The 114,692-nt window shown below is 52.5% G+C and carries 92 protein-coding genes, 2 pseudogenes and 2 CRISPR repeat arrays; of the genes and pseudogenes, 16 read left to right on the top strand and 78 right to left on the bottom strand.

The features are described 5' to 3' along the window. Window positions 1-23 precede the first annotated feature (23 nt). The 13 genes and pseudogenes from PCH05_RS20530 to modA all read right to left on the bottom strand — a co-directional run bounded on the left by PCH05_RS20530 (window position 24) and on the right by modA (window position 18,697). The gene (locus PCH05_RS20530) at window positions 24-4,313 is read right to left on the bottom strand and encodes a SpaA isopeptide-forming pilin-related protein (protein WP_164766734.1); all 4,290 of its coding nucleotides are present in this window, start codon (window positions 4,311-4,313) and stop codon (window positions 24-26) included. Between the two features lie 349 nt (window positions 4,314-4,662). Beyond that, a complete protein-coding gene (locus PCH05_RS20535) occupies window positions 4,663-5,298 on the bottom strand; it encodes a class D sortase (RefSeq protein ID WP_246049806.1) in 636 nt (211 codons plus the stop codon). 21 nt (window positions 5,299-5,319) lie between these two features. Next, a complete protein-coding gene (locus PCH05_RS20540; protein ID WP_127605358.1) occupies window positions 5,320-6,459 on the bottom strand; it encodes a response regulator in 1,140 nt (379 codons plus the stop codon). Between the two features lie 79 nt (window positions 6,460-6,538). Continuing rightward, window positions 6,539-6,817 (bottom strand): hypothetical protein, encoded by a 279-nt coding sequence (locus PCH05_RS20545; protein ID WP_127605360.1) that lies wholly within the window; start codon window positions 6,815-6,817, stop codon window positions 6,539-6,541. Between the two features lie 246 nt (window positions 6,818-7,063). Beyond that, window positions 7,064-9,790 carry a glycoside hydrolase family 2 protein gene (locus tag PCH05_RS20550; RefSeq protein WP_127605362.1) on the bottom strand — a complete coding sequence of 909 codons (2,727 nt, stop codon included), beginning with the start codon at window positions 9,788-9,790 and terminating at the stop codon, window positions 7,064-7,066. 12 nt (window positions 9,791-9,802) lie between these two features. Further along, window positions 9,803-10,621, bottom strand: a complete 819-nt coding sequence (locus PCH05_RS20555) for a carbohydrate ABC transporter permease (protein ID WP_164766735.1) — start codon at window positions 10,619-10,621, stop codon at window positions 9,803-9,805. Window positions 10,622-10,660: 39 nt separating this feature from the next. Then, a complete protein-coding gene (locus PCH05_RS20560) occupies window positions 10,661-11,542 on the bottom strand; it encodes a carbohydrate ABC transporter permease (RefSeq protein ID WP_246049808.1) in 882 nt (293 codons plus the stop codon). Between the two features lie 167 nt (window positions 11,543-11,709). After that, window positions 11,710-13,007: pseudogene (locus PCH05_RS20570) on the bottom strand (ABC transporter substrate-binding protein). 248 nt (window positions 13,008-13,255) lie between these two features. Then, window positions 13,256-14,191 carry an ArsR/SmtB family transcription factor gene (locus PCH05_RS20575; RefSeq protein WP_164766737.1) on the bottom strand — a complete coding sequence of 312 codons (936 nt, stop codon included), beginning with the start codon at window positions 14,189-14,191 and terminating at the stop codon, window positions 13,256-13,258. 118 nt (window positions 14,192-14,309) lie between these two features. Beyond that, a complete protein-coding gene (locus PCH05_RS20580; protein WP_174806287.1) occupies window positions 14,310-16,124 on the bottom strand; it encodes a glycoside hydrolase family 2 protein in 1,815 nt (604 codons plus the stop codon). Between the two features lie 172 nt (window positions 16,125-16,296). Beyond that, window positions 16,297-17,097 (bottom strand): polysaccharide deacetylase family protein, encoded by an 801-nt coding sequence (locus PCH05_RS20585; RefSeq protein WP_127605370.1) that lies wholly within the window; start codon window positions 17,095-17,097, stop codon window positions 16,297-16,299. Between the two features lie 31 nt (window positions 17,098-17,128). Next, the gene (gene modB / locus PCH05_RS20590) at window positions 17,129-17,821 is read right to left on the bottom strand and encodes a molybdate ABC transporter permease subunit (protein WP_127605372.1); all 693 of its coding nucleotides are present in this window, start codon (window positions 17,819-17,821) and stop codon (window positions 17,129-17,131) included. A 15-nt stretch (window positions 17,822-17,836) separates the two neighbouring features. Continuing rightward, window positions 17,837-18,697 carry a molybdate ABC transporter substrate-binding protein gene (gene modA, locus PCH05_RS20595; RefSeq protein ID WP_127605374.1) on the bottom strand — a complete coding sequence of 287 codons (861 nt, stop codon included), beginning with the start codon at window positions 18,695-18,697 and terminating at the stop codon, window positions 17,837-17,839. 175 nt (window positions 18,698-18,872) lie between these two features. On the opposite strand from modA, the gene PCH05_RS20600 reads away from it, so the two are divergent. Both PCH05_RS20600 and PCH05_RS20605 read left to right on the top strand, forming a co-directional pair. Next, the gene (locus tag PCH05_RS20600; protein ID WP_127605376.1) at window positions 18,873-19,838 is read left to right on the top strand and encodes a substrate-binding domain-containing protein; all 966 of its coding nucleotides are present in this window, start codon (window positions 18,873-18,875) and stop codon (window positions 19,836-19,838) included. Window positions 19,839-19,955: 117 nt separating this feature from the next. Next, window positions 19,956-20,345 carry a VOC family protein gene (locus PCH05_RS20605; RefSeq protein WP_164766738.1) on the top strand — a complete coding sequence of 130 codons (390 nt, stop codon included), beginning with the start codon at window positions 19,956-19,958 and terminating at the stop codon, window positions 20,343-20,345. Window positions 20,346-20,453: 108 nt separating this feature from the next. Here PCH05_RS20605 and PCH05_RS20610 read toward each other — a convergent pair whose 3' ends face one another. Next, the gene (locus PCH05_RS20610) at window positions 20,454-21,323 is read right to left on the bottom strand and encodes an EamA family transporter (protein WP_127605381.1); all 870 of its coding nucleotides are present in this window, start codon (window positions 21,321-21,323) and stop codon (window positions 20,454-20,456) included. 1,134 nt (window positions 21,324-22,457) lie between these two features. Here PCH05_RS20610 and PCH05_RS20620 point away from each other — a divergent pair. Then, window positions 22,458-23,492: a chitosanase gene (locus tag PCH05_RS20620; RefSeq protein WP_246049809.1), complete on the top strand. Its 1,035-nt coding sequence runs from the start codon at window positions 22,458-22,460 to the stop codon at window positions 23,490-23,492. A gap of 233 nt (window positions 23,493-23,725) precedes the next feature. On the opposite strand, the gene PCH05_RS20625 is transcribed toward PCH05_RS20620, so the two are convergent. From PCH05_RS20625 to PCH05_RS20650, 6 genes are all read right to left on the bottom strand, one after another. Further along, entirely contained in the window at window positions 23,726-27,514 is a 3,789-nt protein-coding gene (locus PCH05_RS20625) for a GH32 C-terminal domain-containing protein (protein ID WP_127605385.1), read from the bottom strand. A gap of 135 nt (window positions 27,515-27,649) precedes the next feature. Then, window positions 27,650-28,534: an ROK family protein gene (locus tag PCH05_RS20630; RefSeq protein WP_127605387.1), complete on the bottom strand. Its 885-nt coding sequence runs from the start codon at window positions 28,532-28,534 to the stop codon at window positions 27,650-27,652. Window positions 28,535-28,609: 75 nt separating this feature from the next. After that, window positions 28,610-30,112, bottom strand: a complete 1,503-nt coding sequence (locus PCH05_RS20635; RefSeq protein WP_127605389.1) for a glycoside hydrolase family 32 protein — start codon at window positions 30,110-30,112, stop codon at window positions 28,610-28,612. 91 nt (window positions 30,113-30,203) lie between these two features. Further along, window positions 30,204-31,799, bottom strand: a complete 1,596-nt coding sequence (locus tag PCH05_RS20640; RefSeq protein WP_127605392.1) for an ABC transporter substrate-binding protein — start codon at window positions 31,797-31,799, stop codon at window positions 30,204-30,206. 94 nt (window positions 31,800-31,893) lie between these two features. Then, window positions 31,894-32,775, bottom strand: a complete 882-nt coding sequence (locus PCH05_RS20645; RefSeq protein ID WP_127605395.1) for a carbohydrate ABC transporter permease — start codon at window positions 32,773-32,775, stop codon at window positions 31,894-31,896. A gap of 19 nt (window positions 32,776-32,794) precedes the next feature. Further along, entirely contained in the window at window positions 32,795-33,691 is an 897-nt protein-coding gene (locus tag PCH05_RS20650; protein ID WP_127605525.1) for an ABC transporter permease, read from the bottom strand. Between the two features lie 533 nt (window positions 33,692-34,224). Between PCH05_RS20650 and PCH05_RS20655 the strand changes: the two genes are divergently transcribed. Further along, window positions 34,225-35,262 (top strand): LacI family DNA-binding transcriptional regulator, encoded by a 1,038-nt coding sequence (locus PCH05_RS20655; protein ID WP_127605397.1) that lies wholly within the window; start codon window positions 34,225-34,227, stop codon window positions 35,260-35,262. Window positions 35,263-35,468: 206 nt separating this feature from the next. On the opposite strand, the gene PCH05_RS20660 is transcribed toward PCH05_RS20655, so the two are convergent. The 3 genes from PCH05_RS20660 to PCH05_RS20670 all read right to left on the bottom strand — a co-directional run bounded on the left by PCH05_RS20660 (window position 35,469) and on the right by PCH05_RS20670 (window position 39,087). Then, complete coding sequence (locus PCH05_RS20660) at window positions 35,469-35,972, bottom strand: CYTH domain-containing protein (protein WP_127605399.1); 504 nt, start codon at window positions 35,970-35,972, stop codon at window positions 35,469-35,471. A 577-nt stretch (window positions 35,973-36,549) separates the two neighbouring features. Further along, window positions 36,550-38,421 carry a cyclic nucleotide-binding domain-containing protein gene (locus PCH05_RS20665; RefSeq protein ID WP_127605401.1) on the bottom strand — a complete coding sequence of 624 codons (1,872 nt, stop codon included), beginning with the start codon at window positions 38,419-38,421 and terminating at the stop codon, window positions 36,550-36,552. 72 nt (window positions 38,422-38,493) lie between these two features. Continuing rightward, on the bottom strand, window positions 38,494-39,087 hold the full coding sequence (locus PCH05_RS20670; RefSeq protein ID WP_127605403.1) for a hypothetical protein: 594 nt from the start codon (window positions 39,085-39,087) through the stop codon (window positions 38,494-38,496). Between the two features lie 301 nt (window positions 39,088-39,388). Here PCH05_RS20670 and PCH05_RS20675 point away from each other — a divergent pair, with 301 nt between their 5' ends. Beyond that, on the top strand, window positions 39,389-40,138 hold the full coding sequence (locus PCH05_RS20675; protein ID WP_127605405.1) for a class I SAM-dependent methyltransferase: 750 nt from the start codon (window positions 39,389-39,391) through the stop codon (window positions 40,136-40,138). A 104-nt stretch (window positions 40,139-40,242) separates the two neighbouring features. Here the strand turns inward: PCH05_RS20675 and PCH05_RS20680 are convergent, their stop codons facing one another. Further along, on the bottom strand, window positions 40,243-41,664 hold the full coding sequence (locus PCH05_RS20680) for a DEAD/DEAH box helicase (RefSeq protein ID WP_127605407.1): 1,422 nt from the start codon (window positions 41,662-41,664) through the stop codon (window positions 40,243-40,245). Between the two features lie 251 nt (window positions 41,665-41,915). Between PCH05_RS20680 and PCH05_RS20685 the strand changes: the two genes are divergently transcribed. Next, entirely contained in the window at window positions 41,916-43,058 is a 1,143-nt protein-coding gene (locus PCH05_RS20685; protein ID WP_127605409.1) for an L-dopachrome tautomerase-related protein, read from the top strand. 48 nt (window positions 43,059-43,106) lie between these two features. Here PCH05_RS20685 and PCH05_RS20690 read toward each other — a convergent pair whose 3' ends face one another. From PCH05_RS20690 to PCH05_RS20745, 12 genes are all read right to left on the bottom strand, one after another. Continuing rightward, window positions 43,107-43,478, bottom strand: a complete 372-nt coding sequence (locus tag PCH05_RS20690; protein ID WP_164766739.1) for an IDEAL domain-containing protein — start codon at window positions 43,476-43,478, stop codon at window positions 43,107-43,109. A 210-nt stretch (window positions 43,479-43,688) separates the two neighbouring features. Then, on the bottom strand, window positions 43,689-45,173 hold the full coding sequence (locus PCH05_RS20695) for a methyl-accepting chemotaxis protein (RefSeq protein ID WP_127605412.1): 1,485 nt from the start codon (window positions 45,171-45,173) through the stop codon (window positions 43,689-43,691). Window positions 45,174-45,230: 57 nt separating this feature from the next. Next, window positions 45,231-45,791 (bottom strand): hypothetical protein, encoded by a 561-nt coding sequence (locus PCH05_RS20700; RefSeq protein WP_127605414.1) that lies wholly within the window; start codon window positions 45,789-45,791, stop codon window positions 45,231-45,233. 254 nt (window positions 45,792-46,045) lie between these two features. Beyond that, window positions 46,046-49,129: a CRISPR direct-repeat array (repeat unit 32 nt; unit sequence CTTTCAATCCACGCACCCACGTAGGGTGCGAC). Window positions 49,130-49,297: 168 nt separating this feature from the next. Next, window positions 49,298-49,588, bottom strand: a complete 291-nt coding sequence (gene cas2 / locus PCH05_RS20705; protein ID WP_127605416.1) for a CRISPR-associated endonuclease Cas2 — start codon at window positions 49,586-49,588, stop codon at window positions 49,298-49,300. Window positions 49,589-49,597: 9 nt separating this feature from the next. After that, a complete protein-coding gene (cas1c, locus tag PCH05_RS20710; protein ID WP_127605419.1) occupies window positions 49,598-50,629 on the bottom strand; it encodes a type I-C CRISPR-associated endonuclease Cas1c in 1,032 nt (343 codons plus the stop codon). Next, on the bottom strand, window positions 50,626-51,285 hold the full coding sequence (gene cas4 / locus PCH05_RS20715; protein ID WP_127605421.1) for a CRISPR-associated protein Cas4: 660 nt from the start codon (window positions 51,283-51,285) through the stop codon (window positions 50,626-50,628). The genes cas1c and cas4 overlap by 4 nt, the downstream gene beginning before the upstream one ends. Beyond that, entirely contained in the window at window positions 51,275-52,138 is an 864-nt protein-coding gene (cas7c, locus tag PCH05_RS20720) for a type I-C CRISPR-associated protein Cas7/Csd2 (RefSeq protein ID WP_127605423.1), read from the bottom strand. Before cas7c ends, cas4 begins: the two co-directional genes overlap by 11 nt. A 14-nt stretch (window positions 52,139-52,152) precedes the next feature. After that, on the bottom strand, window positions 52,153-54,060 hold the full coding sequence (gene cas8c / locus PCH05_RS20725; RefSeq protein WP_127605425.1) for a type I-C CRISPR-associated protein Cas8c/Csd1: 1,908 nt from the start codon (window positions 54,058-54,060) through the stop codon (window positions 52,153-52,155). Further along, on the bottom strand, window positions 54,057-54,776 hold the full coding sequence (gene cas5c, locus PCH05_RS20730; RefSeq protein WP_127605427.1) for a type I-C CRISPR-associated protein Cas5c: 720 nt from the start codon (window positions 54,774-54,776) through the stop codon (window positions 54,057-54,059). The genes cas8c and cas5c overlap by 4 nt, the downstream gene beginning before the upstream one ends. A gap of 26 nt (window positions 54,777-54,802) precedes the next feature. Further along, window positions 54,803-57,232 carry a CRISPR-associated helicase Cas3' gene (gene cas3 / locus PCH05_RS20735; protein WP_127605429.1) on the bottom strand — a complete coding sequence of 810 codons (2,430 nt, stop codon included), beginning with the start codon at window positions 57,230-57,232 and terminating at the stop codon, window positions 54,803-54,805. 201 nt (window positions 57,233-57,433) lie between these two features. Further along, window positions 57,434-58,001: a CRISPR direct-repeat array (repeat unit 32 nt; unit sequence CTTTCAATCCACGCACCCACGCAGGGTGCGAC). 219 nt (window positions 58,002-58,220) lie between these two features. Further along, window positions 58,221-59,264, bottom strand: coding sequence for a peptide-methionine (S)-S-oxide reductase MsrA (gene msrA, locus PCH05_RS20740; RefSeq protein WP_127605431.1), 1,044 nt, complete (start codon window positions 59,262-59,264; stop codon window positions 58,221-58,223). 107 nt (window positions 59,265-59,371) lie between these two features. Next, window positions 59,372-60,358 (bottom strand): GNAT family N-acetyltransferase, encoded by a 987-nt coding sequence (locus tag PCH05_RS20745; RefSeq protein ID WP_164766740.1) that lies wholly within the window; start codon window positions 60,356-60,358, stop codon window positions 59,372-59,374. Window positions 60,359-60,466: 108 nt separating this feature from the next. On the opposite strand from PCH05_RS20745, the gene PCH05_RS27395 reads away from it, so the two are divergent. Beyond that, window positions 60,467-60,658 (top strand): hypothetical protein, encoded by a 192-nt coding sequence (locus PCH05_RS27395; protein WP_164766741.1) that lies wholly within the window; start codon window positions 60,467-60,469, stop codon window positions 60,656-60,658. 3 nt (window positions 60,659-60,661) lie between these two features. Here PCH05_RS27395 and PCH05_RS20750 read toward each other — a convergent pair whose 3' ends face one another. The 11 genes from PCH05_RS20750 to PCH05_RS20800 all read right to left on the bottom strand — a co-directional run bounded on the left by PCH05_RS20750 (window position 60,662) and on the right by PCH05_RS20800 (window position 74,082). After that, complete coding sequence (locus PCH05_RS20750) at window positions 60,662-61,495, bottom strand: MurR/RpiR family transcriptional regulator (protein ID WP_127605435.1); 834 nt, start codon at window positions 61,493-61,495, stop codon at window positions 60,662-60,664. A gap of 61 nt (window positions 61,496-61,556) precedes the next feature. Beyond that, window positions 61,557-62,321, bottom strand: a complete 765-nt coding sequence (locus PCH05_RS20755; RefSeq protein ID WP_127605437.1) for a PHP-associated domain-containing protein — start codon at window positions 62,319-62,321, stop codon at window positions 61,557-61,559. Further along, complete coding sequence (locus PCH05_RS20760) at window positions 62,318-63,460, bottom strand: ABC transporter ATP-binding protein (protein ID WP_127605439.1); 1,143 nt, start codon at window positions 63,458-63,460, stop codon at window positions 62,318-62,320. The genes PCH05_RS20755 and PCH05_RS20760 overlap by 4 nt, the downstream gene beginning before the upstream one ends. 1 nt (window position 63,461) lies before the next feature. Then, window positions 63,462-65,288 carry an ABC transporter permease gene (locus PCH05_RS20765; protein WP_127605441.1) on the bottom strand — a complete coding sequence of 609 codons (1,827 nt, stop codon included), beginning with the start codon at window positions 65,286-65,288 and terminating at the stop codon, window positions 63,462-63,464. A gap of 70 nt (window positions 65,289-65,358) precedes the next feature. Beyond that, entirely contained in the window at window positions 65,359-66,594 is a 1,236-nt protein-coding gene (locus PCH05_RS20770) for an ABC transporter substrate-binding protein (RefSeq protein WP_246049811.1), read from the bottom strand. 275 nt (window positions 66,595-66,869) lie between these two features. Next, window positions 66,870-69,218 carry an ABC transporter permease gene (locus tag PCH05_RS20775; RefSeq protein WP_127605443.1) on the bottom strand — a complete coding sequence of 783 codons (2,349 nt, stop codon included), beginning with the start codon at window positions 69,216-69,218 and terminating at the stop codon, window positions 66,870-66,872. 1 nt (window position 69,219) lies between these two features. Further along, window positions 69,220-69,981: an ABC transporter ATP-binding protein gene (locus PCH05_RS20780; RefSeq protein WP_127605445.1), complete on the bottom strand. Its 762-nt coding sequence runs from the start codon at window positions 69,979-69,981 to the stop codon at window positions 69,220-69,222. Between the two features lie 143 nt (window positions 69,982-70,124). Further along, window positions 70,125-71,384, bottom strand: coding sequence for a HAMP domain-containing sensor histidine kinase (locus PCH05_RS20785; RefSeq protein ID WP_127605446.1), 1,260 nt, complete (start codon window positions 71,382-71,384; stop codon window positions 70,125-70,127). After that, on the bottom strand, window positions 71,381-72,064 hold the full coding sequence (locus PCH05_RS20790; RefSeq protein ID WP_127605448.1) for a response regulator transcription factor: 684 nt from the start codon (window positions 72,062-72,064) through the stop codon (window positions 71,381-71,383). The genes PCH05_RS20785 and PCH05_RS20790 overlap by 4 nt, the downstream gene beginning before the upstream one ends. A gap of 285 nt (window positions 72,065-72,349) precedes the next feature. After that, window positions 72,350-73,282 carry an alpha/beta hydrolase family protein gene (locus PCH05_RS20795; protein WP_443093736.1) on the bottom strand — a complete coding sequence of 311 codons (933 nt, stop codon included), beginning with the start codon at window positions 73,280-73,282 and terminating at the stop codon, window positions 72,350-72,352. 47 nt (window positions 73,283-73,329) lie between these two features. Then, window positions 73,330-74,082, bottom strand: a complete 753-nt coding sequence (locus PCH05_RS20800) for an SDR family oxidoreductase (protein WP_127605452.1) — start codon at window positions 74,080-74,082, stop codon at window positions 73,330-73,332. A 162-nt stretch (window positions 74,083-74,244) separates the two neighbouring features. Here PCH05_RS20800 and PCH05_RS20805 point away from each other — a divergent pair, with 162 nt between their 5' ends. Further along, a complete protein-coding gene (locus PCH05_RS20805; RefSeq protein WP_127605454.1) occupies window positions 74,245-74,688 on the top strand; it encodes a MarR family winged helix-turn-helix transcriptional regulator in 444 nt (147 codons plus the stop codon). A 257-nt stretch (window positions 74,689-74,945) separates the two neighbouring features. Beyond that, window positions 74,946-75,683, top strand: coding sequence for a GTP pyrophosphokinase (locus PCH05_RS20810; RefSeq protein WP_246049818.1), 738 nt, complete (start codon window positions 74,946-74,948; stop codon window positions 75,681-75,683). 115 nt (window positions 75,684-75,798) lie between these two features. Here the strand turns inward: PCH05_RS20810 and PCH05_RS20815 are convergent, their stop codons facing one another. The 5 genes from PCH05_RS20815 to PCH05_RS20835 form a co-directional block, all read right to left on the bottom strand. Then, on the bottom strand, window positions 75,799-76,296 hold the full coding sequence (locus tag PCH05_RS20815) for a GNAT family N-acetyltransferase (RefSeq protein WP_127605456.1): 498 nt from the start codon (window positions 76,294-76,296) through the stop codon (window positions 75,799-75,801). 190 nt (window positions 76,297-76,486) lie between these two features. Further along, window positions 76,487-76,999, bottom strand: a complete 513-nt coding sequence (locus tag PCH05_RS20820) for a ferritin (RefSeq protein WP_127605458.1) — start codon at window positions 76,997-76,999, stop codon at window positions 76,487-76,489. A gap of 131 nt (window positions 77,000-77,130) precedes the next feature. Then, entirely contained in the window at window positions 77,131-77,784 is a 654-nt protein-coding gene (locus tag PCH05_RS20825) for a M48 family metallopeptidase (RefSeq protein ID WP_127605460.1), read from the bottom strand. A 195-nt stretch (window positions 77,785-77,979) separates the two neighbouring features. Then, on the bottom strand, window positions 77,980-78,261 hold the full coding sequence (locus tag PCH05_RS20830; RefSeq protein WP_127605462.1) for a hypothetical protein: 282 nt from the start codon (window positions 78,259-78,261) through the stop codon (window positions 77,980-77,982). A 161-nt stretch (window positions 78,262-78,422) separates the two neighbouring features. After that, window positions 78,423-80,294: a terpene cyclase/mutase family protein gene (locus PCH05_RS20835; protein WP_127605464.1), complete on the bottom strand. Its 1,872-nt coding sequence runs from the start codon at window positions 80,292-80,294 to the stop codon at window positions 78,423-78,425. A 321-nt stretch (window positions 80,295-80,615) separates the two neighbouring features. On the opposite strand from PCH05_RS20835, the gene PCH05_RS20840 reads away from it, so the two are divergent. Together PCH05_RS20840 and PCH05_RS20845 are read left to right on the top strand one after the other, a co-directional pair. Further along, window positions 80,616-81,320, top strand: coding sequence for a dihydroorotate dehydrogenase electron transfer subunit (locus tag PCH05_RS20840; RefSeq protein WP_127605466.1), 705 nt, complete (start codon window positions 80,616-80,618; stop codon window positions 81,318-81,320). Beyond that, a complete protein-coding gene (locus tag PCH05_RS20845) occupies window positions 81,301-82,236 on the top strand; it encodes a dihydroorotate dehydrogenase (RefSeq protein ID WP_127605468.1) in 936 nt (311 codons plus the stop codon). Before PCH05_RS20840 ends, PCH05_RS20845 begins: the two co-directional genes overlap by 20 nt. 238 nt (window positions 82,237-82,474) lie before the next feature. On the opposite strand, the gene PCH05_RS20850 is transcribed toward PCH05_RS20845, so the two are convergent. Next, the gene (locus PCH05_RS20850; protein WP_127605470.1) at window positions 82,475-83,830 is read right to left on the bottom strand and encodes an MATE family efflux transporter; all 1,356 of its coding nucleotides are present in this window, start codon (window positions 83,828-83,830) and stop codon (window positions 82,475-82,477) included. 121 nt (window positions 83,831-83,951) lie between these two features. Beyond that, window positions 83,952-84,470, bottom strand: a complete 519-nt coding sequence (locus PCH05_RS20855) for a DUF4241 domain-containing protein (protein WP_127605472.1) — start codon at window positions 84,468-84,470, stop codon at window positions 83,952-83,954. Window positions 84,471-84,705: 235 nt separating this feature from the next. On the opposite strand from PCH05_RS20855, the gene PCH05_RS20860 reads away from it, so the two are divergent. Then, window positions 84,706-85,593, top strand: a complete 888-nt coding sequence (locus PCH05_RS20860; RefSeq protein WP_127605474.1) for a stalk domain-containing protein — start codon at window positions 84,706-84,708, stop codon at window positions 85,591-85,593. A gap of 109 nt (window positions 85,594-85,702) precedes the next feature. Here the strand turns inward: PCH05_RS20860 and PCH05_RS20865 are convergent, their stop codons facing one another. Beyond that, window positions 85,703-86,107 (bottom strand): hypothetical protein, encoded by a 405-nt coding sequence (locus PCH05_RS20865; protein WP_127605476.1) that lies wholly within the window; start codon window positions 86,105-86,107, stop codon window positions 85,703-85,705. Between the two features lie 239 nt (window positions 86,108-86,346). Here PCH05_RS20865 and PCH05_RS20870 point away from each other — a divergent pair, with 239 nt between their 5' ends. Further along, window positions 86,347-86,700: a helix-turn-helix domain-containing protein gene (locus PCH05_RS20870; RefSeq protein ID WP_127605478.1), complete on the top strand. Its 354-nt coding sequence runs from the start codon at window positions 86,347-86,349 to the stop codon at window positions 86,698-86,700. 52 nt (window positions 86,701-86,752) lie between these two features. Here the strand turns inward: PCH05_RS20870 and PCH05_RS20875 are convergent, their stop codons facing one another. The 6 genes from PCH05_RS20875 to PCH05_RS20900 all read right to left on the bottom strand — a co-directional run bounded on the left by PCH05_RS20875 (window position 86,753) and on the right by PCH05_RS20900 (window position 94,938). Continuing rightward, complete coding sequence (locus PCH05_RS20875) at window positions 86,753-88,357, bottom strand: extracellular solute-binding protein (RefSeq protein ID WP_127605480.1); 1,605 nt, start codon at window positions 88,355-88,357, stop codon at window positions 86,753-86,755. Window positions 88,358-88,424: 67 nt separating this feature from the next. Beyond that, window positions 88,425-89,300, bottom strand: a complete 876-nt coding sequence (locus PCH05_RS20880) for a carbohydrate ABC transporter permease (protein ID WP_246049827.1) — start codon at window positions 89,298-89,300, stop codon at window positions 88,425-88,427. Window positions 89,301-89,318: 18 nt separating this feature from the next. After that, window positions 89,319-90,203 carry an ABC transporter permease gene (locus PCH05_RS20885; RefSeq protein ID WP_246049834.1) on the bottom strand — a complete coding sequence of 295 codons (885 nt, stop codon included), beginning with the start codon at window positions 90,201-90,203 and terminating at the stop codon, window positions 89,319-89,321. A gap of 134 nt (window positions 90,204-90,337) precedes the next feature. Then, window positions 90,338-92,104, bottom strand: coding sequence for a glycoside hydrolase family 35 protein (locus PCH05_RS20890; RefSeq protein WP_127605482.1), 1,767 nt, complete (start codon window positions 92,102-92,104; stop codon window positions 90,338-90,340). A gap of 19 nt (window positions 92,105-92,123) precedes the next feature. After that, window positions 92,124-93,398 carry a Gfo/Idh/MocA family protein gene (locus PCH05_RS20895; protein WP_127605484.1) on the bottom strand — a complete coding sequence of 425 codons (1,275 nt, stop codon included), beginning with the start codon at window positions 93,396-93,398 and terminating at the stop codon, window positions 92,124-92,126. Between the two features lie 484 nt (window positions 93,399-93,882). After that, a complete protein-coding gene (locus PCH05_RS20900) occupies window positions 93,883-94,938 on the bottom strand; it encodes a LacI family DNA-binding transcriptional regulator (protein WP_127605486.1) in 1,056 nt (351 codons plus the stop codon). 227 nt (window positions 94,939-95,165) lie between these two features. Here PCH05_RS20900 and PCH05_RS20905 point away from each other — a divergent pair, with 227 nt between their 5' ends. Continuing rightward, window positions 95,166-96,203: an S-layer homology domain-containing protein gene (locus PCH05_RS20905; RefSeq protein WP_164766742.1), complete on the top strand. Its 1,038-nt coding sequence runs from the start codon at window positions 95,166-95,168 to the stop codon at window positions 96,201-96,203. 169 nt (window positions 96,204-96,372) lie between these two features. Here PCH05_RS20905 and PCH05_RS20910 read toward each other — a convergent pair whose 3' ends face one another. The 5 genes from PCH05_RS20910 to PCH05_RS20930 form a co-directional block, all read right to left on the bottom strand. Further along, entirely contained in the window at window positions 96,373-98,097 is a 1,725-nt protein-coding gene (locus PCH05_RS20910) for a stalk domain-containing protein (protein ID WP_164766743.1), read from the bottom strand. A gap of 183 nt (window positions 98,098-98,280) precedes the next feature. Further along, entirely contained in the window at window positions 98,281-99,114 is an 834-nt protein-coding gene (locus tag PCH05_RS20915; RefSeq protein ID WP_164766744.1) for a carbohydrate ABC transporter permease, read from the bottom strand. Between the two features lie 3 nt (window positions 99,115-99,117). Then, the gene (locus PCH05_RS20920) at window positions 99,118-100,068 is read right to left on the bottom strand and encodes a carbohydrate ABC transporter permease (RefSeq protein ID WP_127605492.1); all 951 of its coding nucleotides are present in this window, start codon (window positions 100,066-100,068) and stop codon (window positions 99,118-99,120) included. 79 nt (window positions 100,069-100,147) lie between these two features. Beyond that, the gene (locus tag PCH05_RS20925) at window positions 100,148-101,467 is read right to left on the bottom strand and encodes an ABC transporter substrate-binding protein (protein ID WP_127605494.1); all 1,320 of its coding nucleotides are present in this window, start codon (window positions 101,465-101,467) and stop codon (window positions 100,148-100,150) included. 128 nt (window positions 101,468-101,595) lie between these two features. Then, entirely contained in the window at window positions 101,596-102,528 is a 933-nt protein-coding gene (locus PCH05_RS20930) for a helix-turn-helix transcriptional regulator (RefSeq protein ID WP_127605496.1), read from the bottom strand. A 154-nt stretch (window positions 102,529-102,682) separates the two neighbouring features. Between PCH05_RS20930 and PCH05_RS20935 the strand changes: the two genes are divergently transcribed. Further along, window positions 102,683-103,882, top strand: a complete 1,200-nt coding sequence (locus PCH05_RS20935) for an acyltransferase family protein (protein WP_127605498.1) — start codon at window positions 102,683-102,685, stop codon at window positions 103,880-103,882. Between the two features lie 203 nt (window positions 103,883-104,085). Here PCH05_RS20935 and PCH05_RS20940 read toward each other — a convergent pair whose 3' ends face one another. The 6 genes from PCH05_RS20940 to PCH05_RS20965 all read right to left on the bottom strand — a co-directional run bounded on the left by PCH05_RS20940 (window position 104,086) and on the right by PCH05_RS20965 (window position 110,215). Beyond that, on the bottom strand, window positions 104,086-104,928 hold the full coding sequence (locus PCH05_RS20940; protein ID WP_127605500.1) for a Gfo/Idh/MocA family oxidoreductase: 843 nt from the start codon (window positions 104,926-104,928) through the stop codon (window positions 104,086-104,088). Beyond that, window positions 104,925-106,004: a Gfo/Idh/MocA family protein gene (locus PCH05_RS20945; RefSeq protein WP_127605502.1), complete on the bottom strand. Its 1,080-nt coding sequence runs from the start codon at window positions 106,002-106,004 to the stop codon at window positions 104,925-104,927. Before PCH05_RS20945 ends, PCH05_RS20940 begins: the two co-directional genes overlap by 4 nt. A gap of 518 nt (window positions 106,005-106,522) precedes the next feature. Beyond that, window positions 106,523-106,747 (bottom strand): YjfB family protein, encoded by a 225-nt coding sequence (locus PCH05_RS20950; protein WP_246049829.1) that lies wholly within the window; start codon window positions 106,745-106,747, stop codon window positions 106,523-106,525. A gap of 57 nt (window positions 106,748-106,804) precedes the next feature. Further along, window positions 106,805-107,707 (bottom strand): HD domain-containing protein, encoded by a 903-nt coding sequence (locus PCH05_RS20955; RefSeq protein ID WP_127605504.1) that lies wholly within the window; start codon window positions 107,705-107,707, stop codon window positions 106,805-106,807. Between the two features lie 159 nt (window positions 107,708-107,866). Next, on the bottom strand, window positions 107,867-109,096 hold the full coding sequence (locus PCH05_RS20960; RefSeq protein WP_127605539.1) for a multidrug effflux MFS transporter: 1,230 nt from the start codon (window positions 109,094-109,096) through the stop codon (window positions 107,867-107,869). 291 nt (window positions 109,097-109,387) lie between these two features. After that, window positions 109,388-110,215 carry a copper amine oxidase N-terminal domain-containing protein gene (locus PCH05_RS20965; RefSeq protein ID WP_307719564.1) on the bottom strand — a complete coding sequence of 276 codons (828 nt, stop codon included), beginning with the start codon at window positions 110,213-110,215 and terminating at the stop codon, window positions 109,388-109,390. A gap of 220 nt (window positions 110,216-110,435) precedes the next feature. Here PCH05_RS20965 and PCH05_RS20970 point away from each other — a divergent pair, with 220 nt between their 5' ends. Beyond that, on the top strand, window positions 110,436-110,642 hold the full coding sequence (locus PCH05_RS20970; RefSeq protein ID WP_105441725.1) for a zinc ribbon domain-containing protein: 207 nt from the start codon (window positions 110,436-110,438) through the stop codon (window positions 110,640-110,642). 199 nt (window positions 110,643-110,841) lie between these two features. Here the strand turns inward: PCH05_RS20970 and PCH05_RS27400 are convergent, their stop codons facing one another. The 6 genes and pseudogenes from PCH05_RS27400 to PCH05_RS20995 all read right to left on the bottom strand — a co-directional run bounded on the left by PCH05_RS27400 (window position 110,842) and on the right by PCH05_RS20995 (window position 114,488). Beyond that, window positions 110,842-111,012 carry a hypothetical protein gene (locus tag PCH05_RS27400; RefSeq protein ID WP_164766745.1) on the bottom strand — a complete coding sequence of 57 codons (171 nt, stop codon included), beginning with the start codon at window positions 111,010-111,012 and terminating at the stop codon, window positions 110,842-110,844. Between the two features lie 23 nt (window positions 111,013-111,035). Beyond that, window positions 111,036-111,230: an H-type small acid-soluble spore protein gene (locus PCH05_RS20975; RefSeq protein WP_127605508.1), complete on the bottom strand. Its 195-nt coding sequence runs from the start codon at window positions 111,228-111,230 to the stop codon at window positions 111,036-111,038. A 101-nt stretch (window positions 111,231-111,331) separates the two neighbouring features. After that, window positions 111,332-111,466, bottom strand: a pseudogene (locus tag PCH05_RS20980) (AraC family transcriptional regulator); the annotation flags it as partial. Between the two features lie 15 nt (window positions 111,467-111,481). Continuing rightward, entirely contained in the window at window positions 111,482-112,564 is a 1,083-nt protein-coding gene (locus tag PCH05_RS20985) for a Gfo/Idh/MocA family protein (protein WP_127605510.1), read from the bottom strand. 18 nt (window positions 112,565-112,582) lie between these two features. Next, a complete protein-coding gene (locus PCH05_RS20990) occupies window positions 112,583-113,551 on the bottom strand; it encodes a Gfo/Idh/MocA family protein (protein WP_246049831.1) in 969 nt (322 codons plus the stop codon). A gap of 121 nt (window positions 113,552-113,672) precedes the next feature. Further along, on the bottom strand, window positions 113,673-114,488 hold the full coding sequence (locus tag PCH05_RS20995; RefSeq protein ID WP_246049833.1) for a type 2 periplasmic-binding domain-containing protein: 816 nt from the start codon (window positions 114,486-114,488) through the stop codon (window positions 113,673-113,675). Window positions 114,489-114,692: the final 204 nt, after the last annotated feature.

The following is a 114,692-nucleotide window of genomic DNA, read 5'->3' on the forward strand; positions in this document are numbered from 1 at the left end:
TAACTCAGCAGGCTGTTTTTCTCTTATCCGTGGTTACGGCTTGCGCGCGTCTTTCTGTACAGCAGCAAGGCCCCGCCGAGCACGATCAGGCCGAAGCCTGCAAGCTGGAGCGGAAGATGGCTTTCTTCCCCGGTTTTCGGGAGCATGCCATCGGTGTTCGGGTCAGGCTTCATCCCATTGCCGGAGCTGTCCGGTGAAGCGTTGCCCTTTCCAGGCTGGCCTTGCTCATTCCCGCCATCCGGATGATTGCCGGAGCCGTTTGAACCCGGAGTAGCTCCGCCGTTAGGCTGTCCCGGCTGCGTGCTGCCTCCAGGCTCACCCGGCGTTCCCGGTGTGCCTGGAGTGCCTGGAGTGCCTGGAGTGCCCCCGTTTCCAGGTACGACAGGCGTTCCCGGATTCGGATCAGGAGTTACCGGAGGCTGCGGATCCGTTGTTCCCGTCGGAGGCGTAACGGGTCCTGGTCCCGTGGATGGTCCGCTTGGATCTACCGGAACCGACACTCTGTTGTTTGTTTTCTCCACCAAGACCGGTTCCGTTTGTTGATTCGTAATTTCAAAGGCTATCGGCTTGCTGTCTAACTGATAACCACGCGGCGCCTCAATTTCAATCAGTTGATATTTATTCGGCGCCAAGTCCTCTAACCACAATTCACCATTTACATCCGTCGTCAACTTCGCTTGATCGATACCGGTAACCACTTTATACACATAATTCCCGGCTTGATCGAAGATGTTCGTTTCTTCCCTTAATTCGAACACAGCCCCTTGAAGCTTTTGGCTTTTGTTCGAATTATATTTTGTCAATTTGACGGAACGATCGTTTGCTTTGTTCTCAATCGTCAACGATGTATTCGACTGCTTAATCTGCACGGCTGTGTCAGCTTGTTCAATCACGTAACCGGCCGCTTGGGTTTCTACTAACGTATATTCGCCGTAAGGCAGGTTATCAAACTCGATTTCACCTTGGCTATCCGTCGTTTTCGTGCCGATCAGCGACTTCGAGCTATCATAAAGCTCAAATTCTACGCCTTCCAGAAGAACCGAATGATCCTTCGCGTCGACTTTGGTGATGACCAGCTTACCGTCTGTCCCCCGGGCATTGGTTTGGCTCAAATGCAATATTTGAGTTTGGTTGGCAGCGATGGTGACCGGGATCGGTTTAGCATCAACGAGATAATAATCGGGTGCCGTGATTTCAACCAATTCATAATTGCCAGGATCCAGATCGCCTTTGGCAATCTTCCCGTCCGCATCCGTAGTCAAAGTATCGACTACCTCCTGCGTTCCGGCCTTTCTCAATTCAAACACGGCGCCTTGCAGCTTTTTAGTTGAATCTGCAGCATCGGTTTTGATTAATTCGAACCCGTGACGCAGGATTTTGTTCACAATCGTAAAGGATTCATTCGGATCTTTGAATAAGATCTGTTTTCCTGTCACGCCCGTATAATCAGGATCCATCAGATACCCCGAAGGTACGGATACTTCTTTTAGTTTGTAAGGCAATCCTGTCGTTTTGTTATTGTATCTATAATCTCGGGTCGTAACGGCTTCTCCGTGCGCATCGGTTACGATGGTTTCGAGCAGCGTCGTTCCGGAACCGTTATACAGCTCGAATTTCACTCCTGCTAGGGGTTGGTTCAAATCATCCACTTTGACGATTTTAATTTTCCCGCTGCCTGTAGAAGCTCCTCCGCCCGCTCCGGCTAAAGAGACGACGATTCCTTCCTGATTCCCTTGCCCGATTACGGAAGAGGATTGGCCGGCGAATGCAGCTTTATTGGTTATTCTCGCACCGCTGTCCGCGTTGATAAACGACTGGTATTCCAAAATATAAGCCGTATTCAATGCCTTCTTGAAGGTCAGCTTAAACGTGTTTCCTGTGACCTCTAAGTCATAGTCTGCCGGATCGACTGAACCTGCTTTTTTGGATACATCCCTGCTATTGTTCGAAGGAATATCCGTCTTATACAGCTTTAAGGAATCTTTGAGCAGAATCTGATTATCTGATAATGTATCCGTCAATACGGAACCCGCGGCTACGTAAGATTGGCTCGGATTAATGCTCACATGCCAAGAGGCAATATCGGATTGACCTACTTGATTACCCGTTTTCTCGACGTAGACTCCACCATGTGCAGGTGTTACTTCTACTGATTTTTCAAAACGATTCGTTGTTCCATCCTGCAGCGTTGCATGATTGGAATACGTGCCTTCAACCGGATATGCACCGTCAAGACTGGTTTTGTACGTAATTCGATAGGCGGTTTTATCGATTTGGCCCAGATTCAGCACAAAACCTTTACCATCCGAATTTAGCGTGAACTGCTCCGCTGTAAGAGCTACTTCGTTCGGGTCAATGTCTATCGTGTTATTGGCATCCTTCAGAATCAGCTTATTGACGATCAGAGAGTTGTCTACGAAGGTTTCGTTACCTGTATAGTTATCTTTGATCACGGCATTCTGAATGTCGAACAGATTATAGTTCACATCAATTTTCCATGTAATGGTTTTGTCTTTGGCGTTATATTCGCCTATTTTATTCCCATTTTCAATAGTGTAGTTTTGAGGTGTCACTACTGCAGACTTAGTGATCGAAGCTTGCGGAACGCCCGCTTCGTTCCAATCCAGGGTCCCTACGTTTCTGTATTCGTTATTCGTAGGCATGCCTGCCGTTGGATCGAACGAAGTGGTGTACGTAATAACGTATGGAATACGAATACCGTTAGCCGGGACTTTTAGTTGAAGCACAAACCCGCTTTCAAAGCCAGCATCTCCGCTATTGGCGACCAGCTCAAACTCGCTATGTTCCAGATCTGCTCCGTTAATCTTGATCGTAGCGGGATCTAATTTCATATGTTTGCCCGCATAGTTATCCTTGATGACGACGTCTGTCATATCTTTTGAATCCTGATTCAGCACAAGTTTCCATTCAATGGTCTTATTCTGAAAATCCGACTTGCTTACGCTCTTGTCAAAAATAACTTCACGGATCCCCTTTGAACCCGTTCTCGTCGTGCCATCGTACATTTTCACCGTATTAGCTACGGTTTCATTCTTGTAAATGCGCGCTTGGGCATCAGTTTGGTATTCGATGACGTAAGCTTTGTTGATCGGATCGTTAAACTGCAATTTGAAGCCGCCGTCAAAATCCGTGCCCACACTCGTTAAGGTGTACTTGGACGGGTCAACGAGGGTCCGATTCACGCCTTGGCCCGCACCGTTAATGTCCACGGAATACACATTCACACTACCGCCAACAAGCTTCTGCTTTGTCTTATTCGCTGCATCGAACGTATCCTCGATCCATGCATTCGCTTGGGAAATCGATTGTTCATTATAATTGTATTGAATTTTCCAGGTAATGGTTTGCGTCTGTGCATTATAATCACTTTCAACCGGATTCGGCTTCGTCAGCGGCTCATTGAAGTTCACCTTCACCTTGCCCGTAACCGTTTCAGTGGCTGCTCCATCGCCCGTAAGCTCCGCCGTGTTAGCAATTTCCCTGTTCTTAAACGGTTCGGCGGTTGGTGCTGCAACGCTTGTCGTATAAGTCACCCGATATGCTTGATGGATATCCCCAAGATGAATCGGAAAGCTGGTTTCCGTTGTCGGGGAACCCTTCGGCTGCACGCTGCCGTCTAACTTCACTTCCAGCGGCTGAACTGTAATATCCCCTTTAAGCGATAGTCCGTCATAAGAGAACGTATCATTCAGAACGGCGTTCATGATTTCCTTTTCACTTTGGTTAAATTCGACGGTCCATTCAATCTCATCGGAGTTGATTCCATTTTTATTAGCCTTGCCCGTTTTCTTGAGCTTGTCTACCGCGGTATTGGCAAAATGAACGTCGATGGCGCTTTGGCCGACCGAGCTAAAATCAATCGGCTGTTCCAAGCTGCCGTTCAGCTTCGATTCGTCAAACGATAACCACACAAAGAAATTACCGCTTAACTGGGTTCCTTTAATGGCTTCATTGAATGTAAATGTGACTTCCCCGTTGGTAGACACGACATAGTCGCCTACTTTACCTGTCAATGGCCCTTTTATTTCATTAGGAACCTTAAACTCGGCAGGAAGACTAAAGGTAAACGTTGAGCCGTTATCGTACGGATGTTGATCATCCGGCAATGACCAGTCGTAAATAATGGCTACGGTATCTTTGACTTTGGGTCTGACGTTCTGGATTTCATTCCCCTGCGGAATAATTGATCCATCATCTTCATCAAAAATTGGCTTTGCATCGTAAATCTTAACGCCTGTAATAAGCTGATCCGTAATGACCGGACCCACAGGCTCGCCGCTGGCCGTAGCCATTGAGCCAGGCAATACAAGATTTAATACTAAGGTTACGACCAGAAATAAATATAACAGTTTACTGTGCTTCTTCATGATTACTCCTTTACCTCAGAATAAATTTGTTGAACATGTATGATGTGTTGGGTTCATCAGGCCAGCAGCACGTACGGCGGTTTTGCGTATTTCCTAAACATCCGAATGCTCTCCTCTCCATTTCTCCCGTTTATTCATACGCTTTCCGGCCCGAATTTCGTCTGCTTTTGCCTGAACTTGCCGGATCGGCGCATATCATCTGAACTATACAGCACCGCGCTGAATATTTTCTGAATATAAAGAAACCACCCATTTCCTTTCGGAACATGCGTGGTTAAGAATGTATGATTTTGCCTTTAATAATCAGACGATGTGTCGGGTTCACCATTGGATGGCACGTCACGAGCGTAATTTCCTCATCCTTGCCGTCGCTTTCCAGCACCCATACATCTTCGGGCTTGACGATCAGCTTCTCGGTGACGGTGTATTCAAAACGCTGGCTCCCGGTATCCACATCGATTTTGTCACCCGTCTTCAGTTCATCCAGACGGTTGAAGTTTCTGCCGTAGGTCCGGTTCCGGTGACCCGCGATGGCGTAATTGCCGATGGCCCCGGGCATCCCCGTATGTTCGATGCTGGCCAGCGTCGTTTTCATATTTTGTTTGGTGGCTCCATGAACAATCGGCAGCTTCAGATTAATTTTATCGATCTCCAGCATACCTTCCACTTGCCCGTCCTTGCGTGATGCCTCCTCAGCCGGCGCTCCGGTCTGCGCGGAAGCAACCTTGTCCGTAAGTGAAGCTTCCGAGGTGTCCGGCTCATCCGCGCTGTCTATATTGTGGAAGCTGCTTGTCCACGTCTCGGCTAATTTCTCCTGTCTTGCATTTTCCGCCATCTCCGTCAGCTTGGGGTAGCACAGCAGAACGATCCCCGCGATGATCAGTAAAGCGGAGAGGATTTTCAATTTCAACGCGTCTTCACCTTTCTTTACCTAGGTAGCGAATGAGTGCGTCCGCTCCCATTCCCAATACCACTCTGCAAGCTCCTTGCTCGGCAACGTCACGTACTCCGCATGCAGCATATCCTCCACAAGCCGAAACAGTCTTCTGACCTCGACCGGATGACGGAGGACCGCATACACGCGCATTAAGCCTGCGTAACCATCCTCGATGTAAGGCAGCTTCTCTATTATTCTCTGGTATATTCCGATCGCTTCGGCATACTGTCCGATCCCGCATTGACATTCGGCAATTTGTTTGGCGTGATCCAGCCAAATCAGACGGGTACGCTCCTGTTCCGGCTCCGCCCAAGCATACCGGTGCTCCTCCAGATAATCCCCCGTATACAGCTCCATAATGGCCAGGTGCTCTGCCAGCGTCTCCGGCGTCACAGCCGGGGCTTCACGCAGCCGCGTTTCCCAGACATCAACGTCGAGAATGACGTTTCCCCATTCCAGGCGATAGCCCTCGTCCTGATATTTAATTTTCATATCGAGCTCGTGGGTTTTGATCATTTTCCGGATCTGATAGACGGCCGTATGCAGCTGCGTCGTCGCTTTTTTAATGTCGTAGTCGGGCCAGAGCAAATCCATCAGCGTTTGTTTGCTCACCGTCTTATCACGGTAATAGAGGAGGTAGGCGAATAACTCGGGTGCCTTCAGCGTTTTCCACGGAAAAGACTGTGCTTGCTGACGACGATCCCGATAATGCAGGCTTCGGAGACAGCAGAGCGACGTTGTTCCCGTATCATGGAGGCCGCCCGAAGCATACTTGGATACCCTGCTCATTGTCATGGCCAATCTCGCGGAATGCACAGGCTTAAGCAAATAGTCCATCGCATTGATTTCAAAAGCCTTGACCGCAAAATCGTGATACGCCGTAACGAAAACGATTTGCATGGAAGGATGCAGCTCCAAAAGCCGTTCAGCGAGCACGAAGCCGCTCATTTCAGGCATTTCGATGTCCAGAAAAGCCAGATCCAAGTCCGTCTGCCGGGCCGCTTCCAAAGCGGATTTCGGGTCTTGGAACGTACCGATCAATTCCACATCCACGCCAAGCTCCTCCCGTGACTGCAAAAGCTTTTCCATTTTCAGCAATGCCAAATGTTCATCATCGACTATGATCGTCTTCAAGCCCTATCTCTCCCTCTGGGTTTTGCCGCTTTATCGTTAGCTTTATTTTAGCAACAAATGCCCCCGAGGAGTATATCTTTTAAGCGTTTTCGCCCATTCTTGCATCCTCTGTATGAAAATCCTCTGCCAAGGAACAGTGCTTCCAATCATCCATGATCATATACCCCCGCCGAACCAATGCGAAGATCGTATTCGTCGTGCAGCACCATGCAAGCTCTGAAGCATCACTCAAGGATTCCTCTTCCTCGGGAATGGCCTCGGGATACGTCCAGAATCCGCCCTGATTCCAGCGTATGAGCTTTCCGCCGTGCTTGTGCGCCTGATCCAGCGCATCCTGCTGCTTCTCCGATAAGTCCATGTTTCATCACCACACACTTCCATGTTCATCGATCCGCTTCCGGGCGAACGCCCCGGTACGGTTTTTAAGGGACCCCAATCCCAGCATGTTTCTTCTATAGATATACAATGAACTAAAGCCAGTCCAATGTATATCATTAAAGCACAAGGCTCTGAATATTTTCTGAACATCGATCAGTCTTTAGAACAGATAGCAGGGAATAAAAAAGAGGGCTCTCGCCCTCTTTTTCCTGTCTCTTGCCTTCTGCTAGAGTTTCCGGCATTTCAGGATCAGCGCCTGGAGTACCTGGGTGGCAATCGGATGAATGCCGTAATGCTGCTTCAGCTTCCAGGTCGTCAGAATCAGGCGGCCCTGCGCGCTTTTCTGCTCAAGCAGCGAGCCTCCGGCCTGTCCGATCCAGCCTTGGAAATACCCCGATACAATCTTGCTCGTCTCCGTAATTCCTTCGTTGCCGAACATGTAGACGACGCGGCCGATCGTACCGCCAAGCTTGTTGTAATTGCTGAATGGCACGATGTAGTCCGGATACAGCCCTTCCATCTCCCAGCCCATTTCATGATGGAGCGGAACGCCTGTGAAGTATTCCGGATCGACGTAGTTAAAGGAAGACGTGCGATCCCAGCTTTCGCCCCGCACCAGCTCACGGAAGGTAAACTGTCCTTTTTCCGCCAGCTGATCTCCATCCTCCGCCAGGAAGACGACATGCCCGCCGTGGCGATAGTATTCGAGTACCCGCTCGTCAAGGACCGAGGTGACAACCGCTTCAGCCAGGTGAAGCTCCTCGGTCAGCCGCATGCCGCTGTCTGCCAGCCGGGATCCGAATTCCGACTCCATGCCGTAGGCGCAGACTAGGACATCCTCCGCCGCCCCGCGCGGCGATATCGTCAGCTCCTCCGCGTTTGCTGCCGCGACCTGCTGATCCAGTATGATCAACAGCTTCATCTCGTAGAATCCTGCACCTGCCACCTGCGGAGCCTCGAATGAAATCGCTCCCTCAAGCGCTGCAAACGTCCGGTTCCCCTCATCCAGCGGTATGCTTCCGGAGAGGCCCGTCCCCGGGATCTCCCATCGCACCTCACCACTTAAGCTGCGCTGATCATGATTGGAGATGAGGATGTCCCACGACTGGCTTTCGCCGCTCCACAGGTTCCGTTTGACTCCGTCCGCCATGACCACGAGTCCGCCGTTGAAATCGGCGGCATGCTCCATGCCCCATTTCAGGTTACGGGTGTAATCCATCCATCCGTTCGTTTCCCATTCGATATCTGTGAATTCCGTCACGACATAACCGTTGATTTGCGGCCGTTTCCGCATTTCTTCGATTAAAGATTTGACGGCGCGGTACATTCTGCGCTGGGAGTACATGGAGAGGTTCTCGAGATTCCCGAAGATCCGCTGCAGCTGATACTTTTCAAAATTTTCGTAAGCGGTCAGCGGCTTCTTGAAATCCTCCCGGTGGGTATCGTCCCCCAGGTTGGCAAACCAGGACGGTTCGCCCCCGTAAAAAGCGAGCAGCTTCTCTACGCTTGGCAGTCCCCATACGCCAAACTCGGAGATAATGATCGGTTCTCCTTGCGGCGCATAGCCCTGCACGTAGTTTTGTTCCGGATGTCCGGCCATATAGTCGTCCAGATCCGACTTCCATTCTTCGCTTTGCTCCGGCAGGACGAAGTAGCGGTGATAGTCGTTAATATCCGTCTTGACGTGAATCCAGCCGGAATTGTCGCAAATCAGACGCGTCGGATCCATGGATTTGATGTCCCGATACATCGCGATGACATGCTCCTGCTTGGCCTTGTCATTCGCCAAATCCCATTCCAGTCCCCACTCCTCGTTGTACAGCGACCACATGAGAATGGAAGGATGGTTGAAGTCCCTGTCAATCATCGCGCGCAGCTCGTCGCTGAACCGTCGTCTGCTCTGCTCCGACCACTTCACGACATTCGGCGGCTCCGCCCAAATGAGCATGCCCATCCGGTCGGCCCAATACAGATAGCGGGGAATTTCCACTTTGATATGCTTGCGCAGCAGGTTAAAGCCCATATCCTTGGCTCGCTGGATTTCCATACGGATCCACTCGTCCGACGGCGCCGTATAAATCGTGTCCGGGTAAAAGGCTTGGTCAAGCGCGCCGCGCACGAACAGCGGCTGTCCGTTCAGCAGCAGCTGCCCATCGGCAAATTCGATCGTTCTCATGCCGAAATACGTTTCGAACGTATCCAGCACCGCTCCTTTGGCATCCCTCAGCTGCACCTTCAAATCATACAAATGAGGCTCCTGCGGAGACCATAGCTGCGCACCCGGGACAGGAATGTCATGCTGAACCTCTCCGCTATCTACGTCCGCGCGGGATTCAGTCACTAGCGGCTTCGGATGCAGATGACCCGCAGCCTCGAAGCTCAGCTCCGCCCCCTGCGGCAGATCTCCCGAAAGCATCACCCGCGTCCGCGCAAGGCCGCCGTCGATATCCGGGATCACATGCACCTGCCGGATGAAGCAGCCCGGGCGGCGCTCGAGAAGAACCTCCTGCCAAATCCCGCTGATCCGCGTATACCAGCTGCCCTGCTTGCCGATCGGAATTTCCGCGTTATCCTGCGGATCGAATACCCTTACAGTCAGGCGGTTGACGCCCTCCGGTCTCATCTGCGCGGAGACATCGAACTCAAAAGGCGTAAAGCCTCCCTCATGCTCGCCGACAAATTCCCCGTTCAGCCAGACCCTGGCCTGAAAATCGACGGCGCCGAAACCAAGGATCGCCTTCTGTCCCGGAGACAGTGCGAACGCCTCAAACTCTTTTTCATACCATGCCGTACCGCAGTAATGCACGTATTCCTCTTCGCGCTGCCAGATGTGGGGAACCTCCACCGTACGGGTCTCTGTCAAGCTTTTAGCGTACCAGCCTTCCCGTTCCCCCTCATCCTTGCGGTCAATTCTGAATTGCCATGCTCCGTTCAAACCCAGTTGTTCTCTCATTCTGATCCTCCACTATTTAATGCCCGTCATTGAAATGCCTTTAATGATATGCTTTTGGAAAAATAGGAATACCAGCAGAGCCGGAATGCTTGCCAGTACGTTCGATGCCATCGGTACCGCCAGATCCGTCGCGAAAATGCTCTGGAAGGTCGGGATGCCGACCGGCAGCGTCATCATGGCCGTATCCTGCGCCACCAGCATCGGCCACAGCAGGTTATTCCACGACTGGATGAAAATGAAAATGCTGACGGCAGCCATCGAGCTGCTGGACAGAGGGAAAATGATCCGCGCCCAGATCCGGAAGATGCCGGCTCCGTCCATTTTGGCCGCCTCCAGCAGCTCGTTCGGCAGCTGATCGATAAATTGCTTCAGGATCAGGAAGGCGAGCGGAAGCATCATGCCCGGCCAGATGAGCGCATTATAGCTGTTGCTCCAGCCCATGTCCGTGACCATCTGGAACAGCGGGACCACAATGGATTCCACGGGTACCATCATGCCGGCAAGAATCAGCGCAAAAATGAACGTTTTCCCTTTGAAAGGAATGCGGGATACGGCAAAGGCAGCCCACGAGCTCAGCAGTACCGTAATCGCCGTTTGCACCACGCCGACGATGACGCTGTTGAGCGTCCATCTCCACATCATGGCCGTCCCGTCCGGCTTCATAACCTTGGCAAAGCTTTCAAGGCTAAAGGGCGTGCCGAACAGCTTGCCCAGTATGGTTACGGTCGAGCCCGGCTCTTTAAAGGCGGATATCAGCATCCACAGCAACGGGGCGATCATCATTACGGCAAATAAATATCCGAATACATAGGCCCATACTCTGGGATTCATCCAACGTTTGATCGAAGTCATGCTCATCTCACCTCTTCCTTAGCTTTTGCTCATCAGCAGTTTGTATTGGATCAAAGAAATCAGGGCAATGATCAGGAACAGCACGAACGAGACGGCTGCCGCATATCCGGTATCCCACTGCTTGAACGCGATTTGATAAATATAATGAACGAGCGGCGTCGTGGATGTTCCCGGTCCGCCTTTCGTAATAAGCCAGGTTTGGCCAAACAGCTTAAAGGAGGAGATGGTCTGGAGAATGACAACCAGCGCGGTCACGCCCTTCAAGGATGGCATCGTAATAAAACGGAACTTGTTCCATGCGCCCGCTCCGTCGATGTCTGCCGCTTCGTACAGGTCATCCGGAATTTCCTGAAGTCCTGCCAGAAACAGAATCATATTGAAGCCGGCCGTCCACCACAGCGTAGCGATCAGGATGGAGAGCCATCCCATGCCCCAGCTGCCGAAGAAGGAGACGCCCATCGTAATGCCCATCGAGCTCAGCGTCTCGGCAATGAAGCCGGTTCTGGACTGCAAAATGAATACCCAGATGCTTCCGATTACGGAAACCGACAGCATGTAGGGCATGAAAAAGGCGGTGCGAAGCAAGGTGGTTCCTTTCAGTTTCATATTCACAATTAGCGCCAGCACAAGGCCCAAAACGACGATGGACGGCGTGGAGATGAGAATAAAATACAACGTGTTCCACAGCGAGCTCCAGAACTTGTCGTCGGACATCATGTAGCTGTAATTGTCGAGGCCTGCAAATGTCTTTTCCCCGCCCATGCTTCCTTTGGACAGGCTCGTCATAAACCCTTTAATAATCGGATAAATCCAGAACCACAAATAAATCACCATAAAAGGGGCCAAAAAGGCCAAGGCGGCCAGGTAATTTTTATAGGCATGGCTTCTGTGCTGCTTCACTCCGTCTCACTCCTTTAAAAACATCTCTCCAAGCGTAAGATCACCGCAGGCGGACATTCGCTCTCATTTTCTGTTCTCTTTCTCTGTTCTCTTGTCTCTTCCGAAAATAAGATGATGCTGGGCCTTGGTTCTTGCTTCCCCCGCACCACCTCCGTCCCTGCATGGAATTATCTGGTCATTAATTTGTCCGCTTTATCCTGGGCTTCCTTCAATCCCTCTTCGATGGATTTTTGCCCATAGTTGATTTGCACCAGGGATTCCAATACGGCATCATCGACAGCGCTAAGCTTTGGCGTATCCGGCATATACTTCACAATTTTCATAACGTCCGCATAACCGGCGCGGTATGGCATAGCCTTGTATTCCTCGGAATCCACCACCGATGGCTTGGATGGCACATGGCCAGCTTTTGCCCACATGGCGCCATGATCGGCGAGCCAGTTCGCGAATTTGACGGCAGCAACCTCTTTATCGTGATCATCCTGCTTCGGTACGATCAAGGTGTGCGAATCGCCCCAAGCGGCAGGCTGGTCATACAGCTGCGGGAATGGAACAGCCGCGAAATCAAGCGATTTTTCCTCTCGAAGTTGCCTGTAGCCCATACGCCGGTAAAGGTTACAGCCGCTTTCGAGGTTTTGAAAATGTCGTAGCTGTTGTCGCCGATGTCCGGAAGCATCAAGCCTTTGTCCAGCCAGGCTTTCAGCAGCTCCATCGCTTTTTTGCCTTCAGGCGTATCGATGGTCGGCTTGCCGTCCTTGAAGTACGTGCCGCCCTGCTGCTGAACAAGCGCATACCAGATCCAGTATGTAAATACGTTGTTGCTTCCGATAATCATCGGAGATACGTCGCCTGGCAGCTTCGCTTTCAGCGTTTCCAGCATCTTCGTGAAGCCCTCGGCACCCGGCTCCATCTTGATCGTTCCGTCTTCATTCAGAAGTCCCGCATCCCCAAGGAACTTCTTGTTGTAGTACATGACGACAGCGTGGGTATCCAGCGGAACCGCATAATGCTTGCCGTCGCGAACGATCGCTTCCTCCTGGTTTTTGCCGAAGGTGGACCAGTCGAGACCGGCTTCCTTCGCCAGATCGTCCAGCGGCTCAACCATGCCCGTAGGCGTGAGCTCCGCCAAATGCGATACGTGGGCAACCGCTACGTCCGGAGCGGATTTGGCCTGCAGGGAGGACAAAAGCTTCGGATAATAGTTATCCCAGTTGTTGTTCATAAATTTCACTTTGATGTCGCTTTGAGACTGGTTGAAGGTATTGACCATATCCTCCATGAACTCACCGTCCGAACCGCTGAAGGGTACCCAATAATTCAGCTCGATGGTCTTGCCGCCCGATTTGCCGTCCGATTTCGAAGCGCTTTCATCGTTTGGCTTGGCATCCCCGCCTTTGGAGCATCCGGCCAAGACCAGACTAAGAATCATGAGGACGCTTACAAGTTGATACATCGTTCTTTTCATCGCTAATAATCCCCCTAAAGAAGTGAAGTTTTCCACTGCAAAAACAATATAACACTAATACATGTTTTATATCAATATTTTTTGTAATAAAAAATATGAGGATTTATTATTGACTAAAAAAGCCCCGGATCACAAGCCTTTTAACCGCACAATCCCCATTTTATTATTTTATAAAAAAATGTAACAAAAAAAGACATCCGCCTGAACAGGCGATGTCTGTCTTGGAAGCAGTGGTACGGCTTCGAGCATTATTCCGAGTGACGCAGATTCATGATGATCCCTTGTTCATAGTTGCCGAAGTTCGGGCCGAACAGGTTGATCCCTCCGGCATTGAACGCATCCTCCTTCACGCCGATCCGCAAGGAGACGAAAGGTTTATCCTGCAGATTCAAGTCGCTGACCGTCACGTCCGAAATCTGCACACCGTCCAGAAAGCTGCCGTTCTGGTTGACCTTCCAGTGCTTCAGCAGGCCGTATTGCGTAAAATAAATCGTCCACCATTCGGGGGTGTTAAAGCCCCGCTGTCCCCCGAAATCGCCCGGGCATGTCCAGGTTCCGATCTCGACTCCGTTAATCCAGAGCGTAATATCCGAAGGCCAGTCCAGCTTATGGTACGGGGCCTCCGAGCAAATCTCCATGCTGAATTCGATCTCCGTCGCCTTTTTCCCGTAGGGGATCCGGTTCGGATAGCGGTATTCGACGAAGCCGTGCCGGAAGTAGAGCAGCTGTGCCTCCCTGCGCCCGGGCTCATAGAATGAGCGGGGATCATCCTGCATGCCGATGTAATCCGTTTCGCTCACGAGTCCGCAGCTCGGCTGCACCTGGCAGTCCACATACTCGCCGATCGGCATGTCGATGGTAATAACGTTCTTCTCCTTGTCCGTCGCATCCGTGAACAAATCGATGACGATCCGGTCGTAGTTCTTCGAGTTCACCTTCTGTGTTCCCCGTCCGGGCACCAGCTCGGTGATGATAAGGTTCGCGTCCTCCAGCTTCTTGACGTTGACGGCCGTCGTGGAGAAGGGCAGCCCCAGCTTTTCCGACAGCTCGTTTACGTTATGCGGTCCCGTGCCTAATATTTTCAAAATGTTCATCCGGTGTTCATTCCCGATCACTTTGCTGATTTCTATGGCTTCATCCATCGTCAGCTGCAAAACTTTAATGGCGAACACCTCCAATTCCATGAGATTTTAGAAAAGAAGTTTATTGTACCGAACCGGAAACATTTTTATTACAACTTTTCTTAACATAATTAATATAGCAGATATCTCACGATGTTCAAATGGAATCCTGCACGTTGCTTCACCGGCTTCCCTTTCTCAGCTCGTTATGCAGCTCCGTGATCCAGCCGGAATCAAGCTTCACCACTTCCCGGTCGTATGTGACCAGTCCGTTGATTTCCGTCTCCACGTCGGTCAGCTGGGTATACACAGCGGCGCAGACGCCTTTCCCGACCAGCGGCAGCAGCTGCTCCCGAATCAGCCTGCCATAGGCATGCTGAAGCTCCTCCCGCGATGCGCAGCGCTTATATCCGACCTCCTTGCCTTCCTGCCAGACATGGCCGCGCTCCAGCAGGCTGTAGCCCCCGTATTCCGAAATCACGACGGCCCGGCCCTTGATGCGGTTCGGCATCCGGAGCTTGCGGAAATAGATGTGTACGCTCTTGATGTCGCCTACTTCTTGGTCATGCCAGCCGCTGGCGTGATCCACAGGACGCGTCGGGTCGTACGCCGTGAGCCAGGCCGCCGTCCCGGCAGCGTCGAATTGCCCCCAGGCTTCGTTGAACGGTACCCACATGCCGATGCTCGGGACATTGTGCAGTGCATCGACCATTTCTTTCAGTTCGGCCTTGTACTGCTCCCGGTTCGCCGGATCCTCCCGCCCCATGACCTTGTACTTGTCGTCCCTCACTTTGAAAGCCCCGAAAGCGTTCGGCAAAATGATGTGGTGCAGATGATTCCACCCGCCGCCGCCGTTGATCATATCCTGCCAGACGATCAGTCCGGCCCGGTCGCAGTGGTAATACCAGCGGGCAGGCTCGACCTTGATATGCTTGCGGGTCATATTGAAGCCGAGCTTCTTGGTCAACATCACATCGTAAGCAAGCGCTTCGTCCGTCGGGGCGGTATACAGGCCGTCCGGCCAGTAGCCCTGGTCGAGGATGCCGTGCTGGAATACGGGTTCATGATTCAGGCAAAGCCTTGGGACTCCCGCGCCGTCCTTCTCGACGTTGAAGGCGCGCATGCCGAAATAGCTCTCCACGGTATCCACAGGTTCCCCTTGCTCGACGAGCTGCACCTTCAGGTCATATAAAAAAGGGTCATCCGGGCTCCACAGCCGCGGATGTTCGATTTGCAGCCTCAAGGATTCCCCGGACCGGCAGCGTCCATAGGCGATACGGATGCCTTTTTCATACGCGGCCGCTTCAAGGATAAGTTCATCCGCAGGTTCGTCGTTTGCCTGAATTTGAATCCTTAGCTCCTGCCGGTCCATGTCGGGCGTCAGCTTTAAGGATCGGATTCCTTGCTGCGGAACCGGCTCCAGCCAGACGGTCTGCCAGATGCCCGATACCGCCGTGTAGAACAAGCCCTTCGGCCGCAGCGTCTGCTTGCCGCGCTCCTGTCCGTACGTTTCGGTCGGATCCCAGACTGCCACCACGATTTCATTTGAACCGCCGTTCACGAGATCCGTGATCTCCAGCGTAAAAGGACAGTAACCCCCGGTGTGTCCGCCCGCGCGCTGCCGGTTGATCCATACTTCCGTCTGCCAGTCCACCGCGCCGAAATGGAGCAGAAGCCGCTGCCCTCCCCATCCTTCCGGCACTTCGAACGTTCTGCGGTACCATAGGCGCTGATCAGGCCGAAGCGGTTTGCCCACGCCCGATAAAGCGGACTCCAGCGGGAACGGGACGAGGATCTGCCCGTCATATTCCGCCGGCTCCATCTCCAGGGGACGAATCGCATAGTCCCAGAGCCCGTTCAAATTCATCCACTGCTCCCTGACCAGCTGCGGCCGCGGATATTCCGGAAGCGCGTTATCGGGACTCACGTCCCGTGCCCACCTGGTCATCAGCTTGCCCTGCACAGGCTCCCACGCCCTACTTTGCTTCTCCTCCATGACCCGCCTCCTGAATCGTGCTCATTCGTTGTTTTCCTTCCTCTTTCATTTCCATTTCAGGGAGGCATAATCCTTTTTTCCGGTATGCGAAAAGGGCACCCGCTCTGCCCTCGGATGCCCTTCATATACGTATTCTATGGATACGGAATCGCCCGCTCCACCCTGTTTCTTTTTAGTTCCAATTCACGATAGCTCCCGGTTCCACCGCCTGTGCCTCGCCATCCACTTGGACCCATACCGGAATCGCCGACGGGTTATGCACCAGCCTGCAATCTGCCGAGAAGCGCAAACGTTGAACCGCCTGCATATAGGAAGCAATTTCCGCATTTGTCGCGTACCAGATTTCCTCATGCCCGCCGATCAGCTCGCCGAAGCGTTCCAGCTCGTCCCAATTGTCCTGATCCGCGAATTCATAGCTGTGCCCCCATACATAGAGCAGAGCCATTCGCGGGAACCTGAGATGGAGGTCCAGAAACCGCTGTCCGGCATCCAGCATGTCCTTATGATGGCAGGTTGGGTGCCATGTCAGGAAATTCGCGGGCAAATCAAAAGCTCCCGTGCTTTCCACCGTCCGCGCGTATTCGATCCCAAGCGACGGAAGCAGTGACGCAACCCTGTCGTTATAGGTTCCAAAAGGATAGCTCATCCCTCTGACCGGATAGCCGACCAGACGCTCAAGCGCAGCCCGGTCCTGCATGATTTCATTCACGACATCTTCCGGGGGCGCTAGCTCCAGAAACGGATGGGTTACCGTATGCGCCGATACCTCATGGCCGCTGAATAAAGCCGGTACTTCCTCCGCAGCGATATAATGCTCTTTTCCCAAATTCCCCGAGTTCAGGTGAAACGTTCCTTTAAGGCCGTAACGGTTCATGATTTCCACCAGACGCCGGTCATGCTCACGTCCATCATCGTAACTGAGCGTCACGGCTTTCTGCTTTCCGCCCGGAAAGCAGGCGAGACGGATTGCCACACATAAAACCTCCGTTTCATAATGAGAGAGATTATTTCGTTTTGACAGCAGTACGGGTTTCTGCCGCTGGATTTCGGTTCCCGGTCAGCAGCAGCATGAGGAAAGAAATGAGGATGATGGCGCATGTCCACGCCCATGCCATGGGTGTATTGCCTGCATCCACGGCCACATAAATGGCTGTCGGGATCGTCTGGGTTTTGCCCGGAATGTTTCCGGCAATCATCAGTGTCGCGCCGAACTCCCCGAGTCCGCGGGCAAAGCCCAGAATAAAAGCCGTGCCGAGCGAATGATAGGTGATCGGAAGCGTGATATGACGGAACACCTGCCATTCACTCGCCCCGCTGGAACGTCCGGCGTTCTCAAGCTCCGGATCCACGGAGGCAAAGCCGTTTTTCATCGTCTGATAGACCAGCGGAAAAGACACCACGACCGCGGCGATGACGGCTGCCCACCAGGAAAAAATGACGGGAGCGTTGAACAGCCATTCGATCGCTTGTCCGATCCAGCTTTTCCGGCCCAGGACCACGAGCAGCAGAAAGCCGACGACCGTTGGCGGCAGTACCAGCGGCAGCATCAATACGGTTTCCAGCACGATTTTCCATTTACATTTACGCTTGGACATCCACCAGGCCGCTGCGACGCCGAGAAGGAGCACGACAACGCTCGACAGCAGCGAGACCTGCAAAGAAATCCTCACCGGTGACCAAAAATCATGCCAGCTCATGAAAGACACATCCTTTTACTCTGCTGCGGTAAATCCGTATTTCAGAAACACATCCAGCGAAGCCTTGGACTGCAGATAATTGTAAAAGTCCTCCGCTTCTTTCGAGTGCTTGGTCGCCTTGACGATACCGATTGGATATTCCACCGCCGAATAAGAGGCCGGATCCACGGTAAAAGCAATTTTGACCTTTGACGATGTCAGTGCATCCGTTTTATACACGAATCCGGCATCGGCATTTCCCGTCTCCACATATTGTAGCACCTGACGCACGTCCTTGGCTTGAACCATTTTGGATTGGAGCGCATCCCACAGCTTGGCGTTCATCAGCGCTTCTTTGGCGTAATTTCCCGCAGGAACGCTTTCCGGAATGCCGATAGCTACCTTTTTCACGTCGGCTTTGTCCAGATCCTCCATACCGGCTACTGCCGCCTTGCCGTCCTCCGGTACGACTGCCACCAGTTCATTTTTCAACAGTGTCTTCTCTTTGCCTTCCGCAATCAGATTGTTCTCAACCAGCGGCTTCATGTTCTTGACTGCCGCGGAGAGGAACAGGTCCGCCGGAGCCCCTTGCTCGATCTGCTTTTGCAGCGCGCCGGAACCGCCAAAGTTAAAGCTGAGCTCGATATTCGGATTCGCGGCCTCGTAGGTTTTTTTGATATCGTTCAGGGCATCGGTCATGCTGGCAGCCGCCGAAATGGTCAGATCCACCTTTTCCGCAGGTGCCGCATCGGAAGCGGTTGTGCCCGAGCTGGTTTGAGCTTGGCTGTCTGCACTGTCCGATGGGGTATCCGCACGGCTGCCGCAGCCTGCGGCGAACATGATCATCATCGCAACCAAAACATATAAAACCATCTTATTTTTACTTATTAAAGCCATACTTGCGTCCCCCATTGTTATGTTTAGTTATAATTAGATATAATTCATATAAATTATAACTAGAATCCTTCTGCGCTGTAAACCTGTTCAGAAAACGTTCATTTTCAAGTATGGTACAATAAAAGCATATGAACACATGGTGATTCGGATTGTTTTTTGAATGAGGAGGATAACGATGTCCAGCGATGTATCGTACACGACCGAAGAAATTGCCAAAATGCTGAAAATCTCCAAGCTCACGGTCTACGACCTGATCAAAAAGGGGGAGCTTCCTTCCTACCGGGTAGGCAAGCAGATGCGCGTGGATGCAGCCGACTTTGAAGCTTATAAACAACGTGCGAAAGGTATGCAGACCGCTGCAGCTCAGACAGTAACCGCGTCCGTTCCTGCCGCGGAGCGGTCTCATTCCGGAACCGGGGCTGCGCCAGGCGGCATACGTCCCCTCGTGATCACGGGACAGGACATCAGCTTGGACATTCTGGTAAAATATATGGAAAAAGGCGTCTCCGGCATCCGGCCCCTGCGCGAATATGTCGGCAGCCTCGACAGCCTGATTTCGATGTACCGCGGCGAGTCTGATATCGTCAGCACGCATCTGCTGGACGGCGATACCGGCGAATACAACATCCCGTACATCCGCAAGCTGCTCGTCGGATCATCTTATATGGTCGTCAATCTGCTGTCCAGAAATGCCGGACTTTACGTAGGAAAGGGCAACCCTCTCGGACTGAAAAGCTGGGCCGACCTGAGCCGCCCCGGCCTGCGCTTCATGAACCGCGAAAAAGGCTCGGGTGCTCGCGTTCTGCTGGACGAGCAGCTGCGCCTGCACGGCATCAAGCCGCAGCAGTTGAGCGGATACGAGCAGGAGCAGACGAATCATATCGGCGTGGCCGCGAAGGTCGCTTCCGGGGAAGCCGATGTAGGCGTCGGAATCGAAAAGGCCGCGGCGATTGTCGGCCAGGTGGAGTTCATTCCGCTGATTGAAGAGCGCTATGACCTCGTCATGCTCAAGACCGCGGAGAACATGCCTTGGATTCAATCATTGCTCGGTATTTTGCGGTCGGACGAGTTCCGGAAGGAGCTGCAGGCTATTGCCGGCTATGACCTGACCCGCACCGGCGAAATCTTGTTCGAGACCTGATCGATAACGCCAGCTCCGCAGCCCGACAGATTATCATCCTGGAGAATAGCAGCCCTAAACATTGGTTTATAATGGTTTTGTATCATCTATTAACTGTCAATGAAAGGATGTTCAATCATGGGACATGTAAGGCCGTTTATTTTATCCGAGGATGCGAAATCCCAAGCGGATTTTTACACGAAAACGCTTGGCGGGGTCATTTCTTCCGTTTTGACGCATGGACAGACCGGGGAGACGCGTCAGGAGCTTCAGGACAAGGTGATGCATTTATGCCTGGAGATGGAGGACGGAAGTTCGATTTTCATGGCCGATTCGGTTGAACCATTTACGCAAGGGAGCGGACTTCTCCTCAACATATCGTATAAAGCAGAATCCCAAGCCAGGGAAGCCTTTGATCGGCTCGCTTCCAGCGGACAGGTAAAGGTTCCGTTTGCGCAAAAGCCCTTTGGTTTGTTCTATGGAGAAATCACGGATTCCTATGGCGTAACCTGGATGATCACTGCCTAGCCCGAGTCCATCCCTCCTTATCTCCACAGGCTGGATAATCTTCATATCACATCACTCAGAAACGAAAAAGCTCGCCGGATGGCGAGCTTTTTCGTACGGCATGACACTTTACCATTTGACCAGCAGCGCCAGGGTTCCGGCGGTAAGCAGCAGCAGGCCGACCGTAGATTTAACCGAGAGCTTTTCCTTGAGAAAAAGAAATGCAAACAAAACTGTGATCAGCACGCTCAGCTTATCGATCGGCACGACCACGCTGGCAGGACCATCCTGAAGCGCCTTATAGAAGCACAGCCACGAAAGCCCGGTAGCCAGGCCGGAAAGCGCGATATACAGCCAGCTTTTCCGGTCGATGCGTTTCATTTCCCTCTGCTTCTTCTGCATGAACACGATCAGCCAGGCCATGATCAGCACGACGATCGTCCGGATGGCCGTTCCGAGGTTGGACTCGACGTTCTCGATGCCGATCTTGCCCAAAATGGAGGTGAGCGCCGCGAACAGCGCCGAGAGGCAGGCATAGAGAAGCCAGCTTTTATGCTCGGCGGCCGCAGCCCTCTCCGTTTTGCTTTTCTGAATCATCATGTACGTACCCACGGCGATCACCACCATCCCGATCACCATGATCCACGTCATCCGCTCACCGAGAAAGATAAAAGCCAGGATCATCGTCAGCACATTACTGGACTTATCCACCGGCACCACTTTATTGACATGTCCGAGCTGCAGCGCCCGGAAGTAGCAAATCCAGGAGGCGCCTGTCGTCAAGCCGGACAACACAAGAAATAACAGGCTTCTCCCGCTAATATCCGGCATCGTATTCTGTGAACCGACGATAAAAACCATCAGCCACGAGAAGATCAAGACGACCCAAGTCCTCAGCGCGGTAGCCAAATTGGAATCCACGTTACGTATTCCGATCTTGGCAAGGATGGAGGTAATGCCGGCAAACAGTGCCGAGCCGAAGGCATAAGCGATCCACATCTGATTCGGCCCCCTTCATCAAGTATGTATTTTCTGGACACCGGCGGGCAAAATGTTGCACGTTCGGGAATCCATACACCCATTGTATACCCAAAGTACCGTATCCGGGGAGCCATCTGCAAGCGATATTCCATTTGGCCTACTCCATTCGAGGTCTCAGTTTCTCGTTGACATATCTCTGCCGGGATTCCTCATCCTGCAAATACAACATCACTTCAGCAGCATCGCTATACGCTCTGCGACGAATCAGACTCCGGTTACAATACCAGTAGATGCCTGCGTACATAAGAATGATATAAAAGCTCCATGAAGTAGCAGAAAATTCATATGCCAGGGCCAAACGAAGCGACCAGAAGATTGCCGCGAAAAAGAAAACAAAACCGACTTTCACCATTGTTTCGCTGATCATAATTATGTTCTCGCATCGGAGCTGCCTTGTAATAATATCTTGGTTATGCATGCTCATATACGATTGGCAGGCATCATAGTAATGCTTATCGTAACGCTTCACTGTTCACACCATTCCCTATGATTTTAATGGTACTACATGTAAAAATATTCTATTTGAATAAATATATCCCTTCTATAATCGACAACTTTCAAGAAAATTCCGCGACTCCCCCCGTGTCTGCACTGCCGATCCCAATGATCCAAAAACGATCTCCTCACTCGTTCCAAGTCAAGCTTACGGCTTGCTGCTTCACGGATGCCCCGCCCAAGCTTCAGGCAAAAAACACCATAGATCTACATCCGGGAGGCCGCGTAGGAAAAAATATCTATCCCCGCCGGTTTCCGTTTTAGTCATTTCAGCCCGTATACAAGCCGGAAAATCTCTTGTATGCTCTTGTACGAAATCGAAATAAAACTTGAGCTCCAAGCATATCTATGTGCAGACATCAGATTTCTAACGACGATGGATCTTTTCACGCCCAAAAGTTTAAGCGCTTTAATTATGGCGCCAAGGAAGGAGATGAGATGCTTTCGCCCAAGGATTTAATCAATTTCATCCATAAAGATGCACATCCGATGACTGTTGTTTGTTTTTTAACCCAAAAGTTTAATCGCTTTAATTTTAATGGAAGCATTCGGCACGTATCCACGCTTCGCCTAAAAAACATATCGGAGGGATTCATGATGAATACGACAAATCACAAAGAAACTCATTCCAGAGGCAAATTTATCGCGGCTCTGCTAAGCTTTGCCCTGCTGGGCTCGATTACGGCCATGTCCGGACCTGCGCAGCCCAAAGCATTCGCAGACGAAAGCGCTCCCTCGATCGTGCAGCCACTGGATGCGGCGGATCCGGGCAGCGAGCCTGCGGTGGAGAGCAGTCCGTCCTTCTCGGCAGCAAGCACCGATCTCAACAGCCAAGCAGTAACCGCCGCCGCCATCAACCATGACGCCAACTTCTCACCGGATACGCTTCAGTTCCTGAAAAGCAACACGGGTCTCGACGGCGAGCAGTGGGACAATATCATGATGCTGGTCAACAAGCCGGAGCAGGACGATTTGAACTGGACGAAATATTACGGCTACTGCGAGGATATCGGGGACAACCGCGGATACACGATCGGCATTTTCGGCGCGACGACCGGCGGCTCCAACGATACCGGCCCGGACGGACCGGCGCTGTTCAAGGAATACGACCGGGTCAAAGGCGCCAGCAATCCGACCGTCGAAGGCGGGCTGAAGCGGATCGGCGTCAACGGCAAAATGAGCGGTTCGATCCTGAAAATTACCGACAGCAAGTCAGTGTTCGTCAAAAAGATCAACGGGCTGCAAAATGATGCCGCCTGGAGGGAAGCGATGTGGCGCACCTTCTATAACGTGTACATCAAATACAGCGTGGACCAGGCCAAAAAACGCGGCTTCACGAGCGCTCTGACCATCGGGTCATTCGTAGACACCGCCCTGAACCAAGGCGCGGACGGTGATTCGGGCAGTCTGGAGGGCATCCTGTCCCGTTCCGGCAGCAGCAAGGACGAGAAAACCTTCATGACCAAATTTTACGCCGAACGCACCAAGATCGTGGATACCAACGACTACAACCAGCCGCCGAACGGCAAAAACCGGGTCAAACAGTGGAGCACCCTGCTGAGCATGGGCGAAATAGACCTAAAGGATGCGGACGCTGCCGTGAAAAAAGTGACGAACTGGGAGCTTAAATAGCGGATCGCCCAGCAGGAAAATCGAAAGCCCCATCCGCAGAATGCGTTCCCGACCACGGAAAGCGGATTTCGCGTGAATAACGTAAAAAGGATCTTCTCCGGCCTAATAGGCCGGGAAAGATCCTTTTTCGCTGCTGTCATCCCGTTGTCGCCAAGCTTGCGGCTGACGCGCGCTGAACGTTAACGCCCAGACAGCACCACATCATCCTATCGAAGCAGCGAACAACGGACCCATTAACGTTCCAGATTCGTCCCCGGGGTTAACATCCAACGCTGTCTCGGTTCGCCGGCTTTGGCATCGCTCAATTGAAGCTGCCCGTCGGCCGATACCTCCAGCGCCTTGCCGTTAAAGACGGAAAGGATCGTCGCATTTCCGCCCGAATCCGCCGTAACCTTCCACCGCTGGTTGTCGTAGCCCAGGTAATCGTAGAGCTGCAGCTTGTTTTGTCCGGTGTCGAGATCCAGTGCTTTGCCTCCCTTCGTCCGGATCGAAACCGATCCGTCCCCTGTGGGCACAAGCACCCACTGCTGATTGGAGGAGGCGTCCGGCGTGCGCACGGCGACCGGTTCGCCGTTTTGTGATTGCGCGGCATCGAGGGCCAGACGGGCGCCTGCATTGACGAAGCTTGTTTCGGTCAGACGGGCATCGGACATGCCGCTGACCTGCACATGCTGATAATACGCCTGTCCGCCGAACACGTTCACGCCGAATCTTCCTTCCGCGAACATGCCGTCATGGACGTCCGCGATTTGCTGTCCGTCGACCCAGGCAGCGATGTGGGGGCCGTCCGCCTGGATTTTCACATGATACGTCTCTCCGGGCTGAAGGAACCGCGGCAGCTTCGCCAGCACCTGGCGCTCTTCGAAGCGCCCATCCACCATGTAAAACAATCGGATCGCCTTTAAGCCCGGATCCAGATTGAAATAATAACCGCTGCGGCCGTCTTCGCTGGCGCGGAACAGGATCGAGCCTGCACCGCCGTTCTCGCCAAGCCGCATATCCGCCTCATAAGTGAAATTCCCGGCGTGCGCAGCCGCCATGTAATTGGCATCGCTGGCATAGCTCCCCCGGATGCCCTGCTCCGTGACGACCCATTTCGCCGCTGCCGGACTCGCCTTCCAGCCGGTCAGATTTGTGTCGAATGTGCCGCTGGTGACGCGGACCGTCGCGCTTGCGGCAGCCTTACCGTTCGGCGTTGAAGCCGTAATGACGGCTTCCCCCGCTTTTCGGGCCTGCACGACCGCATGCCCTTGTCCCGGGGAGGCGACGGCAGCGATATCCGGACGGCTCGATGTCCACTTAATCGGGCTAGATGCCGGATGCGCAGCGGTCGCATACGATGCGTATAGATCCTGCGCCTGTCCCTGGGATAGCTCCAGTTCCGCTTGATCCATGACGATTTCAGGGGAGGCGAAACCTTCTCTCCAAGTGTTCTGCAAGCCGTAGACCTGAAGGGACACCACCTTTACTTGGCCTTCCTTCGCGTAAAAGCTCATGCCTCTTCGGGCTGAATCCGGGAAAATAAGATCGGAGAACACGACCCGGCCGTCATTGCCGAATACCTCCACCGAGGATTCATCCACGAAAATCCGCAGCTTGATCCGGTTGTTCACCGGCGCAAGAGACGCCTCATGCCGGGTCGAAAACTGGCCCGAGAAATCGGTCGTTCCCGAGGCGGAGCGGTCGACGAACAATTGCCGGCTGCCCGGCTTGTACCCGATGACCGTTTGCTGATCCCCGCCTTGACGGAGCCGGAACCCGAACTCCGAGGCGCCCTCGTTTGCCGGGAGCTCGATTTCGGCTTCGATTTCGTAAGCGCCCGAGGCCATTCCCTTCAAGATATTATCCGAATTCGCCGTGACCTTCCGATTCGCGATTTGCACCAGCGGGCTGCGAAGCGATGCCAGTTCGGCAATCGGCTGCTGATACATGCGGATACCTTCATCCGTCATTTTCAGCGAGACTTCCCTTGGAGTCGTCAGCTGCCCTTTCCAGCCCGCCGTCGGGAAGCTGAACGGATAATCCCAGTTCGTCATCCAGGCGAGCATGATGCGGCGGCCGTCCGGCATATCCGAGAACGACATCGAGGCGTAGAATTCCTTGCCAACGTCCGTTCGCAGCACCTTCCCGGCAGGATTGTCATCGATGAATTTCCCTTCCGGGGTCACGTCGCCGATGAAATATTCCGCGTCCGAGCCCTGCGTCTTCGGATTGGCCCCGGTGCTGATCATGAGCACCCATTTGCGCTGGCCCGCAGCATCCACCGGGAGCTGGAACAGATCGGGGCATTCCCAGACGCCGCCGCGCACGTAATCGCCGTAGCCGAAGTTATCCGTCAGCGTCCAATCGAGCAGATTGGACGAGGTGAAGAAACGGATATGGTCCCCGCCGGATACGACCATGATCCAGCGTCCGTTCGCTTCGTCCCGTACCACCTTCGGATCGCGGAAGTCCCAGCCGCCGGGATCATTCCCGTTTTTGCCGGGATTCTCAACAACAATTGGCCGGTCTTTGGCATACTGCCACGTCCGTCCATGGTCGTTGCTGTAGGCGAGGCCGATCTTTTGGTTGCCGTTCGGCAAATCCGGGCTGTAGGACGTGTAGTAGGCAATCAGCCCTTTCCCGCCCGCATTCCCGAACAGCCCCGAGGCGTTCGTGTTGTCGGCTACCGCGGAGCCGGACCATACATGGCCCAGGTCATTCCACGGGAGCGCGACCGGCAGCGCCTTCCAGTGCACGAGGTCGCGGCTGACCGCATGGGCCCACTGCCCCCCGTCCTGGTGAAAGAGATGGTATTCCCCGTCGAAATACACAAGCCCATTCGGGTCGCTGGCCGAACCGCGAAGGGGACTGTAGTGATATTCCGGCCGGTAGGTTTCCGCGTAATACTCAGCAGCATCCTTCACGTATGTATCCTGAAAATACGCCGTGCCCGCGTCCACCTTCATCCCGACGAATCCGCTCAGAAAGCTGCCATCCTTCACGTCAATTGCTGCCGGTTCATATCCGTCGACGAATACTTGAATCCGCTGGCCGGCCGCCTTGATTTCGAGATGATGCTTTGCGCCCGGAACGTTGGGATAGGTGTCCCCCGACGTGCGCAGAACGTTACCGTCTGCATTCCGCAGCTGCACGCCAATCCGGTCGCCTTGGCTAAACAGAACCGCAACGTAGCCTGTGGAGCCCTGCGCGTCCCCGCGGAACAAGAGGCCCGCAGAGGCTCCCTCTTGCAGCATGACATTTCCTTCATAGACACCGTCGGTGAGCCGGCTTGCGTGCATTTCCCAAGCGGCCTGCCCGCCCACGGCCGAGCCTTTCCAGCCCTTGAGGTCCGGCTGCCAGCTTCCTTTAGCTGCCGAAGCTGCCCCTATGTTACCGTTTAGGCTGCTGACCATGATGTTCTGGAACAGCGCCGCACCGTCCCACACGTGAAGACCAAGCCGTCCCTTCTGATACGCAGAATCCCGGACGTCGATGACAGGCTGATAAGCGCTGCCCCAATAGACTTTCAGGCTGGAGCCTTCGGCCTTCACCTTCAAATGAACGATATCCCCGGACTTCATGGACACCGGCTTCTCCACGTTCAGCTTTCCTGCGCCCCCGGCGGCATCCTTGAGCCGCAGCACGCCGGCATCCGGCACGATTTGCAGCATGTAGGAGGACCAGCCGTCCTCGCTGCTCCGAAACAGCAGCGACGCGTCCGGATGAGTGCCTGCTTGAACCATCACGTCCGCTTCATAGACGAAATCATCTGCTTGCGTGTCGGACATCGCGATCATATTTTCTTTCGGGTCCGAAGTTAGCAGCAGGCCGTCAGCCGTATTCTGTATGCCGCCCTTGCCCTGCATCTTCCACCCGCTCAAATTGGTCTGTACCATGCTCATGCCAGCCTCCTTTTGCTCCTTTGGCACCGGCTGCGGCTCGGCCGATACCCGCCCGACATCCGCCTGAAACGATAACGCCGCGGAAGCAGCCAAGAGGCCGCTTAAACATAATGAAAGGATTCCTCTTCTTGTCTTCATTCGGTCGTTTCTCCCTTCTCATTTTCCAAGCAACCGCTTACAAAAAATCGAATATGTCACTCTTCCCCCGAAGAGGAAGAGTGGAGCATCCATGATACAGGGTGCCCGTAACGATTGATTCCGGTTAAAAGCGATTTAAGCCAGCGACTCGCCCAGCGCTTTCAAGCCCAGCGCCAGTGCGCCGTATAATCCGGCTTTGCCCCCAAGCCGCGGCGGAACGATATATTCCCCGATCCGCTCCGTAATTTCCTCCGCCTGGACGTAGCCGTTCAAATTCCGCGCCACCGCGTCGCGGATGAGCGGAAACAGCTGCGGCTGCTGCATGACGCCTCCGCCAAGGATCATCTTCTCCGGCGACAGCATCAGAATCGCGCCGGTGACTGCCTGAGCGATATAATACGCTGCGATTGTCCAGGCCGGATGATCCGGCGGCAGCAGATGTCCCTTGGCTTGCCAGCGCGCTTCGATAGCCGGGCCCGCGGCCATCCCTTCCAGACAGTCGCCATGGTATGGGCATCCTCCCGGGTAAGAATCCTCCGGATGGCGCTTCACCGGCACATGGCCTCCCTCCGGGTGAACCAGGCCGTGAACGAGCCGTCCTCCGGCATACACGCCAACGCCGACGCCCGTGCCGATCGTATAATAGACGCAGCTGTCCAACCCTTTGGCTGCTCCCCATGCTGCTTCGCCGAATGCCGCAGCGTTGACGTCGGTGTCCCATCCGAACGGCACGTCGAAATGGCGGCGCAGCGTATCCAGAAACGGGTACTGGGCCCATCCCGGCTTGGGCGTGGTCGTTATAAAGCCGTATGTCGGGCTCTCCTTCCGGAGGTCCACGGGTCCGAAGGAGCCGATGCCGATCGCTTCCACCCGGTTCTTTTCAAAATAGGATATCACTTGGGGCATCGTCCCCTCGGGATCCCCGGTCGGAAAGCTGATGCTGTCCTCCATCAAGCCCGATTCGTTCCCAACCCCGCAGACGAATTTGGTACCGCCTGCCTCTATGGCTCCGATCCGCATGTGTCGATGCTCCTGTCGTCATTTATTTCGTTTTCAGAATCCCTCGCCAACATCGGCTAAGCGATCCCTCATCATTTATTCTGTTCGGTATTCTTTGTCCCTCGCCGGAACTGCTATCTCGTACAAGTCGAACATATCAAACGCCAGGCGTTTGTCATCCGTATGCAGTTCCAAGCCCTCCGCGCCAGGATGGGGATATATCAATTCCGTCAACACGATCTCGCCGCCATTGACGAACACTTCGACGGAGGACTTGTCAACGAAAATCCGCAGGTCCAGGGCATCCCCTCCATCTCGGAGCGATGCCGCGTGCTTGCCTGCAAACGCCGGGTGAAAATCAATGGCGCCGGACCGGCTGCGATCCACGTATACCTCCCCCGTTTCGGCGTTATAGCCTACAACCGTCTCCTGCCCCGCTCCGACTCTGACCTTGAAGGCGAAAGAACCAAGCGATTCCGTGAGCGCGGCACGGGCATGAATCTCAAATCCGTCCAGTTGAAGATCCGCCAACCGGCCGGAAATGTCCTGAGCCTCCGCATCCCGCAGCGTCATAACCGGCTTACGGTACGCTTCGAGCTCCCGCACGGGCTGCTGGGTTAACATCGCCTCGCCGTTCACCTGCTTAAGCCGCAGTTCCCTGGCGATCGTCGTCGCTCCCCTCCAGCCGCCGGTAGGCGTCTGATTCGCATATTTCCAGTTGCTCATCCAGCCGATGAAGAGTCGTCTTCCGTCCGCCGCAGGAACGTCCGACCAGCTGACGCCCGCATAATTGTCGCGGCCGTAATCCAGCCACCGGACCTGGCTTTGCGAGCACGCATCCGGCATGAAACGTTCACCGTCAAAGTCCCCCGTGAAATACTGGGTTCTTGAACCTTCCTCATAATCCGGGGCATCGCCGATGCTCACCAGCATCACCCATTTGCGGCTGCCCGGTTCTCCTTCGACGGGCAGCGGGAACAAATCCGGGCATTCCCAGACGCCCCCGTGAAAACCGATGCCCTCGCCGAACTCGCTCGCAAGCGTCCAGACTTTAAGATCCGGGGAACGGTACAGGCTGACGGATTGGCCGCAAGCCAGGATCATGACCCATTGCGACATCGGCTCATGCCAGAACACTTTGGGATCGCGGAAATCGATGTACGAGTCATGCCTAAGCACCGGATTCCCTGCGTATTTCGTCCAGGTTCTCCCTTGATCGGCGCTGTATGCGAGACTTTGGGTTTGGACCGGATGCTCCTCGCCGGGCACATCTAAATGATGGGTGAATATTGCCACGAGTCCCGGCTTTCCGCCGAAAAAGCCCGTCGTATCATTCCAGTCGACCACGGCGCTGCCCGAAAAAATGGTGCCGTGCTCATCGGGCGCAAGCGCGATCGGAAGCTCCTCCCAGGCCACCAGATCCCTGCTTACCGCATGTCCCCAGTGCATCGGTCCCCAGGTGGTTCCTTGCGGATGATGCTGAAAAAACAGGTGGTACTCTCCATTGAAATAAACCATGCCGTTCGGATCGTTCATCCAGTTGTGCCGCGGGGAAAAGTGATATGTCCCCCGTCTTTGATCTTGCAGCAGTACAGACATTCGATAAACTCCTTCATATGGGGATTGGACGGACCCGGCCGCGATTCGCGCACATAGGCGGTCCGCAGCCGGGTCCGTTTTCGTATTCTCTTTATTGGGCGTTGCGGTCATAACCCGACTGCTTGATTTTGAGCCATTCCTGCAGCCCCAAGCGGTTCAGCTCCTTCAGGTACGCATCCCACTCCTGATCGATTTTCCCGTTTTGATACCATTCTGTGCGTTTTCGTTCCACGTAAGCGAACATATCCGTTTGAATTGTCGAAAGCCGGTCGAGCTCATCGATGGAGAAGAACACGTTCGGGTAATTGTTTTTCGCCTTCATATGCGGCACCATCACGTCCTTCAGCAGCTTCAGGCGCCATGCCGCGTCGTCCGGCATTGTAGTATACTTGCCGTAATAGCTGTTCAGAATTGCCAGCGGGCCGGCGATGCTCGTTTTTTGCCGCAGCTCGACCGGAGCTGTTCCTTCAAGCGGCAGATGCTTCAGCATGCCTTTCGCTTCGTCGAATTCGAAAATGTTTTGCTGTTTGTCATCCCCGTAAGTGCCCCAGTTGTCCTGAACGGATTGCAGCGGATCGTACAGCTGATCGGCCCATTTCGCCGTTTCTTCGGGATGCTTGTTGGTGCTGGTGATGACCATACGGCCGCGGTCCAGTCCGATGCCGTTCGTCCGGGTCACATTCACTTCGCCGCTCGGTCCCGCAAGCGGAGGCATCAGATCATACTTGTCGTTGCTGCCGGTAATGTTCGCCTTATCCCACGTGAAGTATAGTCCGTAGCGGTCGTCTTTGCCCTTGGCCAAATACGTGTTCCAGTCCTGCTGGAAGGACTCGATGTCGATCAATCCCTCTTGGTACAGCTCGTGAATGTATTTGACCGCGTCTTTGTAGCCGTCCTGGGACGCCGTGAATACGACCTTCCCGTCGTCGGTCACGACCGTATGGTCCCAATTCTCGCCCAGGCCGAAGGAGGCGTACAGGAACGCCAAATCCTCGCCGCCCGGCTTATTGATGAAGGACAGCGGAATTTCGTCCGCCTTGCCGTTGCCGTTCGGGTCCTGCGTCTTGAAGGCGATCAGCACCTTTTTCAGCTCATCCGTCGTCTTCGGCATTTCAAGTCCGAGCTTTTTCAGCCATTCGACGTTAATCCACGGCAGATCGTCCACCGCTTGAATCCGCTCTTTGCCGGAACCGAGCTCCTCGATCCAAGGAAAAGAGTAAATATGGCCGTCCGGGGCGGTAATCATCGACTTGTATTCCGGAGCCTGCTCCAGCACCTTTTTGAAATTCGGCATATTCTTCTCGATCAGGTCATCCAGCGGAATGATCGCCCCGTCTTTGGCCAGCTTCAACAGATCATAGTCGCCGTAGCCTGCGTCGAACACCGCATCGGGCAAGTCTCCGCTCGCCATGGCCAGATTGCGCTTTTCCGCGAAAACGTCATTGGTGTAATTGGTCCATTTGATGTGGACGCCCGTTTTCTCTTCCAGCCTTTTATTGATCAGCTTGTCGTTCGGATCGGCCGGGGCCAGCGGCGAGCTTTGCGTCAGGAAGTTCAAGGTTAATTTGCCGTCCTTCGATACCTCGTCCGTCTTGCCTCCTCCGCAGCCGGAGAGCAGCAGCAGCGCTGCCAGAGCGGACAGCGAAACGGCTTTGCCCGCGGTTTTCTTTGTCTGTAATCTTTTCATCACGATGACCTCCATTATTTATACGATCTTCATTGCAACGAAAAACCAGCCTTGCGAGAAAATGAATGATGGCTATGTATGTTCAGGGGGCGGCCTATTTCAGGGAACCCACCATCACACCTTTTTCGAAATATTTCTGGAAGAACGGGTACATTACGAGCAGCGGCAGACTGGAGATGACGATCGCCGAATATTTGATCATCTCCGACAGGCGCTTCAGCTCGTTCATGGCCAATTGATCGCTGATCATGCCCGGCGCGGCCTGGTTTTGAATGAGGATGGAGCGCAGGACGAGCTGCAGCGGATGGAGCTTCGCATCCTCCAAATAGATCATGGCGTCGAAATAGGAGTTCCACTGCCCGACGAACGCATACAGCGCCAGCACGAAGATGATCGGTTTGGACAAAGGCAGGACGATCCGCACGAAGATCCCCGCATCCGTAGCGCCGTCGACATTCGCAGCCTCCTTCAGCTCCTTGGGCACGCCCTTGAAGAACGTTCTGGACAAAATGATGTTCCATACGTTGACGGCGCCAGGAATGATAATCGCCCACACCGTGTTCAGCATGTGGAGGTTGCGGACCAGCAAATACGTCGGAATCAGGCCGCCCCCGAAAAACATCGTGATGATGAAAAGCGTCATGAAGAACCCGCGTCCCGCCAGCCGTTCCTCCGACAGCGCATACCCTGCGCACACCGATACCGCGACGGTTACGAACGCAAAGGCGGCGGAGTAAAACACCGAGTTGAAAAATCCGCGGACCATCGCCGGGTTAGACAAAATCTTCCTGTACCCCTCAAGGCTCCAGTCGGAGATCCGGAAGGAAAGCCCCTTGTTCAGCAGCACGGTCGGGTCCATGAACGAAGCGACCACGATATACACGAGCGGCACGACAACGATGAGTACAGCCAGCGTGAGAAAAATAACATTCAACGCCAGCAGGAAACGGTCGAGCCCGGAATGCTTGACAGCCATATTTGGATACACTTCCTTTCTAGTAGAGACCTTCGCCTTCGTTCAGTTTTTTGACGATAACGTTCACGGTCAGCAGCAAAATGACGTTGATGACGGAGTTGAACAATCCGACCGCCGCGGAATACGCGTAATCCCCCGATTGCAAACCGACCTTGTACACGTAGGTGGCAATGATTTCTGATGCGGGCAGGTTCATCGAGGTCTGCATCAGATACGCCTTTTCGAAGCCGATGGACATGATACCTCCCGCCGCCAGGATGAACACGATTGCCATGATCGGCCGGATCGTCGGAAGATCGATGTTTCGGATCCGCTGCAGCAGATTCGCCCCATCCAGGCTTGCCGCATGATGCAGCTCCGGATCGACATTGGCGAGCGCGGCAACGTAGATGATCGATGCCCAGCCCGCTCCCTGCCAAATATCCGACAGAATGTATATCCAGCGGAAATACCCCGGCTCGGACATGAACATCAGCGGCTTGCCCGTGAAATGCATCATGATCTGATTGACCGGTCCGGTCGGCGACAAAAAGATGAACAGCATGCCGACAATGACGACGACCGAAATGAAGTTCGGGGCATACAAAAAGAGCTGGACGTTCTTTTTTACCGCCGTCTTCCGGACCTGGTTCAGCATCAGCGCCAGCAGGATCGGCACCGGAAAGCTGAAGATAAGGCCCAGGAAGCTCAATTTAAGCGTATTCATAAAAATAACGTCGAAATTGGGCGAGTACAAAAACTTCTCGAAATGCTTCAGCCCCACCCACGGACTTCCCATAATGCCCCGGATCGGGCTGAAATCCTTGAAAGCGATGATGGCGCCGTACATGGGGACATATTTGAATATCAGGGTCAGGATCAATGCCGGAGCGAGCAGGATGTACAAAAAGTAGTTCTTTTTCAGAAAATCGAGCATGCGCCCCGCCGAGCTCCTCCGTTTAAGCACCGCTGCCCGTTGATCGACTTTAACTGTGTTTTCCAAACCGTAACCTCCATTCTTACCGTGAAAGTTGAGCATGCGCGTGACGGAAAAGGCTTTCATTTCCCCTTAACGTTTACCGCCGCTTTTACAATTTATCAAAGGATGTAACATTCGTCAATAACTTTTGTAAATAAATATTTGTGCAATTGACAATAAAATTTTGTTCATAATTAATGGTAAAATGATATAAATGTAAATATTTAGGAAGCAATCCCGAAATGATAACTCAATTAGACAGGAAAACAACGCAAACGGCACTTAAAACTACATCATGTAAACAAAGCAACGTAAAAACATCATATATTCAATCAAAAATGTAAAGTTAATGTGTGCATTTGTAAAAATAACATTGCTATTTCGGCTAAACTATTATACATTTGTCATAGAATAGAAAAGACAGCAAACAACGGGGAGACATACGCACATGCGGCTGGAGTGGAATAATTCGTAGAGGTGAACTGACATACATGAAGGAAAAAGTAACGATTCAAGACATCGCCGACGCGCTGGGCATTTCGCGAAACACGGCGTCCAAGGCGCTGAACGGCAGTGACAGCATTCCGAGCGAAACCCGCAACAAGGTCATCAAAAAAGCGATCGAGCTTAAATATAAACAATTTGCATATATGGAAACCGACAATCTGTTAGCGAAAAACCCGGGGAACATCGCCCTACTGACGGCTAATATGCCCAGCAGCTCCCACTTCGGCTCGCGGCTGATCAGCGGACTCGAGAAACGGATCAGCGCCGAAGGATATAATCTATCGATCCACATCGTGCGCGATTTCGAACGAAGCGCCCAGCAGCTGCCCAACAATTTCGAAACGTCCAAGGTGGACGGTATCATCTGCATCGAGCTGTTCGATAAGGAATACACGCAAAAAATCACGAGCCTCGGGCTCCCCACCATCTTCATCGACTGCGCGGCCGACATGTTCTACCCCGATCTGGAGGCAGATCTGCTGCTGATGGAAAACGAGCACAGCACGTATTTCATGACCCGCAAATTGATCGAGAGCGGCTGCAGCTCCCTGGGATTTATCGGCGATTACAATCACTGCAAAAGCTTCAATGAGCGCTGGGCGGGCTTTAACCGGGCCCTCACCGAGGCGGGACTGCCGCTCGATCTGGACCAGTGCATCTTAAATCCGGACAAGGAATTCATCTCCGAAGCCGATTGGATGGACAAACGGCTGGCGCAAATCACCGATCTGCCTGCGGCCTTCGTCTGCGCCAACGACTTCATTGCGGTCAACGTCATGAAATCGCTCAAGAACAAAAACGTCTCCATTCCCGAGGACATCGCCGTCGTCGGCTTCGATAACGCCCCGGAATCGCGCATCGTCGAGCCGCATCTGACGACCGTGCATATTTTCAGCGACGAAATGGGCATTACGGCGGCCGATATGCTGCTGTCCCGCATTCAGGAGCCGTCGCAGCCGCATCAGGTGACGCATATTCAGACGAAGCCGATCTTCCGGGAATCGGTGATGTTGACGAAGTAACGGGCTCGGCAAGTTCAGGCATATGGGGGTGGGATAAGGCACCCACGCCTTCATAGGTACTATCGACGCAAACAAGCGCCCCGAGTCAATCGGGGCGCTTGTTCTTTTGGGCGGTCTATGGAAGCTCGGATACAACCTTGAGCGGATGCCCTGTGCAATAGCTTACGTATGACTTCGGACGAACGCAGATCGCTTGCTGTCCTTGATCAGCTCCGCTTCTGCTGCTGCAGCTCTTTCCACACCTTTTTATTGCTGTATTCCTTGGCGCTGCTGATATCGCGGCCGAACCATTCCGGAGGGTCAAAGCTTTCGGCTTCCTCTACCGATGCGAATTCCACTTCCAGCACAAGCAGGCTGATCTGCTCATAATCATCAATCTCGATACGGGTGCCGCCAAAGCGTGCCGTCGTCCGTTTTTTGATCAGGGGGATCGCCTGATGCGTTTGGATCATCTGCCCATAGAGCTCCGCGGAAATGCCGTACTCCACTTCCTCGCGGGCGATGCCGTGCCCTCTTTTGAAGGTATGCGTGTACTCCGTCTGCCCCTGCGCCAGATCCTTGATCTTTCTTACCCTCAGCTCCTGATCTCCGGCAATAGCCAAATAGGTCTGCTCGATCATCTGCTCTTTTTCAATTTGGACCTCCTGTGCCTCGATGAGTGATGCCGGATAGGCCGGCAGCAAAAATTTCCGTTCGATTTCAAGACCCATAGGTGTTCCTCCTGTTCGTGATGCGCAGGTGTCTGTACAATACCATTTTTTATCAAATTTTAAGATTGGCTTAAGACTCGTCCTCTAATCTAGAGCTTGCAACTTACATTATACGAATGAATGCACGGGGGGACAATCATAGTAACTTCTTGTTGTAGTGACGCTGCTACTACCTGCCTCGAAGAGCGCTCCGCGGCCAGTCGTTGCTGCCGGACCGCTTCGCTTGTTCGCAATCGTCTGGCCTCTCCGCTGTGACGGTGATGAATGCCAACTTTTTTCTAGTCATCGCTTCGCTGGGCACCGCCATAGAAGCTCCTTGATGTAGTGCACATTGCTACTGCCTGCCTCGGAGAGCGCTCCGCGGCCAGTCGTTGCTGCCATCGCTGTTGTCTTCGGATTCTTATTGAACTCACCTGTCGCTGGGAGAATCCGAAGACAAAGGCGACCGCTTTGCTTGTTCGCAATCGTCTGGCCTCTCCGCTACAATAGGCCGGTACTGCTGCTTCTCTTCCATAAACATAATCACAACTAAAAGGCCGTTCAGGTATCACTCCTGAACGGCCCTTTTCACATTCTTCTATAACTTCAGCGCTTGGCCGCAGCGGGCGCAATACCTGGAGCCCGCGGGCGCGACGGTCTTACATGCATCGCAGATCAGCGCCTGCGCTCCCGCCTTGTCTTGCTCCTTGCCGACGGCTGCTATCAGCCGCTCCTCCAGCTGCTGCTCGGGATTCACGGCGTGCAGCATATACTGCTCATCCCGGGAGCCCCGGCGGATCAGCATAAACAGCAGCGCGATACCGGCAACGGCCACGACCAGCATGCCGATCAGCTTGACGGTACCGCTCGTGTACTGGTAATCCCACAGCGCATGCAGCAAAATGCTCGCCGCAAGCAGCGTGATCATCGACAGCATCCTTTTCGCCTGCGTTCCGCGAGCGCTGCCTGCATATCCGCTGCGTCCCAATCCGTACCATATGCCTGCGGATGCGATCGCCGTCCATGTCCCGTGACCGAACGGCGAGATCAGGGCACGCACCCATAACACGGCCAGCATGCCGGAAGTGGCATGATTCTGCAGGTAGGTCAAGCCGTACATGATGCTCTCGATGGCCGCGAAGCCCATGCCCGCGGCGGCGCCGAAGACGATCGCGTCCATCAGGAACCGCTGCTTGCGGCTGCGCAGGAAGAACAGGCACACCAGCAGCTTCGCGATTTCTTCAATGACGGCAATCCACATGGCTGCCTGGACATGCCCGGACGGATTGGCTTGCATGCCGGTAATATCCAGCCACTCATGCTCGAGCAGCCAGGCAATGGGCAGCGCAACGACGGCCGACGCGGCAAAGACCGCCGCCAGCCTCCACAGCCGGAATCCCAGCAGCTGCGAGCCTCGCATATAAGCGACGAATGAGACCGGACCCACGAACCCTCCGGACAGCAGCGCCGCATAAATCCAAACCGGCTGCTTCAGCCACGCGGCCAAAATCGTGAACACGATGAAAATGCCGCCAAGGATGAGTAAGATGTCCATCCAGCGTTCCTTTTTGACGGTGGATGGCGCAGGAATGGATGCAGCCGGTCGTTCTTGGGACACCGCTTCATGCTCACCCGCGTCCTCGGTAAAATGCAGCTTGGCTTTCACGGTCTCGGTGAGCAGATCCGGCCGGCGGATACGCAGCACCTCATGAAACTGCCGTCTGACCGGCTCATACTGCTGAAGGACGAAATGAAACTCGTCACGCCCCATCACCATCAGTTCTCCGTTCTCCAGCGCCGTCACGGTTCCCGTATGCGCTTCGCCCGTTAACAAGTCCATCTCGCCAAAATAATCCCCGGCTTCATATACCGCTTTTTTACGGCGCCCCGAGCGGACCTCGAAACGGCCCTCGGCGATCATGTAGAACTTGTCAGCCATGACACCTTCCGCTACGATCGCATCGCCTTTATAAACCTTCCGTCTTACCGTCACTTCCGCCAGCCCGCGCAGCTCTGCGTTCGGGATCGCCGCCCAGATGGTTGCCTTGCTGAGCATCGCATGCATCGTACGAATGCGCGCCGAGAAGGACAAGCTTTCATGAAACATCGGGCTTGCGGCGGCAAGCCGGCTGAAGGCATTCTGCTCCAGCCGGAGCGCCTTCACTTCGCCGATGGCCTGAACGCCGGAGGTTCTTTTCTCCTCCAAAAACAGGGCGACTTCACCGATCAGCTCTCCTTCGCCGAGCACATCGAGCGTGACGGATTGCCCCACCAAATTCCGCGATACGACCTGCACCTGTCCGCCCATAATGAAATAACAGGAATTGCCGTAGCTGCCCTCAACAATCAGGCTGTCTCCGTCGTGGAAGCTCTCTTCATGCATTGACCTAGCTGCCCCTTCCAGCTCGGGAACGGGTACGCCGCGAAAAAGCGGGTGACTCCGCAAAAAATCTACCGCCATCATTGTCATTTCCATCTCTCCATACACGAAAAGAATCCGCCGTACGGCAGATTCCTCTCTTTCATCTTCATTTGGTACTGACTATCTCATATTGCCGATAATGCTGCTTCTTGAGTCCTGCATTTTTTTGATAAAATTCGTCATCGTATCAAAAGCTTCATTGCGTTTGTCGGACAACGACTGAAGGCGCAGCATGTCGATCTGTTGGCTGTTCGATAAGGAGTCGATTTTCCCTTTCAGATCCTGGCTGATCTTGTCCAGCTCATCCTTCGTATAGCTTGCCTTGGATCCATCCCCAAGACCCTGCTCAGACAGTTTGCTGCTGACATCGCTCGGGAGTGTATATTGTCCGTCCGTACTCGCCTGAGCTCTTGCATTATTCACGTTGGAGAGCAGATCGCTTATTCCTGCAATCTGTTCATTTCTCTTCTGAACATCGTTGATTTGTTGATTCAGCTGCTTGTCCAATTGACTCGCACGTTGTTCTTGAACGGCCTGAAGCGCCGTTTCAAGATCCATACCGCTAAGATCAATCTGTCCGACGGCATTGCTCGTGCCTCCGCCCACGGCCTGTTTGACCGAGCTGTAAGCTTGATCGTTCATCATAAAGCCCGTTCCGGCGGCAACGCCAATGACCAGAGAAGCTGCCGTCGTTATAATCATTTTACGATTCATCCATCCGACCTCAATTCATCGATTCTATCATTTTGCTATAAAAATGATAGCAAAAACAGGAAAGATAAACAATCCATAATATTACAAATTCAGCCATTGATTAGACAACATGGATCAAATATGATGAGTATATTCTTTCAAATGAGGTGAGCCGGATGTTTTTCCGTAACGTTCGAAGTAAATAGCGATCGGGCTGGATCCAAACGCGTACCAGCTGTCAGGGGCGAAGTCTGCCCTCTGATCGTAAACGGATTATTACTTTGAACGGGCGGAGCCCTGATTTGAAAGGTGGAAATATACGATGAACCCGAAAGAATACCAACATTTTTATAATAAAGTCGGCCGATTGAACGGCTGGGACTTCAGCACACTGCGTGTGACTGTGGAAGGCGCGGCATGGAATTTTTCCGATCAGGTGAAATCATGGTGCCGCCCTGCGGATGTTCTGCTCGATATCGGTACAGGCGGTGGCGAGGCATTGTTAGCCCTTGCGGATTCCGCTCTGCTTTTGGTCGGCATTGACCAATCCGAAGGCATGCTGGAGACAGCGGCTCACAACCTCGGCAGCTCCGGCAGGTCTAATGTGCGCTTCCTGCACATGGATGCGGCGCAGCTTCATTTCCCGGACGCGTTTTTCAACGTCGTAACCTGCAGGCATTCAGAGTTTTATGCCAAGGAAGCGGCAAGAGTATTAACGAAGAATGGCGTTTTTCTTACCCAGCAGGTTAGCGAAGGCGATAAAAACAACCTCAAACAAGCCTTTGGAAGAGGTCAGGCATGGAATAACGAACCCGGCGCTCTAAAAAACCGGTATGCTGCCGAATTAAAGGCTGCGGGGTTTGCCCGGATTCAAACCTTTGAGTACGATGCCACCGAATACTACCATACGGCTGAAGATCTCATCTTTCTGTTAAAATATACGCCCATTGTACCGAATTTCGGCCATGACGAAGCGGATTTTCATATCCTGAACCGGTTTATAGAGGAACACCAAACGGATCAAGGCATCCGGACCCATGCCAAGCGCTTCATGATTATTGCTGAAAAATAACATACTTTACTTTCTGATATCTAAAAAAACAGGCTGTCTGCATATGCAGATAGCCTGTTTTGTTGTATCGTCCTATTTCAAAACCCACATCCAGATATCATGTTTTAGGCGTTGGAGCTTCCTGTTTTGCTTCCTTTTTGGAACCACTCGGATTTCGGCTTGCGGTTCGGGTTCGTTTTGGACTTGCGTCCCGGGCCTTCCTGCGGCTTACGGTAAGGATTCTCCTTCGTATTTTTCGCTGGAGTCCCCTTGGAGTTGCGATTGGAAGCTTCCTTCGAATGACGAGGCTCATGATCCTTGGGCTTACGGGCCGTGTTTGCCTTCGGTTTGCCGGAACGCGCCGCTGCCGATTTATCGGACTGATGCGCTTTGGCGGCCATCGAGGATCTCGGCATCGGATAGTCATGTCCCTTAACCTCTGGAATGCTCTTACCGATCAGCTTCTCGATATCCTTCAGGAATGGAAGCTCATCAACTTCGCAGAAGGAAATCGCTGTTCCGCTCAGTCCCGCTCTTCCCGTCCGGCCGATCCGGTGAACGTAAGTTTCGGGAATATTAGGCAGGTTAAAGTTGATGACATGGGACAGCTCATCGATATCAATCCCCCTGGCGGCGATATCCGTCGCAACCAGCACACGCGTAACCCCGTTTTTGAAATTTTTCAAGGCAATCTGCCGGTCCGTCTGCGATTTATTGCCATGAATGGCCTGGGCAGTGACGTTCACCTTTTTCAAATCCCTGACCACCCGGTCGGCGCCGCGCTTCGTCCGCGTAAACACCAGTGCGGATACGATCGAGGTATCCTTCATCAATTCATTCAACTGCTTCTGCTTGTTTCCCGATGCCAGCAAATAAACCGACTGCTTAATCCGATCCGCTGTGGAAGACACCGGGGTAATCTCCACTTTGACCGGATCGACCAGAAGGGTTTTCACCAATTTGGATATCTCCGGAGGCATGGTCGCCGAGAAGAACAAGGTTTGCTTCTTCACCGGCATCTTGGCGATGATCCGCTTGACGTCATGAATGAAGCCCATGTCCAGCATCCGGTCCGCTTCATCCAGCACCAGAATTTGAACATGCTGCAGATCGATGCGCTTTTGATTGATGAGGTCGATCAGGCGGCCCGGTGTTGCAATAATAACGTCTGCACCTTGCTGAAGCGCGCGCTCCTGTACTCTTTGGGAAACGCCGCCGACAATCGCGGAGCAGCGGATATCCGTGAACTGACTGTAAGCTTTCATATTTTCATCGATCTGGAGCGCAAGCTCTCTCGTCGGCGTCAAAATCAATGAACGTATGCGGCGTGTCGTACCTGGTTTATGGGGCTGCTGGCTCAACAGCTGAATCGTGGGTACGGCGAATGCGGCCGTCTTCCCCGTTCCCGTTTGTGCGCAGCCCAGTAAATCCCGGCCCGCAAGCACAGCCGGAATCGATTGCTCCTGGATCGGCGTCGGCTTCGCATATTTTTCTTTCGCTAGTGCTTTCAGAATCGCAGGGTCAATCTTCAAATCATTAAATGTCATGTGATCTCCTTTAAACCGTCCTTTTTTTCATAACACATAACGATACCACATTTTCATACCAAAAAAGAAGCGGAATATTTCCCCGCTACCTTCAAGGAAGTAAGAATGGCCGTTCAAACCCCGGGCATATAACTTATACATCGCACTAAAAAAAGAGTGACTGCTTCTCCTGCATGATCATGAAATTCAAAGAGAAGCAAAATAAAACGTCAGCGTATCCTCTATAATCAACATTTCAGGAGGTCAGAGGCATGTCCATTCCTTACCGAATTATGTTTCATTGGAAGCACCTGGACTGGAATTTCCCGAATCCTGCCATGAAGCAGGCGTTCGAGGAGCATCAATATTGGAAAACCTGCATGCCCGCCGGGGTCAAGGTCGACCGGCAGGGTACGGTTTACGTATCCGTTCCGCGCTGGGCGGAGGGCGTGCCCTCCACGATGAACCGAATCGTCATGGCGGACGGGAAGCCGGTTCTGGAAGCGTTCCCCAGCTGGGAGTGGAACCGTGCCGGGGATGTGCGGATGCTGCAATCCGTTTTGGGTTATGAGATTGACGAGCACAACCGAATGTGGCTGCTTGACCAAGGGAAAATCGCCTACGCCCCTTCTCCCGAGGGCTCGCAAAAAATGATCGTCTGGGATTTGAATACGCAGCGATTGATTGCCTCCATCGTCATCCCGGACTCCATCGCTCCATACCGCACTTCGTTCCTGAATGACCTGGTTGTCGATAATCGCAACGGGTACGTATATATAACCGATTCAGGCTGCGGCTGGCCAGACCATCCGTTGGACGGGGGAATCATTGTGTTTAACATGAGGACCGGAGAATTCCGCCGCGTGCTGGACCGCCACGAAAGCACGCAGGATTTTCCGAAGTTCCGTTTTGAGATCGACACGGAGCCTGTTTACCGCAACAAACCGCTCAAGATCGGAGCCGACGGTATCGCCTTGTCTGCCGACCGGGGCTCGCTATACTACTGCCAGGTCACCGGCCGCAATCTCTATTCCATCGACACCTCGCTGCTGAGGGATTTCTCTACGCCTCAAGAAACGATCCGCCGCAGCGTTCAAGCCATGGGAAGCAAGGACACGACAACCGACGGCATGCATGCCGACAATCAAGGAAATGTACTGTACACGATGCTCGAAGGAAAGGGTATCGGCTGCTATTCACCTGTTACCCGTTCCTTCACCAAGCTCGTGTCCGATGACAGAATGCTCTGGGTAGACGGCGTCGCCTTTGATCAGCAGGGCTCCATCATCTTCAATAATAACCGGCTGCACCGGATGTTCGAGCAGCCGCAACATATCGACTGGGAAGATCCCTATAATCTCATCGTATGGAAGGCTTATATGGGTAAGGACATCAAATCGTATTTATATGGCTAATGAAAAAGGCGAAGCACCGGAATCCCCCCCGGTGCTTCGCCTTTTTCATTATTTGTTCTCGTACAGTCCCAAGCGGTTGATCCGCATGTTGCCGAAACGGATGTTTCTGGCTTTATCTTTTTCCTGCGTCAAGGCCTTCAGCTGATCCGTGAGCTCGTCGAACCAAGCTTTGTCCGAGGTTGCCAAGGCAAGGTCAATCAGGCTCTCAAGGTTCTTTTTATCATCAAGCGGGTTCACCGGCAGGTGCTTTAACCAAGCCCCATGCAGAGCAATCACCCGGCCGATGGTCTTCTTGTTGTCGGATTGAACGATGCGTACTCGAACCAGATCCTGCTGAGCTCCCACCGTTTCAATGTATCCGTGAATGAACTCCCCGTCCACCGTCTTGCCCTGGACCCAATCGCTTTTTTCGAATGTCATCATCATTCCACCGCCTATTTTAAAAGTTGGTATAACTGTAACTTGAATAGTAACAATATGTTGTACTGTAATCATATTAGATACAGTTGGAAGAGTCAACTTCAAATGGCTTCTGCCCTTAAATGCTGCTCTTTCTATATCTTTACCCAAAAAAAGACATCCAGCCTCATCTGCCGGATGTCTTTTTTTATTTTATAATATCAACCCAATCTAGTGCTTGGATACCAGCTGCTTCATGTCCGATATCAGACGATCCAGCTTGGCATAGTCCTGAACCAGCGCGCTAATTTTGGAGTCCTGGCTGCTCATGCTGCCATGCATTTCCTCGACCGAGGCCATGTTCTGCTGCGTTGCAGCCGCGATATGCGCCATGCTGTCGGAGATATCCTGCTGCCTTGTATGAAGATGCTCCGCGGAACCGCCCACGCGGTCGGCACGCTCCTTCACCTGCTCCATGTTTTCATGGATGCGCTGAATCAGCTGCATCACTTCCAGCGATACCTCGCTGCTGGTCGCTACGGCGGTCTGTCCCTGAACGACCTGGTTATGGACCGCACTGATTTGTTCACGAATACCCGACAGGATCTCGCCGATCTCGGATGCGGCCTTGCTCGAGCTGTCGGCCAGCTTTCGCACCTCGCCGGACACGACCGCGAAGCCCTGCCCGTGTTCTCCGGCCCGCGCCGCTTCGATCGCCGCATTGAGCGCGAGCAGATTCGTCTGCTCCGCCAAACCGCGGATGACCATGACGATGGAGCTCACCCGTTCATTCTCTTCATTCAGAAGCTGCATCATCCGCACGGTATGGTCGATCATCTGATGCACGCTTTGCACCTCGCCGGATAACAAGGTAATCTGCGTGCTGCTTCGCTCCGTGAGCTTGGCGTTGTCTGCGGCATAATCCTGCAACTGGCCCGTCCCTTCAAGCAGCTGCCCGACGGCGTCATTCATGATTTGTGCGTTCTCGTTAATATGCATAATGCTGTCCGTCTGCTTTTCGATCGATGCCGACATTTCCGTGAAGCTCTGCGTCACCTCTTTGGAAATTTCTCCGGCCCCGCGCACGCCCGACTGCTGGCTTTCATTAAATTCGTTCAGCACCAGCACCGAGGATTTAAGCTGCTGAAGCAAGTTATCCACCGTATTCTTCGCTTCAAGCGTTTCCTGCTGCTTCGCCGTAACCTGCTGTTGCAGACGCTGGCTGAATCCGGCCGAAAAGGCAAGGGCTGCTGTGGCAAACGCCAAATAGAGATACAAATAAACGAGGGATTCCCCAGGAAATAACTGCTCCCGGTACGTCGGCGTCAGGTACAAATAGGTGCTCACCCCCGCCCCAAGAATGCCTGTGAAAATAATCGGCTTATAATCCGCATACAGCGTCATCACGGCCAAATTGACATAGATCAGAAAATATGTGCTGATAATGGGGTGGGGATCAGATAAAATCAGCATTAAAACGATGACCGTAATAATAGAGGCAACAAAATACTTAATGTAGGAAGTTAAAATACGCCGATACGTCATCAGCGTAGCTGTACCGCAGGTGACAAGCCCAAAGACGGCAAGCAGCAGGATCATGTTCATGCCAAGGCCGATGGCCAGATCCGTCAAGACGCCAAGCGCCAGCATCACCCACAATATTTTGACAAACAGCCGATTCCGTTTATCCAGTTCGGTAAGCTCTCCAATTCTCATTGTTTCTTGCTCCTTCGGCAGAGTATGTATAGAGATGTGTCCGTAGGTTCCTTAGGTCTACCCGATCCCTGATCCTGAATGGGCCGCCGTTCGGGGGAGCATGAGCCAGGAATAGCGGTCCTTATGGCTGTAGATCTCCTTGACGTTCACGATGGTCGGAAGGACATAATCTCCTTTATAAAAGACCTTTTTCGATATCTTCTCCATGGGCACCTGAAACGAAATGCGCAGCGCCCGCTGCAGCACCGGTTCCATTAAGGTAACGAAATACTTTATCTTGTTTCTTTCTGCGAATTCCACCGTTGCGGAGAGCAGCTCGGAAATAAAATGGCCCCGATAGGTGTTCAGAACCGCCATCTTATCGATCTCTACTACAGCCCCTTCCGCCTGCCGAATGACCGGATGCTGATCAAAGGCTGCGGTCTCGTTGATCGAGCTGTCGAAGCAGTATGGCTTGATTTCCGCCGATCCGACATAATGCCCTTCATCCGTCACGACCACGTATCTCTCCAGGATCTCATCGGAGAATTCAAGCTCGAAGCCTTTTTCCAGCCAGACCGTTGTCCAGATTCCGTTAAACATCGCCAGCTCCAGTTCGTTTTCAACCCTTTTAAACATAGTCTCCTCTCCTTTTGGCAAGATGCACCTGTCTCTCTAGGGATTTTCAGAAAATAGTTTACATAAAACATATCGGATATGATCGAGAAAATAATTAGTGTATGGAGATGGCTTGTATTCCTTTTTGTTACAAAAATCCAAACTTTGCAGAGGAATGAGACCGTGCCACATAACGAGAGAAGACAACGCAAAAAGCCCCCTTTTCAATCCTCATGAATGAAAAAAGGGGTGATTTTTCAGGTCCCGGAATACGGCTTTCAATCCACGCACCCACGTAGGGTGCGACCAAAAATCGCTAATGTTACGGCAACTTCACTTATCGTCTTTCAATCCACGCACCCACGTAGGGTGCGACACTGAATGAAAAACCGTAGGGCTTTTCCGACCATCTTTCAATCCACGCACCCACGTAGGGTGCGACTAGCTCCTCGCACTTTACCTTCATGCCGCAACCTTTCTTTCAATCCACGCACCCACGTAGGGTGCGACCCTTCTGCCAGTTCCATCATTGCATCACCTTTACTTTCAATCCACGCACCCACGTAGGGTGCGACAGCGTACTGCAGGATCATGTCACACGGCATGCATCTTTCAATCCACGCACCCACGTAGGGTGCGACCCTAATTGCCAATTATTCACATCCTTTGTATCAACTTTCAATCCACGCACCCACGTAGGGTGCGACCTTTACGATTTTTGTTCTCTATGCAGACTCGAGCTTTCAATCCACGCACCCACGTAGGGTGCGACACGCCCCCCAGATACCATCAATTCTCTTTCTTTCTTTCAATCCACGCACCCACGTAGGGTGCGACCAACAGGCATGCGGCAAAGTGAAATCCTTGCTTTAACTTTCAATCCACGCACCCACGTAGGGTGCGACATCGGCGGCAAATAATATCAATCAATCAAGCCGCTTTCAATCCACGCACCCACGTAGGGTGCGACGTTGTTGGTTATGATGTGCAGCCCGTGAAATCTCTTTCAATCCACGCACCCACGTAGGGTGCGACCTCAGCGGAGATGGTATGACCCTTACCGCTCTTCCGCTTTCAATCCACGCACCCACGTAGGGTGCGACAACGATGTCAACACACGCGCCATCCAAGACAGGCAACTTTCAATCCACGCACCCACGTAGGGTGCGACTTCATCCCACTTCATAGCGCGAAGCTCTTGACCTCTTTCAATCCACGCACCCACGTAGGGTGCGACTGCGCCATATCCAGAAATGAATATCACGATCCATTTCTTTCAATCCACGCACCCACGTAGGGTGCGACGGATAGTATTGATTTCCCTACCTCACCTAGTCCTCTTTCAATCCACGCACCCACGTAGGGTGCGACCAGGACTTCGATTAGGACTTGGATCAGTCCGACATAGCTTTCAATCCACGCACCCACGTAGGGTGCGACTCCCATGGCCTTAAACGCGTCTACCGTCGTCTTGCTTTCAATCCACGCACCCACGTAGGGTGCGACGCTTGAAAACGAATGCCTCTGACCGTTAACGTACTTTCAATCCACGCACCCACGTAGGGTGCGACGCAACCGACATAACCGCAGCATGGGAAGTAATAGACTTTCAATCCACGCACCCACGTAGGGTGCGACTATCCTTATAAGGCCGAATGGCTGGAAGTTGATCTTTCAATCCACGCACCCACGTAGGGTGCGACAACACAGGCTGCCATATCAGCAGGGTACAGTGACTTTCAATCCACGCACCCACGTAGGGTGCGACTATCCTGTGTAATTGCGTATTTCGTTCGTACTGCCTTTCAATCCACGCACCCACGTAGGGTGCGACTTTAGATGACATGGACCGGATATTCACCAAGATCGGACTTTCAATCCACGCACCCACGTAGGGTGCGACTAGGATTATCGATCTCCGAGTTAATAAATGCTGTTACTTTCAATCCACGCACCCACGTAGGGTGCGACAATACCACCGAACGTATAAGCCATAGGCGGGCAACTTTCAATCCACGCACCCACGTAGGGTGCGACGCGCAGGGTTAAGCGTAACTGCATAAGCGTTCCCTCTTTCAATCCACGCACCCACGTAGGGTGCGACTCAAAAGTCTAAAGGTTTCTTTCATCTGATCAACTTTCAATCCACGCACCCACGTAGGGTGCGACCTGTTTAGTTCGTTCTGTAGTTCCTTTAGGAACTCTTTCAATCCACGCACCCACGTAGGGTGCGACTCAGCGCTTTGAGAGAGATACGGTTCTTATCGACTTTCAATCCACGCACCCACGTAGGGTGCGACAGAATTTGGTTCCAAGTCTCATTCCAGAATAATCTTTCAATCCACGCACCCACGTAGGGTGCGACTTGGTGTTAACGGATCGGCTGTCTAAGTCTTGATCTTTCAATCCACGCACCCACGTAGGGTGCGACAACTTCCCAAACCCTTTTGTCTTGGCTGATCAGGCTTTCAATCCACGCACCCACGTAGGGTGCGACGTTCCTTTTGTTCGCGGGTATTGTCCGTCATGGCCTTTCAATCCACGCACCCACGTAGGGTGCGACGCTTAAACGGCGGGTTTGTTATGATGGCATCGGCTGCTTTCAATCCACGCACCCACGTAGGGTGCGACGTACATTTGAATTCCTCCCATATGATGTTATTTCTTTCAATCCACGCACCCACGTAGGGTGCGACTATAGCTCGTATTCGCCGTTGTTTCTCATGGTATCTTTCAATCCACGCACCCACGTAGGGTGCGACTGCCTCCTCTTCTAAAAAGACAATATCTTCAGGGACTTTCAATCCACGCACCCACGTAGGGTGCGACCAGCTCAGACGCTCATTGCCGTCAGCATAAGCCCACTTTCAATCCACGCACCCACGTAGGGTGCGACCATAAGGAACTGTTAGCCTCTTTCCGTTTGCAAACTTTCAATCCACGCACCCACGTAGGGTGCGACCGTAATCGGAGCCGTTCTCAGCTGTAACCCACGACTTTCAATCCACGCACCCACGTAGGGTGCGACATTTGATGTATTGAATCCGGGGCTGCTTGCATACTTTCAATCCACGCACCCACGTAGGGTGCGACACACTAAGACCGGATAGTCCGTAATTGGATTCAACTTTCAATCCACGCACCCACGTAGGGTGCGACTGCAATGGTTGAATTTTGTGTTGAGGGGTTAACTTTCAATCCACGCACCCACGTAGGGTGCGACACTTGCGATACTTTTTTCCCGTTCACTTCTTCATCACTTTCAATCCACGCACCCACGTAGGGTGCGACGAAGGGGCCGAGGGTGGAACTGACCCCAAGCCCGAGCTTTCAATCCACGCACCCACGTAGGGTGCGACTCCGATTTTCAAGGAAAAAACATCACAATCAGCATTAATCTAAACTTAATTATCCAATAATTACATTTTTAGCCTCAAATAAATTTACTTTTTTTGAGATTTTTATTGTTAAATGGAATTTGCGTGGTGCGAATCGCCCTGGAAAAACATGTTCACTTCACATTCGCACTACACAATAAGAGGCCCTTCCAAATCTAGAGATTGCTTAATACCCACATGTTCAACTTTATTTTTGTAATTGTTCCCCATCTGATAAATTCGAAGGCTATCCTCTTCTGGATCAATGACATCCATGAGCTTCATTTTCAATACTGTAAACTGGGTAGCATCGACAATGCATTCAAAAACAGAATGCTGAACACGTTGACCATAATCTTGACAAATTTTTGATACTTTACGGAGTCTGCGCTGTCCTTCACTGCTCATCGTACTGACATCATACGTAATTAAGACCAGCATAGATCGCACCTACTTCCAAAGAAATGGAGGATATTCATCTAGATCATTGCGCAAGTATCTTGCTAATAATAAAGCCTGCGCATGCGGAACCAATCCCCAAGATATTTTCTCGCCCAGATACGGGTGAGTGATTTTTTCTTGTTTTTTGCTTTGCCAAGCCGTAAGAAACTTCTTTCTACCTTCATCTGTCATGATTACTGCACCGTTTTCTTTGAGGATAAAATCTTCTCTGCTCATCATTTTTTTATTGATGAGAGAAAGTACAAACTTATCGGCAAAGACACCTCGCAGTTCCTCCATGAGATCCAGTGCCAAGGAGGCACGACCAGGACGATCTCGATGTAGAAATCCAATATAAGCATCCAAGCCTACGCCTTCCAAGGCAGAAGCGGTATCATTTGCCAATAGAGTATAAGCAAGTGAGAGCATCGCATTTACACGATCCAATGGAGGCCTACGAGAACGCCCATGAAAATAAAAATCTTCTTTTTGCTGCAAGATCATATCGTTAAACAATTGATTGTAAGCCAGCGCAGCCTGCCCTTCTAAACCTCGGATCCGTTCCAAATCCTCACATTCCCGGATCATTAGCATAAGTGAAGATAAATGTTGGGAAACAGCCTTAAATTCTTCTACATTTATACGTAGCGGGTAATCACGCGTCATTCTTTCCAGCATCCATTTATGGTTGAATATTTTACCAATGATGAAATTTCGTGCAATTCTCGCAGAAAGGATCTCGCTTTCCGATACAAGACATTGCTTCTTTCGCAAGATGACATTTCCTTTGCTTTCACCGACAACTCTTGCTAAAAATCTACCGTTCATGGTCATGAAAACAATAGAAATATTTCTTTCGGCGCAATACCCCATGAATGCCGGACTAGCTCCTGTGTAACCAAAAGCAACGATGGACTCCAAATTATGAAGGGGCAACCTTCCCAATTTGTCTTGATCTTTCAGTAAGACGACGTTATCTCCATCAAGCGACAAATATACGTCTGGTTGAGTAATAAACAATGTATTTAGGAGTTTTTTCATTCTCTCATTTTCCCCTCAACGTAACTACTAACCATACGCTTATTCAAGACCTCCGGTAAACATATCGAATGAAGGGAACAACTTTGGCAAAATGAACCTGTTTTCACTTTTGGCGTATACCTACGTTTATAATAGTCCTGCATTTCAGTAATAGCGGCAGTCACTTTATCTTTGATATTCGAAGTTAGCTGCACTTCAATCCGATGTTTGATTTCGTGGTAAAATAAATATCCGACTTCAACCTTACACAACATCATTTCTTCAAGACACAGAGCCTGTGCTGCTAATTGTAGAACATCAGCATCATTAACTTTGGGCTTGCCTCTCTTATACTCCACAGGATAAGGTATATATTTGCCTTCTGCGCCATGGATTTCTACGCCATCATCATTTTGAATAAATTCCACCACATCACAGACCCCCGTAATTTGAAGGTTTTTCGATTGGATAGGCATAGCTCGTACAATAAGTCTATCCCCTCGCTTTTCCCTTATAAAAGGCTGGTCAGTCTTTCGGTGAAGATGCTGTCCTTCCACGGTCCTCACATTTTCTTCCCATTGTTGCTCAATGTGAATTAATGCCCACTGTCTTTTACAAAATTCAAAATGTTGAATACCGGACAGCATAAGGTAGTGATCATCTTCATTAACGTCCATCGATCATATCGACCTTCAAGCCGTCCAGTTCAGTGACTTCGATCACGAAATCCTCGAAAGACCTCGGTTCGTCTGTCCGTGGTTTCACAGATAGTGAACGGTGAACTTTGGCCGAAGAGTATTGCCCCAATTTGGAGGAATGCGTCCACCAGTATACTTTATGGATTTCCATGCTTCCTTCGGGTCTAGCCGAGGACGCATCATTCTCAAAAAGAGTTATTATGGCCTGTTTGATTTTATCCGCATCTTCATTCGTAAATCCGGTTTTCTCCGCCAACTGAGTATTTATGCTGCCATAAAAAACATACAACCCAAAATCAACACGGTGCTTCATTCCCATGGTATCGGAACCCCGTTCTTTACCTGGCTCGGAATTCACGCTCTTGGTAATCTGCATGCTTGTAATATCAATCGGGTTTACGCTTTTTGCCGTATGAATAGATACTGGTCCTCTTACACCTACCGAGACACCGCTTCCGCTTCCAGATCCTTTAAAAGCAAAAACTTGGCCAAAGCTGCGAACATCTAACCATTGCATACAGGCGACACGAGCAAAATCATCGCTTGAAGCTGTTTTGGACTTGAAAATTTGATTTAATTCAGCATTGCCATCGGCTCGCTCTCTTAAGCTGTTATAGTCATCATTCTTTCTGTCATTCGACTGCACAAAAATGATTTCACCCATATCCTGCAGCCGATTTCGGATTTTCCGTTTGATCGCCACATCGGATATTTCTCCATAGCCGTCATAATTTTGTCTCGGACGGTTGCCGTTTAGCGGATCTCCATTAGGATTAGCATTGTTGACCGACAAAACAACCGCAAAATCGATTTTATGATCTAAACTGCTCATCTTTATCTCTCCTCTTAATGGGATGCGAATTCCGCATCTTCCGTTTTATCTTTCTTTTGATAAAGTTCATGGCGTTGGCTGTAGAATCCTAACAGGTATTTACCGGATAAAGGCTTGTTGTTGAAATCCTCGGATTTAAACTTTGAGCCAATTTCGTCTATAATTTTGGATAAATAGATTGCTTTGGCTCCCAGCTTTGCTTGATAGGCCTGCAAGTTCTGTTGAATCGTATTCCATGTTCTCTCTGGATGCTTGGAATATGCGTTCATATATCGAATAGCATTGGTTGCGCGCTGTTCATCACGGCCCAGTGCCTGCCTCTCCAATACATCTGCCACAGCAAGTAAACGTCCGAACAGGTAGTCACGATTCTCATTCTCCTTATCTAATGCCACTAGAAGCCCCTCCTTATGATTAATTAAAGCGCAGGCAATACTAAGCGTCTTCTCCCACTCCCACTTTTCCATGGAAACAGGATTGGATGCACGGTGATAAACACTGTTCACAATATCTCGAGGAATTGCCGCACCGTCGATGATGCACGGCAGCATGCGTTCCATGAGCCCTTTGACGATTTTATCGCTTGCTCTTGGCCCGTATGCGGCGAAAGCAATATCTTTCGTTGCTGGGGCACCGTAAAACTGGACGAATTCTCCATCCTCATTTTTACGATAGCGGTGAAGCCATGCGCAAGTAGAATGCCATTTTGCGAGCCTATCCAGATAAAGTTCCTTATTTAAGTTTCGGAAGTATAACACGGCCATTCGGCCCGTTGTGGCTGAATCCAGCACCAATATATTGGCCTCTGATTTGAAATGCTCTGCGGAACTCCGATCCAGTTTGTTTTTGTAACCGTCCAATGCTTTAGCTACCTCGATAGCTAAGGGCATATTGGTATTGGACATGATGACATCAGCCGAAACGATCTCAGGATCCAAAGAAAAGGTATCTTCTGTTGGATCGGGGAGGTCAATTGCATCATTTCCCCACACGAGGAATACCCGCTGATCGATAATTTTCCCTTGACGATTAATTAGCCATTTTAATGCGTTATGGGCCTTCTGGGAGACGTCATAACTGATGCTGGCTGCGTCCCTGCTCTCTTTAAATCGTCCTCGAAACGTAAATCCTGAAGTATCATTGGCTGAGATGAGCTTCGCCTTATCTGCCGGATTGCGTATTTTATTCGCATGTTTATCCGTGCTCGGAAGCATTTTCCCGGTAACGTAACAAAGATCTTTATCGCTCAAACGCTCCCGGTAAAAGTGAATAAACGAATCATACATTTCCGCGTCTTTCCATACTTTCGTCAACATACGCTCAGGGGAGTACACATTAAAACGGATAAAAGCACTGTCTTGTTCACCAGCCAGCACGCTAAAAATGGCAGGTTTCTCCGAATATAACGCTTCGTATTTCTTGTCCCACTTTTCGATCAGACGCTGGTTCTCATCCACACAGAGAATGTGATGTGCAACTAAATCATGAATTAACTGTCTTTTGCTCAAGTATTGATAAATGCTTTTTACTTTGGAATGTGCATGGGGGGATTCCGCCCAGTTCTGAAGTTCTTGTATGTAAGTCTTGAAGGGCTCTTCCTCTTTGATTTTGCCCCCGTATTCTCTGAAGTCCCCTGCTACATAACTCAATTTATCATGCAGCGGATAGGGTGCGATTACCGCTCCTGCACGGCTTGCTGACTTTTCTGTGCTGGGGATCAGCGTGCTAGCATCCTTATTGGTAATGACGAAAGCAGAGTGGAATTCTCCATCTTCCGTAATTGAAACTTCAATATGCGCATTCTGAGTCGTATGCGAGATAGGAAGAAGAGTATATTCACGATCATTGTTCTTTTTTTCGATCTTACCGACACGATCCAAATTCGATTCATAGGTTTCATATAGATTTAAAAGCCAACTCATGGATTCACCTCCTCTCCCCATTGGGCTAACAATGCATCCGCCGATTCAACATTGTTCGCATCAAAACGCTTCGGCTTCATATCCGTAATTTTACGCACTTGTCCGCACTGCTCCGGCCTTAAAAAAACAATGACCCCGTCTCTCATGACAGGATTCCATAGGCGCACTTCCATCTGATCTCTTCCGGTTTCATCCGGGTAGTTGATCCCGTGCACCATAGTCCCCAGATGAATTTCACCATAACCGTCGTAAAACCCGTCACCTTCACCAAATCTGCAAGGTTCCACATACCCCTGGCATTCGCGTGTACCTAAAAAAATGTCTCTGCGTCCTCCTGCCTCAAGAGATCGTTTCAAAATGTTATGGTGCTTATGTTCATTACGGTCAAATGTCATATCTGGACGATTCATATTGAATTCAAAGTGAGCTCTGACTTGGTATTTCACATCCTTTAAATATGTGTAGTTGGCAAGCGTATTTCCTCCGCCATAATCAATCGGACGTACTCCCTTCGATTCCATGCGGATCGGATTTATCACTCGAATTTCATCCACGATAAATATAAGCGTTGGTTTCCAGTAAATGCTTTCTACAACCCCTTTAATGGCCTGATACGTCGGCACCTGATATGACAACTTCTCACCGCCAAGCTTCGTCAGAGGATCTGTGAAGAGTGCGTAGTCGCCGTATACCACAAACTCAATGGAATTTCTCATCGATTCACCTCCTTTCATTGCATCTATTAAAATAAGTTCATGCCCAGCCAACTGTCGTTCTCGTCGTTTAGTCCAAACTCTTCACTATAAGCTCCTTCTTTCAAAACCAAAATCTGTCCATCCAGAATTCTTTCAATTCCGTCGTTCTTTAACAATTTCTGAAGTTCATAATCAAATATGTTAATCGTATATTGCTGTGCTCTTCTCAGTAACCTGGAGAAATCTTCAATGCGCTCGGCTCCATTCAACGAAGCTATAATTTCTTTCCCCTCATCTCCGTAAGGTACGAGGACCGACGTCGCTATATGATCTATTACTTGAAAATGCTCTGCGGCTGTGTGGTAACTGTTGGCTATAAACAGAGGTAATCTTTGGCTTTTGTTTCTAGAATATGCTTGATAATAATCATTTTCAGATTTACTAGCAGTTAATAATGACGTCATTTCAACTCTCAGCTTGGGGATAGAATAATTTAAGCTTGAAGCAAGTTCCGTATAAAACTCATGGAAGTATCGCTCCATGGCTTTGACCGATAATATATTTCCGCCATGACTCGACGAGTTACGTTTCAGGTCAATTAAAATCCTTTTCGAGATTTGCTTCCCTGACTTCACTTCCTTCAAATGGTTTAGATTTTCTTCCTCATGATCAATAACATAGACCTGCTGAACTTCACGCTCCCCGTGCCTGTTGCACCGCCCTGCTGCTTGCGCTATCGAATCCAGACCCGCCAATGAGCGAATAACGCATTCGAAGCTCACATCAACTCCCGCTTCAATTAGTGGCGTACTTACGCATACAATGGGATCCCCATTACTTAAATGCAGTCTGATTTCGCCCAGCTTTCTTTTTCGGTGTGCCGCACACATAGACGTGCTTAAATGATAAACCGGTATATCTCCGACAGTTAGCACTAACTGCTCGTATAGCTTTCTCACAACCGTCTTCGTGTTTAATATGACCAAGACACTTTTCGTGTCTTTCATTTTTTCATTCACAAAATCTGTAAGCCTATCATTATTGAATAAGTTATCCGTCGCCAGGTCCCTAATTTCCACCCTCTTAAATGCAGCAATGACTTCATCCAACTGATCAATCATCTCAGCGTCTGGATTGATATTCAGCTTATGTTCGACAAAATCTAGTGCAGGTTGGGTGGCTGTACACAGCACCATACTACTTTGACCGTAGGCAGATAAGAAGTTTAAAGCTTCATTAAATAAAGACACACAGGAGACGGGTACCTTCTGAACTTCATCGAAAATAATGACGGATTCACTTAAATGATGCAGTCTTCGGATATTTCTGCTTCCTTTTGCATAAAACACATTCAAAAACTGCACCATCGTTGTGAAGATAATCCGCGACTCCCAATTGTCTTTTGCTAACTTAAGCTTCTGCCTTACATTCAACACACCATCCATCCGTTCATCATCATCCGTGTCCTCAATTACATTCGAATGATGTTCTAAGATATGAACTTCATCCTGCAAAATCCGACGCACCTCCGCCGCATTCTGCTCAATAATGGTCGTGTATGGCAGAACGTAAATAATACGCTGTTTGTTATGATTTATAGCGTGTTTCAGTGCATACCTAAGACTGGCCAAGGTTTTGCCGCCGCCAGTCGGGATAGATAAGGTATATATGCCAGAGGGTCTATCTGCAAATCCATCGCATTGTTCAGACATTCGGCTTCTAAGTACATTGATAAGAGAATGGTTTGTACTTCGTTCTGTGAGCGCATTGACTTCATCTAATAGTCGGATGTAATAGGTGTTGAACAGATCTTGTCTATCAGGCTCCTCAGGTTCTTGTATCCCGTTCTCTTCAAACCTCCTGGTGTTTGTCCGATCCGCATCAATCAGTGCGCTGAACACAAACTTGGTTAAAAACATAATCTTAGCTTCACTATTCAACGTTGAAGGTTTATTTCGAAAGGTAACAAGCTCCGCTGCGGCTTGATCGACATATCGATGGAATTCCTCTTCACCTATCACATGATTAAAGAAGAGACGCTCGCTCACTTCAAATTCATCTAAATCCTTGTCCCGTACTCGTCGCAAATAGTCCGACTCTAACTCCGGATTCAAAAAATCTTGGAGATATGCATGATGAGAAATTACTGCGTTACCGACCACTTCAGCTAAAATCCCCTTGGCCGGGTCTATTTTGCTCGTATGAAATAAGTTATAAAGCAAGCGTCCACCAGCGGTTGAGTGATCCACGCTTCCTCTCTTGGGTGGTGAATCAGGATTTCGGACGGCCTCCAGGATGTATTCCCTAAATGCATTCGAATACTTTCCCATATCATGGAGAATACCTGCCAGTCCCGTAATGTGCTTAATATTTAGGCTATAACCAAATTCTTCGGCTAGATCTTTTACGCCCAGCAGATGCTCTTCGACAGTCTGCTGTTTATCGTCACTTTTGCGAATATGGGCGATATAGGTCATCTAACTCCCCCTTCTGATACTTAAAAGGCAAGAATAGTTCTATATACCCATCATAATTTCGATATAGTTAATCAATATCCTCCAAAAAATCCACAATATAGAACAAAAAAATGTGAAATTTGTACGATTTGACAACAATTAAAAAGGCCACTGCGCTAGGAGGCAACTGTACTTCTACGACCCGCTACTTCCGATCGAGCACTTTCAATTCACGCACCCACGCAGGGTGCGACTTTGCCCATTTACCTAGCATGGCCGTCGATGTATCCTTTCAATCCACGCACCCACGCAGGGTGCGACTGTCCACCATTTTCGGATCGATGCTGATGGGAGTCTTTCAATCCACGCACCCACGCAGGGTGCGACGTACATCCATCATCACATCAATCTAAAGGAGTGGCTTTCAATCCACGCACCCACGCAGGGTGCGACAGGGCGCGGCCGGTGTTCGAATTGATCGTGAGTGGATTTCTTTCAATCCACGCACCCACGCAGGGTGCGACCTCTCGCGCCCTCTGTTCGGCCCGGGCGGCATTTTATCTTTCAATCCACGCACCCACGCAGGGTGCGACTTAATTTGGATTTTATTCGGGTTGCTGCCCTAACTTTCAATCCACGCACCCACGCAGGGTGCGACTACACGGGGTAATCCTTTTGCGTGTGTGTCGATTCTTTCAATCCACGCACCCACGCAGGGTGCGACGGTTGATCCTGACTATGGTCGCAGCAGCATGAAGCTTTCAATCCACGCACCCACGCAGGGTGCGACTCCGTTTTCTCATATAAACATCCAGAAAAACGGTTAAAACTATAATAAACCAACTCCAAAAAAGAGAATGACATCCCTTTTAATGTAAAATAATCAAATTAATTGGATATTTATTGGTGCGAATCTCCCTGCTTTTCTATGTGCACTTAACATTCGCACCAAAATGTACGAAACAATAACTACCTAAATTATACCACAAACTCAATAAACTAGGACTTATCATACCTTATCAAACAGGTCAAATACGTCCCATAGCCTCTCGCGCTCCACCTTCTCCTTCGGCACGAACCGCACCGCTGCCGAGTTCACCTGGTAATGCAAAACTCCCGGTTTCGGGCCGTCATGGAATACATGCCCCAAATATGCGCCGGACAATCGGCCGTATAGGGCCGTGCGCGCTTTTCCACTGCGAAGATCCGCTCTTCTCTCGATAAATCCTTCATGGATCGGCTGTGTAAAAGCGAGCATTCCCGTACCGGCGTCGAACCGGTCCCGAGAGCTGAACAGCGGATCTCCGCTCAGGATATCCACATAGATGCCCTCGCTCGCATGATTCCAGTATTCGTTGTCGTATGGGGGTTCGTCTACTGGTAAGGTGATTCCTGGTGCTACCCTCTCGAGCTGATTCCAGTATTCGTTGTCGTATGGGGGTTCGTCTACTCCGTTCTGCGTCACTTCATACTGCAGACGGGTCAGGCGGCGCCACAGCGCTTCCTTATCCTGTTCCGAGTGCCAATATCGCTCTGCAAAACGGGGACGTCCCGAGCCTTCATAATACTGGTTGTAGCGGTAACGATGGGACTTATAATAATGCTGGTGGACGGCTTCCGCCGGATAAAACGGCCCCGCGTCCCGGATTTCGGTCACGATTTTGCGTTTGAACCGGCCGCTGGCCTGCAGCGCGCGCTTCGAGGCTTCCGCCTGCTCCCGCTGCCCGGCGCTGTGCACGAAAATTGCCGTCCCGTAAGATGTCCCGCGGTCCATGAACTGCCCGCCTGCATCGGTCGGGTCGATCAGCTGCCAATACAGCTCCAGCAGCCGCGCATACGGAAACACCTCGGGCTCAAAGCTGATCTGCACCGCTTCGAGATGCCCCGTCGTTTCCGTTCCTACCTCTTCGTAGGTCGGGTTCTCCGTGCGGCCGCCCGTATAGCCGGACACGATCGACCGGATGCCGGGAAGCTCATCAAACGGCTTCACCATACACCAAAAACATCCGCCGGCGAACGTCGCCAGCTCGGTATGCCTGCATTCCTTGTCCATCCGCGGTCCTCCTTTCCCTTCATATTCAACTTACCACGTTTCCTCGACCAAGGAACCAAAAAACGTACGACCGCGGGAATGTGGTCGTACGTTCTCATTTATTGGGGTTACCGTAGACGGCTAACCATTTTGTAATTTCCCGGAGCGGCTTGGAAGCCGAGCTGATCGCGGTTAATCCGGAGCATGGGGGCGTTCATGGAATCATTATGGGTCCGCAGCGAAGTCGCGCCGTATGCGAGCGCCGTCCTGACGGCTTGGAGCTTCAGCGCCAGACCGAGTCGTTGTCCGCGGCACTCCGGCAGCACGCCGGTATATTGATGGTACATATCTTCGCCGGAAAGCTCATTTTGCTGCAGAGTCGCCACGCCGACATAGCGCTCGCCTGCCTTGGCGATATGAACGAACTCCGCACGCACACCCGGGATCTCAAGGTTCCATTTCCGCCATTCCTCGAACCAGGGGAAGTCTTCGTTGTATCCGGGAATATCCTGATGCGTGATCCGGTACAGCTCGTGAAGCTTCCGTTCGTTTTCTTCCCCGGGTTCATCCGCTAAGGTAACAAACCGGATCCCGGACCGCTCTGCCGTTTCGATGCACTGGAACAAGGCGTCGTTGCGGTATGACGCCAGATCAAGCACCGATTCGAAGGTATGCCGCTCCCGGGCATATCCTCGCCGCTCTGCAAACTCCAGGGAAGCTTGATCATCCTCCTTAATGAAGCACACGAGGCGGGAGGCTTTGACTTCATGAGCCCAGCCCCTCATCTCACGGGCCAAAGCCCTGCCGGCTCCGCATCCGCGATCGTCCGGATGAACGACCAAGGTGACGTTCAAGCTGCCGGGTTCATTCCAGGGCGCGCGCCAGGCGATCGCATAACCGGCGACCTCGTCCCGCTCGTTCACAGCCACCCACTTCGGCCGGTCCCAGCCCATTAATTGGCCGTCTTCGCCATAATGCAGCTGCCCCGGCGGGATGCTCTCTTCTTCGGCCCGCAATTGCTCGCCCGTCGTCGGCAGCGACCAGATCAAGCTCAGCAGCGATGCGACGGCCGGATAATCTTCCTTGCGCAATGGACGTATCGTATATTGAGACAAAATTCGGTTTCTCCTCCCATACTTCTCATATCTTCTAAAAATCATTATCCCATATTTCCCGCTCCCTTTGATGGTAAAATTTAGGTATAGTTTTTTGTTACGCGCAGAATGCTGCAAAATAGAGGGGAGCAGCGCGATGATTCGAGAGATTCGGAACCCGGCGACGCCTATCTGGACATGATAAAATTCGGAGGCTTCCCCGGCATCGTCGTCGGTTCTTTTATAGCGGCGTGCGGAATCTTGGTAACCTGGTCAAGCTTGTTAAACCGAAAAGGGCTGCCCCAGGGCAGCCCTTCCTAACCTTCATATACGCTTCGGCAGCAGCTTATGGTATCTTTTCCGCAGCTGATGCAGCGCTTCGCTTCCCGCCACCGCCTGCTCCTCCATCTGCTTGCCCACCGCTACGATCAGCGTCTCAAGCAGCGCGACGGGTGCCACCATGGAATGGAATTCCCACAGCTGTCCGCGCGCGGTATAGAGCGTCACCGTCGCCTTATCCAGCATCGGGCTGACCAACAGGTCCGTGACCAGCAGCGTGCGGTATCCCCGCTCCTTCGCGTCATCCAGCAGCACCGCCAGCTCCGGCGACTCGGATACAAAACCGAAGATCAGGACCACATCCTGCGGCTGCACATGCACCAGACGGTTGAACAGCTCATGTCCGCCCCGGTCAAGACGCGTCACCCGCATGCCAAACCGGGACAGTCTGAAATCGGCGAGCGCGACCAGGCTTTCTGCCGATCCCGGCCCGTACACATAGACCGTGCCTGCCTCCCGCAGCAGCCTCGCCGCTTGGTCAAAAGCCTCCTGGGCGAGCCGGTCTGCCGTCTGCTGCAAATAATCGGCTCCGACCCAAAGGCTCGCGGCGGCGTCTTCCTCATTCATTTTGGAAAAAGCCGACTGCAGCTTTTGCGACGGGGAGAGCAGCATCTCATCCTTCACCTTCTGCTTGAATTCCTTCAGATTTTTGCAATTCACCTCGGCCCAAAACCGCGATACCGTTGAGATGCTGACGTCACATGCGGAGGCGATGTCCTCCTCCACCATAAACGGGATATCCTCCATGTGTTTGGAGATGTAATCGGCGATCCGCTGATGTCCGCGGGTTAATTTCCGGTTCTCAAATGTCAGTTCCATGGCGCCTCCTCCTCTTCTGCGCAGCGATGCCTGAATTGAAATTGCGAAGGCATTGAGATGCTTATACCGCATCCACCTCAACCTTTTTCTTGAGCAGCTTCTTCACCGCGCCAGCCGCGCGTACCTGCAGATGCAGGCTCGGGGAGATGAATCTTCGGCATGCGCCGGACTGAATGGCGGCTTTCAGCTCGGCCACCGTCCCATAATCTCCGGGCAGCTCGTTGTACACGCATCCCACCTGGAACATCTGATGGGCATCGCTGCCGGCCACGACCGGAACGCCCAGCTTCGCGCCCAGCGGCAGCACCAGAGCGATATTTTCCTGAATGCCGATTTCGTGAAGGTCTTTTCCGTTCAGGTCGAAAGCGTCGAAACGGCTCAGCAGCTCCGGATCCACATGGTACAGATGGTTGGACTCACGGAACGGGTGCCCGCCGATCACCATCATGCCCCGCGGCTCGCACAGCTCGAACAGCTCCTTAAGGCCGATAAAGGTATCCGCTGTCGTGTGATTCTCGAGCAGGGCACGGATCTCGAGCAGACGGTCTTTAGGTCCGCTGACGAGAATATGCCCGCCTTCCGCCACGTCCACTTCCATGCCCGTAAATATTTTAAATCCGCCGCGATCGTAATAATGATTGTTGCAGGGCAGCATCTGATCCAGCGTGCCGTACACTTCGTCGAAACGGCGCGTATTGAAATGCTCGGTCAGCGTAATGGCCTGCAGCCCTTGGTCTCTGGCCTCATCCAGCATTTCGTTGAAATGCTCCATCGAGAAATCGGTTTTTTTGGACAGTTTAACATGAAAGTGAAAGTCAATTTTCATCGGTGTAGTTCCTCCATTGCAGGTTTGATATGAAATGTAACGGGCTCCAAACGGCAGCCTGTCTGCTTGTCATACATATTGATGCGGTCCTCGCGGATTTCCGCATATAGAAGCTGCCCCGGCTCAAACTCCGGATCACCCAGAATACGGGCGGTCAGCTGAACGTCTCCATAATCGATCCGGATCAGCGACTCGGCGCCCGATGGATGCACGTCCTTCACTTTTACCGGGATCAGGCCCTCCTTGCGTTTCTCATGCAGCACGATGTCCTCCGGCTTCAGCGTCATCACCACGCCGCGATCCGGGTCGCCATCTCCTTCCGCCACCCGGAAATCTCCCAGCGGAGTGCGTATATAACATTCATTCCCGCTGCTGCGGCAAATTCCTTCCACCCGGTTCAATTTGTGGTCTCCGCTGCCCATGAATTCCGCCACCTGCAGCGTCTTCGGATGACGGTACAGCTCTCGCGGCGTATCCACCTGAACCAGCTCGCCGCCGAAAAAGACGGCAACCTTCGTCGACATCGTCATGGCTTCCTGCTGGTCATGCGTAACGTAGACGATCGTCGTGCCCAGCTCGCCGTGCAGCCGTTTGAGCTCGGCGCGCATCTCGGTCCGCAGTTTGGCGTCGAGATTGGACAGCGGCTCATCCAGCAGCAGAATCTCCGGCGACGTTACAATGGCGCGGGCGATTGCCACCCGCTGCTGCTGGCCTCCGGACAGCTCGCCGGGATAACGGTCCGCCAGCTCGGGAATCCGCATCTTGTCCAGGGAAGCCATGACGCGCTGCCGGATCTCCGGCTTCCCAAGCTTGCGGATCTGCAGGCCGAAGGCGACATTGTCAAAGACCGTCATATGCGGCCACAGCGCATAGCTCTGAAACACCAGGCTTACGCCCCGCTTCGCCGGGTCCATATGAAAGGACATGCTGCCGTTTGCAACCTCTTTGCCGGCAATGACGATCGTTCCCTCATTCAGCTTCTGCAGTCCGGCAATCGTGCGGAGCAGCGTTGTTTTGCCGCAGCCGGAAGGGCCAAGCAGCGTGACGAAGTCGCCCTCCTCGATCGTCAGATCGACGCCTTTTAAAATATGCTTGTTCTGGACGTTCACATGAATCTGCTTCAGTTGAATCGCACTCACATTACTGACCCCCTATTCCTTTCGTCAAATCGGCCTTCCCGAACTTCACGGCCAGCAGGTACACCGTGACCACGATCGCGATAATGATCATCAGCACCACGTTGGTCAGCTGCTCATACCCCTTTTCCACATAATAAAAGGTGAGCGTGGTCAGCGTCTCCGTCCGCGGCGTGACGAGCATGATGATCAGCTCCATCTCTTTCATCGCCCCGATGAAGACGAGGATGAACGCGGACAGCAGGCTTTTGCGGCTCAGCGGCAGCAGCAGGCGCCGGAACCGTGTAAACCAGGACGCTCCGCCGAGAACGGCGGCTTCCTCCAGCTCGTTTCCGATCTGCATCAGCGAGGCGCCGCCCGCTTTGACTGTAAATGGAAGCTCCTTGACCACCGTGATCAGAATAATGATCGTAATCGTACCGTACAGGGCGGGGATGAACAGCACGGGCTTCGCGAACATCGTGATATAAATCGCTGCCAGGGAAATGCCGGGAATGAAGTACGGGAAAAACGACAGCTGATCCACGAGCCGGCCCATCGCGCTATTTTTGCCCCGGGCGACGACATAACCGAAGAGAAGTCCCATCACGGCGGCGATCACCGAGGCGATGCCTGCGATCACCAGCGAATTTTTCAAGGCAAGCAGGAAAATCGGATTTTGGAGCACGCCCTTTTCTCCGGTGTTAATGCTCGGATCCGAGCCTCCCAGCCAGTAATGCAGGGTAAGATTGGCCGCACTAAAGGAACCATCCTTGAGCAAAAACGTTTGCAGCAGCAGTACCAGCAGCGGTACGACCGCAACGATGACCATGCTTATCACCGTCGCTGCCGCCGCGGGAAGCTTCCACCTTCCAAGGGAGGTATGCGTTACCGCACTGCCTTTGCCCGACACCGTCACATAACTCCGTCTGCGCCCGATCAGGCGCTGGTTCAAATATATGGCTCCAATGGAGATGAGCATCAGCGTCAGAGAAAGCACGCTTGCTTCCGTCGTCAGCCGCGAGCGCATGCTGGAATACAGCATCGTCGAGATCATGTAAAAGTTGACCGGAGTCCCCAGCAGCGCGGGCACGCCGTAGGAGCTGACCGCCTTGGTGAATATCAGGATAAAGCCCGATAGCACGGACGGCAGTACCAGCGGGAACACGATCCGGCGCAGCACCTGCAGACGGCCCGCCCCGACCATCTCGGCCGCTTCCTCCAGTTGGCTGTTCATGGAGCTTAAGGCCGCGCCAACCAGCAGGAAAAAATAGACGCTGTCATGGATGGACAGGGTCATAACAATCGGTACATAACCATAAGAAATCCAATCGGGAGGCGCCACATGCAGCAGCGACTGCAGAATGCCGGGCGTCCCGCCGATTTTGCTGTTCTTGAAAAAGGTCAGCCAGGCCTGGGACAGCATCCAGGACGGCAGCAAATACGGAATGATCGCCAGAAACGTGATCGTTTTCTTGAACGGAATGTCTGTGCGCGTGACGAGCCAAGCCAAGCCGCAGCCGAGAACCATGGATACCACGGATACCGACAGCCCCACCGACAAAGCGTTCACCACCGGCTTATAAAAGAGGGACCAGCTGATATCGCTCGCCAGCACGCGCTGCCAATGGTAGAAGGTCAAATGACCGGGATCGGCAGCCGCCGTGAGCCGTGCATCCTGCGTTCTCCAAACCAACGTCGTATAGATCATGTGAAGTACTGGCCAGACGATCGTGTACGCCAGAAACAGAAGGGCCGCCGCCCCGATCAGGTTCAGCGGATTCCGCAGCGCATTCCGGCACCGGTTGAGCCACCTCGTCTGCCATGCGTGCAGTGCAGGTCTATGAAGCACGGTTATCTCCTCCTGTCTTTTGATGGAACGGCTGCCTCGCGGCAGCCTTTGTCACAGTCATGAGGAACCGTTATTTTTGCTTAATCCAGAAATCCCGTACCTTGGGCGAGGCAAAATACAAAGCTTCTCCGTCATAATTCCACAGGTTCAGCTGTTCGAAGGAAATCTCGTTTTTGGTCTTCACGTCGGAACGGGGAACCCAGGAGCCCACCTCGTTAAAAGGGTTCATGCCTTCGCCCTGCCCATCCTTCTCGCCCATCATCCAGCGGATGAACAGCTTGCCTGCCGCCTCATGCGGCGCTTTGTTGGCGAGGAACAGGTAACCCGAGTCGGGAACCGATGTTTTCGGCTTGATGTCGTAAATCGGCAGAATGCTCCAGCCTTTCTCCTCCACCTTGGACACATCGCCGGACACCGCCAATCCGATTGCGTCGCTGTCTGCTTTGCCGATGGCATCTAGTACGTCGTCGCTTCCTTTTAATACAATCAGCCCGTTAGCGAACAGCTGCCGGATAAATTCATAGCCTGCATTTTCGGTGCCGTGCAGCTCGATATCCTTACCGAACTTTTCCTTATAAGCAGCCGCCATATCCTCGCTGTTTACGACCATGGTCGTAAACAGGTCCATGAAGGCCGGGGAGCTGAGCGGATCGGCGGTATACACCTTGCCTTTATACTCCGGTGTTGTCAGGTCCCACCAGTTCGTAATGGGAGCGGTCTTGTAATGCTCGGTGTTATAGAAGACGGTGCGGAATTCCAGGTAGTTGGCATACCCTTCCGCTTGCGTGCGATAGGGCTCGTCGACCATGGGAGCCAAATCCTCCGGCAAATATTTGATGTAGCGGCCGGGCTTCACCATTTCTTCCTCCACGGCTCCGCTGACTTCCTTCGTAATGATCACGTCGGGATTGAATTGCCCCGCGTCCTGCTCCTTGGTCACCTTATCCATCATTTCGTCGGATTTTACTTTGCTGACCTCGACTTTGATCTCCGGGTACTGCTTCATGAACGTCTCTGCCGCGTCGTTCGCACGGCCCGAGGTCGAATACACAATGAGCTTGCCTTCTTGCTTGGCCTTAGCGTACAGCGCCTCGACCGTTTCGGCATTGGCATCCGCTCCGCCTTTCTGCCCGGCATCCTGAGCCTGCTCAGCCGGTTTGGAGCCATCCGCCTCCGCGCGATCTTCACCGGCATTGCCGCCGCATGCGGTCAGGATCAGGGCCGTGCCCAATACCAGTGTCGCGGCCTTTCCAGGCTTGGAATGGCGAAGCATAGAACCTAACGGGTTTTTCCATTTCATGTTCATTTGAATTTGGCCTCCCATATCGAATCAAGGTTTGTTAAGCATCCGGATTTGGCTTACCTCTTTACTATAGGGAGGGAATGTAAAGGGAAGATAAGGCGAGAAGATGATTTTGGTAAAAAATTATTATTTATTGTAATTTGAAATAAATTTATCATCCTTAAACTCCCACCGATCCCGCGGCAGGAAAGCAGCAGTATATAAAAAACGAAGCAGCCCTTCGGCTGCTTCGTTTGTATTCACTGTTCGCGGAGGCCCGTTAACAGTCTGAAACCCGGCTATTCCGTGATCATCCCATAAGCCGATATTCGCTTGATCCTGCGGGCTACCAGCATGGATACGAGGTAGGCCAGCGCAATGAGCCCGATGCAAAGCATGACGATCAGGGGAATCTTCACGATGAATTGTACGTTATGAATCCCCGCCCCCGACAGCAGCAACGTAAGCATCGAATTGGTGTATACACAACCCAGCACCCCGCCGATGATGACGCCGACAAGGACAATCGGTATGAAGCTCATCGCGATCTGGGACATCAGCTGAAGGGTCGTATACCCCGTCGCCTTTAATATGCCGAATTCCCGCCTGCGCTTGAGAATCATCGTTTTAATAACCAAATACAGAATCATGACGACGACCAGCACCGTGATCGCAAGCACCAACACCATTACGGCGAACACCGCCGAAATATAAATGCTGCTTTGACTGTCTATCGTCTCATCCACATTGATGATATTCCCGATCTGCTGTCCATGTTGGGCTCTGATGCTTTCAATAAAACGGGTCGTATCCATCCCCTTCAAATAGACGTTGATGACGGAGCCCTCATAGTCCGGGAGGATCTGCCTTACCCCGGGCAGGGTCAGATATGCCGCTTTCCCCATATTGCTGATCGATTGGCTTAGCCCTGTAATCAAGTACGTTTGGGAGGCTTGGCTGATTTCAACCTTGACCGTGTCCCCGATGCCTTTACCAAGCCGTTTGGACACCGCCCAGGATACGGCGATTTCGTTATCGTATTTCGGAAACCGCCCCTCATACACCGTCTGGTTTTCCAATTTGCCAAAATCATCCGAGATGTTCATGTACGTGTCCTGCCCGTCGATCCGGGCCGTAATGAAATCCAAAATCGCGATTTTGGCTACGCCATCCATCCGCTCGATCGCCGGGATCAGCTTTTTGCCGTCTGACGCCGTTTTGGCCTGTATCATGACGTTGGATGTCTCCGCACCTACGAGATGAATAAATGCCTTTTTATTGGATGCCACATTGTAATACAGCACCACGGAGAAGACGGACGCAAAGGTGATGGCTGCGATAATGAAAGCGATCATGCTGTTCTGCTTGCCGTTCATCATTATCGTTTTGCAGGCGAGCATGAATTGAAGACCTCCCCTGGATTTCTCCAGCGGAACAGGGTTCCTTTTGAAATTATGCGTCATCATCCCGCCGCGCAGCGCCGCGACCGGATGAAGCTTCCGAATGCGTGAAGCGGAGAACAGGGTCACAGCCAGCACGAGTATTGTGACGATTAGAACGCTAAGAACATTCGCCTCCGCATCCCAGCCGTGTATCCACAGCAGACCCGTTAATGACGAGACGATGCCCCCAAACGCGGGAATAACGGCATAAGATAGCGCCACGCCAATGACGCCCGCACAAAGCGTAATGAACATGAACTGCATCACAATCGACATCAGTATCTGCCGGCTGGTATAACCTATCGCCTTCAGGGCGCCAATATGGACGATGCCGTCATCGATGCTGTTCGTTACGCGGAACTTGATCACGATCAAGGCGACCAGCACGATGACCCCCGCGAACGCAACCAGAATCATGGAGACGATGTTGATCGTCATCGTACCGACGCTTTTCATCGTTTCGATATCCGTTTCCCAGAAGGTCGGAGCAATCGCGTTCAGGCTCGGGTCCGGGGATCTCTTGTTAAACTCATTCATCAGCTGCTTAGTCGACTGCCGGCTGTCTTTAAGGGCAGCGGACAAACTGATTCCTTCGGCAGCCGGTCCTAAAGCTTCAGACAATTCGCGGTATGCCGCATCCGGCAGCAGGAACTTCATCATGCCCATGCTCGGCGTACCCAGCATCGTCGATTCGAAGAATCCCGCGACGCGGTAGCTGAATGACTTCTCCTGAAAGGTAATGGTGAAGGGATCGCCCAGTTTGTAACCTCCGCTAGTCTTAAAGCTGTATGGAACATAGATGTCATCCGGCTGCACGGGAGCCAGCTTCTGAATCAGCTTCAGAGATGAGAAATGCCGCTTCGCATCGCTATTAAACAGGGCCGCGCCGCTATTCATATCGCTTTTCCCATAACGAAACTTCGCTGCATCCATCAAGATCATGGATTCCATTTCGAATGCTTTCACGTCCGGGTTATTCTTCCAGTAGTCGTGGTAGGCCGCTTTATCATTTGCCTTGTTCAGCATAATGCCCAGGTGCGGATCTTGGAGTTCCTCCACTTTATCGTCATAGAAGGTGCTCATTTTGAACATCACCGTGATGCCGACATTGAGAAGCAGCGCCGCCGCAAAGATCAGGACGAATAATGAAAATGCCGCGCTTTTGCCTCTTTTGATATTGGCCAGGGCCAGATTCACGATGTTCATCCTACCACCCCATATCCGCAAGAAAGGCTTTCAGCTTCTCATGCCTTGCCGAATGAAGCTCCCCGTCGAAAGCACCCAGCTGGAGATCCCCGCAAATGACGCCATCGCGAAGATAAAGCACCCGGTTTCCCCGTAAAGCCGTTTTCATGTCATGGGTAACCATGACGATGCTCTGCCCGTTTCGATTAACGGCGGTCATGATATCCAGCACGCTGTCGCTCGCTGCCGAGTTCAGGGCGCCGGTCGGCTCATCCGCAAAAATGATTTTCGGACTGTTGATCAACGCCCGGACGATTCCTGCCCGCTGCGCTTCGCCGCCGGAAAGCTGGGAGGGGAACTTCCTCCAGGACGTTTCCTCCAATCCGACCTTTGCAAGCAATTGCTCCGCCTTGGCTGCGATTTCCCGTTTATTCCTGCTCACCAGCAAGCCGCTTGCCAGCACATTATCGAGGACGCTCATATTGTCCAGAAGATGGACCTGCTGAAACACGAACCCGCAATGATTTCTTCTGAAAATCGCAAGCTGATCGTTGTTCAGTCTGGAGATATTTTGCTCCTCGAAATGAATTTCGCCTAATGTTGGCTTATCCATGCCGCTGAGGGCATAAAGCAGCGTCGATTTTCCGGAACCGGAGCTGCCCATAATGACCGTAAAATCCCCCTCCGTCAGGCTGATGTCCAAATTTTTGAGCACATGCTGCTGGACGCCGCCGCTGGAAAAGGTTTTGCATAATTTTTCCGTTCTTAACAACTGGTTTGGCATGAAGCGAATCACCCTTATCGATATATTGGACTCCGGCATCATTCGTCCTATACAAAGAAGACTGTAATGCGGATTACAGTCCTATCATACAAAAGCAATTCTTATTTAATCTTTGTTCAATCCTTAACCGTTTCTTAATTCGCTCAGGCCAGCTTGATGCACAGGGTCACGGTGAAGCCGTTTTCCCGGTTATGACACTGGATATCCCCCAGCATTTTTTGCATAAAATACTTGGAAATGAATAGACCCAGTCCCGTTCCGCTTTGTCCTTCGGCGTTATGGCCCCGGTAGAATTTATGGAACAGCAGCGGTAATTCGTCCTCACCGATGCCGGGACCGTCATCCATAATGTCCAGCACCAAGTAATCCTCGCTAAGGCGGGAGGTGATGGTCACCGGTGTGCCCGCGTATTTGTAGGAATTGCTCAGAATGTTATCGAATACCTGCTGCAATCGAGCCGCGTCCGTGACGATCAGGCATGGCGGAATCGGTTCGCAGCGAATCTGGTCATCGAAATTCACGTTCGAGATGATGTCATGCAGTACGCCGCTTAATTCCTCGGTTACCGACACCTTCAGCTCCTGCAGCTCCTCTAAGGTCGCATGGAACATATCCGTTACCAAGAGATCGATTTGCTCCGCCTTGGCATAGATCATGTTCAGCTGCTTGATGACTTTGTCGTCGCTTGCCCGGACCAGCATCAATTCGCTCACCGCTTTAATGGAAGCCACCGGCGTTTTGATATCATGGCTCAAGCTGGCGACCAGTTCCTTCTTGCTGCGGTTTGCCTCGTACTCGCTTTGTCTTGCTGCAGCCAATTCCTCGCGCATAATATCGAAGCTTTCCGTAAAAGCGCCAAACGGGTTATTTTTGTCCATCTTCAGCGGAACATCGAAGTTGCCTCTCGCAATATGCACGGCAAAGCTCTGCAGCTTACGAAACGGCTTAAAGAAGGCATGGTTCAAAAATACAAGATACAGCGTGCAGAATACCGTTAATGCAGCGAAAATTCCCGTCATCACCAGCACAAGCCGCTTCTTGCTCTGCTCGATGACGGCCTCATCATCATAATGAACGATGATTTTACCGGCGGGTGCCCCCTGGATCAGGACATCCGTCACGGTATCCCGGTTTTTCAAAGCATCGTTCAAGGTCGTGGGCAGCCCTTCCGCCGATTGGTAGCGTACGACGCCTTGGTGATCGAGAACAACGAACTGCAGCGGATTGCCGTTATAATTCTCCTGCTCGAGACGGCCCCAATGGCTTTCCGTTATCTTCACGACTTCGTTCACGGCAGCCAGATCGACGTTGGTATTGACCTTCAAGCCAATGGCTCGGAGAGACAGGAACATGCCCGCCATACAAATGAAAAGAACCGTAAGGACCACCCATTTCATCCTCATCCCCGGCGATCCTCCAGGACGTAGCCTGTGCCCCATTCGGTTTTGATATATTGCGGCTGATTGGGGTTTTCTTCGATTTTTTCGCGCAGGTGGCGGATATGCACGTTCAGCGTGCCGTCCCCGGTAAACGAATCGCCCCATACGTTGCGGAACAGCTCTTCCTTGGTGACCACCCTGTTTTTGTGGCTCGCCAAATAAGAGAGAAGCTTATATTCAAGCGTTTTGAGCTTCACGTCCACCCCGTTCACGCTTACGCGGCAGAGGCTGCAGTCAATCTTCACGCGGCCGAATTCTATCGTTTCGTCGGAAGCGTTATTCCCGTATCTTTTGAGCACAGCCTTCACTTTGGCCAGCAGAATACTGAGCGTATAAGGCTTTTGTATGTAATCGTCCCCGCCGATGTTGAGGGCAATGAGAATATCGTCGTCGCTGGAGCGGGCGCTAATGAACAGAATGGGAATTTGCGTCACTTGCCGCAGCTGTTTACACAATTCGAAGCCCGATGCCTCGCCGAGGTTGATATCGAGCAGGATCAGCGAAACTTCATGCGCCTTCACGAATTCCATGCATGCCCTTGCGCTGGTCACATATGCGGATTCGACCTCAAACATATTAAAATACTCGCACGTCGTCTCCGCCAGCACGGTTTCGTCGTCCACGATTAAGCAATCATATTTCATAAGAGACTCTCCATGGAAACTTCATATTAGGCCTTGATTGGATACTTTTGTAATATACCATGGGAATGGGTGAATTGTAATGCTCGGATACGTTGAGGAAACCAGGAGGATGGATGTCTGCCCTGGATTCTCTCAGGCAAAATAACGCTGAGGAATGAACGGGGAACTATATAAAAGAGCGAACACCTTAGGAGTGTCCGCTCAAGAGCATGTGTGGGTTTGTACTTGCAGGTACGATACAGAAGGTTCTTGTATGTCATCCGGTCCGTATCGCCCGTCAGACCCTTACTTAGATTCGATTCGCCCCAGTGCGTTGGCGTTCTCTTCCAGAGCTGCCCGGGCTGCCTTCCAGCTGGAATCGCCGAGTCCGAGCGCGCTCCGCAGGTAAGCCCATGTGACGCGCTGGAGCAGGGCCACTCGTTCGGGATTCTCGTCCGTCGTCTCCGTGACGCTATATCCGGGGATTCCGCCAAGCGAGTGTTCTCCCCCGAAAAGGGTGAGCAGGCTCTTGCTGCCCGGGCTCAGAAAGTACGGATCGGTGAACCAGTCCGGCCCCCGAGTGGATAGCATGGATTGGTCCTGATCCCCCGCGACCACGAGGGTCGGCGTGTTCATGTCGGCGAAGCTCGGGTTCATGAACGGGAAGTGCTCGGCCGCGAACGGGCTTAAGTCTGCTCCGCCCGAACCCGTTGTGGCAAGCAGCACACCTGCCTTGATCCGCGGGTCGGATAGGTCCTCTCCCGGCTCGCCGCCGGCATCCAGAACCCGCGCGCCGAGCAGCGTGCTCACCGTCTGGCCTCCCCAGGAGTGACCGGCTGCGGCGATGCGGCTTCGATCCAGGCGCCCGCTGAGGCTGGGCACGGAATTTTCAATCTGATCCAGTTGGTCCAGGATGCGCTTCAGGTCGTCGACCCGCAGGCGCCAAATCAGCGGTGTACGGGGATCTTCAGGAGGCAGATTCAGCGTTCTGGAGTCCAGGTGGGTGGGTTGAATGACCACGAAGCCGTGAGCAGCCCAAAAGTCGACCAATGGGGCGTAGCCGTCCATCGACGAGCCGAAGCCGTGAGAGAAAACGATAATGGGCAGTTCACGTCCCGTCGCAGGCGCAGACACCCGAACTTGCAGATCTTCACCCCGATCCGGGGCAGATAGCACGACTGGTTTTACCGAGATGACCGGAGTAGACGTATTCACGTTGATTATTTGCATAAATATAATTCCTTTCTTAAAGAGAGATTAGTTTCCATCATACGCTTGAGACAGGATCACCATGGGAGAAGGCGGCTCGCGTTCGAAAACGTGCCCGTTGGACCGTTCTCGTCGAGGAGTGCGAGCCGCACGGGTTGACGGGCGGCCTGCTCGACGGTGCCCGTGCCCTCGAAGTTGTTGAGGTCCGTTGAAGTGAAGCCCGGGCATACGGCGTTGACCTTGATGCTCGTGGGCTCGAGCTCGATAGCGAAAGCGAGCGTGATTGCATTCAGAGCCGTCTTGGAAGGGCTGTAAACGGCACCGAACATCGGGCGGTGCGGATTGGCCGGGTCCGCGTTCAATGTCAGCGAGCCGGCGCCGCTCGATACGTTAACGATGCGTCCAGCCGGTGCTTTGAGCAAGAGCGGCAGCATCGCTTGCGTGACGGCGATCACGCCGAAGACGTTCGTCTCGAACACCGCCCGAACTTCGTCGAGTGATGCAACGCTGGGCCGACCTGCTTGCCCGACCTCCTCCAGCGTCCGTCCAGGCTTGCCCGCGTGCGAAATGCCCGCATTGTTGACGAGGACGTCAAGACGGCCGAGCTCGCTGCGGATGCGCTCTGCCGCCGCTGCGATGGAGTCTTGACTCGTGACGTCGAGCTGGAGCGCACGGGCAGGCGCCCCAATGCTCTCCGCCGCCTTGTGCCCATTCTCGAGATTGCGTGACCCGATGAGCACGGTGAAACCCTGGCCCGCGAGATCCTTTGCAATTTGAAGGCCGATTCCTTTGTTAGCCCCGGTGACCAGAGCGACCGGTTTATTGTGCATGATGATCATCTCCTTTTCGTGCATTGAAATGTGAGTTTAATAAACCGCCACCGGTTGATATGTCAACCTAATGATTAAACATCCTCCTCTGGTTGATGTGTCAACCTTGATGAATACTGTAACATGTTGTGGTTGACACGTCAACCGTGATATGATGTTGCCATGAATAAGAACGAGCTAAATGAAGAAGAAATGCGTATATGGCATATGTGGAAAGGCTCCTTTCAGACCATCTTCGGCCGCGTAATCAAAGACATGTCCGAGAACACAGGACTATCCGAAGGAGATTATGGAATATTGGACCGATTAGACCTGTTTGGGGAGGGCAGCCTTCGCCAACAGGAATTAGCCGACTCGATGGACTGGGATAAGAGCCGATTGTCACACCATTTGACGCGGATGGAGAAACGCGGACTCGTGAGAAGGAAACCGCTGGACACGGATCGTGGCGTTCAAGTCACCATCACTCCCGCCGGGAAGTCGGCGCTTGATGAAGCCCGTCCGGTCGTCTCGAAGGCAATACGCAAACATTTCTTCGATCAATTAACGGATCAAGACATCGAGTCGATCTCCAGGCTGGCGGGCAAAACAAAGTCTTCGTCCTGACAAGTCCCGCCGCCTAGACAGCAATGGTCATGAAAAGCTCCTTCGCCAGAACGGCGAGGGGGCTTTTACTTTCCGTCAGTCTACCTAATATTGGGCCGTGAACAAACCAAAGAAGCTGCCGCAGGCAGCTCCTTTGGTTATTTTATGTGTCGGCGCATGGCAGCCCCTCACCAACTAAGCTATAATAGGAAGAACACGCCTTATGACTATAGAACCATAACAATGAACTAAACATTTTTATAGAAGGACGGTATACCGTGACACAACTTCCAATTGAACAAATGAAAATGATTCAAAAAGAACTGATGCGGTTCATGATGAAATACAAATTCGCTTTGCAGGAGGTCGAGACCAAGATCAAGATCCTGCAGGAAGAATTCCAGCTGCTGCATGACTACAATCCGATCGAGCATACCAAATCGCGGCTCAAATCCCCGGAGAGCATCATGAAAAAGCTGATCCGCAAAGGCGGAGCCCGTTCGCTCGCCGATATCAAGGACAACATTAAGGACATTGCGGGCATCCGGATTACCTGCTCCTTCATATCCGACATATACCGGATCAGCGACATGCTGCAGGGCCAGAACGACCTGAACATCTTAGCCGTCAAGGACTACATCAAAAATCCGAAACCGAACGGCTACAAAAGCCTGCATATCCTGGCCGAGGTGCCTGTGTTCATGTCCGACCATGAGGAATCGATGTGCGTGGAAATACAGATCCGGACCATTGCGATGGATTTCTGGGCCAGCCTGGAACATAAAATCTTCTATAAATATAACGAGACGGTGCCGGATCGGCTGATCGCCGATTTGAAGAAAGCCGCAGACACCGCCTTCGAGCTGGATACAACCATGGAGCAGCTGCATAACGAGATGGATGAGATCAAAATGGCTCACCAGGCCGACGCCAAGGAAGAATTCCAGCTGCTGATCGATAACGAGAAATTCCGGATTCCGGAAAATCTGCTGAAGCTGGTCTCGAAAATAGAATAGGACATACTCGCCACATGCCCATTAGATTCCCTGTAGCGGAACATGTTAAAGCGCCGGCTGCCCAGCCGGCGCTTTGGCTTTCTCCTATCATGTCGGGTTGATCCTAACCGTCAACCTAGCCGGGGTAGGACCAATACATGAACTCCTGATCCATGCGGTCGACCCGGAAACCCAAATTTTCCAAAACGATTCCGGAAGCAGTATCATCCGGGACGCACCGGGATATGATTCGCTTTACCTCGTCATGACCGCAGGCCCAGCCGATCAGCTTACGCGCGGCCTCGATGCAGTAGTCCTGCTGGTAGCTTTCTTTTGTCGCAAAACCAATCTCAACCACGCCTTCCGCATCCGGTTCCCCCAAAAAGCCTATGCCGCCTACGATTTCAAGATTTTCCTTGCACACCATGATCCAGGAATCAAATCCTCGCGTGCCTTTATTTCGGCATAGCGTCTCACGGAATAAAGGAATCGCATCGTAGAAATCCTGGCCGCACCACTCGCCATCGCATGCATGGCTCCGCACCACAAAAGCATGCTTGCCCTCTTTTTCCGCCGCATCGATCAATTCCTGCCCCAGCATGTACAGCATTAAGCGGTCGGTTTCAAGTTTCATTTCCGCATCCTCTTCTCAAAGAATTCATCATTTGTTGCTTCTACCATCAAAGGTCCTGCTCCATTATTTTCAGACAACAAAAAAGCAGAGAATGAACCTTCGGTTCATCCTCCGCCTTATTCCTCATGCTGCAGCCTTTTGTGAGGTAGTCAGCATACCCGCAATCATGCAGCTCGTTCCTTGCTGTTCCTTAAGCTTCGCTAGCCGGCGGAGTGAAGGTGCGCTTCGCAAGCTCGGCATCGAGCATGTAGAACGCGTTGCTGTCATTATCGATGCGGCGCAGCTTCTGGATGATGCTGTCGAAGGTCGCTTCCTCTTCCACCTGCTCATCGATGAACCACTTGAGGAAGTTGATCGTCGCGTGTTCCCGCTCGTCCCACGCAATATCGGACAATTCATAGATTCGCTTCGTCACCGTTTGCTCGTGCTCGAAGGAATGCTCAAAGGCATCCAGCAGCGAGCCGTATTCATTCTGGGGATTTTCCATGCCCGAAACCAGGGCGCGTTTGCCCAGCGTGTTTATGAAATGGAATATTTTCATTCCATGATATTTTTCTTCTTCCGATTGCATGATGAAAAAATTCGCAAAGCCATCAAAGCTCTCCGACGAGCAGTACGCCGCCATGGCCAGGTATACCTGAGAAGAATAAAATTCGTAATTCATTTGGTCGTTCAACTTCGCGAGCAGCTTCTCACTTAACATCGGATCATTCTCCTTCGTGCCGGGATTATAATGAAAGCAAGCCGCATTCGGCGCGAATCTTCAGGATTCAGCATCCAACGACTTCCTTCTCTTTTGCTAGTATGTTGGAAAAATGCGGGAATGTAAAGAGTCTACAGTGTCATCGCTTGTCCATACCTTGCCAGGAACGACTCCTTCTCTTTATAGTCCGGCATCACGCTGCCCACCCGTCTCCAGAACGAACGGTCATGATTCATATGGGTGAGATGGCACAGCTCGTGGATGATGACATAATCGATGACTTCAACCGGTGCCATGGCCAGCCGGTAATTGAAGGTCAGATGCTTGTCCGAACTGCAGCTTCCCCACTTGGTGTGGGATTCTACAATTTCAACGGATTTGGGTTTGACCTTGAGCTGCTTCTGATAGATCGGCAGACGTTCCAAGACGATTCTTTTACAGCTGGCAAAATAAAACTTCTTCAGATCGCGTCTCAGCTCTTCCTCGCTCCGGTGCTCCGTTTCGATGAGGTCGTTCAGAGCGTGGTATGTTCCGAGGTGAAGGAACTTGCCCTGCTCCTGATATTCTTTGGTCTTCGGAGCTTCGCGCGCGTTCGCTATGTCCTGAAGCCGCTCCAAAATTTTCTTGCCATGCTGCCTCACGGCTCTCGCCACCTGCTCGTCCGTCGCTCCGTTAGGCGCTTTAATGGTCACAAGCCCGCTCGGTTCGATCTGGATCGAAATCTTGGTCCGAGGTCCATAGGATACATGGCATTCGATGATGTGCTGTCCGATTTCTATTTTCATGTTCTGCATCGCTTCTTTAATATGATTTTTGATCGGTAAACTCGACTTCCAGATGAGAATGCTCTCTATCGTATGAATGCCAATCTCAGATACTTTGGCTTGATCGCTCTTCGATTCTTTGGAATAAACAGCTCAGTAATATTTCACCATAAAAAGCAAAAAAGGCCACTCTAGAAAAGCAGCCTTTTCCTCTTCTTAACGTCCCCACACCATATTCCACATCTGTCTGCGGTGGTACCGGTTTTGCGGATCGACGCCGCAGCCCATCAGCCACTGCACCGCGTTCTCCCTTTCGGCCGGTGACACTTGTACGCCCATACATTCGGACAGCTGGTCGACCATATTGCAGCAGCCGTGATAGCATCTCAAGTCCTCGTATTTTTGCGCGCGCAGGACGCCGCACACCTTGTGAAAACAGCGCGGGTCCATCATGCGGCGGCGGAACGTTCCCATTAATCGGGGATCAAGCTGAGCCATGCAAATTGTCTCCTTTCGCATATGCATCGATTTCGCCTGCAAAACGGTAGAACGGCGCGAACGCCCGGCCTCCCGGCTGCAAAACGGATACCACAGCATATGGCGAGCTCGCCGGCAAGGACAGGGTTCATACCTGCATCCCCGCAAAAAGGCGTTTGACGCTAGACGCTGCCATATTTCTGCGCATAATGGGCCAGCGTCAGCAGCGGCCAAATCCGCGGATAGCTGTGATAGCGGATATAAAAATGTCCCGGCAGCCCCGCTCCGGTCGGATACGCCGCCCGTCTGCCGCCTGCCTCGCGGTTCCATGCGATCAACAGCGCCATGGCTTCGTCCATCGCCCCGGTCGGCTGATCATAAACCGCGATCAGCGCGTCGAGCGCCCATGCGGTATGCACGACCGTGGAGTAGGGCGCCGGGATATAGGCTTTGGCCGCATCGCTGCGGCAGGACTCGCCCCAGCCGCCGTCAGCCTGACGGATGTCCAGCAGCCAATCGGCGGCTCGGCGCAGGGCGGGATGCCGTGCCGGAAGGCCGACGGCCCTTAAGCCGGTCACCGCGGCCCATGTGCCGTACACATACGTCACGCCCCAGCGGCCGTGCCACGAGCCGTCCGGCTGCTGCCGCTGCAGCAGCCACTCCGCCGCCGCTTGCACCCGGGGATGCGCCAGGGTCAGCCTCGCATGGCTCCCGAGAAACTCCAGCGTCCGCCCGGTAATATCCGCCGCCGAAGGATCAAGCGCCGTATCCTCGAAGTTCTCGAACGCGAACAGGCGCGTCATCACGGAGCGGCTGTTCCGTTCAAAGGCCGCCCAGCCGCCGTCGTCGTTCTGCATGCGGAAGAGGTAACGCACGCCGCGCATCCAGGCGTCAGCACAAACCGCATCATACGGCATGCTCCGCGTCAGCGTTCGGAGGGCCGCCTGCGTATCATCGACGTCGGGATTGGCCGTATTGCTCTCGGAGAATCCCCAGCCGCCATCCCCCTCCCGGTTCAGGCCGCTTATTGCGTGCTGCAGCGGCAGCAAATACTCTACCGCGCGCTGCACGGCTTCGTCCTCCGCCGGCAGTCCGGCTTCCTGCAGCGTGTAAGCGGCAAGCGCCGTATCCCACACGGTGGAAGGAGAATTCTGCAGATGCGACTCCCCGTCATCCGTCTGCGTGACGAACGATCGGAGTCCCTGCAGCGCCCGGGCAACCACCGGCGAGCTCGGCCGGTACCCGATCGCCAGCAGCGCGTAGATCATGAAGAAGGTCGCGCTCGTATAACTGTACAGCGTCCCGTCCCCTTCGATATGCTCCAGAATATATCGCTCGGCTTGCTGGAGAGCCAGCCGCTCCCCGTTGCTGCTCCAAGCAGAATCGCCTTGCGCACGTCCATTTCTATGACTCCGTTGCCGCATGCTCTGCTGCCGCCTCAGCCTACGGTGCTTCTCCGTCGCGTAAAGATGACGTATATCCATTCCGGATGGATGAGGCAGCACGAATTTCATATGTCCCAGGATCAGGAGCGGCGCGAAATGCGCTTTAACGTATGAGCTCCAGCGGTGAAAACCGAGCGGAAGCCGCCGCGGGAGGCGAATCAAGAATAACGGCAGCGGATAGCGCTTCGGCCAGGGGTACAGTCCGTTCAGGGCCAGCATGCATTTGGTGGAGGCATGGGCCTTCTCCACGCCCCCATGGCGGAGAATATACGCCTCGGCGCGCTTCATCTCCGGTGCGTTCCGTTCCATCCTCCCGGTGAGCAGCAGCGAGGTATAGGCTTCGACCGTGGAGGACAGATGACCGCCGTCGTCGTCATACAGCTTCCACTCGCCGCCCGGTGCCTGCTGGCGGATCAGGCGCCGGGCAAGCCGCTGGGTCAGCTCCCGGTCATCCGGACCAAGCGCGCTGAGCAGCAGCAGCATGCCCGCATCCGTCATTGGCCCGTTCTCGAAATCATACCTCCACGAGCCGTCCGGCTCCTGTTCTGACTGCATCCGCGCCATATACCGGCGCATCTCCGCCTGAACCTGCTTCAGCACATCCGCCATCGTCTCCCTCCTTTCGCATCAGCCATGGCCAAACTCGCCCTTTCGTGATGCTCCTATCGTATGCCCTGTTCCCGCTGTTGGTGGAGGTGTATACCTAAGCTTGGGTGATAACACGGACCTATTTTGCAAAAGCGGCAATTCCCCGCGCATTTCCACGCCTCCATCTGTGACCGGAATCATGGCTCATCGCATTGAACAGCAGGCATAGTAGAAAGAAAGAGTAGAAAGAGCCGGGCCGGTCGCCGCAGCACTGCGCTTTTCGCACCATTCGGCGTATCCGGGCCGGAATGGAATGACCAGCAACGCAAAAGGAGCCAACACATGCATAAGATTCTTTCCAACGAACACATCTCTGGCGGTATTTATCGTATGACGGTGACAGGGGTTTTTCACGAAGCGGGCATGGGCCAGTTCTACATGCTGCGCGCTTGGCGGCACGCTCCCGTCCTGTCGCGTCCCATTAGCGTCCATAACATCGAGGAAGACCGCATACAGTTCCTGTACCATACTGTCGGCGAAGGTACGCGACTTCTAGCTAAGCTGCAGGCAGGCGACGCCATCGGGCTTGAGGGTCCGTTCGGTACCGGCTTTCCGCAAGTCCAAGGACGGATAGCTCTGATCGGCGGCGGCATCGGGATTGCACCCCTCTTGTATGCCGCCAGGCAGCTGAAGCAGCCGGATATCTACCTCGGCTTCCGGGAGCAAGCCTATTTGACGGAGGCCTTTGAACCCTATGCGAACGAGCTCACCGTCCAGGTTGGGGGCAGCATTCTGGATGGCCTCCATCTCCGCCGGTACGATTACGCCTTCGTATGCGGACCGCTCGGCATGATGAAGGAAGCGGCGCGGATGGCAAAAGGAATCACGACGAAGCTGTATGTATCTCTGGAAAAGCGCATGGCTTGCGGTATCGGAGCCTGCTACGCGTGCACGGTCATGAATAAGAACGGCAACCGCAAAGCATGCACGGACGGCCCCGTATTTATGGCGGAGGAGGTGGATTGGCATGGCGACCTTGGACTGTAACGTCGCCGGCATCGGCTTTCAGAATCCCATCGTGATGGCCTCCGGCACCTTCGGTTTCGGCCGGGAATATGCCTCATACTACGACATCAACCAGCTCGGTGGCATCTGCAGCAAAGGGCTCACCCTCCATCCCCGCACGGGTAATAGCGGCACCCGAATACGGGAAACCGCTGGCGGCATCATGAACAGCGTCGGGCTCGAAAATCCCGGCATCGACGCCTTTCTGGCGGAGGAGATGCCTTTCTGGGAAACGATCGTGCCGGTCAAAATCGTCAACCTCGGCGGCAGCCGCATCGAGGAATACGTACTGGGCGCGCTCCAAATCACCGCGGATGCGATCGAGCGCCGCCAAGCCCACCTGCACGGCGTGGACATGATTGAGCTGAACATCTCCTGCCCGAATGTACGGGAAGGCGGCATGGCCTTCGGGATCAAGACGGAAATCGCGCGGGAGGTCATCCGGGAGGTTCGCCAAGCCACCTCGCTGCCCCTGGCCGTGAAGCTGTCGCCCCAAGCGGAGAATATCGTCGAGATGGCCCTCATGTGCGAGCGGGAAGGTGCGGACTGCATCTCGCTCGTGAACACCTTCTCCGGCATGCTCATCGACATCCATAAGCGCCGGAGCGCTTTTGCGAACTCTTACGCCGGACTGTCCGGCCCGGCCATCAAGCCGCTTGCCCTGCGGATGGTGCATCAAGTGGCGCGCCAGGTCCGCATTCCCGTGATGGGCATGGGCGGCATTACGTCCGCTGCGGACATCATCGAATTCATTATGGCCGGCGCCGAGGTGGTGCAGGTCGGTACATATAACTTCATGAACCTGCGTGCCGGGGAGGAGCTGCTGTCGGATCTCCAAGACTTCATGCAGCAACAGAACCTGAGCAGTCTGGACGAAATACGTGGGATCATCCGCTGAAGGATTACAACCGCTACGGCCCCCGTTTCACTAAGCATATTCGGTCGTCCCGATGCCCTTTTGCCGCTGCGCCCTTACCCTTGCAGCCGCCATATACAAAAGGAGAGCCCCCGCAGGAGCTCTCCTTCATTCAAGGAATCCGCAGCAGCACCGCGATTCCTTTTTCGTTTTATAAGGGTCTAACCGAGGCCCTCGCTTCTTCAGCACCAAGCAGCCTTGTATCCCCAGCTTCGCCTTGCTATATCAGCTTCCGCCGGTACCACTTGTCGCCCCGGAAACGCCAGTAGAAAATCGCGCCCCGTATGCCCCATTCCGTCACCATCGCGATCCAGACACCCATGATGCCCATCTTCATCGTAATCGCCAGGAAGTATCCCAGGAACACGCGCAGCACCCACATCGAGAGCAGGGACGTCACCGACGTAAAGTTCGAGTCCCCTGCCGCGCGCAGCGCCGACGGCATGATGAAGCTGACAGACCAGAAAATCGGCTGCGTGACAGCGATCAGCAGCGTCAGCTTGAAAATATCCGGTACAATCTCGGCCGGCGGCGAGAACAGATTCACGATAAACGGAAACAGCGGCAGAATGACCGCGGCAATGAAGATGAAAAAGACCGTCGACAGGCCCATGAACGACCGGATGAACTTCCTTGCGTCCGGGATGCTGCCGTTGCCGATGCACTGGCCGACGACCGTGACCACCGCGATGCTCAGCGCGCTGCCGCCGATCTGGAACAGCATCGAGATCGAGCCGGCGATGGCGTTTACCGTAATGGCGAGCGTTCCGAGCTGCACGATGAAGGTTTGCGTCAGCAGCTTGCCGCCGTTGAAGAACATCTGCTCCGCCGCGAACGGCACGCCGATGACCATGATTTTTTTCAGGATCGAAAAATCGATCTTCAGCGCGTTTCTGATCTTGTACTGCAGCGTATGGTTCATGCGGATCATGTAGAAGAGCGACACCGCCATCCCGAGCACCCGCGCCGTAATCAGCGAAATGATCAGGCCGATGATGCCCATGTCGAACACCGTAATGAATAGGATGTTCAGCAGCAGGTAAGTCAGATTCAGAATCAGCGACAATCCAAGGCAGGCCTTCGTGTCGGCAACGCCGCGCAAGGCCCCGGTAACCGCCTGGAAAATCGCGATGAACGGATACGATATGCAGCTGCCGATCAGATAGATGCGCGCATTATGGAACACCTCGACGTCCGCCTGGCCGAACAGCAGATTCAGCACCGGCGTATGGAATGCGATCACGAACACGCATAAGATCACCGATATGATCGCTACCGCGGTAATCGCCTGCCCCGCAGCCTTGGATACCATGTCCTGATTCCCGCTGCCCTTATACTGCGCAACGATAACCGTTCCCCCCGTGGCCACGGCGATAAAGACGTTGACAAGGAAAATATTCAGCGAATCGACCATGCTGACCGCGCTCACCGCCGCCACGCCCGAGGAAGCGATCATCGCCGTGTTCATCAGGCTCATTAAAATAATAAAAGCTTGATCCACAAATATCGGGATTATGATCGCGATAATTTGCTTATAATCAAGCTTACTTCCGGTGAAGTATTTCGTCAGAAACATATTTGTTTTTTGTTTATAATATGGTGCCGGCGTACCCAAGGGATCATCTCTTTTTCCGTGTAGTTCAATGCGTAGACTATTATAGCACGGATTGTTCCGCCGGGATGTGACGAATGCAAATTTAATTTTCGGGCGTTTTGATGAAGACGATTTTGACCGCCACGACCTGCCCTTGTCCGTTTGTTGACATATACACTCCGTAGGTCCCGTCGCCCATACCCGTACGCGAGACGACGCCGCCGTCCAATACGCCCGCTTCCTCCCCACTTTCCGTGATGTCGCAGCAGGCGTAATACCACTCGCTATCCGTATCTCCGGGCTGTGCATCCGCATCCGGCACCCGATATTTTTCCACGTCGAAAATGCCGGCTTGTCCGCTGTCCACCCCAACGATAAACGAGCATTTTACCCACTCCAGAAACTCCGCTTGGTCTGCGACCGAACTGTGATAGGCAGCGAGCTTGGCACAGGCCACGCCCCAATCCCGGACCTCGGTCTTGTCGACCTGCCCCGTCCACGTTCCGTTCAATGCGTTGTCCAGCACGCCCATAATGATCGTATCCCGGTTCAACTCATAACAAGGATCGGCCACGACCAGCTCTCCGGAATGTACTTCAAATTCGCCCAGATGAATGTTCATGAGGTTCCCTCCCATAACTACGTAGAATTCCTCTCTATTGTACCATGACAAACCGGCGTGTCATTACCGGCCGATTCCCGCGAATCACGGTTCCTATTTGCGCAATTTCGACATTTCCCTAACTATTTCGAGTGGATTCATTCCTAAATATACATTATCGTGCTAATATACTAAATTGAGGCAGCGAATTTCAAAATATTGTCTCGACATACATAATTTTAAGGAGAGTTGAGTAATGAAGAAGCTTTTATCACGTAAGATTCTTGCAGCCACATCCGTAGCCTTGCTATGCACGACTGTCGGTGCCGTCGCCTACGCCGGCTCCACGCTGAAGAAAATTGAAGCTTACCAGAATGCCGGCATCCGCATCGAAGTCGACGGCAAAAACGTGAACCTCGGCAGCGGCGCGAACGCAACCTATCCGATCGTTTACAACGGCAACAGCTATGTGCCGGCCAAGGTGGTTGCGGAAGCGCTGGGCGGATCGGTGCAGTGGGACGCGGGACGCCAGGTCGTGGCCATCACCTCCGGTGTTTCCGATGCCAATGCAGGCATTCCGTACAAGGATAACTCCGATAATGTGTCGACGCAGCCATCCGATACGGCTTCCGGGAAGCCAAGCACGCCTCCGGCGACGACGCCTTCGACGTCTGCTTCAAGCGGCTTTTCGAAAGAACTGTCCAAATCCGCGGACATGAAAAAGGCGGCTGAAGACAATAAAGCCCAAGCCCTGAAAACCATCAAAGCTTACGCCAAAGCGGTCGCGACGGGAGATTATTCCGATATTGATGCTATCATCACAGCTTCAGTCGTCGACAAATTGGAATTCGACACGTTCTGGGGCGGCACCAGCTATGCCAAAGAAACCGCACATAAAACGATCCAAGGCTTGCGCGATGCCAATAAACAGGACACGCTGACCAAATGGAATAACGTTGTTCAGAAAGCGAGCTTAAGCGACCTGAAAATCGAGGACCCGTATAAACTGGAACTTGTCGCATCGCTAAAATACTCGCTTCCAGTGAAAGGCTTTGACGCCTTCGCGACCATTTCCATGGATTTGAATTACTCGGTTCCTTATAAAGAAACGATTTTCCGTCTCGAAAGAATTAATTTCTATTAATAACGTTGACAGGACCCGCGTAGCGCGGGTCCTTTTTCATGGGCGGAACCATCCATGCTTATCTATTGTTGCCTAGGTGCTTTGATCGGATGTCCGCTCAAGCTGATCATCAAACCCGTTCCGATAACCGCCCCAGCGTATCCTCCACCTTCTGTACCAGCTGTTGCATTTGCGGCAGGTTCACCTGCTGTAGAAGGGCAGCATCCTCGCAGCCAGCCAAAAAATGAATGGCATGTACGAACATCGCGAGCTCCAGTTCCTGCACGGGGTCATCGCCGGCGAGCTGGATTACGTCTAGAAACGTCAGGGTAGGCGGAGGCAGATTTCCATGATGCTGTTTCATATAGATGGCTTTGAGCATGCATTCCAGCGCGCGGTCACATAGGATGACGCATATATGTGCCGAGGCCGGACGCATAAACCGGCGGGCGCACTTCATATAAGTTTCGGACAGACGCAGCAGCTTTCGGATACTTCTGGACATGAAGCGTCCGTGTCCCTGATTTTCTGACATCTTCATCTTTTCTGCTATGTACATATCGATGGGGTTGGATTGATTCACCTGCTTCAGCTCCCATTCAGGTATATGGCACGACGGATCGGATGCCGTTATCTTTTTGCTTATCGTGGACATACTGATTGATATCATTATACAACAAAATGATAGTCATAAATATTATTTATGATATTTATTTAGCCATGTATAGGGCAGCGGATTTTATCTACACTTTTTAGTAGAGAGGTGTGGAAGGGATGACGGAACAGGACATACTGCTGCGGGTAGGCGCGCGCATTCGCGAGCTGAGGAAAGACAAAGGATTAACGCAGGAAGCCCTCGGCGAAAAAGGCGGCTTTCATTTTTCATATATCGGACAGATCGAACGCGGCGAGAAGAACGTCGCTTTATTGAATCTCGCCAAAATCGCCGAAGCATTAGAGGTAGACATTTCGCAGCTCTTTACGCAGCCGCATCAGGACAATGGAGAAAGGTCCAAAGCAGACATTCAGGAGATCAACTACATGCTGAGCCAGCAGAATGCGCAGAAGGTCGCGATGGCGAAAAATGTGGTAAAGGAAATCCTTAGCTATCAGGAAAATAAGGAATAAGTAAAAGCCGATTGGTTTCCCAATCGGCTTTTTGATAGGCTCTAAATTACGCTTACTGCTGAGCTTTGGTCCATTCGCCCTGGATGCTCGCTTCCTTGATCAGGTTGTTGACGTCGTCGACGACCTGTTTGCCGCCTTTGGCCATGTACTCGGAGACGTATTTATCCCAATCGGAAACCGGCCGCTGGCCCACGATCATTTTGGTCAATTCATTGTTCGCGAATTCATTGAGCGAAGGCATTTTGCTGTCGAGCACCGAAGAGTGGATACGCCCAACCGGGCTGACATACAAATCCGAATGCTGCAGCATGTCTACCATCTCTTTGTTGAATGCTTTGGATTCCGGCGTTTTGGATTGGACTTCATAGTCTTTCATCGATTTGTCGCCTTCAATCCAGCCGCCCAATTTTTCGTTGAAATAAGCCAGCGGAGCGTATTTACTGAAATCGTCCGATTGCTCCGGCACGCCGTCGACCATGTTGTAGCCTTTGCCTTCGCCGCCGTACGTCCAGTCAAAATATTCGTTGCTCGGATTTTGATCCTTGGCCGGCACGTATTGCTCCATGTAGTTAATCATTTCAAGAATTTTCTTCACTTTGGCGTCGTCCTTCTTCAGAGCGGAGCTCAGCATCCAGATACGGTAATAGCCCGAGCCGCTGACATACCCTTTCGTTCTGTCCGGAGCCGTAAATGCAGGAATGGAAACCACTTCGGCGCCAGGCACGTTCTTCTTCAGCGTCGGAATGTCGAGGTTGCTTGGCTGAGCGCCCTTGTTGACCCCGACTTGCTCATACCAAATGCCGACTTTGCCGGCGTTGAAATCCTTGAACACATCATTATACGGCTTGGTTGCCCAGTCCTTGTCGATGGCGCCGGCCTTATACAGCTCGTTCAGCGCTGTCACTTTTTCCTTGCTGCCTTCCGAAATTTGACCCGGAATCAGCTGTCCATCGCTATTTTGGTGATACCATGTGTTGGCCCAGTAGGCACCGAAGGACGGGTCATACGTAATGTTCTTCGCCAGACCCAAGCCGACGGTATCGTTCTTGCCGTTTCCATCCGGATCTTTGGTCGCGAACGCGGTCGCAACCTCTTTGAGCTCCTCGAAATTGGTCGGCACTTTCAGGCCCAGCTTGTCCAGCCAGTCCTTCCGGATCACCGGCTTCTTCCCTCCGCTTGCAGGGAAATAGAGCGGAATGCCGTAGATTTTGCCATCCACGCTGACCGCATCCCATACGGATTGCGGAATCGCCTTGAAGGTATCATAGTCGTTCACGAAATCGTTCAGCGGCAGGAATGCGCCCTGCTTCGCCCACTTCACATAGTTGGCATCCGCGCCTTCCGTGCCGATGACATCCGGAATATCGCCTGAAGCCATTTTGACGGTAAGCTTGTCGTCGTATAAGTCGAACGGAATATATTGCGGCTGGAACGTAATGTTGAACTTCTCGTTGATTTTTTTGACGGCTTCGCCATTCGGTTCCGGAACCGGCGTGGACCATGTTCCGTCGAACCAGGTAATGGACATGGCCTTATCCGATGCGGACGATGAACCCTGATCTCCCCCTGAAGCCGTATCTCCGCTCTTGGATCCGCAAGCGCTGAGCGCTCCCACCAAAAGAACTGCCGATAAAGAAAGCGAAATCACCTTTTTCATACTTTCATTTCCCCCTTAGATTTTTTTACAAATCCTCCAACCTGGTTATGCCGAGGTACTTCGAGCATTATTCTTTTACGGAACCGAGCATCACTCCCTTGGCAAAGTGCTTTTGCAGAAACGGATAGACGATCAGGATCGGAATCGTGGCGACGAGGACGGCAGCCATCCCGATGGTTTCGGCAGGCGGCGGGTTCGTGAACCCCGCTTGGGCGCCCGCATCCACCAGACTCCCCTGGTTCAGGATGATCATCTGCCTCAGAATGACCTGGACGGTCCATTTTGCCGGATTATTCAGGTAAAGCAGCGAGGTGAAATAAGAGTTCCACAAGCCTACGGCATAAAACAAACCGAATGCGGCTAATGCGGGTTTGGATAACGGGAGTATGATTCTCGCAAAAATGTGCAGATCGTTGGCGCCGTCGATAATGGCCGCTTCCGTTAAGTCATATGGCACATTGGCGAAAAATTCCTTCATGACGATCATGTTGAAGGAGCTGATGGCACCCGGAATAATCAGAGCCCACAACGAGTCCATCAAACCGGTGGCCTGGACGATCATGTAGGACGGAATCATGCCCGCGCTGAACACGAACGTGAACAGCACCATGAACATGAACACTTTTTGGCCCAAAATTTTACGGGATAGCGCATAAGCCATCATGGCCGTCAGCAGCAAGCTGACCACCGTGCCCACGACCGTCACGTAGATAGTCACCCCGACCGATCGAACGAACTCCTTGGAGCCGATAATATACTGGTATGCGTCGAGCACCCACGTCTTGGGCCAGAGAAGGATCTCCGATTTGACGAAATCATCGTACGTGGCGAAAGACACAACGAACATATAATAGAATGGAAACAGCATCGTTAACGCAATGAGTGCAAGAAGAAGGAAATTGACGATATCCAGCACTTTATCCCTTTTGCTATTGTGGAGCACAAGTTCTCACCCTTTCTTCTAGTAGATTCCGCCACCGCCAAACCGCTTCGACAGCCGGTTCGCTCCAACGATCAGGATTAATCCCACAACCGATTTGAACAAGCCTACGGCCGTGGCAAAGCTAAAGTCGGAATCTTGAATCCCTTTGAAGTAAACGAAGGTGTCCAGAACATTGCCCACTTCCATCGTGAACGGAGTCAGCATGAGGTAAATTTGTTCGAAGCCCACATCCAGCACGCTTCCAAGCCGCAGAATTAACAGGATGAAAATCGTGCTTTTGAGGGCAGGCAGCGTGATATGCCAGATTTGTCTCAAACGGCTTGCCCCGTCCACCGCCGCGGCTTCGTATAAACTCGGATTGATGCCCGACAGAGCCGCCAGGAAAATAATCGTTCCCCAGCCCGATTCCTTCCATATGACCTCCAGCACCACGAGCGGCATGAACCAGTGCGGGTCCTGCAGGAACGCGATGGGCTGCATATGAAACACGGCTCCGAGCAGCTTGTTGATGATGCCGTTCGATTTCAGCAGAACCGTCGAAATGCCGATGATGATAACCCAGGACAAGAAATGCGGCAGATACACGATCGACTGGATCACCCGCTTGTACAGGCTGCTGCGCACTTCATTCAGCATGAGTGCCAGAATGATCGAAACCGGAAAGGCGAACAGAATTTGCAGAAAAGACAGATATAACGTGTTCCACAATACCCGAACGACTTCACGATCCTCGAATATCGTTTTAAAATGCTTCAATCCGACCCAATCGCTGTGCAAAAAGCCTTGGAAGGGGCTGTAATCCTGAAAGGCAATAATATTTCCGGCCATCGGGACGTAACGATAAATGATAAAAAAAGCGAGGCCGGGCAGCAATAACAAGTAAAGATAACGCTCGGTCCACATTCGTTTCAAAAGCCCGTTTTTTCCCTTGGAGGCTTTCGGCCGAAGCGGACGATTGGCCAGCGTTTTCGAGTCCATCGGTTTTACTACGCTCATCTTCTCTTTCACTTCCCTTTACATCGTCTCATGATCGGTTTCTACTCGGCGCTGCTTCCCTTGTCCAGTTTCGGCGTATCGGTCAAAACCATGCTGGCATGGTCGGTACCGTGAAGCTCGAAGAGGATGATTTCATTCTCGCCGGCTCGCAGGAACGGGGCAGGGACATACAATGTTTCTTGCGGTCCGATTTCCCAATACCTTCCGATATTGTGACCGTTCACATAGGCGACGCCCTTCTTCCAACCGCTGCATTGCAAAAATGTATCCGCAGGCTGATCGATCCGGAACACGCCTTTATAAAAGGCAGGCGTTTCGCACGCTTGTTCCAGAGCCTGAAATGACAGGCCGGACAAGTCCTTCATAGGCAGCGGGTAGATTGTCCAATGGAACAAAAACTGTCCATTCAAACGAACGCCCTCCGTAATGCCTTTCAAATCTTTTAAGAGCGGACCGTAGTTGACCCGTCCCATATTCTCAACCAGAATCCCCAGCTTCGCGCCCTGCTCCGGAATGTCGATCATCAGGTCTGCCGGGCTCCAGCGTTCCACCGTCCCGATATATTGCTCATCCACAAAAACCAGCGCGCGGTCATGCACATCCTGCAGCACGAGCCTGCAATCATTTCTTGGCCCGGTGATCGTCGTCTCGTAGTATATAAATCCGTAATCCTGCCCCAAGGCTTCCATCGTTTCCGGACAAGACCGCTGGACCGGAGATGACAGCGCTGTCAAGGAGCCGAGAAGAGGCGCGCATTCCGTGAACTTCACTTCACCGAACGCCTTCACAGGAATGGGCTCCGGCAGAGCCAGCGGCGCTAGCGGCAGGTATTTCTCGAGAACCTCTCTTACGGCATAAAATTTGTCCGTCGGGACGCCATGCTCGTTCAGCAAAACATCGTAATCATAGCTCGTGATCGTAGGCTCATACTTCTCGCCGTGGTTGGCCCCGTTATAGAAGCCGAAATTCGTGCCTCCATGGAACATATAGAAGTTGACGGAGGCGTTTCGCTGCAGCATTTGCTCCAGCGTGCCCGCTACATCCCCGGCATCTCTCGTATGGTGTTCTTCGCCCCAATGGTCGAACCATCCGTTCCAGAACTCCATGCACATGACGGGCTGACCCGGCTGGTACTCTTCCAGCTTGTCGAAATGCGGCTGCACGCCCGAACCAAAGTTCACCGTCGCGAACACGCCTTCCGTCATGCCGCCTTGAAGCATCGAATCCGATGGTCCGTCGGAGGTAAAGAGCAGGCAGTCGACGTTTCTGCGGATCAGGCCATCCCGTAAATACTGCAAATATTTCTGGTCATTCCCGTAGCTCCCGTATTCATTTTCGATTTGCATCGCAATGATCGGACCCTCGTTCGTACATAAATGCGGAACCAATCTCGGAATGAGCTGATCGTAATAGGCGTCCACCTTTTGCAGGAAATGAGGATCATAGCAGCGGAGCCTGACATTCCGGTCCTGAAGCAGCCACGCGGGAAGTCCGCCGAACTCCCATTCCGCGCATATGTACGGGCTGGGGCGGATGATCACCATCAGGCCGACCTTGTCGGCAAGTGAGATGAACCGTTCCACGTCGGCGATTCCCTCAAAACAAAATTCTCCCTCCGACGGCTCATGCAAATTCCAAGGAACGTACGTTTCGACGGTATTAAAACCGCAAGCCTTCAATTTCAGGAGGCGATCCTCCCAATACTCCGGCACCACCCGAAAATAGTGCATGGCTCCGGAAATCACTTGAATGGGCTCGCCGTTAAGCACAAACTGGCTGCCTTGAATCGAAAAGTCCAAGCTGCTCATGATCCTGTTCCCCCTTTATTTATTTGGCGCGTGAAAAAGCGATCTCATTATAAAAATCATCCAGCTCAATCGACTTGCCCTTCTGCAGACGGGACTCCTCCGCTGCGAAGGCCATCAGGTGACTGCGCAGGGATACACTCGCAGACGACAGGCTCGAGCTGCCTTCGTCATAATGTCTGACTTCATCCAGAAAGCTCCGGACGATTTTCGTATCCCCGCCGCCGTGGCCGCCCACCGGCTCGCTGAGGTTGACGATGGTTTCATGCTTGGTCTGGAAGCTGAAGAGGGAGAGGCTGTTGTCTTCCATATTCCCGCGAATCTCGCCCTTCGTTCCCATGATCTGAACGATCCGGGTCTGCTCTCTCGTAAAGCCGCACATGCTGAAGGTCGCCGTGGCTCCGCCTTCAAACTCCATGTTCACGACCTGATGATCGACCACGTTATTATCCGAGCGGTAGACGCATTTCCCATAATCGGTCGTTTGCAGCGCGGCAATGATTCCCTCGTTCGTATGATCCTCGGTAAATTTCTTCGCCCAGCCTTTGCCTTCGCCCAAGTAATACTTCCCGGCATGGAACGGGCATTCGTTCTCGACGGGGCATCCGTCCAAGCAGCGTGCCGGCGCTCCTTCCGGAGCGTTGCGCTCGTTAAAATGCATCAGCGAACCGTAAGAGCTGACCCGCAGGCATGGCTTATCGACAATCCAGGAGAGGATATCCATATCGTGGCAGGATTTTTGCAGAATCATCGGGCTCGATGCCTCTTTGTTCTTCCAGTTTCCGCGGACAAAGCTGTGCGACATGTGCATGACTTCCACGTTTTCGTTCAGCTGCACTGACACCAGATCCCCGATTGCCCCGTCTTCGATCATTTTCTTCACCGCAGACCAAAAATCGGTGTACCGGAGCACGTGACAAATCGTCAGCAGCCTGTTCTGCTCCCGGGCCGTTCTCTCCATTTCGATGCATTCATACGGGTCGGGGGACATCGGTTTCTCCAGCAATACATGGTAACCTGACCGCAGTGCCGTGATCGTCGGTTCGAAATGCATGCGATCCATGGTGCAAATGATGGCAATATCGGCTCTTCGGGTACCATCCAGCAGCTGTTCCCATGTTTCAAAGCCGTTCTCATCCGAAATATGATGCTGCGCCATGATCTTCTGCCGGCGTTCCGCATTCGGATCTGCTACGGCGACGATGTCTAGCTCATGCGGATTCGCAACCGCAAACGGGGCATAGGCGCGCGCTCCTCTGTCTCCCGCTCCGATTAAAACAGCAGACATTTTTTTCATGTAAGTCTCCTACCTTTCCAATCTCTGAAGTTATATTTCTATGAAATGTGTTATCAGCCTAAAATCTTTCGGGCATTATATATCGGCTTTCGTTGGTGAATCATGAATTCAACGCAATAAAATTTGGATGTAAATTTGGATATTGGTTTTCGGGAAAACCTCACGGCGGAGTAGATCAATAGACAAACGAGGAGTACAGCATTATTTGCGATATTGCAGCAATGAAATCGCTATCATTTTGCTTAAAAAATAAAAATGCGGATGATATGGTGAGGTGAACATTTCACACATTTTTGGATAAGCATCCAACCAAATTGCATTTTTATCATAATAAACGAGGTATATTTGGATTGTCAATCGTTATTTTTGGAATAATTTTGGCGCAAATATACATAAACGCCTTTGCAGTGCATATAAAAAAGCCTGACGTCTTTGGAGACATCAGGCTTAGGTCAAGGCGGTAAGGATGGGAATACGCTTCATGTTACATGTCTTTCGTGCTTCGTTCGAATGCCGAGGATTCCCTCACGACCAGGCTGCATGGCAGCAAAATTTTGGGTAGAGACGGATAATGCCCCTCCAAAAAATTGGACATGAACCGGGCCGCCACCTTTCCGATTTCATATTTAGGCACATGCACGGAAGTCAGCGGCGGGCTCGTATATTGGGCAACCAGAATGTCGTCCATGCCGACAAAAGCGATATCCTGTGGAATGCGTCCGTCCTTTTCCACTACGGCTCTCATCGCAGGAATGGCCAGCATGTCGCTCGCGCAAAAGAACGCCGTCGGCCATTCGGATTTCGGATGCTTGGACAACTTGTCCGACAGCATGCTGTAGCTGTTATTGACGTTCCATTCCGTATTGATGATCCATTCCTCGGGCAAAGCAAAGTTTTTTTCGAGCATGGCAAATTTATACCCGACGAACCGTTCATCGCTGTCCATGCTTCTTTTGGAATGCGCAGGACCGCCGATAAAGCCGATCCGCGTATGCCCCTGATCTATTAAATGGCCGACCGCCGTCCGCGCGGAGAACATCCGATCGCAGTCCACGACAGGAATGGCCAGTTTTTCATCATTCAAGCTGACCCCGATAACGGGAATTTTCTTTTGCTCCAGAAACTCGATCAGTTCCGGATCATACCAGCTGATGGTCACCACCCCTTGAACGCCCGTCTCATTGATTAGGGCTTTGATCCCGTCGGTGCCGCTGACTTCATCCGAAGTGCGCACGATGGCCTGCGGCAGTCCCAGCTCGTTCATTTGATCATGGAACCCCGCTAGTACCTGGGAAAAGTAAGGATGGTCATCCATCAGCTGCTGCGGAACGATACAGGCGATTTGTTTCATTGTCGTACCGCTATGGTGATCGAGATGTTGATGTTTGGTATGGATTCGGTAACCGAGCTCGGTCGCCGCATCGAGTACTTTTTGCTTCGTTTCTTCATTCACAGGACGGTTCTTATCGTTGCTGATCGCACGTGAAACCGTTGAGATGGATACCCCTACCCGCTCTGCGATATCTCTGAGCTTTGCCAATATTCCCACCATTCCTTTTAGCCAAATTGGCGCCAAACATTTTCAGCAATATGATCATATCATATAATGAGAGGCATATGTAATGTATCGCACTACAGGATTACTTCGTTAATAAGCTGACTTTCTCCTTTCCCAAATCCCATTATTTACTTGTTGTTGATAATATAGGTTTTGAATACGATGGATTAGGCCATAACCAATTACAACATCTTAGGGGGAACATGATTTTGAAAAAATGGCTTGCTTCTTTATTTGCCATCGTCATGATGAGCATTTCATTCCAATCGGCGTTTGCCGCCGAGTCGGAGGAATACGATCTGGACCGGTTTTATCCTGCTGACGTAGATGGACACTGGGCTGCGGATGTACTGGAGGATTTCATTCAAGCTGACATTATTAAAGGCTATCAGGAAAACGACGACATCTACGTCAAGCCGGATGCCAATATCACAAGAGCCGAATTTGTTGCCATTTTGCTGAGAGCGGCCAGCCCTTCCGTGGAGCAAGACGCTAACCGCAATACATACGCCGATGTGAAGCCGGGTGACTGGTTCTATGCCGTCGTCAATGAAGCTAAGGCGCTGGGCCTTGTCAACGGCATCGATGCCGCTCATTTTGCGCCAAACCAGAAGATTTCCAGAGCGGAGATTAGTGCGATCTTGTCCAGATTTTTCAGCGAAACCATCGATTTTAACGGTACAGCGGCGGACTTTAAAGATATCGGCCAACATTGGGCCAAAGAAGATATCGAGAAATTAAGCAAAGCCGGCATTGCCGGCGGTTATCAAGACGGAACCTTTCGTCCTCAAAAAACAGCGACCCGCGCAGAAGCCGTGGCCTTATTGAATCGCGCTTTCCATAAGGAATCCGGCCAGCTGCCCGATGACGACACGCTGATTGATCTGATCAAGCAATCCAACCAGGAGCAATACGAGGCGCTGGAAAGCGGTTCGTTCGATCAGCTCAAAACCAGCATCCCTAAACATAACGTCGGCTTCGCCAGAGACGCCCAGTTATTTTCCATCGATTTGATCCAGTCGTACCAAGAGGGCGGCATGAAAATCGAGTACAATATGGTTGGGGAAATGAAAGGTGAAGTGCTTTCGAAGTCTGACCGCTTTGCAGCCGTGAGCATCACGGGCGGGGAAGTCGAAGTGAAAATAACCCAAGGGAAAAATGTCACGACAACGACCATGGCAGGAGACGCAACCTACTGCCTGCGTAAAACGCAGGACGGCTGGAAAATCTACGGTGTGGAAGAGTAATGACCGCTCATGCGGAATGATTGACGAGAGCAAAAATGAGCAGCAAGACTGCTCTTCAGATGAACCAGAGAAACCCTGTCCCTTTTCAAAGGAACAGGGTTTCTCTCATTCCGGGGTGTGCAGGATTCTGGATTGGCAGAAACGATAAGACGAGGGTTGGACTCCCTCCCTATTTCGCCGCGGTTGCCTGCTTGGAGACCTCCACCGTACGCGTGCCGCCGTTCCATTTCACGGATACGCCCAGCAGATCGCCAAAATCCTTGATCGGCACGTAAAGCGAACCGTTCAGCGTCGCCGGCGAATACGTCAGCGCGGCCTGCTTCCCTTCTATAAGAGCGAAGGGAGAGCCGTCCGCGATCGAGAAGACGCGCGTTCCGTAGGTCACGGTCGTCCGCTTCGTTTGCGCGTCGTAGGCGACCTTGGCTCCGAGCGCTTCCGTCAGCGAACGGAAAGGGATGAACATCCGGTTGTCCGTCGTCATGACGCCGGCCCCGGCCGGGAGCGTGAGCGCCTTCCCATCCAACGTGACCTTGGCATCCGACTTGGCGAACGCGCCCGCCGCGCTGCCCACAGATATGGACTTCGTCAAGTCGGAAGGCAGCGGATACGCATACAGCTGGCCTTCCGCCTGGACAAGCAGCATGCCGCTCTCCACCTGAAACGCACCGTAACTGCGCGCCGCCGTCTGTGCGCGGAGCACTGCCTTGCCCGTCGAGACATTCAGCGCGTAGACGGTACCGTCACTCTGGCCGACGTACAGGCCGGATTCGATCATATCGACGCGGGTGGCCGGATTGTCGAGGCCGTTATAATACACCTGCGAGCGATCAACGACTTTGCGCGCATGAATCCCGCGGTTGTCGTCATTCAGGAAAAACAGCTTGCCATTATAAGGGCCAGCGATAAACTCCCCCCGATCTGCAATCAGTTCCGGCTTCACGACGGCGGGATCGGCGTCATAATGGAAGCGGTAGACGCCCTCCCCGGTAACGGCTGCATAGACGTCATTGCCGTCCATCACCACTTTGGACGGGGGATAGACCGGACCGCCGTCAGCCGTTTTAGCGACGAACTTCTTGCTTGCCGTAATCTTGCCGGTCTTCAAGTCTACCTCGTCAATGGTCGCCGAAGTCTCTACCAAATCAACATTCGGCCATTGGTCCTGGAAGTACAGCTTATCCCCTTCGGCTTTGAGAAGCCCCGAATGGTCGCCGGACAGCCGCCAAAGCGTCTTGCCCGTGGCAGGATCAATCGCGTAAGTCGTATAGACGGTAATCGCGCCCGATTCTACGGCCCCTGCAAGCAGCATGCCGCCGACGAGTCGTGGCAAGGTCCTGACGTCTTGATTCCGCCATTGCTCCTTGCCTGTGGGAAGATCGACCGAGATGAGCGATTCGCCGGCAAAGACGTACAAGGTTGCGTTGTCTACGGATATCGACGGCGTCTGTCCTGACGGAGCCCGGTAGATGCGCTCCCCCTTGCCTGAGGCCGAATCGACCTGATAGATGGAGCCGTCTTTGGCGCCAACGTATAGCGTTGTTCCGTTTGCATCCGCGATGGCGGCATCGCCAAGCCCCGTCCCGAATGTCCACAGCGTCTTCCCGGTGGTCGCCGCCTTTGCGGTCAGCTTGCCGCCAGCAACATAGTAGACGCGCCCCTGTCCCGCGGTGACTGCGGAAGGATTCGAGGCGGACGAGCTCTTCGGCGCGTCGAGCGCCGCCGTCCATGCCGGCTTGGCGAGCGGTACCGGATTCGTCAAATAAAAGTCCGAGCCCGGGCTCGAATAACTTGCGTTCGGACCGGATGTTTGCGCCCACGCGGGCGAGCCTGTCCAGACGCTTCCAAGCGTTCCGGCGAGCAGCAGCCCTGCCGCTGCCACAGTCCATTTTCGCATCATCAATATCCTCCCAGCTTCTATCGAAATTTACCTGCTGTCTTATGGACGCTGTCAACCGCCGCAAAGTTTCGATGTTGAACCATCGAAAAAAAGGCTGGTCGGAAATCCAACCAGCCTCGGTGCATCGGGAGAACTCTCTCCCTTTTAGAAAAAGCTTTAGCCCTGCGCCCCGTCCAATCCCTACTTGAACCCCGTAAACGCCGACCCGGACTGCATATAGTATTTCTGTCCGAAAAAGTAGAGCAAAATCATCGGAATCGCCATAATCGTCGACGCGGCCATCAGCTTTTCCCACTGCGCCCCGTGATCCTGCTGGAATCCCTGCAGGCCGAGCGTCAGCGTCCACTTCGCGGCATCGTTCAAATAAATGAGCGGTCCCATAAAATCCGTATAGGCTCCCACAAAGGTAAACAAGGCAACCGTCGCCAGCGCCGGCTTCAAGGTCGGCATAATGATCTGGGAATAGATGCGCAGCTCCGAGGCCCCGTCCATTTTCGCGGCTTCGGACAGCTCCCTCGGAATGCCGAGCAGAAACTGCCTGAGCAGGAAAATGTAGAACGGCGCGCCGAAGAACGCCCCGATCGTCAGCGGCAGGATCGTGTTGACCCAGCCCAGCTTGGCGAAAATGATGTATTGCGGAATCAGCTGCACCTGCGACGGCAGAATCATCGTCGCCAGGACGATCGCGAAAATGATTTTGCTCCCAGCCCAAGGAATCCGGGAAATCGAATACGCCACCAGCGGCGAGGCGAACAGCTGCCCGACGATGCATAGGACGCAGATGACCAGGGTGTTCAGCATGTAATGTCCGAACGGTACTGTCTCGAACGCGGCTTTGTAATTCGACCATTGAAACGACGCCGGCAGGATGCGCGGCGGCAGCTCGAAAATTTCGTTCGACGACTTGAGCGAGGTGAACACGAGCCAGATAAACGGAAACAGGAAGAAGAACGCGAACAATATCAGCATCGTATGCGGAAAAATTTTGGTGCGAAGCATTTTTGCGGCGCTCATCCGCTATTCACCTCCGTAGTAGACCCAGCGTTTGGACGTTTTCAGGACCAGCAGCGTAATCAGCATGACGATCACGAACAGGATCCAGGCCAGCGCCGAGGCATATCCCATTTTCAGATTAATGAAAGCCTCCTGGTATAAATTGACGGCATAGAACAATAACGACTGCCCGGGTCCGCCGAGAGCGCCTCCGCTTGACTTGCCGCCAGCCAGAATGTAGGATTCCGTGAAAATTTGAAAAGCCCCGATAAGCCCCATGATCAGCTGGAACAAAATGATCGGCGACAGCGCCGGTACCGTGATTCTCCAGAACCGGTGCCACCAGTTGGCGCCGTCGACCTGGGCCGCTTCGTAGTAGGTTTGAGGAACGCCCTGCAACGCCGCGAGGAAGATGAGCGCCCCCGCACCGGAGCCCCAGAGCCCCATTAGGATCAAGGATGGCTTGGTGAACCGGGGGTCGAGCAGCCAGGCCGGATCGGGAAGATGCGCCCAGCGCAGAAAAATGTTGACCAGGCCGAAGTCCGGATTCAGCATCCAGGTCCAGAGCAGGGCGCTGGCCACGCCCGGAATGACGGCCGGGAGATAAAAGATCGTGCGGTAATAGCGGATGCCCTTCACCTTGAAGTTCAGCAGCAGCGCGATGAGCAGCGAGCTAAACAGCGTGACCGGAACGGATATGAATGCCATGAAGAGCGTGTTGCTGATCGATTTATAGAAATTGCGGTCTTTCATGATCGCGGCGTAATTGTCCATGCCCACCCATTTCGGGGGATTGAACAGATCGTATTCCGTCAAGCTGAAGTAGAGGGAACTGAAGAAAGGATACACGGTAAAAACCAGAAAACCGATGATCCATGGGGAGGCAAAGACCAGCCCCAACCAAAAATAATGCCATTCCTTTCTCGTCCAGCCCCTTCTCCGCTTCGGCGGCGCCGCGGATACCGTTTCAATCATCTGCACGTCCTCCTCGTGATCGTTGGAATGCCAGGCTAAGGCCCGTGGAGCGGACCTTAGCCTGGTACAAAGAACCGGATTATTTGACGAGAGGCTGAATTTTGTCCTTCACCCTTTTCAGCCCTTCATCCAGGCCGACATCTCCGCGCAGGATGGCGTTATACTGGTTCGAGAATTCCGTCATGTACTCCGTCGAAAAGGATGTGGCCGGGAAGGAGTGCAGGTTCGGGCTGGAGGAATACTTCAAAAACTCCTGGAATCCCGGCACTTCCTTATAGCTTTCATGCGTCTGCAGCGAGGTTCGGGTCGGCAGGTTGCCGATGGCCGCGGTGAACTCCGCCATCTGTTCCGGGTCGGCCATCCATTTCAGAAACTTCCACGATTCCTCCGGATGCTTCACGCCCTTCGGAATGTAAAAGACGCTCGTCGTCACGTTGCCCGGGTCCTTCAGGTCCGGCTTGCTCTCATCATAAGGAATAGGCGCAATGCCGTATTTCAGGTTCGGGGCGTACTGCTTAATGAACGTCGGCAGCCATTCGCCATCGATCGTCATCGCGTATTTCCCCGTGAAGAACGGATTTTGCGGCGACATGTACTGCCCCAAGCCGGATGCGAAACGGTCGAGCTCCTTCGATCCGAATTGGTCCCAGATGCCTTTGCCGAATTCCACCGCCTTCTTGACTCCGGCATCATCCGGCGTGACCTGCTTCTTGTCCGCGTCGTAGTAGGAACCACCGTAGGCATAGCTGAATGTATAGGCATCGACGCCGGGCCACAGGCCCAGCTGCTGCAGCTTGCCTCCATCCTCCTTGATGCTCAGCTTCGTAATGTACTCCTTCAGCTGCCCCATCGTCTCCGGCGGACCGCTAAAGCCGGCCTTCTCCAGCAGCTCCTTGTTATAGAAAAGCATTGAGACGTGCATTGCGATCGGTAAAGCGTACGTTTTGCCGCTCGCCTGGGAAGAGCTCAGCGCAGCGGGCACGAAGTCGCCGAGGTCGACGTTGTCCTTCCGGATGAAGTCGTCCAGCGGCATCATGGCCCCGCGTTCGCCCCACGGCACGACGTCCTGACCGAAGTTGGACGCGACATCCGGCGGGTTGCCTCCGGTAATCGCCGTCAGCTGCTTCTGGTAATCGCTCTGGGACAGTCCTTTCACCTGAATGTCCGGATTGGCGTCATTCCATTTCTTGATCAATTTTTCGAGGGCTTCCGCCTCCGGGCCGGTCCAGCCGTACCAGAAGCTCAGCTGCACCTTTTCTTTCGGAGCATCGCCCCCCTTCGCTGCTTCGCCGCCTTCCTGGCCGCTTGCTGCCGAATCTTTGCCTCCTCCGCAGCCCGACAGGACGGCCGCCAGCAGGAACACCATGATGAGCCCCCATGTACTCCCTTTTCGCAACATGTCTCTTCCCTCCTTAATCTTAGGGCGGCAGCGACGCGGAGAGCGCGCTTGCCGCCATCAACTACCCACATGGTATCATGTAAGCGTTTTAGTTAATTTCACTATTGTCTCTAGTAATTGGATTATCGTTAAAAATTAAATGATTTGCCCACTACCTGTTTCCGAAACTGGTTCGGGGAAATGCCCGTGTATTTTTTGAAGATCCGGCAAAAATACGCAAGCTCGTTGAACCCCGTGGCATAACATACGTCCGTGATGGACATGGACGGCCGCTGCAGCAGGACGAGCGCGTTGGATATGCGCAAATCGACGAGGTAGCGGTTGAAGGTTTTGCCTGTCCACTCCTTGAACAGCCGGCAAATCGTCGGCTTCGACATGTTGGATATGGCGCAGATATGCTCCAGCTTGATGTCCTCATGCGCATTCCGGTCAATGTATTCGACGACCTTGTTCATCGTGTCGCGGTATCTTTCGATTTTTTGGAACCCGGCCTTCACCAGCTCCCCGTTCACCTGGCGGATGAGAATCGACAGCAGCTGCAGGAGGCTGGCCTTCAGCATGATTTCGAAAAAAGGCGTCCGCTCCTCGTATTCTCCGAGCATGTCCAGGAGGAGGCTGCGAATCCTGCCGTCCGTGACGCCGTCGAAGACGATCTGCGAATGCGGGGTGCAGTCCGACTGCGAAAAATGCCTCAAATATTCGGCGTCAAAAAACCTTCGTTCTCCCGAAGGATCCGCGAAGCGCTCATTGATGAAGGAGGGCATGAATTCGCAGCCGAGGATCTCCACTTCCTCCTCGAAGGCCTGCACGCGATGCAGCGTAAAGGGGGGAACGAGGAACAAATCACCCTTACGGATCCGGTACTGCCGGTTGCCGATCGTGTGCATGAATTCGCCTTTGGATATGTACCAAATCTGATAATAATCATGAAAATGGGTCGACAAGCTGACGAGCGTGGTCATCCGGTACATTTTGCAGTGCAAATCTGCCAGCATCTCGAGCTTGGAGTTGAAATAAATGACCCCGGCGCGGGTCAATCGATCGATATCGAGCTTTTTCATTTTCGCATGACTCCTCTCTGTTGTTCCCTGGAATGACGGCCTTTTTCGCTTCAACGCCCGTTTCGGGCCGTTGGAATTCGATACGGAAGTACAATCTTTCCCTTCGCGAATCGCCTAGAATGAGATTCAAAAATCGAGGGAGGCTTGTGCTTGCATGAAGAATAAAATCGCTTATTTGGATGGATTGAGAGGGCTGGCGGCCTGCGTGGTCGTGGTTTCCCACTTTTGCCAGGTTTTCGCGCCGTCCGTTTTCGAAGGAAAACCGGAAATTGCCCATTTTCCCTTCGAAGGCTTGGCCGCGCGCACGCCGTTGAACCTGATGTTCAACGGCAACTTCTCGGTTTGCGTCTTTTTCGTGCTGAGCGGTTACGTGCTGAGCTGGCGCTATTTTCTCACGAAGGACAAGATGCATATCTACGCGTCCGCGCTGCGCAGGTTTTTCCGGCTCGCCCTTCCGGCTTCGCTGTCGGTTTGCCTCGCTTTCGCCGTCATGCGGCTGGGCTTGGGATTCTATGAAGACATCCGCCAAATGACGTGGTCATCGATGCCCGATCCGTTCACGGCCAGCCCCCGCGTTCTCGACATGATCCGGGAGGCCTTGCTGCATACCTTCTTCACTTATGGATCCGCTTACAATCCCGTGTTATGGACGATGACGTACGAGCTGCTGGGCTCCTTCCTCATCTTCGGGTTTCTGCTGACCCTCGGCCGCTTCAGGCTGCGGATCATCGGTTACGCGGTTCTTGCGGTGCTGCTCGCCGATTCCTATTACCTCGGCTTCGTGCTCGGCATGGCGCTCAGCGACCTGACGTACAGCAGCGGCCGCAACCGGTTGACCGCCGTACTCCCCTCCTGGAGCGCTCCCCTTTTGTTGAGCGCCGGGCTGTATCTCGGCTCTTTTCCCTACGTGGGGACCGGCAATACCATCTACTCCATTCTCGTATGGAAGGGCTCGTCCACCTTTTCGTTCTTCGTGTTCTACCACACGCTGGGCGCTTGCCTTACCTTGACGGCCCTGCTGATCTCACCCCGTCTCAAAACGCTGTTCGGCCGGCAGCCCTTCCTCTATCTCGGCCGCGTATCCTTTTCGCTATACCTGGTTCATTTCACCATGATTTGCTCCCTCGGGTCCTATCTGTTCTATCAACTTCACCTCCTGTTCCCGTACGGCGTCAGCACAGCCCTCACCGTTATCCTAACAACTCCTTTCATCTTTGCAGTAGCTCATTTTTTCTGCCGGTTCGTCGACGCTCCCACGCTGGCGGTGCTTGGTCCGTGGAGCTGGCGGGTCATGGCTCGGCTGGTTCGGAAAAAGACCGGGCGTGTGCCGGTTGAAAAGTCGAAGGGGGTTTAGCGCACAACCTGTGAGCGAACTCTTCCCAATGCAAAAAAAATCTCCGGAGACTCGTTCCAGCGCTGCCGTGCGCTATCAACAAGTCTCCATGGAGATTGCAAATAGAGTCAGCCAACTGCCGTCGGCTGCTTCTTTAATGGGCGCAACGCAAAGCAGCCATTTCCCTCTGCGAAAATGGCTGCTTTGTCTGTTCTTGCCGCTTATCAGCTCCCCGGCAGATCGATCCAGCGATACGGCTGCTTGGCGGCGATCCATCCGTTTTCGATGATCGACATGATGGCGACCGTCTCGGCAGGCGGCACGCTCGCATGGCCCGTCTCGAAGAACGCCACCAAATCCCGGATGAACCGCTGAAAATAATCCGAAGCCGGCTGCGCGACGCGGCAGGCGCCCGAATCGTAGTTGACGGCCATCATGAACGGGCAGCCGGCACCCGGCTGCTGAATCGTGGCCTGGCGGCCGCCCGCAAATTCGATCAGCAGGGCCGGCGCGGCTTCCGTGCCGATGAACATGACACGCTTCGCGTCCGGACCCATCAACGCAACGACCGGCTCGATCTGGTGGATCGAGTAGTTCTCGAACGAGCCCGGCCCGAGGCTTGAAATCACCCGAATCCCCGCGCGCTCGACATCCCCGTATTCGTCGGCATAACGCAGCGCGGATGAGGAATACAGCGGCGTGTGATGCTGCGCGGCCCGCTCGAACAGGCGCAGCGCAGCCTCTCGGTCAGGCGCGAACGTCTTGTCCACGTACGTCGGCTTCCCGGAAGCGAGCGGCAGCGCCGCCAGCGCCTCATGCTGCTCCGGGTTGTCGGGCGACAGCACAATGAGGTAGTCGCTTCGTTCGATGACCTCTTCGATCGTAGCGCACCAAACCACGCCGTGCTTGGCGCACCAATCCCGGTTGGTCAGTCCATGCTCCGCGTCCTTGACCGCATGCGCAAACGCGACCTCCATCGCCCCGCCCGAGGCTTCCTTGATCCATCCGGGGTATTGATTGGCATGCCATTCGTCCAGGTAGTAGTCGATAAAGCCGATTTTCTTCATGCCTCCGCGCCCGCCTTCACCAGGGATACCTCGCGGCCTTCGCTCGACGATTCGTAAATCGCCTCGATCATTTGTGCGGTCAGGATCACGGTATCGATGTGCGACGGCAGCTTTTCGCCTGAATGGATGCCCGCGATAAAGCCGTCGATCTCCTCTTGGAACGCGTTGGTCTTCGTATAGCTCGGCGTGCTTTCGATCAAGGCGCCGTGCTTGGCCGAATAGAGCGTAAACTCCTTGCCGTACTGGAGGCGGATGCCCGCCTTGTCGCCGAGGAAATCGATGTACGTCTCCTCCACGCCGATGTTTTGCGCCCAGGCGCCGTTGAGCGAAATCGACGGTCCTTCGGTCCGGATCATCGCGGTCACGAAATCGTCCACGTCGTAACTGCCCTCATAATTCGGCGGCCCCGCCCACATGCTGAGGTATGCATAATTCCGCAAATCCTGTCCCAGCTTGGAATACGCCTGTCCCGTCACCGTCTTCGGCCGCGGATCGCCCGTACAGTACATCACAATATCAAGATAATGCACGCCCCAATCGATCAGCGCCCCGCCGCCCGCGACTGCCTTGGTCGTGAAGTCGCCGCCGAGTCCGGGAATGGAGCGATGCGCGCGGAAGCTGACCACGACGTGGTACAGCTCGCCGAGCTCGCCGCTTTCGATCATCTGCTTGATGATGTTGACGCCTTTATTGAAGCGGTTGACGACGCCGATGTTCAGCGTCATGCCGGTCTCGTGCTGCACGCGCTGCATTTCGAGCGCCTCCTTGTACGTCCGGGCCGCCGGCTTCTCGCACAGCACATGCTTGCCCGCGCGCATGCAGTCGATCGCAATCGATGCATGGACGTTATTCGGCGTACAGATCGACACCGCCACGACTTCCGGGTCCTCCAGTACCGTATGGTAATCCTCCACCGCCGAGCCGCAGCCGTACTCCTCTACCGCCTTCTCGGCCCGCTCCTTGCGGATGTCGCAAAAATACTTGATCTCCGCATCCTCGTTCGCCATGTAAGCCGGGATATGCGCATTGTTCGCAATCGTTCCGCAGCCGATGACGGCTACAATCGTTTTGGACATCGTCTCTTCCCTCCGTTAGTTCGCATCCGGATGATGCAGCTCCGGATGGCATAAAGTTATATAGGTGACCGGCTAACGCCCTCGGAATGACGCGCCCGCCGCCCTTGCGGCCGGCCGGCAATTCATTCATCAAAGCATGGCGGCCAGCTTACCGATAGATTAACATGTAAGCGGTTTACTTGATTTGAATATTGTATGTGAAAATAGGATTATCGTATCCGTTTTGAAGCGGCCATGAAGCCACTGAATCCAAAGACCGATCGCGGAACAAGCCATATGGGCTTGATTAAAAATTATGCGGGGCGGCGGCGGGGTATGACTTGTTACATATCTTATAAAGACCATAAAGTTAACCGGATTCGGATCTTTGTGAGAGAGTTGGCATGGTCTAGAGAAAGCCAGGTCAAAAAAACAAAAAAAAGAGCACGCGGTCGATCCGCATGCTCTCTATGTTCTCGTTTCCAACGGCATCCGCTACATGCATGGGCTTACGCACATGTACAACGCGCCATTTGAGATCAAATCGAAATGTCCAGCTTCTTGCCCAGGTTGGGGTCGATGCTCTTTTCCATCATCTGAATCAGGTTCTGCCCCTGCAATTCCGCCTGGCCCTTGGCCATGCGAAGCACCGCTACGCCGACCTGCTCGTGCAGCGCCGCCTGGCTCATCGATGTAGACAAAGCCGCAATATCCATCATGCCACCTCCTTTGCCCTTTATATCGGTTTCCGGTGGAAATCTCATCAACTCCCGCGTGGTGTTTTCTTGGCGCTGTATTTTTCCGTATTCCAGCCGTTCCGGCTAGAGGACTCCCTTTTTCACATTGCGGTACAGATGGTGATACACCTCATGCGGATACAGATGGAACCTCTCCTTCAACGCCACGCAGACCGAGATGATCCTATCCGTCCCTTCCGAATTTATCTCGAAATCGATGCCGCGCGACGTGAGATAGTGGTACATCGCCTGCTTGCGCTCCAAGCTGTCCCCCAGCCCTTCCCTGTACCTCCGGCTCCAGCCGAACACGGCGCGCTTCCATTCCTCCAGGGTCACAGGCTCGTGCGCAGGCGGCTCCGATTGATCCAGCTCGTCATATAGACTCTGAAAAACCAAATCATACAGCTTTTTGTCCCGCCGGACGCGGCGAATGGCTTCCGGAAGCTCCAGCTGCAAGAAAAAATGCTCCACTTCGTCCTGAAACGTATCCAGCAGCGGAAAGCGCGAGGCGTATCCCAGGCTTTCGACCAAACTCGTGTAATACCATTTCTGCTGCTCATAACCGCGTTTGAAGCGTCTCCATACCGCATCCCCGTGAGCGTCAAAATCCCGGAGGGTGGAACGCAGGTTATGAAGCTTATCCGCACAAGAGAGCTGCCTGAGAGGCAAATCGGCGCTTTTCAAAAATGTCAGCGTATGCTCCTTCCGCGCTTCCCAAGGCGCCGATTTATCCGGCTCCGACGCTCCCTGCACCAGGCGGAGAACCTCGCTGCCGAAACGGCTGTGAAGCTCCTCCTCCGTCGTGTCCGTATCCTCCAGCGTATCGTGAAGCAGGCCGCCGATGACAACGTCCTCGCTGCATTTCGCCTGCTGCAGAATCATGGCTACCCCGTACGGGTGGCTGATATAAGGAATGTCCGTCCCCTTCCGAAGCTGATCCCGGTGCGCGGCCGCGGCGAATTCAATGGCAAGATCCAATCGAGACATAGGGCCCCCTCCTTTTCTTTACATTATATATGAACGGGGGGCCGCATGCTGAATTCACTTCATATTCAGTTCATAAAGCTGCTTTCCCCATCTTGGCTTTTTTCCCAATTATCCTACTGACAGATGCATGTTGGAGATTAACTGCTGCACACATCCACTCTAAAAATCAGGCCCGGACAGGGCTTGTTGTGATGCTTTATGCGGAGCTTTTCTAACCAGACCGAAATAAGCGAGCATGGCTGCAGCGCTCGTAACTACAATAATTACGCCTAGCGGAACGGCGGTGTTTTCGCCCGCAATCCCGACCAATGGAGCAACCACCGCACCTAGAAGAAAAGGAATGACACCCAGCAGCGCGGCAGCACTACCCGCCATATTCGCCTGTCTCTCCATGGCAAGCGGAAATGCCGCAGTTGATGTCATGCCTATTGAACAAACAAAGAAAAACAGGGGGATGACCAAGGTGAAAAGCGGACCATGGACCGCAGCGACCACGAGCACGGCGATGCTTGCCAATAAGGCCACCCAGAGGCCAAATAACAGAAATGTCTGTTCAGAAATTCGATGCGCCATCCGCCCGACCAATTGCGATCCGATAATCAAGCTGATGCCGTTCGATCCGAAAAGGAAAGCGAAAACGGCCGGTGTGACGCCATAAATATTTTGATAGATAAAAGGCGTTCCCGAAACATACGCAAAGACGCCGGCGATCATGATCCCCTGTGCCAGCATATAGCCGACAAACCGGCGATCACGCAAGAGCCGTCCGTAGCCGCGCAACTGGTTTGCGAAGTTGGGTTTCTCGCGTCTTTCCGCCGGGAGCGTCTCCTTCAAACGCCATTTTGTCATCGCCAATAAGTAAATTCCCAGCAGGGACAGTGCGATAAACACGCCAACCCACGTCGTGAACGAAAGAATGCCGCTGCCTGCAATCGGTGCTGCAAGGGGACCCAAATTACCTACGAGCAAAAGCAAAGAGAAAAATTTAGTAAGCTCGTGACCGCTGTATAGGTCGCGGGCTATTGCGCGCGAGATGACGATTCCCGCGGAAGCGGCAAACCCTTGGGCAAACCGGAACAGGATGAGTAGTCCAACATTCGGTGCGAATGCGCAAGCCAACGAGGAGATGATATATACGGCCATGGAAATCAGCAGTGGATTTCGTCTGCCATACACATCGCTGAGCGAGCCCATAACGAGCTGACCGATGCCTAGTCCAAGCAAACAAGCCGTCAGGCTAAATTGGACGAGTGATGCGCTTGTTCCGAAATTCTGTGCGATTTCAGGAAATGCCGGTAAGTACATATCAATCGTAAATGGGCCTAACGTCGAAAATATACCCAACAACAAAGCCAGGCTAAATACATTCCAATGATTATTTTTTGTCATTATGAATAAAGTCCCCGTTCCTAGTATTGTTTCTATTTTTCTGATATGTTGTCCGATCACAGGCCTACATGACCGGTGGTGCAGCTCATCCTTTTTTCTCCGATCTCCTCTCCTTTCCTGGTCTTTGTTGTCTCCTCAGTCATGATTTCATGTTTAGTTGAGTATAAGGCTTAACGTTAACGGTCAGTCAAGGATTTTCGCTTAAAAGCGTAAAAATAAAACCTTACATTAGAGTAGATTACAGAAAAAGCAGCCCATCCTTAGATAGGCTGCCTACTTGTTCCGGTTGTCTTATGGATTTGTATCGCTGATCTTCGTCAGAAAACCGTTCTGTCCGGCAGTATTCATGAATTGGTAAATGGATTGAACGGCTGAATAGGTAAACAGATACCATTGGTTCTCCGTCGCATCATATAACATCACATCGGGATCGCCCTTGGGATGAGATAATGTATAGACATCAAACCGTTTAATGCTGTTCCCTTTTTGATCCAAAAAATCAAACTGTCCACTCATGTAATAGGCCCCCGACGTAAGCTCGATAACACTCGATGTGTACCTGGCAGGGGCATCCACCTTACTTCCCTTGTTTTCAAAAATATGATAGATCGCTTCGTTATAGGCACTCCCATTTATTTGTTCTACGATGCTGCCCATGGTATAGTAAACTTCGTTCTGCAATGCCGTCACCTTCACGCCGTCCAGAACAAACGGAGCAGGCTCAACAGATACGGTCGAATTTGTGTATTCGACGCTGCCGTTGAACGTTTCTGCAATAAAGCGAAGCGGAACCATGATGCGATTATTCTTGATATATGGCGCTGCATCGAGAATCGCAGGTTTACCATTTTTCACCGCTGCTTTGCTCTTCAATGTTAAGATTACCCGCATATCGTTTTTGGAGAGCGTAACTTCCGAGCCCGACCAGTTGACCTTGGCTCCCAAATTTTCACTGATCAAACGCAAAGGCACCATCGTTCGATTGTTTTTCATTTCGGGCTTTACATCGGAGGCAATCGCATGACCTTGAATTTTTATTTGCATATCTGCCGCATATGCAGTTGAAGAGACAGATAAAATGAATGCAGCGATCGTTCCTGCAAGAACCTTTTTCATCATATTGATTCCTTTCTTATCATATTTTAGCGGACAAATACTATAACGAGAACGATGACGTAATGTTGCGCTAAACAGTATGTTAGCGCAACGAAGGCAGCCTGTTTTTGGGTCGACTGCCTAAACAAAGCCATTCCCCTCTTTTGAAATTGCAACCATACTCGAACCCGTTCCGTATATTAGGATACAAAACGCGAACGCGAATATATGGAGGTACTTAGAGATGAATGAACAACAGGGATGCGTGAAATGCGGCAGCCGAAACGCCAAGACCAAAGAGGTGGCCATGACCGGCACGGGGCTCTCTAAAATGTTTGATATCCAGCACAATCAATTTGTCGTCGTCTATTGCGAAAATTGCGGCTATTCCGAATTTTACAACAAACAATCATCCATGGGATCGAATATTCTTGACCTTTTCTTTGGTTAGGAGGTGGAGGCTCGTCCTCCTCTCCCTTGACCCTAACGGGTTATCTGTTAAGGTGAAAAGATCGCGGCATAATGAATTCTTTTATAAACGGATTCCAATTTTAATGAAAACGGTACTGACATTCTGTTGTCTGGCCAGCCGCTTATTTCTCACATATAAAAAGCACGCAGCAGATTAATCTGTGCGCGCTTCCCTTTGATTACTTTTCCTCTAACTCATCCGGGACGTCGTATTTATAAATATGTGAGGTCAACGCAGCGACGGCATCATCGACATTCGTCGTGGCAGGCTCCCGTCCGACCACGTCATCGGTCTCGTCATGAAAATTCAAACGATCCGCCTCGATTTCTTTCTGTTTATTTTTTTCCATTCTTCTGGGCTTCTCCTCCCTTCTTATTCCGATGTCAGTTCTTCTTCTGTTAACGAGTACAGAGGTACTTCCCGCTCTTCTTCAGGTTTATTCAGCGCATAGATGCGCACCGTCTCACTCTGCTCATTCACATGTTGAATATAGATCGGTATCCCATCACATAGCACATTTGCCATTACGGGAGATGACGCAATTTCTTGTGCTCTTTGAACATTCATGTAGAATGACCTCCCTTTCTGAGTAGAGTTCGTCTTTACTATGCTCGAAGTAAATATCTGCTATTCATGCTTCTTACCAGCACGGCATTTTAAAAACGGCTATATCGACCGACTGCTTCAAACACAGCCCAAGTAGAAGCCGGTACCTCTAACTGTGCGAATCCGCCCGGAGCATCTTTCGTCGTGGCTGCGCCAATGTATTAATCGAGCTCACCGTTCTCTTCCATTCGACCCTCCCCCGGATCACGTCCTTATTCCTTATCAAAATAAACGGTTTTTCCTGAATCTGCGGAAATATACACCGCTTCAAGGATTTGTGAAACAATCATAGCTTCCCTCGGTTTAACCAAGGGTTCGGTATCGTTCACGATACTGTGAATCCATTGTTTGGCTTCATACTCGAAATCGGTCATTTCTTCTCCTTTGAATCGTTCTCTTGCATTCGGATTCACATCGATATGATTCAGGAACAAGCTTCCGTTCCTCTCGCCGTTGATCCGCAGTTCATTTTTAGTGAAATCAGCTCCTCCCTTCGTTCCGCAAAGCAGATTTCCGCCGCCTTCCACAATGTTAAGGGCCCAACTGGTTTCAATGATGACCGTAGCTCCATTTTTAAATTTTACATACCCGAACGCCGAATCTTCGACTTCGAATTCGTTAGGATCCCAGGCTCCCCATTCGTTCGCGGCATTTTCGGTATATTTCAGTTTATGGAAAACACTGCCGACGACACTCTCCGGTTCATAGTTATCCATCAACCATAGGATCAGATCAAGGGAGTGGGTTCCAATATCAATCATAGGACCGCCCCCCTGCTTCTCTTTATCCAGAAACACGCCCCATGTAGGTACGCCTCTTCTTCGGGTAGCGACAGCTTTGGCAAAATAAATATCTCCAAGCTCCCCATCGGTGATCATCTTCTTTAACAGTTGGCTTCTGGCGTTGGAACGATTCTGATATCCGACGGTTAGCTTCTTGCCTGTTCGCAAGTGGGCTTCGTACATCGCTTTAGCCTCCACACCTGTGACCGCCATCGGTTTTTCGCACATGACATGTTTGCCGCTTTCGAGAGCATCAATGGAAATCGTCGCATGAGAGCTGTTCGGTGTAAGCACGTGTACGACTTCAATATCTTCTATCGCAAGCAGTTCCTTGTAATTAGTAAATACCTTTGCGCCCGGTGTGCCGTATTTTTGTGCCGCTTCCTCGGCTCTTTCCGGCTTCAAATCGCAGAAGGCCACCATCTGTACATTGTCTAACTTGGACAAACACGGCATATGTTTGCCGCCCGCAATCATGCCGCAGCCAATGATCCCTACCTTTACAGTTCTCATTGAATTCCCTCCCCCGTGTTACTTGAACTCTACCGTTCGGTTCTCCTTATGAGCGATGTATGCCGCTTCCAATAGCTCCGTCAATTTCTTCCCGTCTTCCAGTCCGAAGGGCATCGGCTTGTCATGAATTAATGCATCTGCCCATTGGATGATCGGAAGCGGCTGCTCTTGAGGGAGCTGATGGGGTGAAATCCATCCGGAAAAAGGTAAATCGAGCTTCTTCGAAATGACTCTGACGGTATCCCCTGAGATGATCAAGGTGCCCTCCGTACCGTATATCTCAAGAGCAGAAGGAGTATTGTATGTAACCAGGCTTGTTTCGACCAGTGCGACCGCATTGTTTACGAACTCAATCGAGCACTGCGCATTATCTTCTACTGCCCGATGGGTGAAATAATGAAACATGGATGTGATTCTTTTGGGCTTACCGAGCAGCATACTTGCGATGTACATCGGATGACAGCCCAAATCCATCATGGCTCCGCCCCCTGTTTGCTTCTCATCATACCAGTATTCCGGCAGCCAATTGTTTAAAGCACCGTCGTGTCCGTTACGAATGCGCAAAAGCGTAATGTCCCCTAATATATGGCCATCAATCAGCTGCTTCGCGAACAATTGGTGTGGTCTTGTAAGAGCAGGAAATGAAATGCAGAACTTGACGCCTGCTTTGCGTACCGCTGCAGAAACCAGGTCGCATTCCTCAGTGGTAAGCGCCATGGCTTTCTCGGTAAAGATGTGTTTGCCGGCCTGAGCGGCTGCTACCATGATGTCTGCGTGCATACTTGTAGGGGCATCAACCACGACTCCATCGATGTCTTCCCGCTTTAGCAGAGTGTCCAAATCCGCTTCGAAATCCGTTCCCAACCCAGCTGCCCATTCGCTTCCGCGTTCAGGCTGTTCATCCCAGACGGCCGTGAGCTTAACGTTTCCATGGTTTTGTAACCTTCTTGCGTAATCAGCTGCATGCACATGCCACTTACTTAACATCGCAACGTTCAACATGCGTTTCCCCCTGTAATCGTTTAATCAAATCATGTGAATTTGAGTACTGTTAAAAAGAGATTTGGGATGGCAGTGACGCCATCCCAACATGGATAAATTTTCTTCATTAGAACCCTATATCATCTCTTTCCGCAGCTTTTTGAGCTACGAATTCTGCCATTTCGTCGACGCCGGCAGCTTTAAATTTTTCTTGAACATTATGAAGTATATTTAGAGCTTCTTGATCCGACGCCGCAAAAAATGCTTTCTTGAATTCATCATCGAAATTCAAACTGCTGGTTTTACTTATAAATTCCTGATATTTTGGCCACTCTCTTTCGAGGTAGCTGGCACTGACTTTGTCGATGATTTTGATAGGCATTTTTACCGAGAAGCTCTCCTCCAGCTTTTGCCACTTCGTTTTTTGATCTTCAGGCGTTGGCCAAGTGACATCATTGGAGAATGCCCCGATGAATCTACCTGGAAGATAATTGAGCCCTGCGTCTCTTTTCAGATCCGGGTTGTCATCGAATTGTTTTTTCACATCCGGAATCCATTGGGGGATCCCGTTTTCCATGGTATAGTGCGTTCCTTCGATTCCGAAATACGCAAGCAATCGGCCTTCATCGCTGTTGACGTAATCAATGTACCGCAATGCCGCATCGGGATCTTTGATGTTCGCGCTCAGGAAAAGGACAGGGAAACCGGAACGGCCAGGTTTCTCAACCTGCGTTCGAATATCTCCGTTCTTATTCTTCATCGGTCCGAGCAGTTCATATTGCATTTCCGGATTCGTTTTATACAGCGTTTTTTGTAAATCAGCTAACATCGGTTGGGCTCCGAATACAGCAAGCTTGCCTGTCGTTAGCTTTTCATTCGCTGTTGTACTCGTATTGTTGAAGGCTTCAAGATCAAACAAACCTTCCTTTAGCAGCTTTCTCATGTATAACAGCTTGGCTTCATAATCCTTGGATTGCGTCCAGTGGATCAGTTTTCCATCGACTTCACGGAAGTCCGAAATCGAGTAATCCGACCATCCTGCAAGGAACTGCCCATAATCCCATCCATTCCACATCGTTCCGGCCGGGATGACCGGCTTCCCGCCGATATCTTTGAAACCGCCATTTCTGATCTTGACCAATAGATG

Source organism: Paenibacillus chibensis (assembly GCF_004001045.1).
Lineage (GTDB): Bacteria > Bacillota > Bacilli > Paenibacillales > Paenibacillaceae > Paenibacillus_AQ > Paenibacillus_AQ chibensis.

Bases quoted from the DNA above. Each gene is read 5' to 3' on its own strand.
- PCH05_RS20610 (WP_127605381.1), bottom strand. From the start codon at position 21,323: ATGTGGATCGCTTATGCCTTCGGCTCGGCACTGTTTGCCGGCATTACC.
- PCH05_RS20890 (WP_127605482.1), bottom strand. From the start codon at position 92,104: ATGAGCAGCTTGGACTTTTCGATTCAAGGCAGCCAGTTTGTGCTTAAC.
- PCH05_RS20680 (WP_127605407.1), bottom strand. From the start codon at position 41,664: ATGACATTTAATGATTTGAAGATTGACCCTGCGATTCTGAAAGCACTA.
- PCH05_RS20670 (WP_127605403.1), bottom strand. From the start codon at position 39,087: ATGAATCGTAAAATGATTATAACGACGGCAGCTTCTCTGGTCATTGGC.
- PCH05_RS20550 (WP_127605362.1), bottom strand. From the start codon at position 9,790: ATGAGAGAACAACTGGGTTTGAACGGAGCATGGCAATTCAGAATTGAC.
- PCH05_RS20665 (WP_127605401.1), bottom strand. From the start codon at position 38,421: ATGACAATGATGGCGGTAGATTTTTTGCGGAGTCACCCGCTTTTTCGC.
- PCH05_RS20780 (WP_127605445.1), bottom strand. From the start codon at position 69,981: ATGCCAAACCAGTTGTTAAGAACGGAAAAATTATGCAAAACCTTTTCC.
- PCH05_RS20820 (WP_127605458.1), bottom strand. From the start codon at position 76,999: ATGTTAAGTGAGAAGCTGCTCGCGAAGTTGAACGACCAAATGAATTAC.
- PCH05_RS20790 (WP_127605448.1), bottom strand. From the start codon at position 72,064: ATGAAATATGATTGCTTAATCGTGGACGACGAAACCGTGCTGGCGGAG.
- PCH05_RS20885 (WP_246049834.1), bottom strand. From the start codon at position 90,203: ATGTGGACCGAGCGTTATCTTTACTTGTTATTGCTGCCCGGCCTCGCT.
- PCH05_RS20860 (WP_127605474.1), top strand. From the start codon at position 84,706: ATGAAGAAGCTTTTATCACGTAAGATTCTTGCAGCCACATCCGTAGCC.
- PCH05_RS20685 (WP_127605409.1), top strand. From the start codon at position 41,916: ATGTCCATTCCTTACCGAATTATGTTTCATTGGAAGCACCTGGACTGG.
- cas4 (WP_127605421.1), bottom strand. From the start codon at position 51,285: ATGGACGTTAATGAAGATGATCACTACCTTATGCTGTCCGGTATTCAA.
- PCH05_RS20635 (WP_127605389.1), bottom strand. From the start codon at position 30,112: ATGTCTGTACTGCTGCAAGATCAAAGACGGGGGACATATCACTTTTCC.
- PCH05_RS20990 (WP_246049831.1), bottom strand. From the start codon at position 113,551: ATGTTAAGTAAGTGGCATGTGCATGCAGCTGATTACGCAAGAAGGTTA.
- PCH05_RS20660 (WP_127605399.1), bottom strand. From the start codon at position 35,972: ATGGGTCTTGAAATCGAACGGAAATTTTTGCTGCCGGCCTATCCGGCA.
- PCH05_RS20825 (WP_127605460.1), bottom strand. From the start codon at position 77,784: ATGAAAATAGAAATCGGACAGCACATCATCGAATGCCATGTATCCTAT.
- PCH05_RS27395 (WP_164766741.1), top strand. From the start codon at position 60,467: ATGCTGCAAAATAGAGGGGAGCAGCGCGATGATTCGAGAGATTCGGAA.
- PCH05_RS20600 (WP_127605376.1), top strand. From the start codon at position 18,873: ATGTCCAGCGATGTATCGTACACGACCGAAGAAATTGCCAAAATGCTG.
- PCH05_RS20855 (WP_127605472.1), bottom strand. From the start codon at position 84,470: ATGAACATTCATCTGGGCGAATTTGAAGTACATTCCGGAGAGCTGGTC.
- PCH05_RS20620 (WP_246049809.1), top strand. From the start codon at position 22,458: ATGAATACGACAAATCACAAAGAAACTCATTCCAGAGGCAAATTTATC.
- PCH05_RS20655 (WP_127605397.1), top strand. From the start codon at position 34,225: ATGAAGGAAAAAGTAACGATTCAAGACATCGCCGACGCGCTGGGCATT.
- PCH05_RS20775 (WP_127605443.1), bottom strand. From the start codon at position 69,218: ATGAACATCGTGAATCTGGCCCTGGCCAATATCAAAAGAGGCAAAAGC.
- msrA (WP_127605431.1), bottom strand. From the start codon at position 59,264: ATGGACAAGGAATGCAGGCATACCGAGCTGGCGACGTTCGCCGGCGGA.
- PCH05_RS20965 (WP_307719564.1), bottom strand. From the start codon at position 110,215: ATGATGAAAAAGGTTCTTGCAGGAACGATCGCTGCATTCATTTTATCT.
- PCH05_RS20940 (WP_127605500.1), bottom strand. From the start codon at position 104,928: ATGAAGAAAATCGGCTTTATCGACTACTACCTGGACGAATGGCATGCC.
- PCH05_RS20785 (WP_127605446.1), bottom strand. From the start codon at position 71,384: ATGAGGATGAAATGGGTGGTCCTTACGGTTCTTTTCATTTGTATGGCG.
- PCH05_RS20580 (WP_174806287.1), bottom strand. From the start codon at position 16,124: ATGGAGGAGAAGCAAAGTAGGGCGTGGGAGCCTGTGCAGGGCAAGCTG.
- PCH05_RS20995 (WP_246049833.1), bottom strand. From the start codon at position 114,488: ATGAGAAAGCTGCTAAAGGAAGGTTTGTTTGATCTTGAAGCCTTCAAC.
- cas1c (WP_127605419.1), bottom strand. From the start codon at position 50,629: ATGAAAAAACTCCTAAATACATTGTTTATTACTCAACCAGACGTATAT.
- cas8c (WP_127605425.1), bottom strand. From the start codon at position 54,060: ATGAGTTGGCTTTTAAATCTATATGAAACCTATGAATCGAATTTGGAT.
- PCH05_RS20930 (WP_127605496.1), bottom strand. From the start codon at position 102,528: ATGAAAAAGCTCGATATCGATCGATTGACCCGCGCCGGGGTCATTTAT.
- PCH05_RS20770 (WP_246049811.1), bottom strand. From the start codon at position 66,594: ATGAACATGAAATGGAAAAACCCGTTAGGTTCTATGCTTCGCCATTCC.
- PCH05_RS20630 (WP_127605387.1), bottom strand. From the start codon at position 28,534: ATGCGGATCGGAGCCATAGAGGCAGGCGGTACCAAATTCGTCTGCGGG.
- PCH05_RS27400 (WP_164766745.1), bottom strand. From the start codon at position 111,012: ATGGAAAAAAATAAACAGAAAGAAATCGAGGCGGATCGTTTGAATTTT.
- PCH05_RS20970 (WP_105441725.1), top strand. From the start codon at position 110,436: ATGAATGAACAACAGGGATGCGTGAAATGCGGCAGCCGAAACGCCAAG.
- PCH05_RS20910 (WP_164766743.1), bottom strand. From the start codon at position 98,097: ATGCGAAAATGGACTGTGGCAGCGGCAGGGCTGCTGCTCGCCGGAACG.
- PCH05_RS20650 (WP_127605525.1), bottom strand. From the start codon at position 33,691: ATGCTCGATTTTCTGAAAAAGAACTACTTTTTGTACATCCTGCTCGCT.
- PCH05_RS20830 (WP_127605462.1), bottom strand. From the start codon at position 78,261: ATGGCTCAGCTTGATCCCCGATTAATGGGAACGTTCCGCCGCCGCATG.
- PCH05_RS20870 (WP_127605478.1), top strand. From the start codon at position 86,347: ATGACGGAACAGGACATACTGCTGCGGGTAGGCGCGCGCATTCGCGAG.
- PCH05_RS20915 (WP_164766744.1), bottom strand. From the start codon at position 99,114: ATGAGCGCCGCAAAAATGCTTCGCACCAAAATTTTTCCGCATACGATG.
- PCH05_RS20700 (WP_127605414.1), bottom strand. From the start codon at position 45,791: ATGTTTAAAAGGGTTGAAAACGAACTGGAGCTGGCGATGTTTAACGGA.
- PCH05_RS20645 (WP_127605395.1), bottom strand. From the start codon at position 32,775: ATGGCTGTCAAGCATTCCGGGCTCGACCGTTTCCTGCTGGCGTTGAAT.
- PCH05_RS20895 (WP_127605484.1), bottom strand. From the start codon at position 93,398: ATGAAAAAAATGTCTGCTGTTTTAATCGGAGCGGGAGACAGAGGAGCG.
- PCH05_RS20840 (WP_127605466.1), top strand. From the start codon at position 80,616: ATGCATAAGATTCTTTCCAACGAACACATCTCTGGCGGTATTTATCGT.
- PCH05_RS20640 (WP_127605392.1), bottom strand. From the start codon at position 31,799: ATGAAAAGATTACAGACAAAGAAAACCGCGGGCAAAGCCGTTTCGCTG.
- modA (WP_127605374.1), bottom strand. From the start codon at position 18,697: ATGGCTTTAATAAGTAAAAATAAGATGGTTTTATATGTTTTGGTTGCG.
- PCH05_RS20605 (WP_164766738.1), top strand. From the start codon at position 19,956: ATGGGACATGTAAGGCCGTTTATTTTATCCGAGGATGCGAAATCCCAA.
- PCH05_RS20935 (WP_127605498.1), top strand. From the start codon at position 102,683: ATGAAGAATAAAATCGCTTATTTGGATGGATTGAGAGGGCTGGCGGCC.
- PCH05_RS20815 (WP_127605456.1), bottom strand. From the start codon at position 76,296: ATGAAACTTGAAACCGACCGCTTAATGCTGTACATGCTGGGGCAGGAA.
- cas2 (WP_127605416.1), bottom strand. From the start codon at position 49,588: ATGCTGGTCTTAATTACGTATGATGTCAGTACGATGAGCAGTGAAGGA.
- modB (WP_127605372.1), bottom strand. From the start codon at position 17,821: ATGAGCTGGCATGATTTTTGGTCACCGGTGAGGATTTCTTTGCAGGTC.
- PCH05_RS20950 (WP_246049829.1), bottom strand. From the start codon at position 106,747: ATGAGATTTCCACCGGAAACCGATATAAAGGGCAAAGGAGGTGGCATG.
- cas5c (WP_127605427.1), bottom strand. From the start codon at position 54,776: ATGAGAAATTCCATTGAGTTTGTGGTATACGGCGACTACGCACTCTTC.
- PCH05_RS20865 (WP_127605476.1), bottom strand. From the start codon at position 86,107: ATGTCAGAAAATCAGGGACACGGACGCTTCATGTCCAGAAGTATCCGA.
- PCH05_RS20625 (WP_127605385.1), bottom strand. From the start codon at position 27,514: ATGAAGACAAGAAGAGGAATCCTTTCATTATGTTTAAGCGGCCTCTTG.
- PCH05_RS20955 (WP_127605504.1), bottom strand. From the start codon at position 107,707: ATGTCTCGATTGGATCTTGCCATTGAATTCGCCGCGGCCGCGCACCGG.
- PCH05_RS20845 (WP_127605468.1), top strand. From the start codon at position 81,301: ATGGCGACCTTGGACTGTAACGTCGCCGGCATCGGCTTTCAGAATCCC.
- PCH05_RS20835 (WP_127605464.1), bottom strand. From the start codon at position 80,294: ATGGCGGATGTGCTGAAGCAGGTTCAGGCGGAGATGCGCCGGTATATG.
- PCH05_RS20675 (WP_127605405.1), top strand. From the start codon at position 39,389: ATGAACCCGAAAGAATACCAACATTTTTATAATAAAGTCGGCCGATTG.
- PCH05_RS20920 (WP_127605492.1), bottom strand. From the start codon at position 100,068: ATGATTGAAACGGTATCCGCGGCGCCGCCGAAGCGGAGAAGGGGCTGG.
- PCH05_RS20975 (WP_127605508.1), bottom strand. From the start codon at position 111,230: ATGAATGTTCAAAGAGCACAAGAAATTGCGTCATCTCCCGTAATGGCA.
- PCH05_RS20755 (WP_127605437.1), bottom strand. From the start codon at position 62,321: ATGAAAATTGACTTTCACTTTCATGTTAAACTGTCCAAAAAAACCGAT.
- PCH05_RS20985 (WP_127605510.1), bottom strand. From the start codon at position 112,564: ATGAGAACTGTAAAGGTAGGGATCATTGGCTGCGGCATGATTGCGGGC.
- PCH05_RS20690 (WP_164766739.1), bottom strand. From the start codon at position 43,478: ATGACATTCGAAAAAAGCGATTGGGTCCAGGGCAAGACGGTGGACGGG.
- PCH05_RS20875 (WP_127605480.1), bottom strand. From the start codon at position 88,357: ATGAAAAAGGTGATTTCGCTTTCTTTATCGGCAGTTCTTTTGGTGGGA.
- PCH05_RS20960 (WP_127605539.1), bottom strand. From the start codon at position 109,096: ATGACAAAAAATAATCATTGGAATGTATTTAGCCTGGCTTTGTTGTTG.
- PCH05_RS20545 (WP_127605360.1), bottom strand. From the start codon at position 6,817: ATGGACTTATCGGAGAAGCAGCAGGATGCGCTGGATCAGGCGCACAAG.
- PCH05_RS20555 (WP_164766735.1), bottom strand. From the start codon at position 10,621: ATGAATCCCAGAGTATGGGCCTATGTATTCGGATATTTATTTGCCGTA.
- PCH05_RS20750 (WP_127605435.1), bottom strand. From the start codon at position 61,495: ATGGAACTGACATTTGAGAACCGGAAATTAACCCGCGGACATCAGCGG.
- PCH05_RS20800 (WP_127605452.1), bottom strand. From the start codon at position 74,082: ATGCACAATAAACCGGTCGCTCTGGTCACCGGGGCTAACAAAGGAATC.
- PCH05_RS20530 (WP_164766734.1), bottom strand. From the start codon at position 4,313: ATGGCTACGGCCAGCGGCGAGCCTGTGGGTCCGGTCATTACGGATCAG.
- PCH05_RS20925 (WP_127605494.1), bottom strand. From the start codon at position 101,467: ATGTTGCGAAAAGGGAGTACATGGGGGCTCATCATGGTGTTCCTGCTG.
- cas7c (WP_127605423.1), bottom strand. From the start codon at position 52,138: ATGAGCAGTTTAGATCATAAAATCGATTTTGCGGTTGTTTTGTCGGTC.
- PCH05_RS20695 (WP_127605412.1), bottom strand. From the start codon at position 45,173: ATGAGAATTGGAGAGCTTACCGAACTGGATAAACGGAATCGGCTGTTT.
- PCH05_RS20850 (WP_127605470.1), bottom strand. From the start codon at position 83,830: ATGTTTCTGACGAAATACTTCACCGGAAGTAAGCTTGATTATAAGCAA.
- PCH05_RS20805 (WP_127605454.1), top strand. From the start codon at position 74,245: ATGAATAAGAACGAGCTAAATGAAGAAGAAATGCGTATATGGCATATG.
- PCH05_RS20575 (WP_164766737.1), bottom strand. From the start codon at position 14,191: ATGGAATTGGAGGTGTTCGCCATTAAAGTTTTGCAGCTGACGATGGAT.
- PCH05_RS20945 (WP_127605502.1), bottom strand. From the start codon at position 106,004: ATGTCCAAAACGATTGTAGCCGTCATCGGCTGCGGAACGATTGCGAAC.
- cas3 (WP_127605429.1), bottom strand. From the start codon at position 57,232: ATGACCTATATCGCCCATATTCGCAAAAGTGACGATAAACAGCAGACT.